Source organism: Serratia sp. 1D1416, assembly GCF_003641105.1.
Classification (GTDB): Bacteria; Pseudomonadota; Gammaproteobacteria; order Enterobacterales; family Enterobacteriaceae; genus Serratia; species Serratia ficaria.
Genome location: NZ_CP032738.1, coordinates 4716174 through 4831516, shown reverse-complemented (window position 1 = coordinate 4831516; position 115343 = coordinate 4716174). Strand labels below are relative to the sequence as shown.

General features: G+C 61.6%; 107 protein-coding genes and 1 pseudogene (2 of these 108 cut by a window edge). 70 read left to right on the top strand and 38 right to left on the bottom strand.

Annotated features, from left to right (window positions below; all coding sequences use genetic code 11):
- The 5 genes from D7I37_RS23455 to D7I37_RS23435 all read right to left on the bottom strand — a co-directional run.
- Positions 1-555 carry the 5' end (the start) of a DotU family type VI secretion system protein gene (locus D7I37_RS23455; protein ID WP_083950325.1) on the bottom strand. 648 nt of this gene lie to the left of the window's left edge, so only the first 555 of its 1203 coding nucleotides appear in the window; it begins with the start codon at positions 553-555; the stop codon falls past the left edge of the window.
- Positions 556-576: 21 nt separating this feature from the next.
- The gene (tssK, locus tag D7I37_RS23450) at positions 577-1923 is read right to left on the bottom strand and encodes a type VI secretion system baseplate subunit TssK (RefSeq protein ID WP_061794774.1); all 1347 of its coding nucleotides are present in this window, start codon (positions 1921-1923) and stop codon (positions 577-579) included.
- A gap of 40 nt (positions 1924-1963) precedes the next feature.
- A complete protein-coding gene (gene tssJ, locus D7I37_RS23445; RefSeq protein ID WP_061794727.1) occupies positions 1964-2491 on the bottom strand; it encodes a type VI secretion system lipoprotein TssJ in 528 nt (175 codons plus the stop codon).
- Between the two features lie 29 nt (positions 2492-2520).
- The gene (gene tagV / locus D7I37_RS23440) at positions 2521-3021 is read right to left on the bottom strand and encodes a type VI secretion system accessory protein TagV (RefSeq protein ID WP_061794726.1); all 501 of its coding nucleotides are present in this window, start codon (positions 3019-3021) and stop codon (positions 2521-2523) included.
- A gap of 1139 nt (positions 3022-4160) precedes the next feature.
- On the bottom strand, positions 4161-5093 hold the full coding sequence (locus D7I37_RS23435; protein WP_061794725.1) for a LysR family transcriptional regulator: 933 nt from the start codon (positions 5091-5093) through the stop codon (positions 4161-4163).
- A gap of 98 nt (positions 5094-5191) precedes the next feature.
- Here D7I37_RS23435 and pcp point away from each other — a divergent pair, with 98 nt between their 5' ends.
- Positions 5192-5839: a pyroglutamyl-peptidase I gene (gene pcp / locus D7I37_RS23430; RefSeq protein ID WP_129544454.1), complete on the top strand. Its 648-nt coding sequence runs from the start codon at positions 5192-5194 to the stop codon at positions 5837-5839.
- Positions 5840-5874: 35 nt separating this feature from the next.
- Here pcp and D7I37_RS23425 read toward each other — a convergent pair whose 3' ends face one another.
- The 3 genes from D7I37_RS23425 to ydgT all read right to left on the bottom strand — a co-directional run bounded on the left by D7I37_RS23425 (position 5875) and on the right by ydgT (position 7770).
- On the bottom strand, positions 5875-6906 hold the full coding sequence (locus D7I37_RS23425; RefSeq protein WP_061794723.1) for an NADP-dependent oxidoreductase: 1032 nt from the start codon (positions 6904-6906) through the stop codon (positions 5875-5877).
- Between the two features lie 78 nt (positions 6907-6984).
- Positions 6985-7404 carry a universal stress protein UspC gene (uspC, locus tag D7I37_RS23420; RefSeq protein WP_061794722.1) on the bottom strand — a complete coding sequence of 140 codons (420 nt, stop codon included), beginning with the start codon at positions 7402-7404 and terminating at the stop codon, positions 6985-6987.
- A 150-nt stretch (positions 7405-7554) separates the two neighbouring features.
- On the bottom strand, positions 7555-7770 hold the full coding sequence (gene ydgT / locus D7I37_RS23415) for a transcription modulator YdgT (RefSeq protein ID WP_061794721.1): 216 nt from the start codon (positions 7768-7770) through the stop codon (positions 7555-7557).
- Between the two features lie 1370 nt (positions 7771-9140).
- Between ydgT and flhD the strand changes: the two genes are divergently transcribed.
- The 17 genes from flhD (at position 9141) to D7I37_RS23330 (ending at position 25682) form a co-directional block, all read left to right on the top strand.
- Positions 9141-9491 carry a flagellar transcriptional regulator FlhD gene (gene flhD / locus D7I37_RS23410; RefSeq protein ID WP_061794720.1) on the top strand — a complete coding sequence of 117 codons (351 nt, stop codon included), beginning with the start codon at positions 9141-9143 and terminating at the stop codon, positions 9489-9491.
- Positions 9491-10075, top strand: a complete 585-nt coding sequence (gene flhC, locus D7I37_RS23405; protein ID WP_170310329.1) for a flagellar transcriptional regulator FlhC — start codon at positions 9491-9493, stop codon at positions 10073-10075. Before flhD ends, flhC begins: the two co-directional genes overlap by 1 nt.
- Before the next feature lie 159 nt (positions 10076-10234).
- Positions 10235-11125: a flagellar motor stator protein MotA gene (gene motA, locus D7I37_RS23400; protein WP_061794719.1), complete on the top strand. Its 891-nt coding sequence runs from the start codon at positions 10235-10237 to the stop codon at positions 11123-11125.
- Positions 11122-12057 carry a flagellar motor protein MotB gene (gene motB, locus D7I37_RS23395; protein ID WP_061794718.1) on the top strand — a complete coding sequence of 312 codons (936 nt, stop codon included), beginning with the start codon at positions 11122-11124 and terminating at the stop codon, positions 12055-12057. The genes motA and motB overlap by 4 nt, the downstream gene beginning before the upstream one ends.
- Complete coding sequence (gene cheA, locus D7I37_RS23390) at positions 12054-14009, top strand: chemotaxis protein CheA (RefSeq protein WP_129544453.1); 1956 nt, start codon at positions 12054-12056, stop codon at positions 14007-14009. Before motB ends, cheA begins: the two co-directional genes overlap by 4 nt.
- A gap of 32 nt (positions 14010-14041) precedes the next feature.
- Positions 14042-14542 (top strand): chemotaxis protein CheW, encoded by a 501-nt coding sequence (gene cheW / locus D7I37_RS23385; protein WP_061794773.1) that lies wholly within the window; start codon positions 14042-14044, stop codon positions 14540-14542.
- A gap of 155 nt (positions 14543-14697) precedes the next feature.
- Positions 14698-16368 (top strand): methyl-accepting chemotaxis protein, encoded by a 1671-nt coding sequence (gene tsr / locus D7I37_RS23380; protein WP_095098043.1) that lies wholly within the window; start codon positions 14698-14700, stop codon positions 16366-16368.
- Positions 16369-16448: 80 nt separating this feature from the next.
- Entirely contained in the window at positions 16449-18074 is a 1626-nt protein-coding gene (locus tag D7I37_RS23375; RefSeq protein ID WP_129544452.1) for a methyl-accepting chemotaxis protein, read from the top strand.
- 28 nt (positions 18075-18102) lie between these two features.
- Positions 18103-18975 (top strand): protein-glutamate O-methyltransferase CheR, encoded by an 873-nt coding sequence (gene cheR / locus D7I37_RS23370; RefSeq protein ID WP_061794714.1) that lies wholly within the window; start codon positions 18103-18105, stop codon positions 18973-18975.
- The gene (locus tag D7I37_RS23365) at positions 18975-20024 is read left to right on the top strand and encodes a chemotaxis response regulator protein-glutamate methylesterase (RefSeq protein ID WP_061794713.1); all 1050 of its coding nucleotides are present in this window, start codon (positions 18975-18977) and stop codon (positions 20022-20024) included. The genes cheR and D7I37_RS23365 overlap by 1 nt, the downstream gene beginning before the upstream one ends.
- Positions 20025-20127: 103 nt before the next feature.
- Positions 20128-20517 (top strand): chemotaxis response regulator CheY, encoded by a 390-nt coding sequence (gene cheY / locus D7I37_RS23360; RefSeq protein WP_006326141.1) that lies wholly within the window; start codon positions 20128-20130, stop codon positions 20515-20517.
- 10 nt (positions 20518-20527) lie between these two features.
- Positions 20528-21172 carry a protein phosphatase CheZ gene (cheZ, locus tag D7I37_RS23355; RefSeq protein ID WP_061794712.1) on the top strand — a complete coding sequence of 215 codons (645 nt, stop codon included), beginning with the start codon at positions 20528-20530 and terminating at the stop codon, positions 21170-21172.
- A gap of 126 nt (positions 21173-21298) precedes the next feature.
- Positions 21299-21532, top strand: a complete 234-nt coding sequence (vapB, locus tag D7I37_RS23350) for a type II toxin-antitoxin system VapB family antitoxin (protein ID WP_061794711.1) — start codon at positions 21299-21301, stop codon at positions 21530-21532.
- Positions 21532-21930 (top strand): type II toxin-antitoxin system VapC family toxin, encoded by a 399-nt coding sequence (locus D7I37_RS23345; protein ID WP_019452963.1) that lies wholly within the window; start codon positions 21532-21534, stop codon positions 21928-21930. The genes vapB and D7I37_RS23345 overlap by 1 nt, the downstream gene beginning before the upstream one ends.
- A 125-nt stretch (positions 21931-22055) precedes the next feature.
- Entirely contained in the window at positions 22056-23207 is a 1152-nt protein-coding gene (gene flhB, locus D7I37_RS23340) for a flagellar biosynthesis protein FlhB (protein WP_129544451.1), read from the top strand.
- Complete coding sequence (gene flhA, locus D7I37_RS23335; protein WP_129544450.1) at positions 23200-25278, top strand: flagellar biosynthesis protein FlhA; 2079 nt, start codon at positions 23200-23202, stop codon at positions 25276-25278. Before flhB ends, flhA begins: the two co-directional genes overlap by 8 nt.
- Positions 25278-25682, top strand: a complete 405-nt coding sequence (locus D7I37_RS23330) for a flagellar protein FlhE (protein WP_061794707.1) — start codon at positions 25278-25280, stop codon at positions 25680-25682. Before flhA ends, D7I37_RS23330 begins: the two co-directional genes overlap by 1 nt.
- Before the next feature lie 9 nt (positions 25683-25691).
- Here the strand turns inward: D7I37_RS23330 and D7I37_RS23325 are convergent, their stop codons facing one another.
- From D7I37_RS23325 to flgA, 5 genes are all read right to left on the bottom strand, one after another.
- On the bottom strand, positions 25692-25994 hold the full coding sequence (locus D7I37_RS23325; protein WP_061794706.1) for a DNA-binding transcriptional regulator: 303 nt from the start codon (positions 25992-25994) through the stop codon (positions 25692-25694).
- Positions 25987-26361, bottom strand: a complete 375-nt coding sequence (locus D7I37_RS23320) for a type II toxin-antitoxin system RelE/ParE family toxin (protein ID WP_095098030.1) — start codon at positions 26359-26361, stop codon at positions 25987-25989. Before D7I37_RS23320 ends, D7I37_RS23325 begins: the two co-directional genes overlap by 8 nt.
- Before the next feature lie 207 nt (positions 26362-26568).
- Positions 26569-27003, bottom strand: coding sequence for a flagella synthesis protein FlgN (locus D7I37_RS23315; RefSeq protein ID WP_061794704.1), 435 nt, complete (start codon positions 27001-27003; stop codon positions 26569-26571).
- Positions 27004-27044: 41 nt separating this feature from the next.
- Positions 27045-27356 carry a flagellar biosynthesis anti-sigma factor FlgM gene (flgM, locus tag D7I37_RS23310; RefSeq protein WP_061794703.1) on the bottom strand — a complete coding sequence of 104 codons (312 nt, stop codon included), beginning with the start codon at positions 27354-27356 and terminating at the stop codon, positions 27045-27047.
- Between the two features lie 128 nt (positions 27357-27484).
- Positions 27485-28138 (bottom strand): flagellar basal body P-ring formation chaperone FlgA, encoded by a 654-nt coding sequence (gene flgA, locus D7I37_RS23305; protein ID WP_061794772.1) that lies wholly within the window; start codon positions 28136-28138, stop codon positions 27485-27487.
- Positions 28139-28298: 160 nt separating this feature from the next.
- Here flgA and flgB point away from each other — a divergent pair, with 160 nt between their 5' ends.
- The 11 genes from flgB (at position 28299) to flgL (ending at position 38485) form a co-directional block, all read left to right on the top strand.
- The gene (gene flgB / locus D7I37_RS23300) at positions 28299-28712 is read left to right on the top strand and encodes a flagellar basal body rod protein FlgB (protein WP_061794702.1); all 414 of its coding nucleotides are present in this window, start codon (positions 28299-28301) and stop codon (positions 28710-28712) included.
- Positions 28713-28717: 5 nt separating this feature from the next.
- Positions 28718-29122, top strand: a complete 405-nt coding sequence (gene flgC, locus D7I37_RS23295; protein WP_061794701.1) for a flagellar basal body rod protein FlgC — start codon at positions 28718-28720, stop codon at positions 29120-29122.
- Positions 29123-29137: 15 nt separating this feature from the next.
- Positions 29138-29815 (top strand): flagellar hook assembly protein FlgD, encoded by a 678-nt coding sequence (gene flgD / locus D7I37_RS23290; protein ID WP_061794700.1) that lies wholly within the window; start codon positions 29138-29140, stop codon positions 29813-29815.
- Between the two features lie 62 nt (positions 29816-29877).
- The gene (gene flgE, locus D7I37_RS23285) at positions 29878-31101 is read left to right on the top strand and encodes a flagellar hook protein FlgE (RefSeq protein WP_129544449.1); all 1224 of its coding nucleotides are present in this window, start codon (positions 29878-29880) and stop codon (positions 31099-31101) included.
- 12 nt (positions 31102-31113) lie between these two features.
- Positions 31114-31869, top strand: coding sequence for a flagellar basal body rod protein FlgF (locus D7I37_RS23280; protein WP_061794698.1), 756 nt, complete (start codon positions 31114-31116; stop codon positions 31867-31869).
- Between the two features lie 18 nt (positions 31870-31887).
- Positions 31888-32670, top strand: coding sequence for a flagellar basal-body rod protein FlgG (gene flgG, locus D7I37_RS23275; protein WP_129544448.1), 783 nt, complete (start codon positions 31888-31890; stop codon positions 32668-32670).
- A gap of 76 nt (positions 32671-32746) precedes the next feature.
- Positions 32747-33448 (top strand): flagellar basal body L-ring protein FlgH, encoded by a 702-nt coding sequence (gene flgH / locus D7I37_RS23270; protein WP_061794696.1) that lies wholly within the window; start codon positions 32747-32749, stop codon positions 33446-33448.
- Positions 33449-33491: 43 nt separating this feature from the next.
- Positions 33492-34592: a flagellar basal body P-ring protein FlgI gene (locus D7I37_RS23265; RefSeq protein ID WP_129544447.1), complete on the top strand. Its 1101-nt coding sequence runs from the start codon at positions 33492-33494 to the stop codon at positions 34590-34592.
- On the top strand, positions 34592-35536 hold the full coding sequence (gene flgJ / locus D7I37_RS23260) for a flagellar assembly peptidoglycan hydrolase FlgJ (RefSeq protein WP_095098021.1): 945 nt from the start codon (positions 34592-34594) through the stop codon (positions 35534-35536). Before D7I37_RS23265 ends, flgJ begins: the two co-directional genes overlap by 1 nt.
- A 283-nt stretch (positions 35537-35819) precedes the next feature.
- A complete protein-coding gene (gene flgK, locus D7I37_RS23255) occupies positions 35820-37466 on the top strand; it encodes a flagellar hook-associated protein FlgK (protein ID WP_129544446.1) in 1647 nt (548 codons plus the stop codon).
- Positions 37467-37525: 59 nt separating this feature from the next.
- Positions 37526-38485, top strand: coding sequence for a flagellar hook-associated protein FlgL (gene flgL / locus D7I37_RS23250; RefSeq protein WP_061794692.1), 960 nt, complete (start codon positions 37526-37528; stop codon positions 38483-38485).
- A gap of 283 nt (positions 38486-38768) precedes the next feature.
- Here flgL and sra read toward each other — a convergent pair whose 3' ends face one another.
- The 14 genes from sra to fliF all read right to left on the bottom strand — a co-directional run bounded on the left by sra (position 38769) and on the right by fliF (position 50087).
- Positions 38769-38903, bottom strand: a complete 135-nt coding sequence (sra, locus tag D7I37_RS27190) for a stationary-phase-induced ribosome-associated protein (RefSeq protein WP_207205541.1) — start codon at positions 38901-38903, stop codon at positions 38769-38771.
- Positions 38904-39246: 343 nt separating this feature from the next.
- Positions 39247-40029 carry a flagellar biosynthetic protein FliR gene (gene fliR / locus D7I37_RS23245; RefSeq protein WP_061794691.1) on the bottom strand — a complete coding sequence of 261 codons (783 nt, stop codon included), beginning with the start codon at positions 40027-40029 and terminating at the stop codon, positions 39247-39249.
- Between the two features lie 2 nt (positions 40030-40031).
- The gene (fliQ, locus tag D7I37_RS23240; protein WP_061794690.1) at positions 40032-40301 is read right to left on the bottom strand and encodes a flagellar biosynthesis protein FliQ; all 270 of its coding nucleotides are present in this window, start codon (positions 40299-40301) and stop codon (positions 40032-40034) included.
- 33 nt (positions 40302-40334) lie between these two features.
- The gene (fliP, locus tag D7I37_RS23235; protein WP_061794689.1) at positions 40335-41105 is read right to left on the bottom strand and encodes a flagellar type III secretion system pore protein FliP; all 771 of its coding nucleotides are present in this window, start codon (positions 41103-41105) and stop codon (positions 40335-40337) included.
- Positions 41102-41506, bottom strand: coding sequence for a flagellar biosynthetic protein FliO (gene fliO, locus D7I37_RS23230; protein WP_061794688.1), 405 nt, complete (start codon positions 41504-41506; stop codon positions 41102-41104). The genes fliP and fliO overlap by 4 nt, the downstream gene beginning before the upstream one ends.
- Positions 41506-41922 carry a flagellar motor switch protein FliN gene (gene fliN, locus D7I37_RS23225; RefSeq protein WP_061794687.1) on the bottom strand — a complete coding sequence of 139 codons (417 nt, stop codon included), beginning with the start codon at positions 41920-41922 and terminating at the stop codon, positions 41506-41508. Before fliN ends, fliO begins: the two co-directional genes overlap by 1 nt.
- Entirely contained in the window at positions 41915-42919 is a 1005-nt protein-coding gene (fliM, locus tag D7I37_RS23220) for a flagellar motor switch protein FliM (RefSeq protein WP_061794686.1), read from the bottom strand. The genes fliN and fliM overlap by 8 nt, the downstream gene beginning before the upstream one ends.
- Positions 42920-42924: 5 nt before the next feature.
- Entirely contained in the window at positions 42925-43410 is a 486-nt protein-coding gene (gene fliL / locus D7I37_RS23215; protein WP_095098006.1) for a flagellar basal body-associated protein FliL, read from the bottom strand.
- Positions 43411-43699: 289 nt separating this feature from the next.
- Positions 43700-44899, bottom strand: coding sequence for a flagellar hook-length control protein FliK (locus tag D7I37_RS23210; RefSeq protein ID WP_129544445.1), 1200 nt, complete (start codon positions 44897-44899; stop codon positions 43700-43702).
- Entirely contained in the window at positions 44896-45342 is a 447-nt protein-coding gene (fliJ, locus tag D7I37_RS23205; protein WP_061794683.1) for a flagellar export protein FliJ, read from the bottom strand. Before fliJ ends, D7I37_RS23210 begins: the two co-directional genes overlap by 4 nt.
- A 21-nt stretch (positions 45343-45363) precedes the next feature.
- Positions 45364-46725, bottom strand: coding sequence for a flagellar protein export ATPase FliI (gene fliI, locus D7I37_RS23200; RefSeq protein ID WP_061794682.1), 1362 nt, complete (start codon positions 46723-46725; stop codon positions 45364-45366).
- Positions 46725-47426, bottom strand: coding sequence for a flagellar assembly protein FliH (gene fliH / locus D7I37_RS23195; protein ID WP_129544444.1), 702 nt, complete (start codon positions 47424-47426; stop codon positions 46725-46727). Before fliH ends, fliI begins: the two co-directional genes overlap by 1 nt.
- A complete protein-coding gene (gene fliG, locus D7I37_RS23190; protein WP_061794680.1) occupies positions 47419-48411 on the bottom strand; it encodes a flagellar motor switch protein FliG in 993 nt (330 codons plus the stop codon). The genes fliH and fliG overlap by 8 nt, the downstream gene beginning before the upstream one ends.
- Entirely contained in the window at positions 48408-50087 is a 1680-nt protein-coding gene (gene fliF, locus D7I37_RS23185; RefSeq protein WP_095097997.1) for a flagellar basal-body MS-ring/collar protein FliF, read from the bottom strand. The genes fliG and fliF overlap by 4 nt, the downstream gene beginning before the upstream one ends.
- 313 nt (positions 50088-50400) lie before the next feature.
- Between fliF and fliE the strand changes: the two genes are divergently transcribed.
- Both fliE and D7I37_RS23175 read left to right on the top strand, forming a co-directional pair.
- Positions 50401-50715 carry a flagellar hook-basal body complex protein FliE gene (fliE, locus tag D7I37_RS23180; protein ID WP_061794678.1) on the top strand — a complete coding sequence of 105 codons (315 nt, stop codon included), beginning with the start codon at positions 50401-50403 and terminating at the stop codon, positions 50713-50715.
- Between the two features lie 292 nt (positions 50716-51007).
- Positions 51008-51283, top strand: a complete 276-nt coding sequence (locus tag D7I37_RS23175) for a hypothetical protein (protein ID WP_095097990.1) — start codon at positions 51008-51010, stop codon at positions 51281-51283.
- Between the two features lie 181 nt (positions 51284-51464).
- Here the strand turns inward: D7I37_RS23175 and yjjJ are convergent, their stop codons facing one another.
- The 5 genes from yjjJ to fliD all read right to left on the bottom strand — a co-directional run bounded on the left by yjjJ (position 51465) and on the right by fliD (position 56565).
- Positions 51465-52769 carry a type II toxin-antitoxin system HipA family toxin YjjJ gene (gene yjjJ, locus D7I37_RS23170; protein WP_129544809.1) on the bottom strand — a complete coding sequence of 435 codons (1305 nt, stop codon included), beginning with the start codon at positions 52767-52769 and terminating at the stop codon, positions 51465-51467.
- 572 nt (positions 52770-53341) lie between these two features.
- Positions 53342-54190, bottom strand: coding sequence for a helix-turn-helix transcriptional regulator (locus D7I37_RS23165; protein ID WP_061794676.1), 849 nt, complete (start codon positions 54188-54190; stop codon positions 53342-53344).
- Positions 54191-54361: 171 nt separating this feature from the next.
- Complete coding sequence (gene fliT / locus D7I37_RS23160) at positions 54362-54730, bottom strand: flagella biosynthesis regulatory protein FliT (protein ID WP_061794675.1); 369 nt, start codon at positions 54728-54730, stop codon at positions 54362-54364.
- A complete protein-coding gene (gene fliS, locus D7I37_RS23155) occupies positions 54730-55140 on the bottom strand; it encodes a flagellar export chaperone FliS (RefSeq protein WP_061794674.1) in 411 nt (136 codons plus the stop codon). Before fliS ends, fliT begins: the two co-directional genes overlap by 1 nt.
- A 27-nt stretch (positions 55141-55167) precedes the next feature.
- On the bottom strand, positions 55168-56565 hold the full coding sequence (fliD, locus tag D7I37_RS23150; protein WP_095097981.1) for a flagellar filament capping protein FliD: 1398 nt from the start codon (positions 56563-56565) through the stop codon (positions 55168-55170).
- A 280-nt stretch (positions 56566-56845) separates the two neighbouring features.
- Here fliD and D7I37_RS23140 point away from each other — a divergent pair, with 280 nt between their 5' ends.
- The 8 genes from D7I37_RS23140 (at position 56846) to D7I37_RS23105 (ending at position 64356) form a co-directional block, all read left to right on the top strand.
- Entirely contained in the window at positions 56846-57901 is a 1056-nt protein-coding gene (locus tag D7I37_RS23140; protein ID WP_061794672.1) for a flagellin FliC, read from the top strand.
- A gap of 182 nt (positions 57902-58083) precedes the next feature.
- A complete protein-coding gene (locus tag D7I37_RS23135) occupies positions 58084-58806 on the top strand; it encodes an RNA polymerase sigma factor FliA (RefSeq protein WP_061794671.1) in 723 nt (240 codons plus the stop codon).
- Positions 58807-58865: 59 nt separating this feature from the next.
- Positions 58866-59375 carry a flagella biosynthesis regulatory protein FliZ gene (fliZ, locus tag D7I37_RS23130; RefSeq protein ID WP_061794670.1) on the top strand — a complete coding sequence of 170 codons (510 nt, stop codon included), beginning with the start codon at positions 58866-58868 and terminating at the stop codon, positions 59373-59375.
- Between the two features lie 127 nt (positions 59376-59502).
- Positions 59503-60495, top strand: coding sequence for a D-cysteine desulfhydrase (locus D7I37_RS23125; RefSeq protein ID WP_061794770.1), 993 nt, complete (start codon positions 59503-59505; stop codon positions 60493-60495).
- Positions 60496-60610: 115 nt separating this feature from the next.
- Positions 60611-61411 (top strand): cystine ABC transporter substrate-binding protein, encoded by an 801-nt coding sequence (tcyJ, locus tag D7I37_RS23120; protein ID WP_061794669.1) that lies wholly within the window; start codon positions 60611-60613, stop codon positions 61409-61411.
- Positions 61411-62073 carry a cystine ABC transporter permease gene (gene tcyL, locus D7I37_RS23115; RefSeq protein WP_061794668.1) on the top strand — a complete coding sequence of 221 codons (663 nt, stop codon included), beginning with the start codon at positions 61411-61413 and terminating at the stop codon, positions 62071-62073. The genes tcyJ and tcyL overlap by 1 nt, the downstream gene beginning before the upstream one ends.
- Positions 62074-62076: 3 nt before the next feature.
- The gene (gene tcyN / locus D7I37_RS23110) at positions 62077-62829 is read left to right on the top strand and encodes an L-cystine ABC transporter ATP-binding protein TcyN (protein WP_095097978.1); all 753 of its coding nucleotides are present in this window, start codon (positions 62077-62079) and stop codon (positions 62827-62829) included.
- A gap of 169 nt (positions 62830-62998) precedes the next feature.
- A protein-coding gene (locus D7I37_RS23105) for an IS3 family transposase (protein ID WP_129543134.1) occupies positions 62999-64356 on the top strand; the annotation gives its coding sequence in 2 pieces (ribosomal slippage) (positions 62999-63476 and positions 63476-64356; 1359 coding nt in all).
- A 68-nt stretch (positions 64357-64424) separates the two neighbouring features.
- Here the strand turns inward: D7I37_RS23105 and putA are convergent.
- Positions 64425-68396, bottom strand: a complete 3972-nt coding sequence (putA, locus tag D7I37_RS23100) for a trifunctional transcriptional regulator/proline dehydrogenase/L-glutamate gamma-semialdehyde dehydrogenase (protein WP_129544443.1) — start codon at positions 68394-68396, stop codon at positions 64425-64427.
- A 582-nt stretch (positions 68397-68978) separates the two neighbouring features.
- Between putA and putP the strand changes: the two genes are divergently transcribed.
- The 8 genes and pseudogenes from putP to lpxO all read left to right on the top strand — a co-directional run bounded on the left by putP (position 68979) and on the right by lpxO (position 78939).
- Positions 68979-70463 carry a sodium/proline symporter PutP gene (putP, locus tag D7I37_RS23095; RefSeq protein WP_061794665.1) on the top strand — a complete coding sequence of 495 codons (1485 nt, stop codon included), beginning with the start codon at positions 68979-68981 and terminating at the stop codon, positions 70461-70463.
- Positions 70464-70710: 247 nt separating this feature from the next.
- Positions 70711-71556 (top strand): iron uptake transporter permease EfeU, encoded by an 846-nt coding sequence (gene efeU, locus D7I37_RS23090; RefSeq protein WP_061794664.1) that lies wholly within the window; start codon positions 70711-70713, stop codon positions 71554-71556.
- Positions 71557-71575: 19 nt separating this feature from the next.
- Positions 71576-72712 (top strand): iron uptake system protein EfeO, encoded by a 1137-nt coding sequence (gene efeO / locus D7I37_RS23085; protein ID WP_061794663.1) that lies wholly within the window; start codon positions 71576-71578, stop codon positions 72710-72712.
- Between the two features lie 10 nt (positions 72713-72722).
- Positions 72723-74014, top strand: a pseudogene (gene efeB / locus D7I37_RS23080) (iron uptake transporter deferrochelatase/peroxidase subunit).
- Between the two features lie 174 nt (positions 74015-74188).
- Entirely contained in the window at positions 74189-76339 is a 2151-nt protein-coding gene (pqqU, locus tag D7I37_RS23075; protein ID WP_061794661.1) for a TonB-dependent receptor PqqU, read from the top strand.
- 346 nt (positions 76340-76685) lie between these two features.
- On the top strand, positions 76686-76940 hold the full coding sequence (locus D7I37_RS23070; RefSeq protein ID WP_129544442.1) for a hypothetical protein: 255 nt from the start codon (positions 76686-76688) through the stop codon (positions 76938-76940).
- 68 nt (positions 76941-77008) lie between these two features.
- Positions 77009-77797 (top strand): phosphate starvation-inducible protein PhoH, encoded by a 789-nt coding sequence (gene phoH / locus D7I37_RS23065; protein ID WP_061794660.1) that lies wholly within the window; start codon positions 77009-77011, stop codon positions 77795-77797.
- Between the two features lie 239 nt (positions 77798-78036).
- Positions 78037-78939, top strand: coding sequence for a lipid A hydroxylase LpxO (lpxO, locus tag D7I37_RS23060; protein WP_129544441.1), 903 nt, complete (start codon positions 78037-78039; stop codon positions 78937-78939).
- A 33-nt stretch (positions 78940-78972) separates the two neighbouring features.
- Here the strand turns inward: lpxO and chaA are convergent, their stop codons facing one another.
- Both chaA and D7I37_RS23050 read right to left on the bottom strand, forming a co-directional pair.
- Entirely contained in the window at positions 78973-80073 is a 1101-nt protein-coding gene (chaA, locus tag D7I37_RS23055; RefSeq protein ID WP_061794658.1) for a sodium-potassium/proton antiporter ChaA, read from the bottom strand.
- A 295-nt stretch (positions 80074-80368) separates the two neighbouring features.
- Positions 80369-81187: a siderophore-interacting protein gene (locus tag D7I37_RS23050; protein ID WP_095097975.1), complete on the bottom strand. Its 819-nt coding sequence runs from the start codon at positions 81185-81187 to the stop codon at positions 80369-80371.
- 129 nt (positions 81188-81316) lie between these two features.
- On the opposite strand from D7I37_RS23050, the gene chaB reads away from it, so the two are divergent.
- From chaB to D7I37_RS22965, 17 genes are all read left to right on the top strand, one after another.
- Positions 81317-81544 carry a putative cation transport regulator ChaB gene (chaB, locus tag D7I37_RS23045; protein ID WP_061794656.1) on the top strand — a complete coding sequence of 76 codons (228 nt, stop codon included), beginning with the start codon at positions 81317-81319 and terminating at the stop codon, positions 81542-81544.
- 255 nt (positions 81545-81799) lie between these two features.
- On the top strand, positions 81800-82495 hold the full coding sequence (locus tag D7I37_RS23040) for a gamma-glutamylcyclotransferase (protein ID WP_061794655.1): 696 nt from the start codon (positions 81800-81802) through the stop codon (positions 82493-82495).
- Positions 82496-82799: 304 nt separating this feature from the next.
- The gene (cbl, locus tag D7I37_RS23035) at positions 82800-83753 is read left to right on the top strand and encodes an HTH-type transcriptional regulator Cbl (protein ID WP_061794654.1); all 954 of its coding nucleotides are present in this window, start codon (positions 82800-82802) and stop codon (positions 83751-83753) included.
- Positions 83754-83929: 176 nt separating this feature from the next.
- Positions 83930-85498, top strand: a complete 1569-nt coding sequence (locus tag D7I37_RS23030; RefSeq protein WP_129544440.1) for an ABC transporter substrate-binding protein — start codon at positions 83930-83932, stop codon at positions 85496-85498.
- Complete coding sequence (locus tag D7I37_RS23025; protein ID WP_129544439.1) at positions 85498-86544, top strand: ABC transporter permease; 1047 nt, start codon at positions 85498-85500, stop codon at positions 86542-86544. The genes D7I37_RS23030 and D7I37_RS23025 overlap by 1 nt, the downstream gene beginning before the upstream one ends.
- Positions 86541-87410 (top strand): ABC transporter permease, encoded by an 870-nt coding sequence (locus D7I37_RS23020; RefSeq protein ID WP_061794651.1) that lies wholly within the window; start codon positions 86541-86543, stop codon positions 87408-87410. The genes D7I37_RS23025 and D7I37_RS23020 overlap by 4 nt, the downstream gene beginning before the upstream one ends.
- Entirely contained in the window at positions 87400-88242 is an 843-nt protein-coding gene (locus D7I37_RS23015) for an ABC transporter ATP-binding protein (protein ID WP_061794650.1), read from the top strand. Before D7I37_RS23020 ends, D7I37_RS23015 begins: the two co-directional genes overlap by 11 nt.
- A complete protein-coding gene (locus tag D7I37_RS23010; RefSeq protein WP_129544438.1) occupies positions 88239-88910 on the top strand; it encodes an ABC transporter ATP-binding protein in 672 nt (223 codons plus the stop codon). The genes D7I37_RS23015 and D7I37_RS23010 overlap by 4 nt, the downstream gene beginning before the upstream one ends.
- A 139-nt stretch (positions 88911-89049) precedes the next feature.
- Positions 89050-90624: an ABC transporter substrate-binding protein gene (locus D7I37_RS23005; protein WP_129544437.1), complete on the top strand. Its 1575-nt coding sequence runs from the start codon at positions 89050-89052 to the stop codon at positions 90622-90624.
- 52 nt (positions 90625-90676) lie between these two features.
- Positions 90677-91957 (top strand): nitrate regulatory protein, encoded by a 1281-nt coding sequence (locus D7I37_RS23000; RefSeq protein ID WP_061794647.1) that lies wholly within the window; start codon positions 90677-90679, stop codon positions 91955-91957.
- A 270-nt stretch (positions 91958-92227) separates the two neighbouring features.
- On the top strand, positions 92228-93499 hold the full coding sequence (locus tag D7I37_RS22995) for a CmpA/NrtA family ABC transporter substrate-binding protein (protein WP_061794769.1): 1272 nt from the start codon (positions 92228-92230) through the stop codon (positions 93497-93499).
- Positions 93496-94374 carry a nitrate ABC transporter permease gene (gene ntrB / locus D7I37_RS22990; protein ID WP_129544436.1) on the top strand — a complete coding sequence of 293 codons (879 nt, stop codon included), beginning with the start codon at positions 93496-93498 and terminating at the stop codon, positions 94372-94374. The genes D7I37_RS22995 and ntrB overlap by 4 nt, the downstream gene beginning before the upstream one ends.
- 9 nt (positions 94375-94383) lie before the next feature.
- Positions 94384-95172, top strand: coding sequence for an ABC transporter ATP-binding protein (locus tag D7I37_RS22985; RefSeq protein ID WP_061794645.1), 789 nt, complete (start codon positions 94384-94386; stop codon positions 95170-95172).
- 2 nt (positions 95173-95174) lie between these two features.
- On the top strand, positions 95175-99305 hold the full coding sequence (nirB, locus tag D7I37_RS22980; RefSeq protein ID WP_095097957.1) for a nitrite reductase large subunit NirB: 4131 nt from the start codon (positions 95175-95177) through the stop codon (positions 99303-99305).
- A complete protein-coding gene (locus tag D7I37_RS22975; protein WP_129544435.1) occupies positions 99302-101953 on the top strand; it encodes a nitrate reductase in 2652 nt (883 codons plus the stop codon). The genes nirB and D7I37_RS22975 overlap by 4 nt, the downstream gene beginning before the upstream one ends.
- Before the next feature lie 12 nt (positions 101954-101965).
- The gene (gene cobA, locus D7I37_RS22970) at positions 101966-102781 is read left to right on the top strand and encodes a uroporphyrinogen-III C-methyltransferase (RefSeq protein WP_129544434.1); all 816 of its coding nucleotides are present in this window, start codon (positions 101966-101968) and stop codon (positions 102779-102781) included.
- Positions 102782-102929: 148 nt separating this feature from the next.
- Positions 102930-104414, top strand: coding sequence for a hypothetical protein (locus D7I37_RS22965; RefSeq protein ID WP_242502732.1), 1485 nt, complete (start codon positions 102930-102932; stop codon positions 104412-104414).
- A 111-nt stretch (positions 104415-104525) separates the two neighbouring features.
- Here D7I37_RS22965 and D7I37_RS22960 read toward each other — a convergent pair whose 3' ends face one another.
- Complete coding sequence (locus D7I37_RS22960) at positions 104526-105176, bottom strand: A24 family peptidase (protein WP_129544433.1); 651 nt, start codon at positions 105174-105176, stop codon at positions 104526-104528.
- On the opposite strand from D7I37_RS22960, the gene D7I37_RS22955 reads away from it, so the two are divergent.
- Positions 105175-105378: a hypothetical protein gene (locus tag D7I37_RS22955; RefSeq protein ID WP_129544432.1), complete on the top strand. Its 204-nt coding sequence runs from the start codon at positions 105175-105177 to the stop codon at positions 105376-105378. The two genes, D7I37_RS22960 and D7I37_RS22955, sit on opposite strands and share 2 nt — an antisense overlap.
- 268 nt (positions 105379-105646) lie before the next feature.
- A complete protein-coding gene (locus D7I37_RS22950; protein WP_061794640.1) occupies positions 105647-107140 on the top strand; it encodes a YchO/YchP family invasin in 1494 nt (497 codons plus the stop codon).
- On the opposite strand, the gene narL is transcribed toward D7I37_RS22950, so the two are convergent.
- Both narL and narX read right to left on the bottom strand, forming a co-directional pair.
- Positions 107137-107787, bottom strand: a complete 651-nt coding sequence (gene narL / locus D7I37_RS22945) for a two-component system response regulator NarL (RefSeq protein ID WP_061794639.1) — start codon at positions 107785-107787, stop codon at positions 107137-107139. The genes D7I37_RS22950 and narL overlap by 4 nt on opposite strands.
- A gap of 10 nt (positions 107788-107797) precedes the next feature.
- Positions 107798-109582 (bottom strand): nitrate/nitrite two-component system sensor histidine kinase NarX, encoded by a 1785-nt coding sequence (gene narX, locus D7I37_RS22940; protein ID WP_095097946.1) that lies wholly within the window; start codon positions 109580-109582, stop codon positions 107798-107800.
- Between the two features lie 341 nt (positions 109583-109923).
- Here narX and D7I37_RS22935 point away from each other — a divergent pair, with 341 nt between their 5' ends.
- The 4 genes from D7I37_RS22935 to wecA form a co-directional block, all read left to right on the top strand.
- Positions 109924-111321: a NarK family nitrate/nitrite MFS transporter gene (locus D7I37_RS22935; RefSeq protein WP_061794637.1), complete on the top strand. Its 1398-nt coding sequence runs from the start codon at positions 109924-109926 to the stop codon at positions 111319-111321.
- A 761-nt stretch (positions 111322-112082) separates the two neighbouring features.
- Positions 112083-112982, top strand: a complete 900-nt coding sequence (locus tag D7I37_RS22930; RefSeq protein ID WP_061794767.1) for a transcriptional regulator — start codon at positions 112083-112085, stop codon at positions 112980-112982.
- Positions 112983-113164: 182 nt separating this feature from the next.
- On the top strand, positions 113165-114127 hold the full coding sequence (locus D7I37_RS22925; protein WP_129544431.1) for an NAD(P)-dependent oxidoreductase: 963 nt from the start codon (positions 113165-113167) through the stop codon (positions 114125-114127).
- A gap of 173 nt (positions 114128-114300) precedes the next feature.
- Positions 114301-115343: the 5' portion of a UDP-N-acetylglucosamine--undecaprenyl-phosphate N-acetylglucosaminephosphotransferase gene (wecA, locus tag D7I37_RS22920; protein ID WP_061794635.1), read on the top strand. 7 nt of this gene lie beyond the right edge of the window; only the first 1043 of its 1050 coding nucleotides appear in the window; its start codon is at positions 114301-114303; its stop codon lies beyond the right edge, outside the window.

Sequence of the window (115343 nt, the reverse complement as noted above, 5' to 3'; positions counted from 1 at the left end):
CGGCCGCCACAGTTTTTGCTGCACCGGCAGATCCAGCGCGTTCGGCGACAGCGGCGGCGCATACCCGCCGCGCACCGAGCGGATCAGCTGCAGCAGGCGCTGTTTCATGGTTTCCAGCTGCGATCGGCCGTTTTCCATCACCCGGTAGCGGCCTTCAAAGCCCAGCAGCAGGCAGAAATTGATCAGTTCCAACAGCTGGATGTGCTCGCGCGGGCTTTGCGACAGCTTGGCCAGCAGCTGGAAGAACTTCTCCCCGCCCCAGGTTTCGTTGTGAAAGGTCACCAGCAGCCCGCTGCCGGACCATACGCTGTTGCTGCCCCAGGGCGTCAGCGCGGCGGCCTCGTCCAGCGCGGTGCACAGACAGTAGCGCGCGCCGATGATCACTTCGTACGGCAGGCTGGCGCGCTGGCCGCGGATTTCAAAGCGGCGCACTTCGTCGATCAGCTGTTGGCGCAGCTGGGCCGGGTTGGCGTGGGTCGCCGACTGGCGGATCTGCGAAATGGCGTTCAGCAGCGGGTTGGCGGCCTCCACCAGCGGGTTCTCCGCCGGCGCCATGCTATTTTCCTGAGTCATGAGTTAGCGATCCGTATGGCTGCGAATGGCCCAAAATTCCATGTCCAGCCCCGGGAACTCGCCGGCCAGATGCAGGGCGAAGGCGCTGGATTTTTCCATCTGCTTCCACAGGTCGCCGCCTTTTTCCAGCTCGAAATAGGTGTAACCCGCGTGATAGGGGATCTGGCGCGGCGCCGCCGGCATGGTGCGCAGGCCGATACCCGGCAGCTGCAGCTGCACCAGGTCGCGTATGCGCGTCACCGGCGCGATCTTCATCTGCGCCGGGAAGTGCGTCAGCAGCACTTCGGCGGCGACGTCGGCGCGCACCGCCAGCACAAAACCGAAGTCGCGCATCATGCTGGTATCCTGCACCGTGGCGACGTTCAGGCCGTGCGAACGCTCGACCAGCGTCAGCTGGATGGCGTTGTCCTCCAGCACTACCGACAGGCCCTGACGCAGCAACAGCATCAGCTTGCCGAAGCACAGCGCCAAATTATCGTGGTCATACACCGGCAGGCGGCCTTCCGGCGTGCGCTGCGCCGAGAAGCTGGCGAGCTCGGTGGCGAACTGCAACCAGTCGGCGAACAGCCGTTCCGGATGAAGATGGTCAAGATGGTAAGCGTGGCTCACCTGGCCGAGATGGCGGTTGATCAGCTGCAGCAGCATGAAATCGACCATCTCCGAACTGCCGCCGCGGCCCGGCTGCAGCAGGCGCTGGCTCATTTGCTGGCTGCGCTGCTGCAGCAGGCCCTGCAGATCGTTGATGAAGGTTTTCAGCACCGGATTGCCCTGGCAGTTCAGCATCGGCGGGATTTGCGCCTGATCGAGCCGCAGGCTGTTGTCGCCGCGTTTTTCCAGCACCCGGGTCAGGCTGAGCGCGGTCCATTCGGCGTTGAGATCGCTCTCCAGCATCAGCCGCAGCCGCAGCTGGCCGAACTGCAGCGCCGCGCTGCCGACCGAGACGGCGTTCAGATCGTCGACTTCGTTTTCATAGGCCAGATAGCGCGCCAGCGCGTCCGGACTTTCCTGGAAGATCACGTCTTCGCGGCCCGCGCGGTAGGTCGGCAGGGCCAACACCACGTTTTCGCCGGTCTTGTTCTCGGCGATGGTCAGCGGAGCGGGCGCCTGTTGGGCGCCGGAGAAACGAAACGGCGTGCCGTCCGGCATAATGCCGCTGGCGGCGTTGAGCGCGATTTTTCCCTGGCGCAGCAGCGTCTGATCCAGATCCAGGCTGAGGAAGCCCCAGAAGCAACCGTTATGGGCCTGGCCCCAGTTGCGCATGTAGCCTTCGAGGTAATTTTCCGCCTGCTGAAAATGGTGAGGGCGCAAAAACATCCCCTCAGTCCAGACTACCTTATGAGCATCTTTCATCATCACACCTATAGTTACTTCGCATCAGCGCAGCGGTTGGTCAGTCCGGATCTTTCACGGTACGCAGGCCGCTAATGCCCGCGACGACGTGCGCCGCCAACTCATCCGGCGAGAATTGCCATACCTTGTAAAAATTGGTCTCGGTGGGTTCCGGCAGCGGCAGCGAGATGCGCCAGGCCTTGCCGTCCAAATTCTGATATTCGGCGATGATGCCGATGTAGCGGGTTTCCAGCGTGCTCTGGCCGCGTAGCTGTTTGCCCACCTGGCCCGGCGTCAGGAAGAACTGATCGCTGTCCAGCAGGCTGTTGCCGAGCACGCTTTTCGCGTCGTTCTGCAGGCTGAAGAAATCGGCCTCCATAAACTCCGCGTCGGAACGCAGCAGCAGCACGCGGATTTTTATCGGCGCCGGCCGTTGCCCCGCCGCGGCGTTGACCCGGGGGTCGGCGTCGAAGTTCAGGCTATAGCGCGAAGGTACGCTTTTGGCGGAAGACATGCAGCCGCTGAGCGCCAGCGCGCCCAGCATCAGGAATAACATCCCGCACCAGCGGGAGGCGATTGGTTTTGTCATCGTGGGGAGTCCCGTCACCCATGGGTGAACTACTGGAGGATCCAGGTGGCTGAGCCGGCGTTCTTGCAGGCCTTGCTGTCACCGCCGACTTTCACGCAGTCTTGTCTGGCGGCGCGGGCGCGGCGCGGCAGGTCCTTGCGCAGCGTCGATTTGTAACGCGCCTCCGGCACCCCGGCGTTTTTCTGGATATAGCCGATCAGGTCGCCGTCGCGGATCGCCGAGATCGCCAGCCAGTTGTTTTCGACTTCGCCCAGCGCATAGAACGCGGCGGCGTTATCCAGGCTGCCGACGGCGCTGCCGTTGTAACCCGGGCTGCTCATGATGCTGGCGGCGTACAGGCTGCGGTATTCCTCACCGATCGGTTTGAACTGCTTGGGGGCGGCGACGGCGGCGCGATGCTGCAGTTTTACGCCGTTGACTTCGCTGCTGACGATGGCGTCGTTGTCGAGCGCCGGCGGCGGCGGCGGCGGGCTGGAGCAGCCGGCAAGCGTCAGGGCGGTCAGTAGCGTCAGGGTAATCCGTGTTTTCACAATATCCTCTTTGATTTTTTATTGGCTGAAACGAAGGGGCTGTGCATTAAGAGCGCCGGTTTCATGGCGCAGGCAGCGATGTCTTTCGCCGGTCCGGCAGCCTGCGTGGCGACGCCAGGCGGCCATTCAGCGGTCCGATATCCGATAACGAATGAGCGTCGCCGCGGAGGAAAAACGGGAGAGGGGGGCGAGCCCGGCGCGGTCGTGGCGGTACCGCCAGTCGGGCTCCGGGTACGGACGCGGGGAAACCCCCATGTCGGCCGGCGCCAAAATGGAGGTTCCCAGAGGATGTTGCCCCTGCCGGCGGCAAGGGCGATGAGGTACGCGTAGGCGCAAGGGTTTTACGGCTTTCATTGTGTGTGCAAGGCTTCCTGTGGATATCAGCGAGCAGGCACGCCGCATCGCTCAAAAACAATCCCGTTTTTCGGTTTAATAGATATCAGGCTACTTCACAATAAATACATCCAGGGGCAGGGAACCCAAGCGGTAACGTTCCCTAAATCAATGACGTGCATGGGTCATAACGGGAAATAGGGCGAAATCCCTTGCCGCACCGGCATTGGCGGCGGGCAGGCTACCGAACGGTGACCCGCGGCGCCGTACCGGAGAATGATAAGTCAGATCGTAGTATTGCCGGCTTCAGGCATAGCTACCGCACGAGAGTAGACGCACGATCCCGATGGCGTAGCTGTCACGATTAGAGACAGGCGCTGACGAAAAACTTAACAAAGTTTACACATCAACAGATTTTCTGCAGTCTACAATAGCCGTCGGCATTTGCAAAATAACCTTCTGGATCAATGCCTAAATCGTTAACTCACGCACACTTTGCATTTACATCATTTAAAACAATATCTTGTGTCTATTTGGTGTTTTAAGTCAAATCATAAGGTTAATTGGTAATACCAGGAAACAAATGTGTCACACTTAAGTCAAGTTGCTTAAATGACAACAAATTTTTTACGGAAAAAAAGTGACAGATCGTTTTTTGCCCTTACCATTTGCAAGTTAAAGATGATCATATATATAAATTACGTGAATATGAATTAGGATAATTCCTATTGGAGTGGGCGAAAAGTGCCCGCGGAGAACGGCTGGCGGGCGATGAGGCGGCGTGAAAATGCGGTAAAATTCGGGGATCAGAGAGAGGGCGGAGCGAGGTTGAGTTGACCTATGGTGTCGCATAACCAGCCGAGGGCGGGATCGCGCTTTATCTGCCGGCCGGCGACCAGCTCGATGGGGAAGGCCGGCAGGCTCAATTCGTCCGGCAGCGGCAAGCATTGGATGCGCGCCGGATCGGCAAATTTTCGGGCGACGCTGGCCGCCAGCGTCGCGATCAAATCGCTGCCCGCCACTACCGCCGGCAGGGCGACAATGTGCGAGAAGGTGGCGGCGACGCGCCGTTGACCGCCGATTTCCGCCAGCCGCCGGTCGATCAATCCGCGTGCGGAGCCGTCATCCGTCGGCGCATACAGGCCGTGCGGCAGGCTGAGGTAGCGCGCCAGATCCCAGCGGCCGTCCGCCAACATCGGGTGATTGCGGCTGGCGATGCACAGTAGATGCTCGTCGAACAAGCGGCGGACGTAATGGCTTTCCGGCCCGGAAATATGCCCACCCAGGGCGATATCCACTTCGCCGCGCGCCAGCTGTTGGTGGATCCGGCGGCGATCCAGGCGTGAAACCCGAATGTCGATACCCGGCGCGTCGCGGCGCAGTTTGCCGATAATGGCCGGCAACAGCGTGATGTCGGCATAATCGCCGGCCGCCAGCGTAAAGCGGCGCTCGCGGGCGCTGGCGGGATCGAAATCCACGGGGGGCGCCAGCGTCAGATCGATCTGTTCCAGCACTTGCCGTATTGGCGGCATCAGTTGATGAGCGCGCGGCGTAGGCTGCATGCCGCCGCCGCTGCGCACAAACAGCGGGTCGCCCAGCAGGATGCGCAAGCGAGACAGCGCATTGCTGACCGACGGTTGCGCGCGGTTCAGGCGCAGCCCGGCGGCGGTGACATTCCGCGTTTGATACAAAGCGTCAAATACCACCAGCAGATTAAGATCGACCTTCGCTAAATTCATTTAATGAATACTCTATATGCAGATAATCCATTTCCAGAATCATACTGCGTTATCTAGGCTGGTAGCACGCCAAATCGGCCGGAATAGAGGGTGTTGCAATGGAAAGGGTACTGGTAACCGGCATCGAGCCGTTTGATGGGGATGCGATCAATCCCTCGTGGCAGGTCGCTCAGGCGCTGGCGGGCGAGCGCATCGCCGGTGCGCAAATCAGCGTGCTTGAGCTGCCGTGCGTACTGGGCGTCGCCAATGAGCGGCTGATTGCCGCGGTGGAGCAACTGCGGCCGCAGGTGGTGATTTGCCTGGGCCTGGCGGGCGGACGAGCGGAAATCTCACTGGAACGCGTGGCGATTAATCTGATTGACGCGCGCATACCCGACAATGCCGGCAAGCAGCCGATCGACGTGCCGGTGGTGGCGGGCGGCCCGGTGGGTTATTTCAGCACGCTGCCGCTCAAGGCGGCGCTGCAGCGCCTGCGCCGGCAGGGGATCCCGGCGGCGGTGTCATACACCGCGGGCACCTACAACTGCAATCACCTGTTTTACGGCCTGCGCCACCATATCGCCAGCCGGCAGTTGGCCATCAAGGGCGGATTTGTGCATATTCCTTATAGTCATGAGCTGGCGGCCAATCACCCGGGCAAGCCGAGCATGGCGTTGGCGACGATGATCGATGCCGTGCGCAGTGTCGTTCACTGCGCATTGACGGTGGAGGAAGACGTATTGCTCAGCGACGGCGCGCTGCATTGAGAGCATCAGGGCGCGGAGTGCGCCCTGAGCGACGGTTATTCGTCGGCGACGCGGATCACCAATTTGCCGAAGTTTTTGCCCTGCAGCAGGCCAATAAATGCCTGAGGCGCATTTTCCAGCCCGTCGACGATATCTTCGCGGAACCTGATTTTCCCCTGTTCGAGCCATTCGCCCATCTGGCGCAGGAAGTCATCGTAGCCGGCGGCATAGTCGTCGAAGATGATAAAGCCCTGCATGCGGATGCGTTTGCGCAGGATCAGCCCCTCCAGCATCGCCAGACGGTCTGGGCCGGCGGGCAAGCCGGTGGCGTTGTAGTGCGCGATAATGCCGCAGACCGGAATGCGCGCCCTGGCGTTCAGCAGCGGCATCACGGCGTCGAATACCGCGCCGCCGACGTTTTCATAGTATACGTCTATGCCCTGCGGACAGGCGGCGGCCAGCTGTTCGGCGAAGTCGGCGGCGCGATGATCGATGCAGGCGTCAAAGCCGAGTTCTTCCACCACGTAGCGGCACTTCTCCGGCCCGCCGGCCACGCCGACCACGCGGCAACCCTTGATGCGGCCGATCTGACCCACCACCGATCCGACCGCGCCGCTGGCGGCGGCAACCACCAGCGTTTCGCCCGGCTGCGGCTGACCAATATCCAACAGCCCCATATAGGCGGTGAAGCCCGGCATGCCCAGCACGCCCAGCAGGCGAGAAGGGTGTTCGAGATCGGCGCCCAGGTTGCGCAGGCCGCTGCCGTCCGACAGCGCGTAGTCTTGCCAGCCGTCGTGACCCAGCACCCAGTCGCCGGTGTTAAATTGCGGATGCTGCGAGGCGACAACCTGCGAAACGGTGCCGCCGACCATCACCTGGCCGATTTCGACCGGCGGCGCATAGGAAGGCGCGTCGCTCATGCGGCCGCGCATATAGGGATCCAGCGACAGATAGCGGGTGCGCAGCAGCAGCTGGCCGGCCGCCGGCTGCGGCACCGCGGCGATGTCGAGGCGAAAATCTGCCGCCTTGGGCTCACCGTGCGGGCGGGAAGCCAGCAGAATACGACGGTTTTGTTGAGGTTGGGACATGGGGCGCTCCAGAATGCAAACAGGTGCCCTAAGCCTAGTCGAGAGCGGCCGGGACGACGTACCCTAATGTGCGCTGGCTCAGAGCGGGACGATCAGCACGTCGACGCGGCTGGCGTTGATAAAGCGCGCGGCGGAGCAGGAAACCTTGTTCATTATGCTGTCGCTGTGGTTGCCGCAGACCACCAGATCGAAGGGCTGCCGGCTGCTGGCGTAGTTCAGGCTGTCGCCCAGCTCGCCGTGCACGATCAGCGTGTCGGCGATCGGATAGCCCGCCCGCAGGCGCAGCTCCTCCAAAAACAGCCGGGTTTCTTCTTCCATCAGCGCCCGCAGGTCGCCGAGCATCGGCCCGGCGAAATTATTGTACATTTCCGGATTGGCGATGGTGCTCAAAAGGGTGATTTTTCCCCGGTAGGGGCGAACGATGGAGACGGCCTTTTCAACCAGGCGATGGCTGTCTGCCGCGACGGCGACGGTGACCAGAACGTTTTGATATCCCATCTTCACCTCCTGTAGCCACTCTTCGGCTAAAAGGATAGGACCTGACGGGAAAAATAAATGTGTTTTGTATCACGCGCGGCAATAAATCCACGGGCGGAGCGGTTATATAGCAATAAAAGATAAAACGCCCGCCGCGCGCAATTAGCTGAATTAAAGCACCTGCGCCCACAGCGTTTTCGGCACCTTGCCCAAATCGAACAATTTACCGGCAACCAACTCGGCGCGACGGTGGTCGGCGGCGCGGTACATGTTGCTAATTTCCGTATCATTATCAATGGAATAGTTCAGCTTGTCGTACACCTTTTCCAGGCTGTCCAAACTGGAACATTTGCGGAATGTCATCAGATATTCGAGGGTATCAGTCATGATTAAAATATAGCCTGTTAATAGTTGTAGCCGGGCGGATTAAACATCAGCGGCTCGCGGAAACCCCGTCGAGGCAGCGATGTACGACCTGACAAAATCATTTCGAATAAATAAATTGCACTGCGGTAATAATGACGCGGCCAGACGGCTGCGGCGCTGGGTGAATAATAATATGCCGACGCGCCGTCAGCAATGTCATCCTGCTGATAAATGAATAAATAGGGAAAGTCTCAGGTTGCGGGGGCGGAGGGCGCGGCGGGCAGGGCGGCGGCGGTTGCCGAACCCTGCGCTTGACGATGGCGCGGATGAGCGGCGCCGTTCGCACGATGCTGAACCTGGCGCCTGCTTCTGCTTGCGCATCGGCCTGGCATTCTTTTATCGCGATATTTATGGTCGCTGTGATTTTTCGCTGCAGTGAGAGCCTGAGGGAATGAATAAAAAACTGCGTTTTATTTATCTTGAAATGAGATATGCCACCAAAAAACACAATAACAAATAACGCATGGTGATAATCAAGCGTTTTTTCACTGGGCCGAAAAAAAAGAATTAAAGTTTTAACGATTGCGGTCGATAATTCGTTTTAAGGCTATTTTTAGCCTGAAATGCCATTCTTGCGCCGCACTTATACGGAAACATATCGTTACGTCTGTTTTCTTGTTCACGACATCGACGAATCATCGTTAAGCCAATCTTCCCCCGCGCCGAAAATTAAAACGGCCCGCCGTCGGAAATTTAAGTCAAATCCGAAACCATAAAGACTTATAGTTGCCGTGTGTTACTTTTTGCGAGCTATAGTTTATCGCCCGTTAAATGGTTATTTATACTGCATTTATCGGCTAGTAACAGATTTTTGTTCTGTTATTTTGGTTTGGTGATGCTTTTGTTCGAATTGATCTAAAAAAGATAATTTTTTGGCTGATATACATTGTTTTTAAGACGTTTTTTTACTTATGGCTATTTAGTGAACGAAAATAAGCTCGAAAAGTGAGCGCAATACGAGATATTTGGCTTAAATATTTTTTATTTTTGTGATCTCTGTCACATTGTATTTAAAATTGCTTCTTACTTACATTGTGTGTGCTAATGGTTCGGGGGTAGAGTTGCGCTGCTTTAGGAATAATCTTATTAATTTTGTAAAAATAGTTTCATGGTGACTAAACACTATCGAAGCAAAAATGCTGTACATCCATACACGTTGGTTTACGCACGTATCAAATACTGAACAGCGGTCGAATTTAGTGATTTGCAAAATTTATAACGGCTGCTCTTCAGGAATTAATTTGCCAACTTCGGGAACAAACCCAGGTCACGGGCGATAAAAATTATCACCCAGCGTATGTTTTTAAACATAGTCTGTCGGGATGGGGAATATGGGTACGTCTGAATTACTTAAGCATATTTATGACATAAATTTGTCATACTTACTTTTAGCACAGCGATTGATTAATGATGAAAAAGCGTCGGCGATGTTCCGTCTGGGTATTGACGAAACCATGGCCGATGCACTCGCGCAACTGACGTTGCCGCAAATGGTCAAACTGGCGGAGACCAACCAGCTGATCTGCCACTTCCGCTTTAACGACAGCCAGAGTATCGAACACCTGACCAAAGAGTCGCGAGTGGACTCCCTGCAGCAAATCCATACCGGGATTTTGCTTTCGAGTCATTTACTGCAAGAGCTATCGGCTAAAGACGGTAGTGCGACGAAGAAAAGAGCCTGATGATGGTAGAGAAAAGTATTGTTCAGGAAGCCAAGGACATTCAGCTCGCCATGGAGCTGATTTCACTGGGGGCCCGTTTGCAGATGCTGGAGAGCGAAACCCAGCTCAGCCGCGGGCGCTTGATTAAACTCTATAAGGAATTGCGCGGCAGCCCGCCGCCTAAAGGGATGCTGCCGTTCTCTACCGACTGGTTTATGACCTGGGAACAGAACATCCACTCTTCGATGTTTTACAACGCCTACCGATTTTTGATGAAAAGCGGGCAGTGCAGCGGCGTAGAGGCGGTGATCAAGGCTTATCGCCTGTACCTGGAGCAGTGCCCCCAGCAGGCGGGGGAGGCGCCGTTGCTGGCGCTGACCCGCGCCTGGACGCTGGTGCGCTTCGTCGACAGCGGCATGCTGCAGCTTTCCGCCTGCAGCTGCTGCGGCGGCGCCTTCATCACCCATGCGCATCAACCGCTTAACGGTTTTATCTGCAGTTTATGCCAACCCCCATCCCGCGCAGTAAAAAGACGTAAACTTTCGCCGCAACTGGCCGATATTATTCCTCAACTGCTGGACGAGCAGGTTAAACGCGCCATTTGAGCCCGCAACATTGCCGGTTCTCGGCAGTGAAAACAGACGTGTGATACGCAAGTGGGCGGCCATGCCGCCCCGTCGACGCAGCCCAATTTGCTGCGCCGCCGGCGTGCCATGGCGCGTTTGCCCCACCTTCCATCCACATTGTTAATTTAAGGAATGCGTGTGTTAGTTATTTTGGGTTATCTGGTGGTATTGGGTGCGGTTTTTGGCGGATACCTGATCGTGGGGGGCCATCTCGGCGCGCTGTATCAGCCGGCAGAATTTCTGATTATCGGCGGTGCGGGCATCGGCGCCTTTATCGTCGGCAACAACGGCAAGGCCATCAAATCCACGCTGCGTGCGCTGCCCAAGCTGATGCGCCGTTCGAAATACAGCAAGGATCTGTATATGGATCTGATGGCGTTGCTGTATCGGCTGTTGGCCAAATCGCGCCAGCAGGGCATGTTGTCCCTCGAGTTCGATATCGATAACCCGCAGGAAAGCGAAATTTTCTCTAATTATCCCCGCATCCTTGCCGATAACACCCTGGTGGAGTTCATTACCGACTATCTGCGGCTGATGGTGAGCGGCAATATGAATGCGTTCGAGATCGAAGCGCTGATGGATGAAGAAATCGAAACTTTCGAACAGGAAAGCGAAGTGCCGGCCGGTAGCCTGGCGATGGTCGGCGACTCGCTGCCGGCGTTCGGCATCGTGGCGGCGGTGATGGGCGTGGTGCATGCGCTGGCCTCGGCCGATCGCCCGGCCGCCGAGCTGGGGGCGCTGATCGCCAACGCGATGGTCGGTACCTTCCTGGGCATCCTGCTGGCCTACGGCTTCATCTCTCCGCTTTCCACCCTGCTGCGGCAAAAGAGCGCCGAGACGGTCAAGATGATGCAGTGCATCAAGGTTACGCTGCTGTCCAGCCTGAACGGTTACGCGCCGCAGATCGCGGTCGAGTTCGGCCGTAAAACGCTGTACACCACCGAGCGTCCTTCGTTCGTTGAGCTGGAAGAGCACGTGCGCCGGGTGAAAGCGCCGGCGCAGCAGGCGACGGAAGAAGAAGAAGCATGAAACAGAATCACCCGGTCGTTCTGGTCAGAAAGCGCAAGGCGCATCAGGCCAGCCATCACGGCGGCTCCTGGAAGATAGCCTACGCCGACTTTATGACCGCAATGATGGCGTTCTTCCTGGTGATGTGGCTGCTGGCGATCGCCAGCCCGCAGGAGCTGACGCAAATCGCCGAGTATTTTCGCACCCCGCTGAAGGTGGCGCTGACCACCGGCGATAAAAGCAGCTCGGAAAGCAGCCCGATCCCGGGCGGCGGCGATGACCCGACCCAGCAGGAAGGCCTGGTGAAGAAGCGGGTTGATTCACCGGAAAAGCGCGCCGAAGAGCTGCGGCTCAACAAGCTGCGCGAGCAGCTGGATGAGCTGATTGAGTCGGACCCGCGCCTGAAGGCGCTGCGGCCGCATCTGCTGATCAACATGATGGACGAAGGGCTGCGCATCCAAATCATCGACGGCCAGAACCGGCCGATGTTCAAGACCGGCAGCGCGCAGGTTGAAAGCTACATGCGCGATATTCTGCGGGCGATTGCGCCGATCCTCAACGACCTGCCGAACAAGATCAGCCTGTCCGGCCATACCGACGATATCCCTTACGCCAGCGGCGAGCGCGGCTACAGCAACTGGGAGCTGTCCGCCGATCGCGCCAACGCTTCGCGCCGCGAGCTGATCGCCGGCGGCCTGTCTGAGGGCAAGGTGCTGCGGGTGGTGGGCATGGCGGCCACCATGAGCCTGAAACAGCACGGCGCCGACGATGCGATCAACCGCCGGATTACCGTATTGGTGCTGAACAGGGAAACTCAGCAGGGCATCGAGCACGAAAATGCCGAAAGCAACGCGATGGATATCGCCCAGCCCGACCGCCTGAAACAGCTGGCGCCTTCGGCGACCGCGCCGGCACCGACTAACCGCGACTCACAGCCCGAGGTGACCCCGTGAGCATGGATATTAGCGCTTTTTATCAGACCTTTTTTGATGAAGCAGACGAGCTGCTGGCAGACATGGAACAGCACCTGCTGGAGCTGGATCCGCTGGCTCCGGATATCGAGCCGCTGAACGCCATCTTTCGCGCGGCGCACTCGATCAAGGGCGGCGCCGCGACCTTTGGTTTTTCGGTGCTGCAGGAAACCACCCACCTGCTGGAGAACCTGCTGGACGGTGCCCGGCGTCAGGAAATGAGCCTGAGCACCGAGATTATCAACCTGTTTCTGGAAACCAAAGACATTATGCAGGAGCAACTGGACGCCTATAAAACCTCGCAACAGCCCGACGCCGACAGCTTCGAATATATCTGCCAGGCGCTGCGCCAGCTGGCGTTGGAAGCGCAGCAGCAGGCTCCCGCTGCACAACCGGCGGTGCCGCAAGCCATAGCCGCGCCGGCGGCGATCGAAGGCGGCATGCGCATCAGCCTGTCCGGCCTGAAGGCCAGCGAGATCCCGCTGATGCTGGAGGAGCTGGGCAATCTGGGCGAAGTGAAAGATCCGCGTCAGACCGAAAACAGCCTGGAGGTGACGCTGCTGACCTCGGCCAGCGAGGATGACATCAGTGCGGTGCTGTGCTTCGTGCTGGAGCCGGAGCAAATCGCCTTCGCTACGCCGCCGCAGAGCGAAGCGCCGCCTGAGCCGGCCGCCGCGCCGATCGCCGAAGCCGCTGCCGCCAAACCGGCCCCGGCCGAGGCGCCGAAAGCGCGCGCCAAGGCCAGCGAGTCGACCAGCATCCGCGTGGCGGTGGAGAAGGTGGACCAGTTGATTAACCTGGTGGGCGAACTGGTGATCACCCAGTCGATGCTGGCGCAGCGCTCCGGCAACCTGGACCCGGTGGTTCACGGCGACCTGCTGAACAGCATGAGCCAGCTGGAGCGCAACGCGCGCGACCTGCAGGAGTCGGTGATGTCGATCCGCATGATGCCGATGGAATACGTCTTTAGCCGCTTCCCGCGGCTGGTGCGCGATCTGGCCGGCAAGCTCAACAAGCAGGTGGAGCTGACGCTGCAGGGCAGTTCCACCGAGCTGGACAAGAGCCTGATCGAGCGCATTATCGATCCGCTGACGCACCTGGTGCGCAACAGCCTGGATCACGGCATCGAAGATCCCGCTACCCGCGTCGCCGCCGGCAAGTCGGAAGTGGGCAACCTGGTGCTGTCGGCCGAACACCAGGGCGGCAATATCTGCATCGAAGTGACCGACGACGGCGCCGGCCTCAACCGCGAAAAAATCCTCGCCAAGGCGGCCTCGCAGGGGCTGGCGGTCAGCGACGGCATGAGCGATGAAGAGGTCGGCATGCTGATCTTCGCGCCGGGCTTCTCCACCGCCGAACAGGTGACCGACGTCTCCGGCCGCGGCGTCGGCATGGACGTGGTGAAAAGAAACATTCAGGAAATGGGCGGTCACGTCGAGATCCACTCCCAGGCGGGCAAGGGCACCGCGATCCGCATCCTGCTGCCGCTGACGCTGGCGATCCTCGACGGCATGTCGGTCAAGGTGAACGACGAGGTCTTTATCCTGCCGCTGAATGCGGTGATGGAATCACTGCAGCCGCAGGCGGAAGATCTGCATCCGCTGGCCGGCGGCGAGCGGGTGCTGCAGGTGCGCGGCGAATACCTGCCGCTGGTGGAACTGTACCGGGTGTTCCAGGTGGAGAATGCCAAGACCGATGCCACCCAGGGGATCGTGGTGATCCTGCAAAGCGCCGGCCGCCGCTATGCGCTGCTGGTGGATCAGCTGATCGGCCAGCATCAGGTGGTGGTGAAAAACCTGGAAAGCAACTATCGCAAGGTGCCGGGCATCTCCGCCGCCACCATTCTGGGGGACGGCAGCGTGGCGCTGATTGTCGACGTCTCGGCGTTGCAAACCCTAAACCGTGAGAAGCGTCTGACGGACGCCGCCGCATAATAATTAATCTATTGATTCAGAAGGTGAACAAGATGGCAGGATTGGCAACCGTCAGCAAGCTGGCTGGCGAAACGGTAGGTCAGGAGTTTCTGATTTTTACCCTGGGCAATGAGGAATACGGCATCGATATCCTCAAGGTGCAGGAGATCCGCGGTTACGATCAGGTCACGCGCATCGCCAATACGCCGGCGTTTATCAAAGGGGTCACCAACCTGCGCGGCGTGATTGTGCCGATTATCGATCTGCGGGTGAAGTTCGCGCAGCAGGGCGTCTCCTACGATGAAAACACCGTGGTGATCGTGCTGAACTTTGGCCAGCGGGTGGTGGGCATCGTGGTCGACGGCGTCTCCGACGTACTGTCGCTGACCGCCGAACAGATCCGCCCGGCGCCGGAATTCGCCGTCACGCTGGCGACCGAATACCTGACCGGCCTCGGTTCGCTCGGCGAACGCATGCTGATCCTGGTGGATATCGAAAAACTGCTGAGCAGCGAAGAGATGTCGCTGGTCGACAGCGTGGCGAAAAGCGCCTGATGGCGTTTCCCGGGGCCAGCCCGCTGGCCCCGGCATTTTAGCTCCCCTGCCAAAAATAGTGACTCCCTCGCATAAAGTTCTGTCCCGCCGCGCCGATAACCCTGTCATTCAACATAGACAGAGCCTGTCCGCTCGGGCTTTCAACAAGGGAAATCATGTTTAATCGTATGAAGGTGGTAACCAGCCTGTTGCTGGTGCTGGTGTTATTTGGCGCCTTGCAGCTGGTTTCTGGCGGGCTATTTTTCTCCTCGCTGAAGAATGACAAAGAAAACTTCGCCGTGCTGCAGACCATTCGGCAGCAGCAGTCTGAGCTGAATGAAAGCTGGGTCAACCTGCTGCAGACCCGCAACACGCTGAACCGCGCCGGTATCCGTTACATGATGGACGCCAATAAAATCGGCAGCGGCGCCAGCGTCAACGATCTGCTGACCTCGGCGAAAAGCATGCTGACGGTGGCGGAGCGGCATTACGCCGCCTACGAAAAAATCCCGCTCGACCCGCGCCAGGATGCGCCATCGGCAGAAAAGCTCAAGCAGCAGTACGGCGTTCTGCACGGCGCGCTGTCGGAGCTGATCCAACTGTTGGGCGAAGGCAAAATCAACGCCTTCTTCGACCAGCCGACGCAAAGCTACCAGGACGGTTTTGAGGATATCTACAACACCTATCTGGCGCAGAACGACAAGCTGTATCAGGGCGCGGTCGTAGACAGCAACCGCTCGTTCACCTCGGCCCTGTGGACGCTGGGAGTGGTGCTGCTGGTGGTGCTGGCGACGATCGTACTGGTGTGGACCGGCATTCACCACATTCTGGTGCGCCCGCTGAACCGCATGATCGAACACATCAAACAGATTGCCGCCGGTGACCTGACCCAGCCGATTGCGGTCACCAGCCGCAACGAAATGGGCGTGCTGGCCGCCAGCCTGAAGCACATGCAGAACGAGCTGATCGAAACCGTCAGCGGCGTGCGCCAGGGCGCCGACGCCATCTACAGCGGCGCATCGGAAATCGCCGCCGGCAATAACGATCTCTCCTCGCGCACCGAGCAGCAGGCCGCCTCGCTGGAGGAAACCGCCGCCAGCATGGAGCAGCTGACCGCCACGGTGAAACAGAACGCCGAAAACGCCCGCCAGGCTTCGCAGCTGGCGCTCAGCGCCTCCGAAACCGCGCAGAAAGGCGGCAAGGTGGTGGCCAACGTGGTGCAGACCATGCACGACATCGCCGGCAGCTCGCAGAAAATCGCCGACATCACCGGGGTGATCGACGGTATCGCCTTCCAGACCAACATTCTGGCGCTGAATGCGGCGGTGGAAGCGGCGCGCGCCGGCGAACAGGGCCGCGGCTTCGCGGTGGTGGCCGGCGAAGTGCGCAATCTGGCGCAGCGCAGCGCCCAGGCGGCGAAAGAGATCAAGGGGCTGATCGAAGACTCGGTCAGCCGCGTCGATATGGGATCGGTGCTGGTGGAAAGCGCCGGTGAAACCATGGGCGATATCGTCAATGCGGTCACCCGCGTTACCGACATCATGGGCGAAATCGCCTCGGCGTCGGATGAACAAAGCCGCGGTATCGATCAGGTCGGCCAGGCGGTGGCGGAGATGGACCGCGTCACCCAGCAGAACGCCTCGCTGGTGGAAGAGTCCGCCTCGGCGGCGGCGGCGCTGGAAGAACAGGCCAGCATGCTGACCCAGTCGGTGGCGGTGTTCCGCCTGAGGGCGGAGGGGCAGGAGGAATTCAAAGCGCCCGCCGGCAGCAAGGCGGCGCTAACCCCGGCAATCAATCATAAAAAAATGAACGCCAGCGATCTGCAGGATAACTGGGAAACGTTCTGACCGGCACTGGGCCTCTCTTTTGCGCAGAGGCCCCTTTCCCTACGTAGGCGGGCCTGTGGCCGGCCGCAAGGAGGTTCACCGTGTTTAACCGAATCCGCGTCTCTACCAGTCTGTTTCTGTTGTTGATGACTTTTTGCGTTATGCAGTTGGCCACCAGCGGCCTGTCCTATACCGCTTTTCGATCCGATAACCACAACCTTAACCTTATCACCCTCGGCAGCCAGCAGCGCGATGCGCTCAGCCTGAGCTGGGTGTCGCTGCTGCAGGCGCGCAACACCCTGAACCGCGCCGGCACCCGCGCCGCGCTGAAGCTGCCGCAGGATCAGGTGAACGCGCTGATGGGCAATGCCCGCAGTTCACTGCAAAAAGCCGACCTCTATTTCAATCAGTTTCTGGCGGTGGAGCGCACCAGCGAGCAGGAACTGCAGCTGACCGCAGCCACCCGGGCCAGCTATCAGCGCCTGCGCGGCGCGCTGCGCGAGCTGATCGGCTTCCTGGAGAACGATAATCTGCAGGCGTTTATGGATCAGCCGACGCAGAAAACCCAGGATCGGTTCGAGGCCGATTTTGTGCAGTATCTGCAGCTGGTGAACGACAAGGTTAACCAGGCCAACGGCGCCAATCAGCTCTCCTTCACGCTGTCCGGCTGGCTGGTGGCCGGCGCGGTGCTGATGCTGATCCTGGTCGCCGGCAGCGCCATGTGGTGGCTGCGAACCATGCTGGTGCAGCCGCTGAACATCATGCGCAGCCATTTTGACCGCATCGCCGCCGGCGATCTGGCCGCGCCGATCCAGGTGTACGGCCGCAACGAAATCAGCCAGCTGTTCGCCGGCCTGCAGCGCATGCAGCAGTCGCTGATCGGCACCGTCGGCGCGGTGCGCGACGGCGCGGAATCGATACTGATCGGCCTGCAGGAGATTTCCGAAGGCAATAACGATCTTTCTTCGCGCACCGAGCAGCAGGCCGCTTCGCTGGAGGAAACCGCCGCCAGCATGGAACAGCTGACCGCCACGGTGAAGCAAAACGCCGACAACGCCCGCCAGGCGTCCCAGCTGGCGCGCGACGCCTCCGCCACCGCCGCCAGGGGCGGCGCGCTGGCCGGCGACGTGGTGACCACCATGCACGAGATAGCCAACAGTTCGCATAAGATCGGCGCCATCACCAGCGTGATCGACGGCATCGCCTTCCAGACCAATATTCTGGCGCTCAATGCGGCGGTGGAAGCGGCGCGCGCCGGCGAACAGGGCCGCGGCTTCGCGGTGGTGGCCGGTGAGGTGCGCAATCTGGCAAGCCGCAGCGCCCAGGCGGCAAAAGAGATTAAAGGCCTGATCGACGAGTCGGTCAGCCGCGTTAAGCAGGGCTCGGTGCTGGTGGAAAACTCCGGCGCCACCATGCAGGACATCGTGCGTTCGGTGACCCGGGTGACCGACATCATGGGGGAAATCGCCTCGGCTTCGGATGAACAAAGCCGCGGCATTGAGCAGGTAACGCAGGCGGTCACCCAGATGGACCAGGTGACCCAGCAGAACGCCGCGTTGGTGGAAGAGGCCGCTTCGGCCGCCGCCGCCCTTGAGGATCAGGCCATCACCCTGGCGGACGCGGTGTCGGTATTCCGTCTGGCGGACGATAACGTCGCCGCGCCAGGTAACAGTCATGACGCAGTTTCACCCGCGGTAAAGGAAGCCCCAGATTGTCAAAGCGCATAAGCAACCCGTTTTACCTGAGCGAGCAGGCATGAAGCAGGCGCCCTCAACCCAGAATCGAGACCCGGCGTCGTTGCTGACGCAAATGGTGCAGCGCCTGCCGCTGTCGGACGTGCATTTTCGTCGCATCAGCCAGCTGATCTATCAGCGCGCCGGCATCGTGTTGGCGGAGCACAAACGCGAGATGGTTTACAACCGCCTGGTGCGCCGCCTGCGGCTGCTGGGCCTGAGTGACTTCGGCGATTATCTGGCGCTGCTGGAAAGCGACCCGCACAGCGCCGAATGGCAGGCGTTCATCAATGCGCTGACCACCAACCTGACGGCGTTTTTCCGCGAGGCGCATCACTTCCCGATCCTGGCGGAGCATGCGCGCTCGCGGCCCAACGGCTACAGCGTCTGGAGCACCGCGGCGTCGACCGGCGAAGAACCTTACTCGATCGCCATCACCCTCAGCGAGGCGCTGGGGCAGCGCGCCACCGGCTGCCAGGTGTGGGCCAGCGACATCGATACCCAGGTGCTGGAGAAGGCCGAGGCGGGCGTCTATCGCCAGGAAGATCTGCGCACCCTGACGCCGGCGCAGATGCAGCGCTATTTCCTGCGCGGCACCGGGCCGCATCAGGGGCTGGTGCGGGTGCGGCCGGATCTGGCGGCGCGGGTGAACTTCCAGCCGCTGAACCTGCTGGCGCCGGAATGGGCGCTGCCGGGGCAGTTCGACGCTATTTTCTGCCGCAACGTCATGATCTATTTCGATAAGGCGACGCAGGAGCGCATCCTGCGCCGCTTCGTTCCCTTGCTTAAGCCGGGGGGGCTGATGTTTGCCGGCCACTCGGAGAATTTCAGCCAGATCAGCCGGGATTTCTACTTGCGTGGGCAGACCGTGTATGGGCTGACCAAGGAGAGGTAATGAATAAAATCAGAGTGTTGTGCGTAGACGATTCGGCCCTGATGCGCCAACTGATGACCGAGATCGTCAACGGCCATGCCGACATGGAGATGGTGGCGACCGCGCCGGACCCGCTGGTGGCGCGCGATCTGATCAAGAAATTTAACCCGCAGGTGCTGACGCTGGACGTCGAGATGCCGCGCATGGACGGCCTCGATTTTCTCGAAAAGCTGATGCGGCTGCGGCCGATGCCGGTGGTGATGGTGTCGTCGCTGACCGGCAAGGGCTCGGAGATCACCCTGCGCGCGCTGGAGCTGGGGGCGGTGGATTTTGTCACCAAGCCGCAGCTCGGCATTCGCGAAGGCATGCTGGCCTACAGCGAGCTGATCGCCGAGAGGATCCGCACCGCCGCCAAGGCGCGGCTGCCGCAGCGTTCCACCAGCCCGGCGCCGGCGATCCTCAGCCATGCGCCTTTGCTGAGCAGCGAGAAGCTGATCGCCATCGGCGCGTCCACCGGCGGCACCGAGGCGATCCGCCAGGTGCTGCAGCCGCTGCCGGCCACCAGCCCGGCCTTGCTGATCACCCAGCATATGCCGCCGGGCTTTACCCGTTCGTTCGCCGAACGCCTGAACAAGCTGTGCCAAATCACGGTGAAAGAGGCGGAAGACGGCGAACGCGTGCTGCCGGGCCACGCCTATATCGCCCCGGGCGATCGCCATCTGGAGCTGACGCGCAGCGGCGCCAACTACCAGGTGAAGCTGCACGACGGCCCGGCGGTTAACCGTCACCGCCCGTCGGTGGACGTGCTGTTCCGCTCGGTGGCGCAGTACGCCGGCCGCAATGCGGTCGGGGTGATCCTCACCGGCATGGGCAACGACGGCGCCGCCGGCATGCTGGAGATGCACCGCGCCGGCGCCTATACCCTGGCGCAAAACGAGGCCAGCTGCGTGGTGTTCGGCATGCCGCGCGAAGCCATCGCCGGCGGCGGCGTCAGCGAGGTGGTGGAGCTGGAACGCATCAGCCAGCGGATGCTGGCGCAGATCGCCGGCGGCCAGGCGCTGCGCATTTGATTTTATTCCGCAGGGCCAACCCTGCGGGCATCGGGTCAGCGGCCGCCGTTGGGCGGGCCGCTATTTTGCACCATTAAAACGGTTAAAAACTTCAGGAGTAGCAATGGCAGACAAGAATCTCAGATTTCTGGTGGTGGACGATTTTTCCACTATGCGCCGCATCGTCAGGAATTTGCTGAAAGAGCTGGGCTTCAATAACGTCGAAGAGGCCGAAGACGGCGCGGATGCGCTGAACAAGCTGCGCGCCGGCGGCTTCGACTTTGTGGTGTCCGACTGGAACATGCCGAACATGGACGGCCTTGAACTGCTGCAGACCATTCGCGCCGACGGCGCGCTGGCCGCCATGCCGGTGCTGATGGTGACGGCGGAAGCCAAAAAAGAAAACATTATCGCGGCGGCGCAGGCCGGCGCCAGCGGTTACGTGGTGAAACCTTTTACGGCGGCGACGCTGGAAGAAAAGCTCAATAAGATTTTCGAAAAACTGGGCATGTAAGGAGAGGGCGATGAGAGAGATTCCAATGCCTGCCAGCGATGCAGCGACCGCGGGAGAGATCATCTCCCGCATCGGCCAACTGACCCGCATGCTGCGCGACAGCATGCGCGAGCTGGGGCTCGATCAGGCGATCGCCCAGGCGGCAGAGGCGATCCCGGATGCGCGCGACCGTCTTGACTATGTAGTGACCATGACGGCGCAGGCGGCGGAACGGGCGTTGAACTGCGTGGAGGCGGCGCAGCCGCGTCAGGCGGAGCTGGAGTCCGGAGCCGATGCGCTGAAAGGACGCTGGGATGAATGGTTCGCCAACCCGATCGACCTGGCCGACGCCCGTTCGCTGGTTACCGATACCCGCGCGTATCTGGATCAGGTACCGGGGCACACGGCGTTCACCAACGCCCAACTGCTGGAAATCATGATGGCGCAGGACTTCCAGGATCTGACCGGCCAGGTGATCAAGCGCATGATGGACGTGGTGCAGGAGATCGAAAAACAGCTGCTGATGGTGCTGATGGAAAATATTCCGGAACAGCCGGTGAAAGAGAAGCGGCCGAACGACAGCCTGCTCAACGGCCCGCAGCTCGACCAGAACGGCGCCGGCGTGATAGCCAACCAGGCGCAGGTCGACGATCTGCTCGACAGCCTCGGTTTTTGACCCTTGTCGGGGCGCGCGACGGCGCGCCCCGACAAGTTGCGCTGTGTCCCGCAAAGATTAATGTATATAGCATTGCTATATACATCATGGCGGTTATAATTTGTACTCCAGTTAAAGGAGGTCGCCATGACGTTAGGTTCTGTCTTTACCAATAATCGGACACAGGCTGTACGCTTGCCTACAGAGGTGCGTTTCCCTGATACCGTTTCTAAAGTGACCGTCCGCGTAGTGGGCAAAGAGCGCATTCTTGCCCCTCTGGAGAATACCTGGGACAGTTTCTTCTGCGCGGAAAATGAGGTGAGCGATGACTTCCTCAATGAACGCGCCGGGCAACACCAGCGCGAGCGGGAAGAGTTTTGATGTTCAGCCATATGCTGGACACCAACATTGTTATCTATGTCATCAAGCGCCGGCCTCTGGAAGTGCTGGAGGCGTTCAATCGCTATGCGGGCAAAATGGTCATTTCGTCGGTCACCTATGGCGAATTGGTTCACGGAGTGGAGAAAAGCTCGCGTCCGGCGGTTAACGCGAGAGTGGTTGAGGATTTTGTCTCCCGATTGGACATTCTCGATTACGGCGCCAAAGCGGCTTCGCACTACGGCAACATTCGGGCTGCGCTGGAGCGTCAGGGAACGCCTATTGGCGTAAACGATCTGCATATCGCTGGGCATGCGCGCAGCGAAGGATTGATTCTGGTGACCAATAACCGACGCGAATTTGAGCGCGTTGATGGCTTACGGCTGGAAAATTGGCTGTAACGTCTCCCCTTGATTGCCTCATCCCCTAAATACCCCGCCTTTTTCCCCGCTGTTCCATCAATGACATCGGCAGTTTTTTGGCATGCTGACCGCCATTCTATTCCCTCCCGGTACAGGAACGGCGCGTGGCTGAAGACAGCGATCTGGAAAAAAGCGAGGCCCCCACGCCCCATCGGCTGGAAAAGGCGCGCGAAGATGGCCAGATCCCGCGTTCGCGCGAGCTGACCTCGGTGCTGATGCTGGTGGCCGGGCTGGCGATCGTTTGGCTGTCCGGCGGCAATATGGCGCAACAGCTGGCGATGATGCTGACCCAGGGGCTGCATTTCGACCACGGCATGGTCAGCAACGACAAACAAATGCTGCGCCAGCTGGGCATGCTGCTGCGCCAGGCGGTCTGGGCGCTGCTGCCGATCATGGCGGGGCTGGTGCTGGTGGCGATCGCCGCGCCGATGCTGCTGGGCGGCATCCTGTTCAGCGGCAAGTCGATCAAGTTTGATTTGAAGCGCATGAACCCGCTGTCCGGGCTGAAGCGCATCTTCTCCAGCCAGGTGCTGGCGGAGCTGCTGAAGGGCGTGCTGAAGGCGACGCTGGTGGGGTGGGTCACCGGTTTGTATCTGTGGCACAACTGGGCGGCGATGCTGCACCTGGTGACGCAACAGCCGCTCGATGCGTTGGCCAATGCGCTGCAGATGATTATTTTTTGCGGCCTGTTGGTGGTGCTGGGGCTGACGCCGATGGTGGCGTTCGACGTGTTTTATCAGCTGTGGAGCCACTTCAAGAAGTTGAAGATGACCAGGCAGGATATCCGCGACGAGTTCAAGGACCAGGAAGGGGACCCGCACGTCAAGGGGCGCATTCGCCAGCAACAGCGGGCGATCGCCCGGCGCCGCATGATGGCCGACGTGCCGAAGGCCGACGTGATCGTCACCAACCCGACGCACTACGCGGTGGCGCTGCAGTACAACGACCAGAAAATGAGCGCGCCGAAAGTGCTGGCCAAGGGGGCCGGCGAGATTGCGCTGCGCATCCGCGAACTGGGCGCTGAACACCGCATCCCGCTGCTCGAGGCGCCGCCGCTGGCGCGCGCGCTGTATCGACACAGCGAGATTGGGCAACCTATCCCGGCCACCCTGTACGCCGCGGTCGCCGAGGTATTGGCCTGGGTTTACCGGCTGCGCCGCTGGCGATGCGAGGGCGGTCTGATCCCGAAAAAACCTGAACGTTTACCGGTGCCGGAAGCACTGGACTTTGCTGGAGAGAGTAACTCTGATGGCTAATTTGGCCTCCCTGCTTCGTTTGCCGGGTAATTTTAAAGATACGCAGTGGCAGGTGCTGGCCGGCCCGATACTGATCCTGATGATCCTGTCGATGATGGTGCTGCCGTTGCCGGCGTTCATTCTCGACCTGTTGTTCACCTTCAATATCGCGCTGTCGATCATGGTGTTGCTGGTGGCGATGTTTACCCAGCGCACCCTGGAGTTCGCCGCCTTCCCGACCATTCTGCTGTTCTCAACGCTGCTGCGGCTGTCGCTTAACGTGGCCTCGACGCGCATCATCCTGATGGAAGGCCATACCGGTTCGGCCGCCGCCGGCCGCGTGGTCGAGGCCTTTGGCCACTTCCTGGTGGGCGGCAACTTCGCCATCGGCATCGTGGTGTTCATCATTCTGGTATTGATCAACTTTATGGTGATCACCAAGGGCGCCGGGCGCATCGCCGAAGTGGGCGCGCGTTTCGTGCTGGACGGCATGCCGGGCAAGCAGATGGCGATCGACGCCGATCTCAACGCCGGTCTGATCGGGGAAGACGAGGCCAAGAAGCGCCGCGCCGAAGTGACCCAGGAAGCGGATTTCTACGGCTCGATGGACGGCGCCAGCAAGTTCGTGCGCGGCGACGCGGTCGCCGGCCTGATGATCATGGTGCTGAACGTGGTCGGCGGCCTGCTGGTCGGCGTGATCCAGCACGGCATGGAGCTGGGGGCGGCGGCGGAAAGCTACACGTTGCTGACCATCGGCGACGGCCTGGTGGCGCAGATCCCGGCGCTGGTGATCTCCACCGCGGCCGGCGTGATAGTCACCCGGGTGGCGACCGATCAGGACGTGGGCGAACAGATGGTCGGCCAGCTGTTCAACAACCCGCGGGTGATGCTGCTCAGCGCCGCGGTGCTGGGGCTGCTGGGCCTGGTGCCGGGCATGCCGAACCTGGTGTTCCTGCTGTTTACCGCCGCCTTGCTGGGATTGGCCTGGTGGCTGCGCGGCCGCGAGCAGCAGGCGCCGAAGGCGGCGGAAGCGCCGGCGGCGCAGGAAAATCCGCAGGCTGCCGAGGCCAGCTGGTCCGACGTGCAGCTGGAGGATCCGTTGGGCATGGAAGTCGGTTATCGGTTGATCCCGATGGTGGATTTCCAGCAGAACGGCGAGCTGCTCGGGCGCATCCGCAGCATTCGCAAGAAGTTCGCTCAGGACATGGGCTATCTGCCGCCGGTGGTGCACATCCGCGATAACCTGGAACTGCCGCCCGCCGGCTACCGCATCCTGATGAAAGGGGTGGAAATCGGCGGCGGCGAGGCGCAGCCGGGCCGCTGGCTGGCGATTAACCCCGGTAACGCGGTGGGCGAACTGGCGGGAGACAAAACCGTCGATCCGGCCTTTGGGCTGGAAGCGGTGTGGATCGACAGCGCGCTGCGCGAGCAGGCGCAGATCCAGGGCTTTACCGTGGTCGAGGCCAGCACGGTGGTGGCCACGCACCTCAATCACCTGATTGGCCAGTTCGCCAGCGAGCTGTTTGGCCGCCAGGAAACGCAACAGCTGCTGGATCGCGTCTCGCAGGAGATGCCGAAGCTGACCGAAGACTTCGTGCCGGGCGTGGTGTCGCTGACCACGCTGCATAAGGTGCTGCAGAATCTGCTGGCGGAACGGGTTTCAATCCGCGATATGCGCACCGTCATCGAAACGCTGGCGGAGCATGCGCCGACGCAGAGCGATCCTTACGAACTGACCACGGTAGTGCGGGTGGCGCTGGGCCGGGCCATCACGCAACAGTGGTTCCCGGGCCACGGCGAGATCCAGGTCATCGGTCTGGACACCCAGCTGGAACGGTTGCTGCTGCAGGCGCTGCAGGGCGGCGGCGGGTTGGAGCCGGGGCTGGCGGATCGCCTGCTGGACCAGGCGAAGCAGGCGTTGCAGCGGCAGGAAATGCTCAGCGCGCCGCCGGTGCTGCTGGTCAACCATGCGCTGCGGGCGTTGCTGGCGCGGTTCCTGCGCCGCAGCCTGCCGCAAATGGTGGTGTTGTCGAATCTGGAAATCAACGACGATCGGCAAATCCGCATGACCTCGACCATTGGAGCCGCATAATGAAAGCCTGGCTGACGATACTGTTTTTACTGGCGCCGTCCCTGGCCCTGGCGGTGTCCGGCTCCTGGGTGGCCGAGGGGGCCGGCGTGACGCTGGAGCAGGGCGGCGTGCGCGACGCGTCGGACGCCTTGCGCCCGCCGAATGCGCTGCCGAACGCCGATGCGCGCATCACCAGCGTCAGCTGGCGCTATCGCCTGCTGTCGGGCGAACCGGCCGGCCTGCAGGCGCAGCTGTGCACCCCGAGCCGCTGCATCCCGCTGGGCGGCGGCAGCGGCACCAGCCGTGGGCTGCAGGGCGAACCGGCCAACGTGGAATTGCGTTTTATTTATCTTGTGCAGTCGCGCGGCGGGCTGAATCCGCCGCTGCGGGTGATCGGCAATCAGGTGATTGTCAACTATCAGTGACCGAACGCCTCAGGCCAGTATCGCCAGGCCGTTGCGGTCGATGAGAGAAAGCAGCTTCATGGCGGCGGAGTTCGGTTGCGCTTCGCCGCGCTCCCATTTTTGCACCGCTTTTTTGCTGACGTTCAGATACAGCGCGAACACCGGCTGGCTGACGTTTTCGCGTTCGCGCAGCGCGCGGATGTCTTCCGGCCCATAGTGCTTGACCGGCCGCAGGCACAGCATGTCGAAGGTGCGCATGGTGACGTCATCGACAAACCCGGCGCGGTGCAGGCCCTGAACTTCCTGGTGGATCTCGGCAAGAATTTTACTCATCGCTTAGCCTCCTTAATTCCTTGTTGTTGACCAACTGGTAGAGTCTGAAAGGCGAATAATCCAGATACAGCGCAGCCAGATGTTTCAATCCCTGTAACTCATCCGTACTGATGTTTTCTCTCTCACTTTTGGCAAAACCGCGCATGAAAAACAGGCGATTTTCATCGCAAAAGGCGATCGGCACGCGATAGCCGTTGCGTTTACCGCCGCCGGGGCGGGCGATGCGTTTTTTATATGCGCAGCCGCCGAGGTTGGCGTCATACAGCTGATTTTGCATTTCGCGCGCGGCTTTTATTATCGCGGCATCGCGGATGCGTTCACCGGCGGCGAAGGCCTGGAAGGTTTTGGTGAGGTAAATGTCGGTCATTCACTCTCCTGTGAAATTTATACCCGATTAGGGTATAGATCAAGGGGTTTAAAAACCGACGCAGGGTTGCGGACCCGGCTGGCGCAGGCAAGGCGTTAACGTAAAGGATGCGTGATGCTGCGCGAATAAACAGCGGTAAACGGCAGAGTGTAGAGTGATGGTGCGATCGGCTGCGCACGCCCGGCGGCCCCGGGCGAAGAAGAGGGTTCAGACGCCGATTTTACGCCCCAGCAGGCTATTGCCGCGCGATTGGCCATCCGGTCCGTACAGCGATTTGCTGTTTTTGCTGAGGATGGCCAACGCCTGGGCGTTGTGATCGATCTGCTGATTGAGCAACATGCCGTTGTGCTGGTTCTTCTCGCGCAGCGTTTGGCTCAGTTGCTGCACCCGTTGCCAACGATCCGCCAGCGGGGGCTGGTCGGCATAAGGCGCGCGTTGCCGGTGGGCGTTTTCGGCACCCAGGCGCTGCTGCTCCAGGTAGGCGACGGTGGCCAGCAGCTGGCTCTTGGCGTCGGTGGCGCGCTGCAGCGCCACGCCGGGCAACTGGCCCGAACACAGCAGATGATGTTCCTCCGCCAGCACCGTATCCAGCGCCTGCAGCGTTTCCAGCAGCTTATCCAGCAGTTTTGCCAGGTTTTCCATGGTGGTTGATTATCCTTCAGATTTTCCCTGCCGCTGCGCGTTCAGTCGCGCCCGGCGTTCCAGTGGCCATCGCGTTGCGCATCCTGCAGCAGCGCGTCGGCGATTTTACCGGCGTCCATGGTTAGCTCGCCGCTGCGGATCGCCTGCTTGATGGCTTCTACCCGGCCCATGTCAATATCCTGGGTGCCCGGCTGCATCAGGCGCGCCTGCGCATCGCTCAGCTTTACCTGGGTGCCGCTGACGGCCGTTTCCGCCGTAGCGGCTTTGCGCGGCTGAAGCGGATTGTCGGCGGGAGTTTCACGCGGTTGCACCGTTGGAACAGGTTGCAGCCGCTGGGTGCGATCGATACTCATGGTCAATCTCCATCTGCGCCATCGCCGTAGCGGCGACGGCGCTGCAATGATAATTTTGCGGCCCTGGTGGCCAATAAAATACTGCCTCTATTTTTCTTATCGGCAAGGTTCGGCAAACCTTTACACTTTTATAACGCAATGCGGATGCCGCCATCCTCGCCGGCGACGCCGCTGACGATTTGGCCCGACGCCATGCGCACGCGTACGCCGTCTTCGGCGGCGGCGTTGTTCATCGCGGTGCCGGCGCCGCTGATGTTGAACCCCTCTCCCCGGGCGCTCACCTGCACCCGCTGACCGGCCTTGATCACCCAGGCGCGGCGCAGCATGGCGAAGGTCAGCGGCTGGCCGGGGCTGATATTGCGCAGGCTGACGGCGCCGAGCGCTTTGCCGGTTGTCGTCAGGGTGCGCGGCGGCAGGGTATCCAGCCGGCCGGTTTTCAGCTGCAGATCCGCCGCAGTCAGGCGGCTGCCGGCGCCGATGCCGCGCGCCGAGACCAGATAACGGCCGATCACCTGCACCTGGGTCTGAATAAAGCGCCGTTCCTGGCCGCAGCGCACCGAGACGCTGATATTGCCCCATGAGCGGGCGTTCGACGGCAGCGACAGCTGCGGCGCCGCACACTGCGGCCACTGCGCCGGCGGGGTGCGCACCCGCACCTTGACCTGCACCGCGGCGTCGGTGAAGCGCCCCTTGATGAAGCTTTCGATTTGCGTCGCCAGACCTTCGGCGCGGGCGCCAGGACTGCACAGCAGCCCGGCAAGCAGCAGCATTTTACCTTTCATCATTCTCTTCTCAAGCTTCATCGGGATGCGCGTAAGTGTACCCGTACGACGCGCTGGCTAAGCAGACAAATAGCGACCCATTTTGCCCTTATTCCCGCGATAGGCTGGCGCTGCGGGCGTTTATGCTGTCGGCTCCAAATTCTAACCTCGCGGAGGGGGCATGCTCGACAAACTGGACGCTGCTCTGCGCTTTGGTCAAGAGGCGCTGAACTTGCGCGCCCGGCGGCAGGAAATTTTGGCCGCTAACATCGCCAACGCAGACACACCGGGCTATCAGGCGCGGGATATCGATTTCGCCAGCCAGCTGAATAAAGTGCTGGAACAGGGGCGCGTCAGCGGCGGCGGCATCGCGCTTAACCTGACGGCGGCGCGCCACATACCGGCGCAGAACATGCAGCCGCCGCAGCTCGATTTACTGTTCCGGGTGCCGGATCAGCCGTCGATGGACGGCAACACGGTGGACATGGATCGCGAGCGTACCCATTTTGCCGATAACAGCCTGAAATATCAGACCGACCTGACGCTGATCAACGGTCAGATCAAAGGGATGATGTCGGTGCTGCAACAAGGATAAGGCTCATGTCTTTACTGAATATTTTCGATATCTCCGGCTCGGCCCTGTCCGCGCAGTCGCAGCGCCTGAACGTCAGCGCCAGCAACATGGCCAATGCCGACAGCGTAACCGGCCCGGACGGCCAGCCCTATCGCGCCAAGCAGGTGGTGTTCGAAGTGGCGGCGGCGCCTGGCCAGCCGACCGGCGGCGTGCGAGTGGCGCAGGTGGTGGACGACCCGGCGCCGGAGCGGCTGGTGTATCAGCCGGGTAACCCGCTGGCGGACGCCAAGGGCTATGTGCGCATGCCGAACGTCGACGTGGTGGGCGAGATGGTCAACACCATTTCCGCCTCCCGCAGCTATCAGGCCAACGTCGAGGTGCTTAACACCACCAAGTCGATGATGATGAAAACCCTGACGCTGGGTCAGTAACCGGGAGATATCGCCATGTCAGTGGCCCCAACTACCAATGCATCGCTGGATGACACGCTCATCGGCGCCAACGGCAAAACCACCAACAGCCAGGACCTGAGCAACAGCTTCCTGACGCTGCTGGTGGCGCAGCTGAAGAATCAGGACCCGACCAACCCGATGCAGAACAACGAGCTGACCTCGCAGCTGGCGCAGATCAACACGGTGCAGGGCATCGAGAAGCTCAACACCACGCTGGGCTCCATCTCAGGCCAAATCAACAGCAACCAGTCGCTGCAGGCCAGCGCGCTGATTGGCCACGGGGTGATGGTGCCCGGCAACAACATCCTGGCGGGCAGCAAAGACGGCAAGATCAGCACCACGCCGTTTGGCGTCGAGCTGGAGCGCGCCGCCGATCGGGTGACCGCCACCATCACCAACGCCAGCGGCCAGGTGGTGCGCACCATCGAGATCGGCGGCCTGACCGCCGGCGTGCACGCGTTTACCTGGGACGGTTCGCTGGACGACGGCAGCACCGCGCCCGACGGCGCCTACAAAGTGGCTGTCAACGCCAAGGGCAACGGCGAGCAGCTGGTGGCGCGCAGCCTGCACTTCGGCATGGTCAACGGCGTGATCCGCGACGCGAACGGCGCCAGGCTGGATCTCGGCCTGGCGGGCAGCGCCACCCTGGAAGAAGTGCGACAGATTTTATAACCCCATTCCTTGTTTCATCAGGCTCAATCGGACGATAGCCTGACCACTATTCGGAGAATAACATGGCCTTTTCTCAGGCAGTCAGCGGCTTGAACGCGGCAGCAACCAACCTGGACGTGATCGGTAACAACATCGCCAACTCCGCCACCTCCGGCTTCAAATCCGGCAGCGTGTCCTTTGCCGACATGTTCGCCGGTTCGCAGGTCGGGCTGGGCGTCAAGGTGTCCGGCATCACCCAGAACTTCAAGGGCGGCACCACCACCGGCACCAGCCGCGCGCTGGACGTCGCCATCACCGGCAACGGTTTCTTCCGCATGCAGGACAAGGACGGCGGCATTTTTTACACCCGCAACGGCCAGTTCAAGCTGGACGAGAACCGCAACCTGACCAACATGCAGGGGCTGCAGCTGACCGGTTACCCGGCGGCCGGCACGCCGCCGACCATTCAACAGGGCGCCAACCCGGTGCCGTTGAGCATTCCCGAAGGCATGATGAACGCCAAGGCGTCCACCTCGGGCGAGATGGTGGCCAACCTGAAATCCACCCACAAGGTGCCGGAAAACAAGACCTTCGATCCGACCAAGCAGGACAGCTACAACTACGTCAATACCATCACCGCCTACGATTCGCTGGGTAATGCGCACAACATCAACGCCTACTTCGTGAAGACCGAAAACAATAAGTGGCAGGTCTATACCCAGGACGGCAGCGCGGCGCCGGTAGACGTGGGCACCATGGAATTCAGCACCAGCGGCAACCTGGTGAGCACCACCAGCGCCCAGGGCGCCGCCGGCGACTTCAACATGCTGATCCCGATGGCCGCCAAAGACGGCGCGCCGGCGCAGAACTTCACCCTGAGCTTCGCCGGCAGCATGCAGCAAAACGTCGGCAGCGACTCGGTCAGCAAGGTGGCGCAGGACGGTTATGCCGCCGGCGAATACACCAACTTCCAGATCAACAACGACGGCACGGTGGTGGGGATTTATTCCAACCAGCAGACCCAGGTGCTGGGCCAGATCGTAATGGCCAACTTCTCCAACCCGGAAGGCCTGTCTTCGCAGGGCGATAACGTTTGGCAGGAAACCGGCGCTTCCGGCCAGCCGCGCGTCGGCCTGGCGGGCAGCGGCGGCCTCGGCAAACTGGCCAGCGGCGCGCTGGAGTCGTCCAACGTCGATCTCAGCCAGGAGCTGGTGAACATGATCGTCGCCCAGCGCAACTATCAGTCGAACGCCCAGACCATCAAGACGCAGGACTCGATCCTGCAGACGCTGGTCAGCCTGCGCTAACAGGATTGATTTATGGATCACGCGATTTATACCGCGATGGGTGCGGCGCGGCAGACGCTGGACCAACAGGCGGTCACCGCCAACAACCTGGCCAACGCCGCGACGCCGGGCTTTCGCGCCCAGCTGTCGGCGCTGCGCGCGGTGCCGGTTGACGGCCCGAGCCTGGCGACCCGTACGCTGGTCACCGCCTCGACGCCGGGCGCCGACATGAGCCAGGGCGCGCTGAATTACACCGCGCGCCCGCTGGACGTGGCGCTGCAGCAGGACGGTTTTTTGGCGGTCAGCCTGCCGGGCGGCGGTGAGGCCTACACCCGCAACGGCAATATCCAGATCTCTTCCACCGGGCAATTGACGGTGCAGGGCATGCCGCTGATGGGCGACGGCGGGCCGATCGAAGTGCCGCCGTCGGCGGAGGTAACCATCGCCGCCGACGGCACCATTTCGGCGCTGAATGCCGGTGACCCGCCGAACACCATCGCGCAGATTGGCCGCCTGAAACTGGTGAAGGCCGACGCGCGCGAGGTGATGCGCGGCGACGACGGTCTGTTCCGGCCAACGCCGGAAACCCAGCGGCAGCGCGGCAACCTGCTGCAGAACGATCCGCTGGTGCGGGTGATGCCGGGGGTGCTGGAAGGCAGCAACGTCAAGCCGATGGAGACCATGGTCGACATGATCGCCAACGCCCGCCGTTTCGAAATGCAAATGAAGGTCATCCACAGCGTGGATGAAAACGAACAGCGCGCCAACTCATTGCTCTCATTGAGTTAAGCAGCAAGGAAATAATCAATGATCCCATCGTTATGGATTGCCAAGACCGGTCTGGACGCGCAGCAGACCAATATGGACGTGATCGCCAACAACCTGGCCAACGTCAGCACCAACGGCTTCAAACGCCAACGCGCGGTGTTTGAAGACCTGTTGTACCAGACCATGCGTCAGCCGGGGGCGCAGTCCTCCGAGCAAACCACGCTGCCTTCCGGCCTGCAGATCGGCACCGGCGTGCGCCCGGTCGCTACCGAACGCCTGCACAGCCAGGGCAACCTGTCGCAGACCAACAACAGCAAGGACGTCGCCATTAAAGGGCAGGGGTTCTTCCAGGTGATGTTGCCGGACGGCAGCCAGGCCTACACCCGCGACGGCTCGTTCCAGATCGATCAGAACGGCCAACTGGTGACCGCCAGCGGTTTTCAGGTGCAGCCGGCCATCACCATTCCGGCCAACGCCCTGAGCATCACCGTCGGGCGCGACGGCATCGTCAGCGTCACCCTGCAGGGGCAAACCGCCGCCCAGCAGGTAGGGCAACTGACGCTGACCACCTTCGTCAACGACAGCGGCCTGGAAAGCGTCGGCGAGAATCTGTATCAGGAAACCGAAAGCTCGGGCGCGCCGAACGAGAGCACGCCGGGGCTGAACGGCGCCGGCTTGCTGTATCAGGGCTACGTGGAAACCTCCAACGTCAACGTGGCGGAAGAGTTGGTCAATATGATCCAGACCCAGCGCGCCTACGAGATCAACAGCAAGGCGGTATCGACCTCCGATCAGATGCTGCAAAAACTGACGCAGCTGTAATTGACGGGCGCAGCCTGCTGCGCCCGTAACCCCATTTAGTGAAACAAAGGCGATACCCGTGGTAACCACATATTCGATGGCAATCCTGCCGCGGCAGGGACAACGCTGGCTGGCGGGAATGGTGATGCTGACGCTGAGCGGCTGCGCTTACATACCGCACAAACCGCTGGTGGACGGTGCGACCACGGCGCAGCCCGCGCCGGCGGGGGCGCCGGTGCCGAACGGCTCAATTTTCCAGACGGTGCAGCCGATGAACTACGGCTATCAGCCGCTGTTTGAAGATCGCCGCCCGCGCAACGTCGGCGATACCCTGACCATCGTGCTGCAGGAAAACGTCAGCGCCAGCAAAAGCTCCTCCGCCAACGCCAGCCGCAACGGCGCCAGCAAATTCGGCGTCGCCACCTCGCCGCGCTATCTGGACGGCCTGTTGGGCAACGCGCGCGCCGACATGGACATTTCCGGCGACAGCACCTTCGGCGGCAAGGGCGGGGCCAACGCCAACAATACCTTCAGCGGCACCATCACCGTGACGGTCAATCAGGTGCTGGTCAACGGCAACCTGCACGTGGTGGGGGAAAAACAGATCGCCATCAATCAGGGCACCGAGTTCATCCGTTTTTCCGGCGTGGTCAACCCGCGCACCATCAGCGGCAATAACTCGGTCACCTCCACCCAGGTGGCGGACGCGCGCATCGAATACGTCGGCAACGGCTATATCAACGAGGCGCAAACCATGGGCTGGCTGCAGCGCTTCTTCTTAAATGTTTCCCCGTTTTGAGTTCAGGCTATAACGCTTTTTGGCTAAGGCGAATGAGGTTCCAATGATAAAAAAATTCCTGATGGCTTTGCTGATCGGAACGATAAGTCTGGCGGCGGCGGCGGAGCGCATCCGCGATCTGGTGACGGTGCAAGGGGTGCGCGACAACGCCCTGATCGGCTATGGGCTGGTGGTGGGGCTGGACGGCTCGGGCGACCAGACCATGCAGACGCCGTTCACCACCCAGAGCCTGAGCAACATGCTGTCGCAGCTGGGCATCACCGTGCCGCCGGGCACCAACATGCAGCTGAAAAACGTCGCGGCGGTGATGGTGACCGCCAGGCTGCCGCCGTTTTCGCGCACCGGGCAGAATATCGACGTGGTGGTGTCCTCGATGGGCAACGCCAAAAGCCTGCGCGGCGGCACCTTGCTGATGACGCCGCTGAAAGGCGTGGATAACCAGGTCTACGCGCTGGCGCAGGGCAACGTGCTGGTGGGCGGCGCCGGCGCGGCGGCCGGCGGCAGCAGCGTGCAGGTCAATCAGCTGGCGGGCGGGCGCATCAGCAACGGCGCCACCATCGAACGCGAACTGCCGACCACCTTCGGCAGCGGCGGGGTTATCAACCTGCAGCTGAATGACGAAGACTTCACCCTGGCGCAGCAGATCAGCGACGCCATCAACCGCCAGCGCGGCGGCGGCACCGCTTCACCGCTCGACGCCCGCACCATTCAGGTGCTGGTGCCGCAGGGCAACAGCTCGCAGGTGCGCTTCCTGGCGGAAATTCAGAATATCCACGTCAGCGTCGGGGCGATCGACGCCAAGGTGATCATCAACTCGCGCACCGGTTCGGTGGTGATGAACCGCGATGTGATCCTGGACTCTTGCGCGGTGGCGCAAGGCAACCTGTCGGTGGTGGTCGATCGGCAAAATACCGTCAGCCAGCCGAATACGCCGTTTGGCGGCGGGCAGACGGTGGTGACGCCGAACACCCAGATATCGGTGCAGCAGCAGGGCGGATCGCTGCAGAAGGTTAACGCCAGCGCCAATCTGAACAACGTCATTCGCGCGCTGAATGCGCTGGGCGCCACGCCGATCGACCTGATGTCGATCCTGCAGGCGATGCAGAGCGCCGGCTGCCTGCGCGCCAAGCTGGAAATTATCTGATGGCCGGCGATCTGATGGCCATGTCGGGCGCGGCCTATGATGCCCAGGCGCTGAACGGCTTGAAACGCGACGCGGCGGCCGACCCGCAGGGCAACCTGAAGCAGGTGGCGCAGCAGGTCGAGGGGATGTTCGTGCAGATGATGCTGAAGAGCATGCGCGCCGCGCTGCCGCAGGACGGGGTGCTGAGCAGCGATCAAACCCGGCTTTATACCTCGATGTATGACCAGCAAATCGCCCAGCAGATGTCGCAGAAAGGGCTGGGGCTGGCCGATATGATGGTCAGGCAGATGAGCAACGCCAACGCCGTGCCGAGCGAAACGGCGGGCATGTCGCCGATGGCGCTGGATCATGAGGTACTGCGGACGCTGCCGAACCCGGCGCTGGAGCAGATCCTCCGCCGGGCGGTGCCGAAAGCGCCGCCGGCGGTCTCGCCGCTGTCGTTGAACAACGGCAACTTCGTCGCTCGCCTGGCGATCCCGGCGCGCGTCGCCAGCCAGCAGAGCGGCATTCCGCATCAGCTGATCGTGGCGCAGGCGGCGCTGGAATCCGGCTGGGGCCAGCGCGAAATTCCGACCGCCGACGGCGCGCCGAGTTACAACCTGTTCGGCATCAAGGCCGGCGCCGGCTGGAGCGGCCCGGTAACGGAAATCACCACCACCGAGTTCGAGCAGGGGGCGGCGAAGAAGATCAAGGCGAAATTCCGCGTTTACGGATCTTACGTCGAAGCGATCGCCGACTACGTCAGGCTGCTGACCAGCAACCCGCGCTATGCCGACGTGGCCGCCGCCCGCAGCCCGGAGCAGGCGGCGCACGCCCTGCAGCGGGCGGGCTACGCCACCGATCCGCAGTACGCCAGCAAGCTGGTCGGCGTGATCCGGCAGATGAAGAGCGCCGGCGAGCAGGCGGTGCGGGCCTATACCCACGATCTGAAAGATCTGTTCTAAAGCCCCGTCATTCTTGACGCCGCAGCGGCGTTGACTGCACAAGCTTGCCCCGGTCACTCGGTTTGACCAGGCTCCCGGGGACGCCCTTGCTTGTCGCCTTGCTGCGACGCCGATTATTTAGGGGATGGGCGGTAATGAAGGCTGGCTGGATGCTGACCGCATGGCCGCTTTTTTTCCTCAAGTTTTTCCCGTTTTTGCCGATAACCGAGACAGGCTGAGCGAACAGGCTCAGCAGATTAATTGAACCCTGTGGGCCGCAGGCGCCGCAGCATAAGGAATCCCGATGTCCAATAGCTTAATCAACACCGCCATGAGCGGGCTGAATGCGGCTCAGGTGGCGCTCAGCACCGTCAGCAACAACATTTCCAACTACAACGTGGCCGGCTATAACCGCCAGACCGCCATCCTGGCGCAGAACGGCGGCCTGAGCACCATGAACGGCTTTATCGGCAACGGCGTCACCGTCACCAGCGTCAACCGCGAATACAACCAGTTCATCAGCAACCAGTTGCGCAGCGCGCAGGGCAATGCCGAGGCGCAGGGCGCCTATTACCAAAAAATTTCCCAGATCGACAACCTGCTGGCGAGCAAAACCAACACCTTGTCGACCAACATGCAGGATTTCTTCACCAACCTGCAGAATCTGGTGAGCAACTCCGGCGACGACGCGGCGCGCCAGACGGTGCTGGGCAAGGCCAACGGCCTGGTTAACCAGTTCAACAACACCGATAAATATCTGCGCGATATGGACAGCGGCGTCAATCAGCAGATCGGCGACAGCGCGCAGCAGATCAACGGCTATAGCCAGCAGATCGCCAGGCTGAACGACGAAATCACCCGCCTGCGCGGCAGCGGCGGCGAACCGAACGCCCTGCTGGATCAGCGCGACCAGCTGGTGACCGAGCTGAACAAGGTGGTTGGCGTGCAGGTGACCCAGCAGGATGGCGACGCTTACACCCTTTCCTTCGCCAACGGTCTGACCCTGGTGCAGGGCAGCGCCACTTATCAGGTGGCGGCGGTGCCTTCCGGCAGCGATCCTTCCCGATTGACCCTCGGCTACGATCGCGGCCACGGCGCCAGCGAAGTGCCGGAAGGGCAGATCAACAGCGGCAGCCTGAGCGGCGTGCTGAAGTTCCGCAGCGAAACGCTGGACGGCGCGCGCAATCAGCTGGGCCAGATTGCGCTGGCGTTGGCGGACAACTTTAACCAACAGCACCGCGCAGGCTTCGATCTGAACGGCGACGCCGGCGCCGATTTCTTCAGCTTCGGCGGCGGCCGGGTGGTGGACAATACCCGCAATGCCGGCGACGCCGCGCTGTCGGTGTCTTATACCGATACCGGCAAGGTGAAGGCCAACGACTATCGCGTCGAGTTCGACGGCGGCAATTGGCAGGTAAGCCGGCTGCCGGACAACGTCAAGGTCAACGCCACCGCGGGCACCGACGCCGACGGCAAGCCGACGCTGAGCTTTGACGGGCTGCAGATCGGCATCGACGGCACCCCCCGGGCCAAGGACAGCTTCACCGTGAAGCCGGTGAGCGACGTGGCCGGCAGCCTGACGGTCGCCCTCAGCGACTCGTCGAAAATCGCCGCCGCCGGCAAGGACGACAGCGGTCGGGGCGACAACGAGAACGCCAAGAAGCTGATCGATCTGCAAACCAAGAAGCTGGTGGACGGCAAAGCGACCTTCAGCGGCGCCTACGCCGGCATGGTCAGCAGCATCGGCAACCAGACCGCCTCCGCCAAGGTGGCCACCACCTCGCAGGCCAACATCGTGACGCAGCTGACCCAGCAACAGCAGTCGATCTCCGGCGTCAACCTGGACGAAGAGTACGGTGAACTGTTGCGTTTCCAGCAGTATTACATGGCTAACGCGCAGGTGATTCAAACCGCCAGCTCGATGTTCGACGCGCTGTTGAACATTCGTTGATTTCATTGCCGGCCGGGCCCCGACGCGGGCGCGGCGGCCCATTTTGAGGAAACCACCGCATGCGCATGAGCACCAGCATGATGTATCAGCAGAACATGGCCGGCATCACCGGCAACCAGTCGCTGTTTATGAAGGCCGCAGAGCAGCTTTCAACCGGCAAGAAGGTGATCAATCCCTCCGACGATCCGCTGGCGGCGTCGCAGGCGGTGATGCTGTCGCAGTCGCAGGCCGAGAACAACCAGTATACGCTGGCGCGTACCTTCGCCCGGCAGAACGTCTCGATGGAAGAAAACGTGCTGGCCGGCGCCACCTCGACCATTCAGGACATCAAGGCGTTGATCGTCAACGCCGGCGGCACCGAAAGCGATAACGACCGCGATTCGCTGGCCACCCAACTGCAGGGGCTGAAAGATCAGCTGCTCAACCAGGCCAACAGCACCGACGGCAACGGGCGCTACATGTTCGGCGGCTATATGAACGACAAGCCGCCGTTCGTCGACCAGGGCGGCGCGGTGAGCTACCAGGGCGGCGACAGGGCGGTCGAGCAGAAGGTGGACGCCAACCGCACCATGACCATCGGCCATACCGGCAATACGGTGTTCATGTCGCTGACCAGCAACCCGAAACCCGAGCCGGACGGCAGCGCGCCGGTGGCCAACGTCTTCGAGAGCATCGACATTGCGCTGAAAGCGCTGAAAACGCCGCTGCAGGATGCCGACGAGGCCACCCAACAACAGGTCGCCGATGCGCTGGCCAAGGCTAACCGCGGCATGGACAACTCCTACAACAAGGTGCTGAGCGTGCGCGCCGAGTTGGGTAGCCAGCTGCAGGAGATGGATCAGCTGGACAGCATCGGCAAGGAACGCGACATGACCAATCAGGTGCAGATGAGCGCGCTGACGGATGCGGATTTGGCCGAGTCGATCTCCGCTTACTTTATGCAGCAGGCGGCGCTGCAGGCGTCGTACAAAACCTTCGGCGATATGCAGGGCATGTCGCTGTTCCAGATGAACCGTTAATCGGGCACTACCCCGGCGTGTCGTCACGGCGGGTTTCCCTTGGGTGCGCTTAGAAAACGCTATCGCTGCGAGGCAGGGGTAGGGAATTCTTGAAACCGGGCGCACTTGTTTGGCACGTCACTTTTTCTCCCACGAAAAGCTTGAGTGACGTGCCTTTTTTTCTTCAGGAACGAAAACAATAATAAGGCGGTCGGCCGGAGTTAATACCTAAGGGTATTATTGAGCTTCTGGCCGGGAAAACCTTGTTGAATATATTATTTTTAACTGACTGAAGAGGGTGGCGTTATTTCTTTTTCTTGATCACTTTCCATTCGCCGCCATTCGGCGTTTCGTCAAAGGCAATTTTGAAGCGGTTGCTCTGCCAGTGGGTCATGCCAAATAAACGTCTGGCCTTACGGTTGGTTTTCGCCTTGATCATGATATCACTCCTGGGGCTATCGGGGGGCATGCCTCGCCTGCGGCGGGTCGCCGGGTTTATGACGTGCCGGGGCCTGCACCTGTTTAATAAGCAGGTGATGAAATAATGCGATATTTATCGGTCGCCGTGTTATTGCCGGGTTATAACATTCCTCTCATAATAAAACCTCACTTGTATTTTATTTCAGGTCTATTCTAGGGCGGGTATTTTATTATTCAAGCCGTGGCGGGCTTTTGGACCTTAATGCGGATAACCGGGGTTTATCACGCTTTTGTTCCGATAAAGCCGGTTTCTTGCCATTTTGTCTTGCGGCGCGCCGCGGAAAGAGCGGGAAGAGGGGGATTCAGAAAGTCATGCCGCCGACCACCGCCGCCAGGCGGTCGAACACCTCGCCGAACAGGTGTTCGCAGAACGGCGCCAGCATCGGCATCATCATGCCGAGGGTCATGATGCCGATGGTCATGGTGACCGGGAAGCCGATCACGAACACCGACAGCTGCGGCGTCATGCGGTTGAGCAGGCCGAGCGCCATGTTGAGCGTCAGCAGCAGGCAGATCAGCGGCAGCGCCAGCATCAGGCCGTTGATGAAGATCAGCGAGCCGACCTGGGTCAGCACCAGGAAGCCGTTGCCGTTCAGCGGCCGGGTCTGGACCGGCAGGGTGTGGAAGCTGTCCGCCAGCAGGGAAATCAGCCACAGGTGGCCGTCAACGCTGAGGAACAGCAGCATCGCCAGCAGGTTGAGCAGCCTGGCCAGCACCGGCATGTTCGGCCCGCCGCTGGGGTCGAAGAAGGTGGCGAACGACAGCCCCATCTGCATGCCGATCACCTCGCCGGCCAGCCGCACCGCCGCGAAGGCGAACTGCATGGTCAGGCCCAGCGCCACGCCGATCAGGATTTGCTGGACAGCCAGCCACAGACCGGCGGCGGAGAAGATCGGGATATTGCTGGTGGGCAGGGTCGGGGCGATCAGGATCACGATCAGGCCGCCGAGGCCGATTTTCACCTTTTTGCTGATTTGCTTCTCGCTGAATACCGGCGCGGTGCCGATGAGCGCCAGAATGCGCAGCAGCGGCCAAAAATATTGGCTGAGCCATACGCCGAACTGGGCGCTGTCGACGGTGAGCACGGTCAGCCGATCAAATTGGGCAGGTTGCTGAACAGCATGCGCATGTAGTCCAGCAGCAGGTTCAGCATCCAGGGGCCGGCGATCACGATGGTGGCGAACACCGCCAGAATTTTGGGAATGAACGACAGCGTCATTTCGTTGATCTGGGTGGCGGCCTGCAGCAGGCTGACCACCAGGCCGCTGATCAGCGCCGCCAGCAGCAGCGGCGCGGCCAGCGCCAGCGCCACTTTCATCGCTTCGGTGCCCAGTGCCATGACCGATTCGGGTGTCATTATGCTTCCTTGAAAGGCGGCGTCAGCGCCGGGTTACGAATAAAAACTCTGCGCCAGCGAGCCGAGCAGCAGCTGCCAGCCATCCACCAGCACGAACAGCATCAGCTTGAACGGCAGCGAGATGGTCGCCGGCGGCACCATCATCATCCCCAGCGCCATCAGCACGCTGGCGACCACCAGGTCGATGATCAGAAACGGGATAAACACCGTGAAGCCAATCTGGAAGGCGGTTTTCAGCTCGCTGGTGACGTACGCGGGGAGCAGAATGCGCATCGGCACCGCCTCCGGCCCGGCCAGCGGCGGCTGGTTGGCCAGCTTGGCGTACAGCGCCAGATCGGTTTCACGCGTTTGGCGCAGCATAAACTCGCGCAACGGCTGCGAACCTTTGTCCAGCGCCGCGTCCAGGCCGATTTTGTCCTGGCTGAACGGCAGATAGGCATCCTGGTACACCTTGTCGAACACCGGCGACATGATGAAAAACGTCAGGAACAGCGCCAGGCCGAGCATCACCTGATTCGGCGGCGCGGAGGGCGTACCGAGGGCGTTGCGCAGCAGGCCGAGCACGATGATGATGCGGGTGAAGCTGGTCATCATCAACAGCATGGCCGGCAGGAAGCTGAGCGAGGTCAGCAGCACCAGCGTCTGTACCGGCAACGACCAGCTTTGGCCGCCGTTGGCCAGCGGCTGGCTGATCAAACCCGGCAGCTGCGCCGACGCCGCCGGACTGGCCAGCAGCAGCAGGGCGCCCAGCCAGGGGAAAATGCGCGCGGCGCGGCGGCGCGCGGCGGGTGAAATAGCGGTCATGCCGATTTTTCCGGGCGTTTCAGAACTTTTTGCAGCAGCTGGCGGAAGTCCGCCGGCGCCGCCGTTTCGGTCGCATTCCCCTCCTGCGGCGGCGCGGGCAGGGTATGCAGCGGGGTTACCCGTTGGGCGGTAACCCCCAACACCAGCCAGGTGTTAGCCACTTCGACCACCACCACGCGTTCGCGCTGGCCAACCTGGCAGCTGGCGCGCAGGTTCAGCAGCTTGCCGTTGCGCGCCTGCGGGGCGAAGCCCAGCCGGCGGAACAGCCAGCCGGCCAGCAGGATCAGCAGCAGAATGCCGCCGAGCGCGCTGCTGACCTGCGTCAACACCGAACCGGCCGGCAGGGCCGGCGCGGCGGGCTGTTGGGTGCCGTGGGCTGTGACGGGTGCGCCGGTGGTCATCAGCGGCTCAGGCGACGCATGCGTTCAGAAGGGGTGATGATGTCGGTGATGCGCACGCCGAACTTGTCGGCCACCACCACCACTTCGCCCTGGGCGATCAGATAGCCGTTGATCAGGATATCCAGCGGTTCGCCGGCCAGCCCGTCCAACGCCACCACCGACCCCTGCGACAGCCGCAGCAGTTCCTTGATGGTCATTTTGGTGCGCCCCAGCTCGACGGTCAGCTTGACCGGGATGTCCAGGATCAGATCGATATCCTGCAGGCTGCCGAGCGCATCCTGAGCTTCAAGCGACGTGAACACCCCTTCGGTGGTCGCGCCGGCTTTCTCGGTCGACTGCTGCTCGTTAAACGCATCAGCCCACAGATCGTCTACGGATCCCTTTCCTTCGCCAGACGGTTGCTTAGGGTCACTCATTGGGCTGTTCCTCACTCAGAGCATGTAAAATAGGGTTAATCAAATGTTCGACGCGCAGGGCGTACTGCCCGTTTAGCGTGCCGTATTGGCTGGTCAGAACCGGGACGCCGTCCACGTGGGCGATCAGGCGCTCCGGTTTGTCTATCGGTAATACGTCGCCCGGCTGCAGCTTCAGGATTTTCGACAGCCGCATCGGGATATCGACGAAGTTGGCGGTCAGCGTAAGCTCGGAATGCTGCACCTGTTTCACCAGCGTTTCGCGCCAGTGGCTGTCCTCCTGCCGCGAATTTTCCAGCGGCGGGTTGGTCAGCAGCTCGCGCAGCGGTTCGATCATCGCGAACGGGATGCAGATATTGAACTCGCCGGTCAGCGCGCCAATCTCCACCTGGAACGGCGTGGTGACCACGATGTCGTTCGGCGAGGTGGTGATATTGGTGAACTTCACCTGCATCTCGGCGCGCACGTATTCCACGCTGATCTTGTAAATGGCGCTCCAGGCGTCGCCGTAGGCGTCCAGCGCCAGGCGCAGCATGCGCTTGATCACCCGCTGTTCGGTCGGGGTGAACTCGCGCCCCTCGACCTTGGTCGGGAAGCGGCCGTCGCCGCCGAACAGGTTATCGACGGCGATAAACACCAGGCTGGGCGCGAACACGAACAGCGCGGTGCCGCGCAGCGGATTCAGATGCACCAGGTTGAGGTTGGTCGGCACCGGCAGGTTGCGGGCAAACTCGTGGTACGGCTGGATCTTGATCGGGCCGACGGTGATGTCCGGGCTGCGGCGCAGCAGGTTGAACAACCCCATGCGGAACTGCCGGGCAAAACGTTCGTTGATGATTTCCAGCGCGTGCAGCCGTTCGCGCACCACGCGGCGCTGGGTCGTCGGATCGTAAGGCTTGACCTCGCTCTCGTGGCCGACCACCGCTTCGGGTTCGTCGCCCGCGCTGTCGCCGTTGAGCAAGGCGTCGATCTCTGCCTGTGAAAGTATGCTGTCGCCCATAGTGATTACCGCAGTATGAAGGCGGTGAACAGCACATCGCTGACCACCTGCTTCGGTTGCCCCTTAACCAGCGGCGGGCTGAGCACGTCCTTAATCTGCGCCACCAGCTGCTGTTTCCCTTGTTCACTGGCCAGCTGACCCGCGTCCTGGCGGGAGAGCAGCATCAGCAGACGGCTGCGCACTTCCGGCAGAAAATCGTTCAGCTGGCGGCGGGTATGTTCGTCCGGCAGACGCAGCGTCAGACCGATGTACAGCACGCGGTCGGGGTTGTTGTCCGGCGTCACCAGATTGACGGTGAAGGTGTCCAGCGGCATAAACACCGGCGCGGCCGGCGGCTGTACCTTGGCGGCCGCCGGCTGGGCGCCGTCGGCTCGCTGCTTCAGCAGCCAGCCGCTGTAACCCGCCGCGCCGCAGGCGACCACGGCGATCAACGCCAGCAAGATGACCAGAAGGGAGCGTTTCGGTGCTGCCGGAAGGGTATTCTGAGACATAGCCAAATCAAATTCCTGTTGTTCCACCCGCGGCCGGCGAGGCGGCGGGCATGGCGCGCGGCAAAGCCGCACGCATGACATGATTTACCCCAAATAATTGGGGCTGCATCGCGGCGGCAAATTTGTAAGTCCCCAGGAGCATAGGTAACTATGTGACTGGGGCGCGCAAATGCAGCCAACAAAGATGCAGCTTCAAGTATGACGGGTAACGGTATTATCGCGCCTATCGCGGCGCGCAATAGCCTGAATAGACGCGCAAATGGGTGCCAGCTTGGGCGTTTGCGGCGGCTCAGGCGAAAATATCGACGCCGTTGACGGCGCCGGCCATACGCTGCAGCGCCGCCGGCGCGCTGACGATCTCGACCGCGCTATTGGCGTCGCCATGCCGTTCGGCGTAGCTCGCCCCCCCCTGGCCGTCGGCGGCCTGTTGCTGCCCGTGCTGCCCGTGCGGCGCAGGCTCGCCGCCGACGCTGCTTTGCCCCAGGCTGATGCCGCTCTCGGCCAGCGCGTGACGCAGCTGCGGCATCGCCGCTTCCACCGCCGCGCGCACCTGGCCATGAGCGGAAGCGATGTGCAGCTGCGCCTGCTGGTCATCCAGCTTCAGGGTTATCTGCAGCGCGCCCAGTTCCTGCGGATGCAGCCGCAGCTCGGCGCTTTGCTGGCCGTTGCGATGGAACATCAACACCTGCTGACTCAGCGCCTGCTGCCACTCCGGGCTGCCCAACTGCGCGCTCAGCTGCGGCGTCGGCGGGGCGCTCACCGGCGCGCCGACGGGCGCCGGGGCCGGCTGCAGCGGGCTGCCCGTCGGCGGCGCCATGGCGTGGCCGAAGGTTGCGGCTTGCTGGCTTTCGTTTCCCGGCTTCGGCTGCGCGAGATCGGGGCGTTCGGCCGGCGGTTGAGCCGGGCCGGCGACGCCGTTATCCGCGTTCGGCCCGGGTTTGCCTGGCGGCTGGGCGCCCGGTTGCGCCTCGGTCGGGCGGGCCGTTGGCGCGGCGGCGCTCAGCAGGCTGCCCGTCGGCGGCTCGGCGCCGTCATCGGTGACTGCGCTCGGGTGGTGCTGGCCGGAAGCGACCGGCGGTTGCGCGGCGAGCGCCGCCGGCAACATGGCGAACAGCGCCTGCGAGGTCGCGGCATCCAGCTCGCCGTCGGCTGCGGTTGCAGGCGGCGCCGATTGTTGCGCATCCGGTTGCCGCCGGTCGGCAGGCGCGTTGACGGCCCGATCGCCGCACGGCAGTGCGGTGGCCAGCAGGCCATCGCGCTCGCCGAATGTCGCCAACAACGCGTTGAGCTGGCTGCGGCTGAGCGCCGGCGCCTGCGGGTCGTCGGCGCTCGGCGCCGCAGCGGGCAGCTTGCCGCCGCCGGCGGGCAGAAAACGCGCCCCGAGCAGTTGGGCGAAGGCGGATGACAGCGAGGATCCATCCAGCGGCAGGTCGGACAGGCCGCCGGCTTCGCCGGTTGTCGCCAGGCCTGGCAGGGCGTTCAGATTCATGGGTTAGTGTTCCTTTGTGCACTGCGTTGAGCGAACTCATCCATCAGCTTTTGATCCCGTTTGTTCTCCCGCTGCTGCTCCGCGCTCAGGGCGCGAGTGTGCAGGGTTTCGAAGGCGTTCAACCGCTGCTGTTTGTCCTGCCAGTGCCTGACCGCATGGTCGACCTTCCGGCTCCACTGCAGCAGCTGTTGCCGGTGCTGATCGATAGCCTGCTCCAGGGTGCCGATAAACTGCTGGTAGTTTTGCCAATGGGAAGAGTCCATGCCGCCGCTCAGCTGGCGGTTCAGCTTCTGGCGGTACTCGTCCTGGTAGTTGAGCAGCATCGACAGCTGCCGTTCCGCCGCCTGCTGCGCCAGGCGCACCTGGCCCAGCTGCTGTGCGGCCTGTTCCACCGCGTCCTGCGCCAGATCGCGCAGGGTGTTCAGGGGTGACTGTGATTTCATCGGTCTCAGCCTCTGGTGTGGTTAAACAATCAGCTGCTGCAGCTGTTGACAGGCTTCGTCGTAGCCGCTGCGCTCAAAGATGCCCTGTTGCAGGTAGGCTTCCATTTGCGGATACAGCGTCATCGCCTTGTCCAGCAGCGGATCGCTGCCCGCGGCGTAGGCGCCGACGCTGATCAGATCGCGGTTGCGTTGGTAGCTGGCCAGCATCTGCTTGAAGTTGCGTACCCGGCGGTAGTGCTCTTCGTCGATCAGAGAGGTCATGGCGCGGCTGATCGAGGCCTCGATGTCGATCGCCGGGTAGTGGCCGGCCTCCGCCAGACGGCGCGACAGCACCACGTGCCCGTCGAGGATGGCGCGCGCCGAGTCGGCGATCGGGTCCTGCTGGTCATCCCCCTCGGTCAGCACGGTATAGAAGGCGGTGATCGAGCCGCCGCCGCTGATGCCGTTGCCCGCACGCTCCACCAGCGCCGGCAGCTTGGCGAATACCGAAGGCGGGTAGCCTTTGGTGGCCGGCGGCTCGCCGATCGCCAGGGCGATTTCGCGCTGCGCCATGGCGTAGCGGGTGAGGGAATCCATGATCAGCAGCACGTGCTGGCCGCGATCGCGAAAATCTTCGGCGATGCGCGTGGCGTAGGCGGCGCCCTGCATGCGCAGCAGCGGCGAAACGTCGGCCGGGGCGGCGATCACCACCGAACGCGCCCGGCCTTCGGCGCCGAGAATGTTCTCGATGAAGTCTTTGACCTCGCGGCCGCGCTCGCCAATCAGGCCGACCACGATCACGTCGGCCCGGGTGTAGCGCGCCATCATGCCGAGCAGTACGCTTTTACCCACGCCGGAGCCGGCGAACAGGCCCATGCGTTGGCCGCGGCCGACGGTCAGCAGGCCGTTGATGGTGCGTACCCCAACGTCCAGCACCTTTTCGATCGGCGTACGCTGCAGCGGGTTGAACGGCGCGGTGATCAGCGGCGCGCGGTAGCCGGTATCCGGCGCAGGCAGGCCGTCGAGCGGTTTGGCGCCGCCGTCCAATACCCGCCCCAGCAACGCCGGGCCGAGCGGCAGCTGTTTGCCGGCGCTCTGGCCCTCCGGGGCGATGCGCGCATAAACCCGCGCGCCCGGCACTATGCCTTCCACTTCTTCCAGCGGCATCAGGAACAGCCGCTGGCCGTTGAAGCCGACCACTTCGCTTTCCACCTCCTGCACCTCCCCGGCGTCGTGACGCTCGATCAGGCAGGTGGCGCCGAGCGGCAGCTGCAGGCCGGTGGCCTCCAGCACCAGACCGGTGGCGCGGGTCAGCCGACCGTAACGGCGCACCGTCGGCGCGCGGGCGATGCGTTTTTCCAGCGTATCGAGAGAGCTCAGCCAGCGGCCGAGACGCGCGGTCATTACACTTCCCCCGGGGCGGCCAGGCGGCACAGCTCATGCCAGCGCGTCGCCAGGCTGGCGTCGAGATCGCCTTCCTCGGCGCTGACCTTGCAGCCGCCGGGATGCAGTTGGCCGTCCGCCAGCAGCCGCCAACCGTGCAGGCCGAGGGTGACCCCCAGCTGCTGCTCGACCCGCGGATAGTCGTCCGGGTGCACGCGCAGCTGCGGCTTGCCGTTGAACATCGGTTCCTGTTGAATCAGCTGCTGGATCTGGCCGAGCAGGGCGGTGCCGTCGCACACCGGCGGCTGGCCCAGCACCTGCCTGGCGGCGGTCAGCGCCAGCTGCATCAAGCGGGAGGCGATCACGCTGTCCAGCGCGTCCAGCGTATGCTGGAATTCGGTCACCAGCTGCTGCCAGTGGGCGGTCAGCGGCTGTTGCTGCTGCTGCGCCTCCAGCAAGCCTTGCTGACGGCCTTCCTCCAGCCCGGATTGGAAACCGGCCTCGTAGCCTTGGTGCTGGCCGTCGGCGTAACCCTGCTGCCGGCCCTGTTGCTCGGCCTGCAGGCGCAGCTGCGCCAACCGTTGCTGCAGGTCGGCTTGCTCATCCTGCGGCGCCGCGTCGCTTGCCGCGACGGGCGGCGGCGGTTCGAAGGCCGGCGGTTTTTCGGCCAGATCGTTCAGCGACCAGGGCTGCCAGGGCAGGGCGTTAATGCGCTCAGACATAGGTGTCCTCGCCACCGCCGATGATCATTTCGCCGCTCTCCGCCAGGCGGCGAACCACCAGCAGAATGGCTTTCTGTTCGTTCTCCACCTGCGACATGCGCACCGGCCCGCGGTTGGCCAGATCGTCGCGCAGGATGTCGGCGGCGCGCTGCGACATGTTCTTGAGGAACTTCTCGCGCAGCGGCTGCTCGGCGCCCTTCAGGGCAATCAGCAACGACTCGCCTTCCACTTCCTGCAGCAGGCGCTGGATGCTGCGATCGTCGACTTCCACCAGGTTCTCGAACAGGAACATTTCGTCGATGATTTTCTGCGCCAGCTCGCCGTCGTATTCGCGCATCGCATCGATAACCGCTTCTTCCTGCTGCGTTTTCATCAGGTTGATGATCTCGGCTGCGGTACGCACCCCGCCCATTTTGCTGCGCTTGAGGTTCTGGCCGTCGAGCAGGTTGTTCAGCACTTCGGTCAATTCCGCCAGCGCCGCCGGCTGCACGCCGCCGAAGGTGGCGATGCGCAGCATTACGTCGTTGCGCAGGCGCTCGTCGAACAGCGCCAGAATATCCGCCGCCTGGCCGCGCTTCAGGTGCACCAGAATGGTGGCGATGATTTGCGGGTGTTCGTCGCGGATCAGATCCGCCGCGCTCTGCGGCTCCATAAAGTTGAGCGTTTCCATGCCGGTGGTGGTTTCGCGCGATTCGAGAATGTCTTCCAGCAGGCTGGCGGCGCGCTCTTCGCCCAGCGCTTTGACCAGCACCGAACGCAGGTAGTCGCTGGCGTTGACGCTCAGCGCCGCATACTGTTCGGCGTCGTCTTCAAACTCGCCCAGTATTTCGCTCAGCTGTTTGTGCGACACCTGGCTCATGCTGGCCATGGTGCCGCTCAGCTGCTGCACTTCGCGCGAGGAGAGGTGCTTGAACACCTCCGCCGCGCGATCTTCCCCCAGCGTCATCAGCAGAATGGCGCTTTTTTCGGTTCCGGTCAGGCTCATATCTCGTTACTCATCCATTGGCGGATTACCAGAGCGACCACGCGCGGGTCTTTATCAGCCAGATCGCGGATCCGCTGGCTCTGGACTTCTGCGCTGACGCGCTGCTGCGACTTGCGGCGCTGCGCCAGCTCCTCATTGCTCGGTTTGCCGCCGTCGGCCGGCTTGGCGGCGGGCGCATTGGCGGCGGCGATGGCGGCCTGCTGCGCCGCCTGGCGGTGCAGCAGCTGCGGCCGCACCAGTTTGCGCCACAGTAGCCAGGCCACCAGCAGCACCAGCAGGTAACGGCCGGCGTCGAGCAGGCGATCGATAAACGACTGGCTCTGCCAGAACGGCAGTTCGCCGCCGGTGGCCTCGTTATCGGTAAACGGCGTGTTAATCACGTTCAGGGTGTCGCCGCGGCTGCTGGAGTAGCCCATGGCCTCACGCACCAGCGATTCAATCTGCGTCAGCTGTTCCTTGCTCATCGGCAGCGGTTTGCCGTCTTTGCCCGCGCCGCGGTAGTTGACCACCACCGCCACCGACAGCCGCTGCACGGCGCCGGCTTTCTGCTGGGTATGGCGGATGGTGCGATCGACCTCATAGTTGGTGGTCTCGTCGCGCCGGGTGTTTTGCGGCCCGCGGCTGCCGGCATCGGCGGCGGTCGGCCGGGCGGCGTTATTGCCGGCGGCCGCGGGCTTGGCGGTTTCTATCGGCGCGCTGGCCGGCGCGCTCGGCTGATTGGACAGCGCCCCCGGCACGCCGCCGACCTGCGGCCCGCCAATCTGCTCGCTCAGGCTGGTTTGCTGAGAGCGTACGGCGGCCTTATTCGGCTGCTGATTGGGCTGATATTCTTCGTCGGTTTGTTCGCGGGTGGCGAAATCGATCTGCGCGGTGACCTGGGCGCGCACGTTGGCGCTGCCGACCATCGGCGCCAGGATCGCTTCAATGCGACGCTGGAAACGGCTTTCCACTTCGCCGGCGTATTTCAGCTGGGCGGCGTTGAGATCGCGCCCGGTGCCGTCGGACTGGGTCAGCAGACGGCCGGCCTGATCGACCACCGTCACGTTGCCCGGCGGCAGGCCGGCGACGCTGCTCGAGACCATATAGACGATGGCGTTGATTTGGCCGTCATCCAGCGCGCGGCCCGGCTGCAGCGTTAGCGTTACCGAGGCGGAAGGGGACTTTTGTTCGCGCACGAACAGCGAAGGTTTGGGCAGCGCCAGATGCACGCGGGCGTTCTGCACCGGCCCCAGCGATTCGATGGTGCGCGACAGTTCGCCCTCCAGCGCGCGCTGATAGTTAATCTGCTCGCTGAACTGGCTGATGCCGAATTTTTCCTGATCCAGCAGTTCGAAGCCGACGGCGCCGCCTTTCGGCAACCCCTGCTGCGCCAGACGCAGACGGGTTTCATGCACCTTTTCCGCCGGGATCAGCAGCGCCGCGCCGTTTTCAGCGAAGCGGTAAGGGATGTTCATCTGCGTGAGCTGGGTGACGATGGCGCCACCGTCGCGATCGTTCAGGTTGCTGTACAGCACGCGGTAGTCTGGACTTTTTGCCCATAACAGCAGCGCGACCACGATGGCGATCGCGGCGGAAGCGGCGACCAGCAACGGGATCTTCGGGTTGGCGCGCAGACGGTTCCAGATGGCCAGCAGGCCATGGTCGCGGCTTTCGCCGGCGATGATTGAGGCACTCATTTTAGGTCCGGTCCTTCAATGGCGCTCAGGATCCGGTGCGGGCCGCTGCGCAGCTCCCTGCCAGGCTGATGAACGGTATGGTTAGCATTGTGTGACAAAACAGACTCCCTGATACACATATCTTCTAAATAGCGGCGCTCCCATTTCTGGGCATGCCATTATTTGCCCGCGACGGCGATTTCGATGGCCCGATAAGCCGGGTTTTTTGCAGTTAATTAACCGATTTAGCAAAAAACCGCTGTGGTAGGCTGTGCAGCATCGGAGAAATGTCGGACGCCATAGCGCCCGTCAACGGAGTAAGGCAGAGATCAAAATGGCAATTCAGGGGATTGAAGGGGTGCTGCAGCAGCTGCAGGCGACGGCGATTCAGGCCGGGCAGATGGGGCCGGGCCCGACGACGCAGGGCGTCAGTTTCGCCAGCGAACTGAAGGCGGCCATCGGCAAAATCAGCGACACCCAACAGGCGGCGCGCAAACAGGCGCAGGACTTCGAGCTGGGCGCGCCGGGCATCAGCCTCAACGATGTGATGGTCGATCTGCAAAAGTCGTCGGTATCGCTGCAGCTGGGGGTGCAGGTGCGCAACAGGCTGGTGGCGGCGTACCAGGACATCATGAATATGCCGGTGTGATGGGATTTCCATCATCATCTGCACCCGTCTCTCGCAGCAAAAAGCCCATCGGAGGCTTTTTGCTATCTGGCGCTCTGAAATTCAATCTGCTTGAGATAGAAAACTTGAATATCTGTTTTGAACACATATAACAACGCGGCGACAATCAGCGCCACGACCAGCAATTTTTTCATTTTTAACCTTGCAGATTAGGTTGCCGCCGTCGCCAGCGTTGAGGCATCCTGAGGAAGTTTACTCTTCAATGGCCGAGTAACAACGTGATAAATCCTATTGTCGCCTTGGAGGTTAAGCCATGATCGACAGGCTATGCGCTTGTCTTCAGGGAGTGCTGAAGACGGAAATAAATCGGGGCAATAGCGTGCTTGAGGTCAGCGAAGGCTGGCCTTCGGCCGACAGCCTGTTCATTTCACTGAGCAAGGACCTTAACGAGCGAAAATATCGCGGCCGGGTTCCGTCCTCGGTGACATTCTCGATCTGCGCAGACCCGCATTATGGCTGGCACAACGAATGTTTTTGCCAAACGCATAAACACCTTTTGGTCGCCGGGAAGACCCACGGCCGCAAATAAGCGCATCTCGCCAAAAAACGTTGGCTAGCTACTTTCAAGGACTGACCCGTACTGGGATTGGCTCAGATGCCGTTGTGCTGATCTGTCGCCCGATTCTGGTATTTTTCGGGCATATATACCCGCACGCTTTGGACCCTATTGAGTTGAAAAATGAGTGGATCGGCAAATTTGAACTCGCTTTTTACCCTAGACGGGCGATACGCGTTCTGGCCTCGTCAAGGTGACGGCGTAATGCCTCAAGGCATGGACCGAAATGGGCGGAGAAACGCCCGCAATCACTGGCCATAACAAAGAAGTTCTCGGCCAGGCCCAACGTTTCCTGCCAGACATCCCCGCTAATGACTTCCGATAGTGACGCCGGCCGAAGCTCGTTCACTATTGCACCGCCCGCTCTGGGGGCGAATCCCATAGGCAGAATGTCGTAGGCCGGTGCAAGGTGATACGGGCGACCATGGCTGCTGATGAACGACAAGTTCCCGTGGTGCATGTCGGTATTGCCGATTAGCGTCCCAAATGCCCAAAGCCGGGCGGTGCCAGCTGCGGCATCAGGATGGACATGTCCTCCCGCAACGAGGCTATCAACCAAAACGGGCCAGGGGGCTCTGGCATTGCCGACAAACTCTGCATCAAGTGCCCGCAGAGAGAAGACGCCGATACGACCCAGTTGGCCAACGCGGTCGAATCGGGGGATCTCGAGGAAGCGCTGACTGCCAAAATCTAGTACCTGTGTTTCCACACCAAGCACTCTCAACGCTAAGTGTTCGGCCAGCAGAAGGTCACGCCAGCGTTCGCTAACCGGGTTATCGTCTGGGGCCGAGAATTTCACCAGGACATGACCGCGTTCTGTATAGGTGCAAAATTTCGGCTGTTCACCGCCTGCAGATGACCCGGGTACATCACCGGCAGCAGCCGCTAATGCCAGCGCGGGATACGCTGTGGCTCGCTCAACTGGACGGGGCTCCGGCATCTCGAGGAAACGGTCCCGTGCTTGTTCTCCTACCAGTAGGTTGCCGATAGCATCATGACCATGAGCAAGCAACGCCTTAACCACATCCGAGTCTGTCCATTGCTCTGGGTCCGCCGACAGGCCAAGATCAGCCGCATACGTTGATGCGTAGGCTCGCCCGAGATACCCTTGTGGTCGCATGTCAAACAGCCACCACGGCAGCCCGTCGCTATGGAGACTTACGTTGTCGGCTGGCACCATGACGAATCCCTCGGGACGAACCGGAATAAGCTCGCCAAGAGGCCTAATGCGCCCTTCATCGGTAATACGGTAAATGGGCGCAGATCTGAATCCGCGGTAGGTATCGCGTAGAGCGTATTGAATAGATGGGCCAGCTCCGATTCGAACAATGTCATCGCCAATATTTCTCAATGCACGGGACATTGTCGGTTGGCTAACTCCCATCATATCAATTAGTTGACGAGATTTCATCGGCCCTTGACTGAGCATTTGGCGTATCGTGTCAGAGCGAGCTGGCATAGTGGTGAATCGCTTTGTGAATAGATAATTGAATGCATATTCTATCAATTGATTTGCCGCTAGTCACCCCCTGAGGGAGCAGCCCCAACAGGAGTGACCAGGCTCTGGTAAACAGTTTCCGTCCTCACGGCGAGGTGACGCCGCCAGGATGCGGACTTTAAAACGAACAACGCTGGATGCTGCTCTTACCCACCTGGCTAAAGCTTATCGAAATAGGGTGTTAATTTATTAGCCCTGATTTAGTGGGGGTCCCTCAGCCGTTTGGGGCCAAGTGAATTTTCAATCAATGGAGCAGAGCGATAAAAAGCGCGCTGTCATTCATATTGGCCCAGGCTAGGGCGAATTATTATAAGCCTGCGAATAAGGTCATAATTTTGGGACGGGGTAATGAGCGGTAAAAGCGAAACCAGATGGCGACTGTTCAGCATTTTAATGCTGATGGTTTTAGTCGTACTAATAAGCGTTTTAATACAACCAGATTGAAACACCCCAGGCCACCCTCCGGTGGCCTCGATGTTTTATGGTGCCGCCGGCAAGCGTCCGTCCGCGTCTCCTGCGTCCATGCTCGCCGATTAAATGATCCCCTGAGGTTGCATCGCGCCGGGCTCCATGATCCGCTGGTGGCCGCGGATGGCGGTGGGGGCAAAGCCAAAGCGTTTGCGAAAACGCTCGGCAAAACGCGAGGCGCTTTCATAGCCGACGTGCTGAGCGATGGCGGAAATCGGCCAGTCGGTGGACTGCAATAACGCCAGCGCGCTGCTCATGCGCACGTCGATCATCAGATTGCGCAACGCGGTGTTCTCCATCGACAGTTTGCGGCGCAGCACCACTTCGCTCATCGACAGGCTTTCGGCCACCTTGGCCGCGGTCCAAATGCTGTGCGGGTCGGTCGCCAGGCAGCGACGCACCCGCTGGGTGAGATCCCGGGCTTCGTTATGAATGAAGCGCACGCCGAACTGCGTCAACCACAGCAGAATTTCCAACATTTTGTGGCGCACTATAATGGCCGGAAAGCGCTGTCTCAGCGCCAGCGCCAGGCTGGCGGTCTCGAAGCTGTGCATCAGGGCGCAGGGCAGGTTACGCAGCGCCAGCACCGCATCGAACGGCGTTGTCGGCGGCGTTTCTCCGCAGGGCGGTTGGGCGCTGAGCAGCAGCGGATCGCAGGTCAGCAGCTGGCAACTGAATACGCCTTCCTCCGAGGGGCCATTAATCACATCCACGGTTTGGCCGCCGTCGATGATCAACAGCTCGCCGGCCTGAGCCACCACTTCGCGCTGCCGCCAGCGCACGCGTTTTTGCCCTTGCCGTATCAGATACAGATGCGGTTGCTCAAAATAAACTGAGGGGAATAATAATTCAGTATGCTGAATGATGTGCGCCGATGCGCCAATTCCAGGACAGAGATTAATTGTACGTTCCATCGATATTCATTTCGCAGCCATTATCTGAAGAATATCTTTACGCTTTGCTGAGCGCTGGAGCAACATTTTTCCATACGTTGTGAAACACAACGACGTGTTTTATCTATCAAAAATCAATTTCCTGCTGAACAGAAAACGTCCGTGTCGGGGTGATATTTATCCGTTGCGATCTCATCGTACCTGCGGCTCTCCCAACAGCAGGGCGCGGTCGTGAAATTGCCCGTAGGTATTGTTGACCACGTTCTGGCGCGTCGACTGGCCAATCAGCTCTTTCAACTCGTCCATGCGCAGCTGCAGCAGGCGCTTCAGCTCGGTTTCGTTATCCAGGATCTGCTGCAGTTTGTTGCGCAGCATCTCCTGCAGCGCGATGGACGGGCCGACCAGGCCGGTAAAGGCGGCGGTTTTTTCCACCGCCGTCACGTAGGTGAGCTCCTGTTCGACCAGCTCTTCCCAGCGGCCGGTTTGCGCCAGCGCGATCATCTGGCTGCTGAGGGTGTGAATTTGTTGATATGCGGCTAACAGTTGCTGTTGACGTTCCATTACACGGCGTCCTGAGAGGGTTGATAGTGGGGGCCAATCTGGCGCCAGGCGTCAGCAATATTTTCCAGCAGCTTGACCACTTCGGCGATCGCCGCATCGTCGTTATGCAGGTTGGCCTGCATCAGCCGGCGTTTCATGTAGTCGTACAGCGCCGCCAGGTTGTCGGCCATTTCGCCGCCCTGCTGGTGATCCAGGCCGCTTTTCAGACCGTTGTCGATGATGTTGATGGCCTTGGACAGGGCCAGCCCCTTGCCGGCGATGTCGCCCTGGTTCATCAGGATGCGTGCGCGAAGCAGGGCGCTGAGCGCCCCGTCGAACAGCATCACGATTAACTGGTGCGGGCTGGCGCTCATCACGCCGCTTTCCAGACTGACCTGCGCATAGGCCTGAGTGCCGCTACGGTTATACATGCTGTTTTTTTACCTGGTTAAAAAGAATTATTTGAACTGTTGGTTTAAGTAATTACTGGTGCCGTTCAATTTGGACATCATGGTATCCAGCTGAACGAACTGCAGCTTATAGCGATCTATGGTGTTTTGAATGCTGGCGGTGACCGTGGTTATCTGGTTGTTCAGGCGATCGAGGTTGGTGTTGATGCTCTTGGTCGAGTTCTCGATGATGCCGCCGGACTTGATATAGCTTTGGATTTCGTTGTGGATCTCGGTGGCCATGCCGGTGTCTTTGCCGTTGCCGACGAAGAAATTGGTGACCTGATCCGGCTTTTCATCCAGCGCTTTTTTCAGCTTGGTGCTGTCGATTTCCAGCTTGCCGGTCTTGGTGTCGGTCGAGATGCCGAGGTTGCCCAGGCCTTTCAGCTCCGGGTTGTCCTGGGCGGCGCTGAGGGCGCTTTTAATCGACGACTGAACGCCGCGCAGCGTGTTGTCGCCCAGCAGGGGGCCGTTGCTGGCATTCTGCGCCTCACCGGTTTTGACCGGGGTGAACTTGGTCAGTGAGTTGAAGGTGTCCAGCAGCGAGTTATAGCTGTCGACCCACTCCTTAATCTTGTCGGTGGTGCCGGCGGTATTGGTGCTGATCACCAGGTTCTGCGGCTCGCCGTCTTTGGTTTTGGTTTTCAGATCCAGGGTCACGCCCTGCAGCGCATCGCTGATCGAGTTGGTGCTGCGCTTGATGGCGGTGCCGTTCACCACCAGCTGCGCATCCTGCGCCTTCACCGTTTCCTTCATCGGGCTGGTGCTGCGCGTGGCGTCGTAATTGAGAATGCCGCCCAACTGGGCGTCGTTATTGACCTGGATGGCGACCTGGTTGCTTTCGCCGGTGGTGGAGGAGCCGATCGCCAGCTGATATTGGTTATCGCCCACCCGCATGATGCTGGCGGTGACGCCGGCCTTGGCGCCGTTGATGGCGTCGCGCATTTCCACCAGCGAGGTCTGATCGTCGCTGAGCGGGATCTTGGTCTCTTTCGGCGGGTTGCCGGCGGTGATGCTGATCGAACGGTCGGCCGCGCCCTCGGCGCCGAGCCTGGTGGTCTGATCGCTGATTTTCTCCTGGGTGGTCAGGGTTTGCGCCTGCGCCAGCTGGGTGACTTCCACCACATAGTTGCCCGGCACCGCCTTGGCGTCGGTGCTGATTTTAAAGGCGTCGTGTTCGCTGGCGGTGGTGCCCTTGAAGAAATCTTCCTTCGCCAGCTCTTTGCTCAGGTTATCGAACTTTTCCAGCGAGCCTTTCAGCGTGCCGTAGGCGGTCAGTTGGGCGTTGTAGCTCGATTGCTTGGTGGTGTAAGGGGTCAGGCGCTGTTGTTCCGCCTTGGTCAGCTTGTCCAGCAAGCCGTTGAGGTCAAGTCCTGAGCCGATGCCTAATGAACTGATCGATGCCATTCGTAATTCTCCTTGGTAATGACTTTATTCGCTTTACGCGTTATCGGCCCAGCGGAGAAAAAGTTTACCGAAAAAATAAAAAGCCGATGGCGCAATAGAGGAGGGAAAAACCGCGCTATTTACGCCATTGCCGAAAGCGCAAAAAAAAATGAAAAATCTCTAAAGGTTGCAGGGGGAGGGCCGATACCTGAGGGGACGGTGGTTGACGCCGTGGGCAAATAAGCCCGAACCTTTTAACCGTGATGCGAATATCGCAACTGATTCGTAAGGAAAGCATACAATGGCACAAGTAATTAACACCAACAGCCTGTCGCTGATGGCGCAGAACAACCTGAACAAATCTCAGTCTTCTCTGGGCACTGCGATTGAGCGTCTGTCTTCCGGCCTGCGTATCAACAGCGCCAAGGACGACGCGGCTGGTCAGGCGATCTCCAACCGTTTCACCGCTAACATCAAGGGCCTGACTCAGGCTTCCCGTAACGCCAACGACGGTATCTCCCTGGCGCAGACCACCGAAGGCGCGCTGAACGAAGTCAACGACAACCTGCAGAACATCCGTCGTCTGACCGTGCAGGCGCAGAACGGCTCCAACTCTTCCAGCGACCTGAAGTCCATCCAGGACGAAATCACCCAGCGCATGTCCGAAATCAACCGCATCTCCGAGCAGACCGATTTCAACGGCGTGAAAGTGCTGAGCAGCGATCAGAAACTGACCATTCAGGTTGGCGCCAACGACGGTGAAACCATCGACATCGATCTGAAAAAGATCGACGCCAAACAGCTGGGTCTGGATACCTTCGACGTCACTGAAAAAGGCACCAAAATCGGCGCCGAAGTCGCCAACGGCGGTACGCTGAAAGTCACTGCCGGCGGCGCCGATGTCGCTTACGACAAAGCGGGCTCCGCTCTGGCAGCCGGTAAGACTGTCGTGGCCGGTAAAGATAAAGACGGTAAAGATGGTTTCTACGTGCAAACCGTTGCCGCCGACGGCACCAAATCTTACGCAGTCGCTACCGTTGCGGCCGATGGTAAAGTGACCGAAGGCGCGGCAGTGACCGACGTGAAAAACCCGCTGGACACCCTGGACAAAGCGCTGTCTCAGGTTGACGGTCTGCGTTCTTCTCTGGGTGCGGTACAGAACCGTTTCGATTCTGTCATCAACAACCTGAACAGCACCGTTAACAACCTGTCCGCGTCCCAGTCGCGTATTCAGGATGCCGACTACGCGACCGAAGTGTCCAACATGAGCCGCGCCAACATCCTGCAACAGGCTGGCACCTCCGTTCTGGCACAGGCTAACCAGTCTACGCAGAACGTACTGTCCCTGCTGCGTTAATCGCCTCTCCCGATTAACTGTCGCGAAAGAACCCCGCTCCGGCGGGGTTTTTTTATGCTCGCGCAGCCAGCGGCCAGTACATGGCGCAAATAAGGCCCGTTTTGTGCGACTGTTCAGCCGATTGGCATTTTGCCCCCTACGGATAATAGCGCTGACTCTCTTATCCGCAGGTTTTAGACATAGTGAGCTTTCTGTATACCGCCGAAGGCGTGATGGACAAAAATTCTCTTTGGCTGCGCTACGTGCCGTTGGTGCGCCACGAGGCGTTGCGCCTGCAGGTCAGGCTGCCCGCCAGCGTGGAGCTCGACGATCTGCTGCAGGCCGGAGGAATCGGGCTGTTGAACGCCGTCGAGCGTTACGACGCCCTGCAGGGAACCGCCTTTACCACCTACGCGGTGCAGCGCATCCGCGGCGCGATGCTCGACGAGCTGCGCAGCCGCGACTGGGTGCCGCGCAGCGTGCGGCGCCACGCGCGTGAAGTGGCGCAGGCGATGCGGCAGCTGGAACAGCGCCATGGCCGCCCGGCCAGCGAAGTGGAAGTGGCGCAGGCGCTGGATATCTCACTGGACGAATACCGTCAAATTCTGTTGGACACCAATAACAGCCAGCTTTTCTCCTATGACGAGTGGCGCGAAGAGCACGGCGAAAGCGCGGAGCCCCTGCTGGAAGGGCATGAGGAAGCCAACCCGCTGCACCATCTGCTGGAGGGCAGCCTGCGCCAACGGGTGATCGACGCCATCGAGGCATTGCCGGAACGCGAGAAAATGGTGCTGACGCTGTATTACCAGGAAGAGTTGAACCTGAAGGAGATCGGCGCCGTGCTGGACGTGGGCGAGTCCCGCGTCAGCCAGCTGCACAGCCAGGCGATCAAACGCCTGCGGGCGCGGTTGGCGAATGCGTCCTGACGGCGGATCAACCGCTTTCCCTTCAACCTGAACACCATTGCGACTATCGGATAGCCCTTATGCCAGGAATACTGTTGAAAAAACGGCCGCTGAGCCGTTATTTGAAAGACTACAAACACAGCCAGACGCATTGCTCCCAGTGCGGCAAGCTGCTGGACCGCATGGCGTTGGTTTTTCGCGGCAAGATCATCAACAAAGACGCCATCGCGCGCATGGATCAGCCGATCGACGACCACGTCTGGCTGAACGTGCAGCAGGAGCTGACTGCGCTGTGCCGCTTCTGCAGCGAAATTTCCTGCAACAGTCACCCGAGCTATTTCGACATCATGGCTTTCAAACAGTATCTGTTTGAGCAAACCGAAATGAGCCACAGCACCATCCGCGAATACGTGGTGCGCCTGCGCCGGCTGGACGAAATGCTGGTGGCGCGCAACTATCCGGCCGACAAGTTCGCCAGCAGCGCCAGCCATCAGCGCATCATCGACGATCTGCCGTCCGCGGCGCATAACAACTACCGCATCGCGCTGCGTAAATACGATCAGTATCTGGCCTGGCAGCGCAGCTATTGATCCCCGCTCCCCGGCGCGTCGGCCGGGGAGGCGCCGGCTTCCCGCCCAGCGATAAAGGATGATTATTCGGTTCACATCTGCTAAATCTATCCGCCAGATGTCGATATTTGATTCCCTGGGGGAAGTAGTGAACCTGCAACAGCGATTGGCGCAATTCCCGCGCCTGGATTTTGTTGGCTCTGCCACGCCGCTCGAAAAACTGTCTCGCCTTTCCGATTACCTCGGCCGTGAAATTTACATCAAACGTGACGACGTCACGCCGATGGCGATGGGCGGCAACAAGCTGAGAAAGCTCGAATTTCTTGCCGCCGATGCGCTGCGTCAGGGGGCCGACACGCTGGTGACCGCCGGCGCTATCCAGTCCAACCACGTGCGCCAGACGGCGGCGGTGGCGGCCAAGCTCGGTCTGCACTGCGTTGCGCTGCTCGAAAACCCGATCGACACCCGGGCGGAAAACTACCTGACCAACGGCAACCGCCTGCTGCTGGGTCTGTTCAATGCCGAAGTGGTGATGTGCGAAGCGCTGCACGATCCCCAACAGCAGCTGGCCGAACTGGCGACCCGGCTGGAGGCGCAGGGCTTCCGGCCTTACGTGGTGCCGGTGGGCGGCTCCAATGCGCTCGGTGCGTTGGGCTATGTGCAATGCGCGCTGGAAATTGCCGAACAGAGTCGCCGCAGCAATGTCGATTTCAGTTCGGTGCTGGTGGCGTCCGGCAGCGCCGGCACCCATGCCGGCCTGGCGGTTGGCCTGCAGCAGCTGTTGCCGGAGAGCGAACTGATCGGCGTGACCGTTTCGCGCAAGGCCATCGACCAGTTGCCGAAGGTCGAACAGATCCAGCAGGCGCTGGCCTGCTCGCTGAACATCGAACCGCTGGCGCCGATCGCGCTGTGGGACGATTATTTTGCGCCGCAGTACGGCATGCCGAACGAAGAGGGCACGGCGGCGGTGCAGCTGCTGGCGCAACAGGAAGGAGTGTTGCTGGATCCGGTCTATACCGGTAAAGCGATGGCCGGCCTGATCGACGGCATCGCCCAGCGGCGCTTCCGCGATGAGGGCCCGATCCTGTTTATTCATACCGGCGGCGCGCCGGCGCTGTTCGCCTATCATCCGCAGGTATGATCGCGCTTTGTTATTCCATTCTGGACTATATTTATAAGGTTATATTCCTTTATGCGGGCAACTGCACTGTTAAAGTGCTGATATCAAAAAAGATAAACAACATACAGGGGTGTTTATGATCTTTTCCAAAGTTCGTCGCCAGATGCTGATGGGCGTGATGGCCGTGGCGCTGACCGCCGGTTTAAGCGCGCAAACCTGCGCCGCCGACAACCTGCTGCAGCAGGTGAAACAGCGCGGCAGCCTGATTGTCGGTCTGGAAGGCACCTATCCGCCGTTCAGCTTCCAGGGGGAAGACGGCAAGCTGACCGGCTTCGAAGTGGATTTCGCCAACGCGCTGGCGCAGCACCTTGGCGTGAAGGCCAAGCTGAACCCGACCAAATGGGACGGCATGCTGGCTTCGCTGGAGTCAAAACGCATCGACGTGGTGATCAATCAGGTGACCATCTCCCCTGAGCGCCAGAAAAAATATGATTTCTCCACCCCTTATACCGTTTCCGGCATCCAGGCGCTGGTGAAGAAGGGCAACGAGGGCTCCATCACCAAGCCGGAGGATCTGAAGGGCAAGAAGGTCGGCGTCGGTCTGGGCACCAACTACGAGCAGTGGCTGCGTGAAAACGTGCAGGGCGTGGACGTGCGCACCTATGACGATGACCCGACCAAGTACCAGGATCTGCGCGTAGGCCGCATCAACGCCATTCTGGTCGACCGTCTGGCGGCGCTGGATCTGGTGAAGAAGACCGGCGATACGCTGGCGGTAGCCGGCCCGGCGTTCTCGCGCCAGGAATCCGGCGTGGCGCTGCGCAAAAACAATCCTGAGCTGCTGGCCGCCATCGATCAGGCGATCGCCGAAATGCAAAAAGACGGCACGCTGGCGAAGATTTCCGAGAAATGGTTTGGCGCGGACGTAACTAAATAATGCACGAAAGTATTCAACTGGCGCTGGATTCAGCGCCATTTTTATTGAAGGGCGCGATACTCACGCTGCAGCTCAGCCTGGGCGGCATGGCGCTGGGTCTGCTGCTCGGTTTTCTGCTGGCGCTGATGCGCCTTTCGCCGTTATGGCCGCTGTCGTGGCTGTCGCGCCTCTACGTCTCGCTGTTCCGCGGCACGCCGCTGATAGCGCAGCTGTTTATGATTTACTACGGCCTGCCGCAGTTCGGCATCGAATTTGATCCTTTCCCGGCGGCGCTGATTGGCCTGTCGCTCAACACCGCCGCCTACACCTCCGAAACGCTGCGCGCGGCGATCTCCTCGATCGAAAAAGGGCAGTGGGAAGCCGCCGCCAGCATCGGCATGACCCGCTGGCAAACGCTGCGCCGGGTGATCCTGCCGCAGGCTGCGCGCACCGCCTTGCCGCCGTTGGGCAACAGCTTTATCGGCCTGGTGAAAGACACCTCGCTGGCGGCCACCATTCAGGTGCCGGAACTGTTCCGCCAGGCGCAGCTGATCACCTCGCGCACGCTGGAGGTGTTCACCATGTATCTGGCGGCATCGCTGATTTACTGGGTGATGGCGACCCTGCTTTCCGCGTTGCAAAACCGCCTGGAAAACCACGTCAACCGCCAGGATCAGGAGTAACGCATGAGTGCCATCGAAGTTAAACAGTTGACCAAGCAGTTCAAGGGTCAGACGGTGCTGCATGGGATCGATCTGGAGGTGGCCGCCGGCGAGGTGGTGGCGATTATCGGGCCGAGCGGCTCGGGCAAGACCACCTTGCTGCGTTGCATCAATCTGCTGGAGGAGCCGGATTCCGGCACCATTCGCGTCGGTGATATCCTGATCGACGGCTCCAAACCCCTCAGCAAGCAGAAGAAACTGGTGCGCGCGCTGCGTCAGCAGGTGGGTTTCGTGTTCCAGAATTTCAACCTGTTCCCGCACCGTTCGGTGCTGGAGAACATCATCGAGGGGCCGGTGTTCGTCAAGGGCGAGGCCAAGGCCAGCGCCGAGCAGCGCGCTCGCGCCCTGCTGGCCAAGGTTGGGCTGAACGGCAAGGAGCAGGCTTACCCGCGGCGTCTTTCCGGCGGCCAGCAGCAGCGGGTGGCGATCGCCCGCGCGCTGGCGATGCAGCCTGAAGTGATCCTGTTCGATGAGCCGACCTCGGCGCTCGATCCCGAGCTGGTGGGGGAAGTGCTCAACACTATCCGTTCGCTGGCGGAAGAGAAGCGCACCATGGTGATCGTCACGCACGAGATGAGCTTCGCCCGCGACGTGGCCGACCGCGCCATCTTTATGGATCACGGCCGCATCGTGGAGCAGGGGCCGGCCAAAGCGCTGTTCGCCAATCCGCAACATCAGCGCACCAAGCAGTTCCTCGACAAGTTCTTGAATCAGTAAGTCCGTACGGGCCGAAGACGAATATGTTCGGCCCGTAGCCAACCTTCCCCGCCCCCATTGTATCTCCACAGCCACGCGGCTGTGGAGATACAAACAAAAAGGGCGCAGTTCAATTTGAACTGCACCCCAAATGTTGGATATCCATCTGACATTCGGAGGTGCAGTTTTTATGAAATATTCGCTCCCATTCAAGCTCGAGGCGGTCCGGTACTATCTCGCCGGGTTCGGCAGCCAAAGGCAGACCGCGAAAAAATTTTCCGTTGCTCATGTTCAGCTTCGCCGCTGGATTGCCGCCTATCAGCACCATGGTGAGGCAGGGCTACAATCCGGGCGTCAGCGGCAGTACACGCCCGAATTTAAGCTCGCCGTTGTCGAGTTTGCCCGCGCCAATCCCCTTTCTTTAGCCAGCGTCGCCGCCAAATTCGACATCCCCTCATACACGACGCTGGAACACTGGGTTAAGCTTTATCAGGAGAATGGGGCCGAAGCCCTCAACCTGAATCAGCGTGGTCGCCGAATGTATCAGCATCCCAAAACCCCCCATGCCGGCAAGTCGCCGGATGAACTGACCCCCGAAGAGATGCGGGAGGAAATCGAGTTTTTACGCGCGCAGAATGACTACATAAAAAAGTTGAGAGCCTTGATGCAGGAAAACGATGCCCGGGCACGGCGGAAAGGGCAAAAATAGTCACGGCATTAAGGCAAAAACACCGTTTAGACATGCTGTTGCATGCCGGTGGGCTGGCGCGCAGTACGTATTATTATTGCTGTAAAGTCAGTCGAGTGCCGGATAAATACCGTGAGGCTAAACAACGGATAACCGAGGTCTTTAACATACATAAAGGCCGTTACGGCTATCGTCGCGTAACCTGCGCAATGCGAAAGGAAGGATACGTTTTAAATCATAAAACCGTGCAAAAGCTGATGACAGAGTTGCAGCTGAAGTCACCGGTTCGCCGTAAAAAGTACCGTTCATACAAAGGAAATGCAGGCAAGGTGGCTCCCAATCTCCTGCAGCGTAATTTTACCGCTCAGTGCCCCAATCAAAAGTGGGTGACGGATGTAACGGAGTTCCGGGTTGGTGAGGATAAGCTGTATTTATCACCGGTGCTTGACTTGTACAACGGTGAAATCATCGCTTATGAAGTGGCACGCCGGGCAGAGTTTAGGCTGGTTAAAAAGATGCTGGACAAGGCGGTGTGCAGGATAAAACCGGGTGAGCAGTTACTGTTGCACAGTGACCAGGGTTGGCACTATCAGATGGCGGCTTACCAGCATGCGTTGCGGGTTAACGGGGTAAAGCAGAGCATGTCTCGCAAGGGAAATTGCCTGGACAATGCGGTAATGGAGAACTTCTTCGGTCATCTGAAAGCGGAGCTGTATTACTTGCAGCGCTTTGATAGTGTGGAACACTTGGCGCAGGAGATAGACGCCTACATTGATTACTACAACTACCATCGCATCAGGCAGAAACTGAAAGGCCTGAGTCCGGTGGAATACCGAACTCAGGCCTCGAAGGCTGCGTGAATTTACACCGTCCAACTTCTGGGGGTCAGTTCAATTGAACTGCGCCCTCAGGTGATTAGCTACAACGATCAGCCGATGGTCATCAGGCTGGCGTTACCGCCGGCGGCGGCGGTGTTGACGCTGAGCGAGCGTTCGATCAGCAGGCGTTCCAGCAGGATGTTGGTTTCGCCGTGGGCGAAGCCCTGCACCGAGACGATGGCGCCGCTGCGTTGGGCAATCTGCTCGCACAGGGTGCGCAGCTGGTCGGCGTCGCCGTGGTAGATGGCGGCGTCGAACTCGACCTTGTCCTGCTGCCAGTCTTTGCAGAAGGCGATGCGCGCCTGAACCTCGGCCGGCAGGCGGCGATACAGGTTGCGCTGCAGTTCGGCTTCCGGCCACAGCACGCCGCTGCCGACCGCCAGCACCGCCGCCAGTTGGATCAGGGCGTCGGCCTCGTTGTCCGCCAGGCACAGCACGCGCTCGCGCGGCAGCAGGGCGTAGGTGTTGCGCTCGCCGGTCGGGCCCGGCAGCGGGCGCACGGTGCCGCCCTGGCCGAGTTCCGCATAGCGTTGCGCCAGCTGGGCCAGATCGCTCCGTTTCTGGGCTGTCGCCCACTGCTCCAACGCCTGATGGGCGTTGAGCAACAGCGGCCGCGCGGTGGCTTCCAGCGGGCGCTCTTCATCCTGACGGTTCAGGGTGCGTTGCACCGCGTCGTCCGGGCGGTTGGCCAGCAGACGGTACAGATACAGCGGGCCGCCGGCTTTCGGGCCGGTGCCCGACAGGCCTTCGCCGCCGAACGGCTGCACGCCGACGACCGCGCCGACCATGTTGCGGTTGACGTACAGGTTGCCTACCTTGGCGCGGTCGGTCACCCGGGCGATGGTTTCATCGATGCGGGTGTGAATGCCCAGCGTCAGGCCATAGCCGGCGGCGTTGATCTGATCGACCAGCGCTTCCAGGTTGGCGCGCTGGAAGCGAACCACGTGCAGTACCGGACCGAAGATCTCTTTTTGCAGCTCGTCGAAGCTGTCCAGTTCGATCAGCGTCGGCTTGATGAAGGTGCCGCGCGCCCATTCTTTCTCGTCCTGCGCGCTGCCCTTGGCGGCCTGATACACCTTGCGGCCCTTGGCGCGCATCGCCTGGATATGGCGCTCGATGCCGGTTTTGGCGTCGGCGTCGATCACCGGCCCGATGTCGGTAGACAGGCGTTCCGGGTTGCCCATGCGGCATTCGGCCATCGCGCCGCGCAGCATCTGCAACGTGTGCTCGGCCACGTCTTCCTGAATGCACAGAATGCGCAGCGCGGAGCAGCGCTGGCCGGCGCTGTCGAAGGCCGAAGCGACGACGTCGGTCACCACCTGTTCGGTCAGGGCGGACGAGTCGACGATCATCGCGTTCAGGCCGCCGGTTTCGGCGATCAGCGGCGTCGGGCGGCCCTGCGGATCGAGGCGGCCGGCGATGCTGCGCTGCAGGATGCCGGCGACGTCGGTAGAGCCGGTGAACATCACGCCGCGCACGCGGGCGTCGTTGACCAGCACCGAGCCGACGGTTTCACCCTGGCCCGGCAGCAGCTGCAGCACGCCCTGAGGAATGCCGGCCTCCAGCAGGATGCGCACCGCCTGCGCCGCCACCAGCGGGGTTTGTTCGGCCGGCTTGGCCAGCACGCTGTTGCCCGCCGCCAGCGCGGCGGCGATTTGGCCGGTGAAGATCGCCAGCGGGAAGTTCCACGGGCTGATGCACACCACCGGGCCCAGCGGGCGGTGGCTGTCGTTGGCGAAGTCATCGCGCACCTGGCCGGCATAGTAATGCAGGAAGTCGACCGCTTCGCGCACCTCGGCGATGGCGTTGTTGAAGGTTTTGCCCGCTTCGCGCACCAGGATGCCCAGCAGGCTCTGCAGCTGGCTCTCCATAAGTTCGGCGGCGCGTTCGAGGATGGCGGCGCGCTCCGACGGCGGGGTGGCGAACCAGATAGGGCCGGCGGCGGCCGCGGCGTCGAGCGCGCGGCTCACTTCGCCTTCGGTGGCTTCGCGCACGTAGCCGACGACGTCGCCCGGTTCGGCGGGGTTGATCACCGGCTGCTCAGCGCCCTGATCCAGCTCGGCGTCGATGATAGGCTCGGCGCGCCATGGCTGGGTGGCGCTGGTCAGCAGAGCGCTGGACAGCGAGGCCAGACGCTGTTCGTTGGACAGGTCCAGGCCGCTGGAATTGGCGCGTTTTTCGCCGTACAGCTCGCGCGGCAGCGGGATGCGCGGATGCGGCAGGCCGATTTGGCCCTCGCTGGCCGCCATCGCTTCCACGGCGCTGACCGGATCGGCGACCAGTTCGTCGAGCGGCAGGGTGGCGTCGGCGATGCGGTTGACGAACGAGGTGTTGGCGCCGTTTTCCAGCAGGCGGCGCACCAGGTAGGCCAGCAGCGTTTCATGGGTGCCGACCGGCGCATAGATGCGGCACGGACGGTTCAGTTTGCCGTCGGCCACTTTGCCCACCACCTGTTCGTACAGCGGCTCGCCCATACCGTGCAGGCACTGGAATTCATATTGGCCAGGATAGTAGTTGTTGCCCGCCAGATGATAGATAGCGCTCAGGGTATGGGCGTTATGGGTGGCGAACTGCGGGTAGATCAGGTTCGGCACCGACAGCAGCTTGCGGGCGCAGGCCAGATAGGAGACGTCGGTGTACACCTTGCGGGTGTAAACCGGGTAGCCTTCCAGGCCGTCCATCTGGGCGCGTTTGATTTCGCTGTCCCAGTAAGCGCCTTTCACCAGGCGGATCATCAGGCGGCGGCGGCTGCGCTGCGCCATGTCGATCACCGCGTCGATGGCGAACGGACAGCGTTTCTGATAGGCCTGGATCACGAAGCCGATGCCGTTCCAGCCGGCCAGCTGCGGCTCAAAGCACAGCTTCTCCAGCAGATCGAGCGAGATCTCCAGGCGGTCGGCCTCTTCGGCGTCGATGTTGATGCCGATGTCGTACTGGCGGGCCTGCAGGGTCAGCGACAGCAGGCGCGGGTACAGTTCTTCCATTACGCGTTCGTACTGCGCGCGGCTGTAGCGCGGGTGCAGCGCCGACAGCTTGATGGAAATGCCCGGGCCTTCATAGATGCCGCGGCCGTTGGAGGCTTTGCCGATGGCGTGGATCGCCTGCTGGTAGGACACCAGATAAGCCTGGGCGTCGGCTTCGGTCAGCGCGGCTTCGCCCAGCATGTCGTAGGAATAGCGGAAGCCTTTGTCTTCCAGCTTGCGGGCGTTGGCCAGCGCTTCGGCGATGGTTTCGCCGGTCACGAACTGCTCGCCCATCAGGCGCATCGCCATATCCACGCCTTTGCGGATCAGCGGTTCGCCGCTCTTGCCGATAATGCGGTTCAGCGAGCGCGACAGGTTGGCTTCGTTATGCGTGGATACCAGCTTGCCGGTGAACAGCAGGCCCCAGGTGGCGGCGTTGACGAACAGCGAGGGGCTACGGCCAAGGTGCGAATGCCAGTTGCCGTTGCTGATTTTGTCGCGGATCAGCGCGTCGCGGGTCGGCTTGTCGGGAATGCGCAGCAGCGCTTCCGCCAGGCACATCAGCGCCACGCCTTCCTGCGAGGAAAGGGAGAACTCCTGCAGCAGGCCCTGCACCATGCCGGCGCGGCCGTTTGCACTTTTTTGGTTCCGCAGCTTCTCGGCGATGCCATAGGCCATTTTGTGGGTGGCTTTGGCAAGATCGGCCGGTAATCGCGCCTGTTCGAGCAACATCGGCACCGCTTCGGTCTCCGGGCGACGATAGGCGGCGGTGATGGCGGCGCGAGTGACCGACTGCGGCAGAATTTGTTCTGCAAAATCAAGGAAAGGCTGGTGTGACTCTTCCTGCGCTTGCGGCATAATGTCGTCCGCTTCGGCCTGGCCGGCAGCACCCAACGCGGGGATTTCAGGAATATCGGAACCGCTCTCGAGACGCTCGAGGTAATTAAAGATGGCCTGCTTGATGAGCCAGTGCGGCGTGCGATCGATGCGCTGCGCCGCGCTTTTGATCCGGTCGCGTGTTGCTTCGTCGAGTTTCACGCCCATTGTGGTAGTGCCCATGCCAATCCAACTCCTGTGTGTAGAACCTATCCCATCAGGCTAGACAAACGGCAGGCCACATAAGCCTGTTGGGATAGGTTCGTAAGATGTGTGGTGTGAAGAATGCAGACAATATCCTGCATGTTGCAACTTTGTGCAACCTTGTTAAAACAGGCTGATGAGCGAAGTGTGAGTTCCATCGATTTTTTAACATCGGCCGCTGGCATGGATGTTGCTTTAACGTACGGGCGAAGCGGGTTTTATCACGCGCAATCGGTTTTCCCTGCGCCAAATGAGGGTAATCAGGAGGTGCAACTCGTTTTGCGCGCCAAAAGTGCAACCCTAAGGGCGCCTAAATGTGACGCAGGGTAAACTTTGTGTAACTTTGTTGTTAAATATCTTGTTGGTTAATGAATGGCTCATCTAGGATAGCCAACGGTCAACAATTACGGGCAGAAACTATTTTACCTGCACTATCTATAGGGTAACGCCACGTTCCGGCGTGCCGGCAAGTGAAATGCATCGCGCGCCTGCTCCTTGTGCCCACGCCCGGGTGAGGGCAACGGGGGCCTAGCGCGAATAATAATGAAAGTGGAGAATTAAATGATAATGAGCACACCTATGCTGGTGACCTTCCTGGTGTACATTTTCGGGATGGTGCTGATCGGCCTGCTTGCCTACCGGGCAACCAATAACTTCGACGACTACATCCTCGGCGGCCGCAGCCTGGGCAGCGTGGTTACCGCGCTGTCCGCCGGCGCCTCCGACATGAGCGGCTGGTTGCTGATGGGCCTGCCGGGCGCCATCTTCCTGTCCGGCATCTCGGAAAGCTGGATCGCCATCGGCCTGGCCATCGGCGCTTACCTGAACTGGAAGCTGGTGGCGGGGCGGCTGCGCGTGCATACCGAAGCCAACAACAACGCCCTGACGCTGCCGGACTACTTCACCAGCCGTTTTGAAGACAACAGCAAGCTGCTGCGGGTGATCTCGGCCATTGTCATTCTGGTGTTCTTCACCATCTATTGCGCCTCCGGCATCGTCGCCGGCGCCCGTCTGTTCGAAAGCACCTTCGGCATGAGCTATGAAACCGCGCTGTGGGCCGGCGCGGCGGCGACCATCCTGTACACCTTCATCGGCGGTTTCCTGGCGGTCAGCTGGACCGACACCGTGCAGGCCAGCCTGATGATTTTCGCGCTGATCCTGACGCCGGTATTCGTGATATTGGCCGTCGGCGGCATCGACACCTCGATGCTGGTGATCGAGGCGAAAAACCCGGCCAACCTCGATATGCTGAAAGGGCTGAACTTCGTCGCCATCCTGTCGCTGTTGGGCTGGGGCCTGGGCTACTTCGGCCAGCCGCACATCCTGGCGCGTTTCATGGCGGCGGATTCTCACCGCACCATCCGCAGCGCGCGCCGCATCAGCATGACCTGGATGATCCTGTGCCTGGCGGGCACCATCGCCGTCGGCTTCTTCGGCATCGCCTACTTCGCCAATAACCCGGATCAGGCCGGCAACGTGTCGCAGAACGGCGAGCGGGTGTTTATCGAACTGGCGATGCTCCTGTTCAACCCATGGGTAGCGGGCATTCTGCTGTCGGCGATCCTGGCGGCGGTGATGAGCACCCTGAGCTGCCAGCTGCTGGTGTGTTCCAGCGCGATCACCGAAGACCTGTACAAGGCGTTCCTGCGCAAAGGCGCCAGCCAGCGCGAGCTGGTGTGGGTCGGCCGCATCATGGTGCTGGTGGTGGCGCTGATCGCCATCGCGCTGGCGGCCAACCCGGAAAACCGCGTGCTGGGCCTGGTGAGCTACGCCTGGGCCGGTTTCGGCGCGGCCTTCGGTCCGGTGGTGCTGATCTCGGTGATGTGGTCGCGCATGACCCGCAACGGCGCGCTGGCCGGCATGCTGGTCGGCGCGGTGACGGTGATCGTCTGGAAGCAGTACGCCTGGCTGGATCTGTATGAAATCATCCCGGGCTTCCTGTTCGGCTGCATCGCCATCGTGGCGGTGAGCCTGATGGGGCGCCGGCCTTCCGCCACCATGACCGAGCGTTTCGATCGGGCGGAAGCCGAGTTCAAAACCATTTAATCTTGTCCTGCCACCGATCGCAAAGGGCGCTTAAGGCGCCCTTTATCGTTGTTAGCCCGCAGTTTTCCCGCAAGCTCCCGAAACACCTGGCGACATTTGATTAGAAAAAATCACCCTTGCTCCCCTTGTATTTCTACGCGGCAGAATGATAATCACTATCGTTGTGTTTTACTTTTCTTTACATTGGCGCTGCGGCCCATTCCGGGCGCGCAGGCTCGCGGCGGATGCCTTTTCAGGGTTAATATCTATGTTCGTTCCCTTCCTTATCATGTTCCGTGAGGGCCTGGAGGCCGCGCTGATCGTCAGCCTGATCGCCAGCTACCTGAAACGCACGCAGCGCGGCCAATGGCTCGGCGTTGTGTGGATTGGGGTGATCGTCGCCGCCGCTCTGTGCCTGGCGTTGGGTATCTTCATCAACGAAACCACCGGCGAGTTTCCGCAGAAGCAGCAGGAGCTGTTCGAAGGCATCGTCGCGGTCATCGCGGTATTCATCCTCACCTATATGGTGTTCTGGATGCGCAAGGTCTCCAGGTCGGTCAAGGTGCATCTGGAAGGCGCCATCGACCACGCGCTCAACTCCGGCAAAGGCCAGGGCTGGGCGCTGGTGGCGATGGTGTTTTTCGCCGTGGCGCGCGAAGGGCTGGAGTCGGTGTTCTTCCTGCTGGCGGCCTTTCAGCAGGACGTCGGGATTGAAGCGCCGATCGGCGCCATTCTCGGCCTGGCGGCCGCCATCGTGCTCGGCATGGCTATCTACTGGGGCGGCGTGAAGCTGCACCTGGCCAAATTCTTCAAATGGACCAGCCTGTTTATCCTGTTCGTCGCCGCCGGCCTGGCCGCCGGGGCGATCCGCGCCTTCCATGAGGCCGGGCTGTGGAACCATTTCCAGGATATCGCCTTCGATTTCAGCAACGCCCTGTCCACCCATTCGCTGTTCGGCACGCTGCTGGAGGGCATTTTCGGCTATCAGGAAGCGCCGACGGTGAGTGAAGTGGCGGTCTATTTCCTGTATCTGATCCCAGCGCTGATTTTCTTTTTCCTGCCGCAGCGCGCGGAGCCGACCGCGGCCCCGGCGCAACGTAAAATCAATCATTAATTTTAATAGGGAATCTCGTATGTCTACTCCGTTATTCCGCCGCAAGGCGTTGCACGCAGCATTGCTGGCCCTCCCGGCGTTCGCGCTGAGCCTCGACGCCCTGGCGGCGGACGTGCCGCAGGTGAAGATTACCGTTAACGACAAACGGTGCGAGCCGATGCAGCTGACGGTGCCGGCCGGTAAAACCCAATTTGTGGTGCACAACGCCAGCCAGAAAAACCTCGAATGGGAAATCCTGAAAGGGGTGATGGTGGTGGAAGAGCGTGAGAACATCGCGCCGGGCTTCACCCAGAAAATGACCGCCAACCTGGAGGCGGGCGAGTATGACATGACCTGCGGGCTGCTGAGCAACCCGAAAGGCAAGCTGACCGTCGCCGCCGCGGCCGGCGCCGCCGGCGACGGCAAGCCCGACGCGCTGGATCTGGTCGGCCCGATCGCCGAATACAAGGTCTATGTCACCAAAGAGGTGGATGGGCTGGTGAAGCAGACCAAGCTGTTCACCGATGCGGTCAAGGCCGGCGACGTGGCGCAAGCGCGCAAGCTGTATGCGCCGACGCGCCAACACTATGAGCGCATCGAACCGATCGCCGAACTGTTCTCCGATCTCGACGGCAGCATCGACGCCCGTGAAGACGATTACGAGAAGAAGGCGGAAGATCCCAACTTCACCGGTTTCCACCGCCTGGAGAAAGCGCTGTTCGCCGACAATAGCACCCAAGACATGGGCAAATACGCCGATCGTCTGTACAACGACACCCTCGAGCTGCAAAAACGCGTGACCGATCTGACCTTCCCGCCAAGCAAGGTGGTTGGCGGGGCGGCCGGCCTGATTGAAGAAGTGGCGGCCAGCAAAATCAGCGGTGAGGAAGATCGCTACAGCCGCACCGACCTGTGGGACTTCCAGGCCAACGTCGACGGCGCGCAGAAGATTGTCAACCTGCTGCGCCCGCTGCTGGTCAAGGCCAACAAACCGCTGTTGGACAAGATTGACGCCAACTTCAAGACCGTAGACGGCATTCTGGCGAAGTACAAAACCAAAGACGGTTATGCGTCTTACGAGAAGCTGACCGACGCCGATCGCAACGCGCTGAAAGGGCCGATCACCACGCTGGCGGAAGACTTGTCGCAGCTGCGCGGCGTATTGGGTCTGGACTGAGGCACGCGCTATGAGCAACAAGATCGGCCCGGCTAACGGGCCGCATCCACAGGGCGCGGCCTCGCCGTCGCGCCGCCGCTTGCTGCAGGGGCTGGGCCTCGGCGCGCTGGCGCTGGGCGGCACGCGCCTGGCGCAGGCGGTGGACAAACCGGCAGAGCCGCTGGCGACCCCGCAGGACGAACGCTGGCAGACGCAGCCGTTTTACGGCCGCCATCAGGCTGGCGTGCTGACTCCGCAGCAGGCGGCGATGATGCTGGTGGCTTTCGACGTGCTGGCCACCAACAGGCAGGATCTGGAGCGCCTGTTCCGGCTGCTGACCGATCGCATCGCCTTCCTCACCCGCGGCGGCAGAGCGCCGGAGGTGGATCCCAAGCTGCCGCCGCTCGATTCGGGCATCATGGGGCCGGAGATTTATCCGGACAATCTGACCATCACCGTGTCGGTCGGCACCTCACTGTTCGACGAGCGTTTCGGCCTGCAGGCGCAAAAGCCGCTGCGGCTGCAGAAAATGACCCGCTTCCCCAATGACTCGCTGGACGCCAACCTGTGTCATGGCGATCTGCTGCTGCAGATTTGCGCCAACACCAACGAGACGGTGATCCACGCGCTGCGCGACATCATCAAGCACTCGCCGGATCTGCTCAGCGTGCGCTGGAAAAGGGAAGGCTTCATTTCCGCCCATGCGGCGCGCAGCAAAGGCAAAGAAACGCCGATCAACCTGCTGGGCTTCAAAGACGGCACCGCCAACCCGAAAACCGACGACCGGGCGCTGATGGATCGCGTGGTGTGGGTCGGCGCCGGCGCCGGTGAACCGGCCTGGGCGGTGGGGGCAGCTATCAGGCGGCGCGCATCATCCGCTTCCACGTCGAGTTCTGGGACCGCACGCCGCTGCAGGAGCAGCAGACCATTTTCGGCCGGGAAAAACACAGCGGCGCGCCGTTGGGGATGAAGCGCGAACATGACGAGCCGGATTATGAGCGGGATCCTGAAGGCAAGCTGATCCCGATGGACGCGCATATTCGCCTCGCCAACCCGCGCACCGCAGAGAGCCAAAGCAATTTGCTGCTGCGCCGCGGCTACAGTTATTCCATCGGGGTGTCGAACGCCGGCCAGCTGGAGATGGGGCTGCTGTTCGTCTGCTATCAGGCCGATCTGGAGCAAGGTTTCCTGACGGTGCAGAAGCGGCTGAACGGCGAGGCGCTCGAGGAGTATATCAAGCCGATTGGCGGCGGTTATTTCTTCGTGTTGCCGGGCGTCGAGGACCCGCAGGACTATCTGGCCCGCGGCCTGTTGCAGGCATAGCGGCAAGGCGAAAGGGCGGAGATTTCCGCCCTGTTTTATTGGCGCCGGCTCGCTCAGACAAAAAAAGTTACCCTTTCACGCATAATATTTTCAATTGGCCATTAAAAGTATTAACATTCCGGGAGTTTTGTCCCAAACGGTTCATGTTTCAGCACTTTTAACGGCATATTCCAGATGAAAAGCACCCCTAAAACTGCGCTGGCGGCGACCGTCATCGTTATTCCCGCCCTGTTGCCCGCGTCCTACTGTTTTGCGCAGGACGGCGAAGGCGAACAGAGCATGGTGGTTACGGCTACCCGCAGCGGCCTGTCCGAGCTGGCCACCCCGGCGGCGGTCAGCGTGGTCGACGGCGATCGCATTCGCGAGGCGAGGCCGCAAATCAACCTGTCGGAAAGCCTGGGCGGCGTGCCTGGCCTGCAGGTGCAAAACCGCCAGAACTACGCGCAGGATCTGCAGCTTTCGGTACGCGGCTTCGGCGCTCGCTCGATGTACGGCGTGCGCGGGGTGCGGATTTATGTCGACGGCATCCCCGCCACCATGCCCGACGGGCAGGGGCAAACCTCCAACATCGACCTGAACTCGGTCGAGAAGGTCGAGGTGCTGCGCGGGCCGTTCTCCGCGCTGTACGGCAATGCCTCCGGCGGTATGCTGAACGTCGAAACCGAAACCGGCCGGCAGCCCAACCGTCTTGAGGCGGGCAGTTACTTCGGCAGCTACGGCAGCTGGCGCTACGGCGTCAAGGCCACCGGCGCCACCGGCGACGGCAGCCATGCCGGGGACGTCAACTACAGCATCTCCGGCACCCGCTTCACCACCCGGGGGTTCCGCGACCACAGCGGCGCGCAGAAAAACCTCGGCAACGCCAAGTTGGGCGTGCGAATCGATGACGTCAGCACGCTGACGTTGCTGTTCAACAGCGTAGACATCAATGCCAACGATCCCGGCGGCCTGACCGACGCCGAATGGCGTGACAACCCGCGCCAGGCGCCGCGCGCCGATCGGTTCAATACCCGCAAAAGCACCTCGCAAACCCAGGCCGGGCTGCATTATCAGCGCCAGATGGGCGCCAACGACGACCTGAGCGTGATGATGTACGCCGGCGAGCGTGAAACCACCCAGTACCAATCGATTCCGGTAGCGGTGCAGCAGCGCAGCGCGCAGCACCCGGGCGGGGTGATTGACCTGACGCGCCACTATCAGGGCATCGACACCCGCTGGACGCACCGCGGCGATTTGGCGGCGGTGCCCTATACCCTGACCGGCGGGCTGGATTATGAAACCATGACCGAGCAGCGCAAGGGCTATGAAAACTTTACCCAGTCCGGCGGCGAGACCGAACTGGGCACCCAGGGGGCGCTGCGTCGCAACGAGCGCAACCTGATGTGGAGCCTGGACCCTTATCTGCAAACGTCATGGCAGCTGACGCCGCGCCTGACGCTGGATGCCGGCGTGCGGTTCAGCAGCGTCAACTTCGACTCCAACGACCATTACATCACCGCCGACAACGGTGACGACAGCGGCGGCGCCCGCTACCATCGCTGGCTGCCGGCGGGCTCGCTCAACTATGCGCTGGATAAAGGCTGGAATGTTTATCTCTCCGCCGGCCGCGGTTTCGAAACCCCGACCATCAACGAGCTGTCCTATCGCCCGGGCGATCAGAGCGGGCTTAATTTCGGCCTGCAGCCCGCCACCAGCGATACCGTGGAACTGGGCAGCAAAACCCGCATCGGCAACGGCCTGCTGACCGCGGCGGTGTTCCAGACCGACACGCAGAATGAAATCGTGGTCGACGAAAGCAGCAACGGCCGCACCAGCTACAAAAACGCCGGCCAGACCCGCCGCCGCGGGCTGGAACTGGCGCTGGATCAAGAGTACGCCTACGACTGGAAGCTGCAGCTGGCCTGGACGCTGCTGGACGCCCGCTATCGCGATGACCAGTGCGGCGACAGCCAATGCAGCGCGGCCAACGGCGTATCGGCCGGCAACCGCATGCCGGGCATCGCCCGCAATATGGGCTACGCCTCACTGGCCTGGTCGCCGCCGGCAGGCTGGTACGCCGGCGCGGAACTGCGCTATATGAGCGATATTCAGGTGAACGACCGCAATACCGAGCAGGCGCCGTCTTATACCACCGTGGGTCTGAATACCGGCTATCGCTATCCGTTAGGCAACTGGCTGTTCAACGTCTTTGGCCGCGTCGATAACCTGTTCGACCGCGACTATGTCGGTTCGGTGATCGTCAACGAAGGCAACGGCCGCTATTACGAACCGGCGCCGGGCCGCAACTGGGGCGGTGGGGTGAGCCTGTCTTACAGCTTCGAGTAAGGGTGAGGGGACCTGCAGGCGCAGGTTTCCCTCGTTTTTCCGATGCTGAATGCAAAAAGTTTGGGCTGAAAAGCAGAATTTAAACTGGCTGAAATTTAATCGGAAACCGGAATGTCATCCGGTAATTTTAATCATAACTATTTGATCTGACAGCGGGATAAAATTTCTGTGGAATGGCGTAACCGGCGTGATATAGTGTTCTTGCGCTGACTGAAAACAGAAAATATTAAATTTTTTACATTTTAGCAACGCTGCGGGATTGAATGTCATTATACTGTAATCATCTGGCGGTAGTTTTCACAAGGTGCACAGCTTGATGCTGTAAATAACACTGCGGGGATCGCTAATGGTAAAGTCCTTGGTTGGGCTGGAAAGAAAAAATAACATACCTACCCTGATTTCTCGTTGTAACGAGGGTTCTCTCTCCGACTCTCTTTTCCTGGCAACTCCGCTCTCTTATCGCTACCACCGCCTGTCACGTTTTACTCCACTTTTAATTACGCAACCTGCGTTATCCCGTGAAAAAATGGCGCATCAAACTGCTGCCGGCTATTCACCTGGTCCATTGGCTTTTATTGGCTCGAAGGAGGCCAAAACCTAATACGTGTGTGAAACATAATCGCGCGGCCCGGCCGCTGCGGTAGGTGAAACAAACTGTAAGGTGCCACTATGGGAAGACAGAAAGCAGTGATCAAAGCACGTCGTGAAGCGAAGCGCGTTATTCGTCGTGACGCTCGTAGTCATCGCCAGCTTGAAGAAGAGTCTGTGACCTCGCTGGTACAAATGGGGGGTGTCGAGTCTATCGGCATGGCGCGAGACAAGCGCGATAGCTCACCCATCGAGGCGCGAACCGAAGCTCAGGGTCATTACTTATCAGCCATAGATAATAAGCAGTTGATATTTGCCACCGGCGAAGCCGGCTGCGGCAAAACATTCATCAGCGCCGCCAAAGCGGCGGAAGCGCTAATACATAAAGAGGTGGATCGGATAATAGTCACTCGTCCGGTTCTGCAGGCGGATGAAGACCTCGGTTTCCTGCCCGGGGATATTTCTGAGAAATTCGCCCCTTATTTCCGCCCGGTGTATGACATTCTGGTGCGCCGTTTAGGATCGTCCTTTATGCAATACTGCCTGCGGCCGGAAATCGGCAAGGTAGAGATCGCGCCCTTCGCCTATATGCGCGGGCGCACCTTCGAAAATGCGGTGGTCATTCTGGATGAAGCCCAGAACGTTACCGCCAGCCAGATGAAGATGTTCCTGACCCGCCTGGGTGAGAACGTGACGGTAATCGTCAATGGTGACGTAACCCAGTGCGATTTGCCGCGCGGCGTGAAGTCCGGCCTCAGCGATGCGTTGGAACGCTTCGAAGAGGACGAGATGATCGGCGTCATCCGCTTCGATAAACAGGACTGCGTGCGCTCCGCCCTGTGTCAGCGCACGCTCAACGCTTACAGTTAACCTATCCGCTTAATAAAAAGGTCGCCGCGGCGGCCTTTTTATCCCCGCCGTCAAATTGCCGATCCGTTTAATCTTTGTGTAAATTAAAGTGGTTTTTTGTATAGATTTTCGTTGAGTCAGCGTTAATGATTAGTGGGTTCCAGATTGGCAGGCAGACGTCGTTTACCGCCAAAAGGACATTTCTGGGGTGTGCGCCGCGCCGGCGCACAGAGCGTTGGGTTCTTTGATGCGATGCAATCATGAAATATATTATCCTGATCTTATTTATTTTATGCGTTGTCTATGTTCATTACCGCGGCCGGATTCGCTATAACTTTTGGCGGCAGCTGTCCGATCATTCCACCTTTACCGCGCCGCTCAACGTCTTTATGTATCTGTTCTCGCGTGCGCCGACCACGCCGTATCTGCAGCCGGAACAATTTCCCGAGCTAAAGGTGCTGCGCGATAACTGGCAAAGCATCCGCGACGAAGGGCAACGGCTGATGGAGATCCGGCAGATCAAAGCGTCGGATCAGTTCAACGACGCGGGCTTCAACTCGTTTTTCAAGACCGGCTGGAAGCGTTTCTATCTGAAATGGTACGAAGACAGCCACCCGTCGGCGATGACCCTGTGCCCGCAAACCACCGCGCTGCTGCGCAGCCTGCCTTCGGTCAAGGCGGCGATGTTCGCCGAACTGCCGGACGGCAGCCGCTTGCCGCGTCACCGCGATCCCTATGCCGGTTCGCTGCGTTATCACCTGGGCCTGATTACGCCGAACGACGATCGCTGCTTTATCGAGGTCGACGGCGAACGTTACAGCTGGCGCGACGGCGAGGGCGTGATGTTTGATGAAACCTACCTGCACTATGCGGAAAACCAGAGCGGGAAAAATCGCTTGATCCTGTTCTGCGATATCGAACGGCCGATGCGTTACCGCTGGGCGCAGGCGGTCAACCATTGGCTGGGGCGCCATCTGATGAGCGCCGCCGCCGCGCCGAACGAAGAGGGCGATCGCACCGGCGGCGTCAATAAGCTGTTCAAGTACATCTATGCGATACGCAAGCTGGGCAAGCGGTTGAAGGCGTGGAACCGCACCGGTTATTACATCATTAAATGGATTTTGTTCGGCGGGATCGCCGCGGCGATTTTCTTCTCGGTCTAAAGCAAAAGGGGCGCGGTAAGCGCCCCTTGTTGATCAGGCGAATATCGTCATCATGTAGGCGGCGAACAGCGCCAGGTGGGCGGTGCCGTTCAGCACGTTGGTGCGGCCGGTGGAGAACGACAGCTGGCACAGCAGCAGCACCGTCAGCATCACCACGATATGCGGCGTCTGCAGGCCGAAGATCAGCGTCTGGCCGGTCAGGGTGGCGATGATGGTGACTGCCGGCACCGTCAGGGAAATGGTCGCCAGCACCGAGCCGAAGAACAGGTTCATGGCGCGCTGCACCTGATTGTTCAATACCGCCCGCAGGGCGCCCAGGCCTTCCGGCGACAGGATCAGCAGCGCCACCAGGAAACCGGTGAATTGCGCTGGGGCGTTCACCCTGGTCAGCAACCCTTCCAGCGGGTTGGCGTTGAATTTGGTCACCGCGATAACCGCGATCAGGTGAACCACCAGCCAGACGGCGTGCCAGGCGCTGCTGTGCGACGAGGGTTTGCCGTGATGCGGGTCACCGTCGTCATCTTCGTGTTCATAGACGAACAGGCTCTGGTGGGTCTTGGTTTGGATCACCAGAAACACGCCGTACATGGCGGCGGAGATCAGCGCCACCAACAGCGCCTGGCCGGTGCTGAAGTTGCCGCCCGGCAGCGCGCTGGGAAACACCAGCACAATCACCGCCAGCGGGAAGATGGCCATCAGGTATTGTTTGATGCCGCCGAGATTGACGTACTGGGTGGCGAATTTGCGGCCGCCGAGCAACAGCGCAACGCCCACCAGGCCGGCGCTGACGATCATGATAATCGAGTAGAGCGTGTCGCGCATCAGCGCCGGAGCGGCGTCGCCGGTCGCCATCAGCGCCGAGATCAGGCTGACTTCGAGGATCACCACCGACAGGCTGAGGATCAGCGAGCCGTAGGGTTCACCCAGGCGATGCGCCAGCACGTCGGCGTGGCGCACCACGCTGAATGCGCTGCTGAGGATACCGATCAGGGCGATGATGTTGATGCCGACGATCAGCGGGAAGTTGCCGGTGGTGCCCCACAGATTCAACACGATCAGCGCGGCGATGGGAAAAATCAGGGAATACTCGGTGTGGCGGGATTTGGATCGGCCAGGATCGTGTTGCGACTTCATGGGTGTGGTACTCCTTCTCAAACAGCGTGGTCCCGTCATCGCCGGCTGCCGCGAAACGGCAACTCTGCGTATCCAGTAAGTATTTTATAATAGGATACACCCGCAGCGTTGATGTGATGTTGTTTTTAAACTGAGAAAGCAATTGCTTGCTTTATGTGATCAGGGTAACAAAAAAACCGCAAGGGATGCGGTTTTATTTACTTACTTTTACGCAATAACATGATTTTTTCTGGCTAATGGCGAGAAATGTCGTGTTTACTTGCTTATCCCATGGTTAATCAAAGAAAAATTGGCCTCAGTCATCAATGTTGTCCATGATTTCATGCCGCTTATTGTGATAACCCTCTTCATTTAACCCCTCACGCCAATAAGGCACGGCATAAAGGCGATTACGATCGCATTGGCGCTCGCGGCGCAGGTAACGGCGCAGCTCCACCACCAGGCGATCTTCGCCGGCCAGCCAAAAATGGGTTTCCGCCTGCGGCGGCGTCAGGGCGCGGAATTGGCCGATCAGGTCGCCGGTTTTCTCGGTGCCGCCGATGATCCAGCTCAGCTCGACGCCGGCGGGCTTGTGCAGGTCGATGACGTCGGCGGCGCTGTCAACGCGGATGAACGCGTGGCCTGCCGCATGCGCCGGCAAAGCTTCCAGCAGCGCGGCCAGCGCGGGCAGCGAAGAGGGATCGGCGGCCAGGCAGTAGAAATCGGCTTCCGGTAACATCGGTTTGGGGCCGCCGGGGTTGCTGATGCCGATTTTGTCGCCGGCCCTGGCGTTGCGGGCAAACTCAACCGCCGGGCCGTTGTGGTCGTGCAGGGCGAATTCGATGTCGACCTCTTCCTGCTCCGGGCGCACGGCGCGAATAGAATAGGTGCGCACGATCGGGCGCAGCGCATCGGCGGCCCAGCGCGGGCCGTTTTCGGTCAGGGTCGGCAGGTCGGGGCGCTCCTGGCCTGGCTGCGGCAAAAACACCTTGATATGCGCGGCGGCGGCGTTGGCCGGGTAATAGCGTAAGTCGGGCGCGCTGAAGGTGATGCGGCGCAGGTGCGGCGTAATATCTTGAATGGCGCTGACGGCAATCAGGTAGGGGGCGCGTGAGCGAGGGGCTTCGGTAGTCACGGGGATCTCCTTATGTTCGTTTGCCGCGAGTATAACATGTCGTTTGATAATGAGAATTGTTTGCCAATTGAGGCCCGCGGCGGCATCGCCTAAACTTAAGGTTCATTCACCAGCAACGGGAGGAATGTGATGCCGTACCACAGCAGGAGCGCCTTGCCGGACAATGTGAAGCACGTGCTGCCGGAGCATGCGCAGGAAATCTATAAGGAAGCGTTTAACAGCGCCTGGCAGCAGTACCGCGATGCCGATGATCGGCGCGGCGATGACAGCCGCGAGGAAACGGCGCATAAGGTGGCCTGGGCGGCGGTAAAACAAAGCTATCGCAAAGGCGACGATGACCGCTGGCACAAAAAGTAACCCCTTCGACCGGCGCGTTCGCGCGCCGGTGAAATGGCCCGTTCGCCGCGGCAATTAATATTATTGCTGCTCAGTACAAATACTTTTTCACTTTAAAACCCGTTTGAAACTTGATCGCCCATCGAGAAAAGAATAATGTCATTCTTATTAGCAATGGCTAGTGAATTAATAAATTTCCGAACCAATAAATAAAATTGCAAAGGCGCCGTGGTGGCGAGGGCATGCGAGAAATCGTATTCCCGGGAGGATGTAAAGGTGTTAACGCGAGATTTTCTGCAAAAAGCAGACTGCAAAACGGCATTCGGCGCTATCGAGGAGTCATTGTTACTGACGCCGGAACAGCGTGCGGCCTCGTTGGATTGCACGTTATCGCGCCGTCCGGGCAATCGCCCGGTGTGGATATTCGGTTACGGCTCGCTGATGTGGAACCCGGTATTCGAATCCGAAGAGGTGCGGCCCGCCACGCTGCAGGGCTGGCACCGGGCGTTCTGCATGCGGCTGACCGCCGGCCGCGGCACGCTGCATCAGCCGGGGCGCATGCTGGCGCTGAAAGAGGGCGGCCAGACCACCGGCCTGGCGTTTCGCCTGCCGGAGGCCAAGCTGCGTGAAGAGCTGGAGCTGTTGTGGAAGCGCGAAATGGTGACCGGCTGCTATCTGCCGACCTGGTGCGATCTGCGGCTGGCCGACGGCGAAGTGGTCAGCGCGCTGGCGTTCGTCATGAACCCTCAACATCCGCTGTTCGAAGAAGATACCAGTCATCAGGTGATCGCGCCTTTGATCGCCAGCGCCAGCGGGCCGCTGGGCACCAACGCCCAATACCTGTTCGCGCTGGATAACGAACTGAAGAACCACGGCATGCAGGACGACTGCATCGGTGACCTGGTCAGCTATGTGCGGCAATGGCTGCAGCAGAATACCGCCGGCCCGATCGGCGGCGAAGCCACCGCCTGATGTGTTGCGGCGGCCGGGTTTATCCAGGGGCTCAGCGTGCTGAGCCCCTGTCGTTTATATATCTAATGCCTATATTTAATAACTTTATTTTGCAGCACTTATTAATCCCTTTCTTTAGAGTGGGTACTTATCTCGTTAATTCTAAAGCCATTAGATAATTATCAGCCGGAGAAACAGTTAATTCACCGCGGTGAAAAATTCACTTAGCATTAAAATGCATAAGTAAAGGTTATTTCTTATTTGTTCCTGTCCGCCTGACTCCGTATCAATGCAGTTAACGCTATTGCAAGAAAGGAAGACGGGGATGAACTTTCAACAATTAAAAATTATTCGAGAATCGGCGCGCTGCAACTACAACCTGACCGAGGTCGCCAATACCTTATTTACCTCACAGTCTGGCGTCAGCCGCCATATTCGCGAGCTGGAAGAAGAGTTGGGCATTGAGATATTCATCCGGCGCGGAAAACGCCTGTTGGGCATGACCGAGCCGGGCAAGGAGCTGCTGGTGGTGGCGGAGCGCATTCTGAACGACGCCAATAATATTCGCCGGCTGGCGGACGTATTCAGCAGCAACGACTCGGGGCAGCTGCATATCGCCACTACCCACACCCAGGCGCGTTACAGCCTGCCGGGGGTGATCAAGGAATTCCGCGCGCTGTATCCGCGGGTGAGGGTGGTGCTGAATCAGGGCAGCCCGGAGGAGATCGTGTCAATGCTGGCCTCCGGCGAAGCCGACATCGGCATCGCCAGCGAGCGCCTGATGAGCGACGAATCGCTGGCGGCATTTCCTTACTACCGCTGGCATCACACCATTTTGGTGCCGGAAGGGCACGAGCTGACGCGCCAGCCGCAGGTCACGCTGGAGATGCTCAGCACGCTGCCGCTGATCACCTATCGGCAGGGCATCACCGGCCGTTCGAAGCTGGACGCCGCTTTCAAGGCGGCGGGGTTGACGCCCGACATCGCATTGAGCGCGCAGGATTCCGACGTGATTAAAACCTACGTTGAGCTGGGGCTGGGCGTCGGCGTGCTGGCGGACATGTCATACGAAAAAGAGCGCGATCGCGGGCTGGTCAGCCTCAATGCCGAGCACCTGTTCGAACCCAACACCGTATGGCTGGGGCTGAAACGCAGCCAGTTACAGCGTAACTATGCCTGGCAATTTATCCAGCTGTGCAACCCGACTCTGTCGCTGAGCGAAATCAAGGATAAGGTATTCTCTTCCCAGCTGGATGCGGTGATCGACTACCAAATCTAGCTTCAGCACGGCAGGGTCGCCTGCCGTTCGCTCCTCCTCATGCGCAGCTAATAATCAAAACCCCATCTATATACGCAAAAAGAATATCTATAGTTATTTAAGTACCTTCGCCTGCCGATCGCGCTCACATACACTCGCGAAATTACTATAAATTCCATCCGCTTGGAGAGTTTCCGATGAAAGCGTTCGCCCCTTCTTTGCTGTTTTTGGCCGTGGCGGCCAGTGTCAACGCGCAGGCGGCCACCCCGGCCAATACGCTGGTGGTTGCCCAGTCTATCGATGACGTGGTCAGTTTCGACCCGGCCCAGGGATTCGAGTTAACCACGGTGCAGTCGTTCAACAGCCTCTATCAACGCCTGATTCAGTCGGATCCGCAAAACCCGATCGATCTCAAACCGACGTTGGCCGCCAGCTGGCAGGCCGGCAGCGACAACCGCAGCCTGACCTTCAGCCTGCGTCCGGACGCCAAATTCGCCAGCGGCAACCCGCTGCGGCCGGAGGATGTGATTTTCTCGCTATCCCGGGTGGTGAAGCTGAATCTGGAGCCGTCGTTTATCCTGACCCAGTTGGGCTGGAACGCCAAAAACGTCGACCAGCATCTGACCAAGCTGGACGATCACCGCGTCAAAGTGAGCTGGAGCGAGAACGTCAGCCCGGCCTTCGTGCTGAGCCTGCTGTCGGCGCCGGTGTCGTCGATTGTCGACGCCAAAGAAGCGTTGGCGCACCGGCAGGGGGATGACCTGGGCCACCAGTGGCTGAACAGCCACTCCGCCGGCAGCGGCCCCTACAAGATCCGCACCTATGTGCCGCACGAAGTGGTGGTGCTGGACGCCAACCCGGGTTCGCCGGAAGGCGCGCCGACGCTGAAAACCATTCTGATCAAGAACGTGCCGGATCCGGCCGCGCGCCGCCTGCTGGTCGAGCAGGGCGACGCCGACATCGCGCGCAACCTGGGCGCGGACCAGATGGCGGCGCTGAAGGGCAAGCCGGGGGTGAAACCGCTGGCTATCCCGTACGCCTCGCTGTATTACCTGCAGTTCAACGCCAAAGCCTCGCCGGCGCTCGGCAACCCGGCGTTCTGGGAGGCGGCGCGCTGGCTGTTCGATTACAAGGGCATCGCCGACGACCTGCTGAAAGGCCAGTTCCAGAGCCACCAGGCGTTTCTGCCCGAAGGCTATCTCGGCGCGCTGAAAGACCAGCCGTACAGTTTCAACCCGCAAAAGGCCAAAGAGATCCTGGCCAAGGCCGGGTTGACTAACGTCAGCTTCCGCCTGGACGTCAACAACCAGCCGCCGTACCTGGACATCGCCCAGGCGCTGCAGGCCAGCTTCGCCCAGGGCGGGGTGAAGGTGGAGCTGGTGCCGGGCATCAGTTCGCAGGTGTCGACCAAGGTCAAGACCCTCAACTACGACGCCACCCTGACCTCCTGGGGGCCGGACTACTTCGATCCCAACACCAACGCCGCCGCCTTTGCCTATAACCCGGAAGACGGCAGCAAAACGCTGGCCTGGCGCGCCAACTGGCAGATCCCGGCGCTGAGCAAACTGACGCTGGCCGCCACGGCGGAAAATGACGCCGCCAGGCGGGTCGCCGACTATCAGCAACTGCAAAAAGAGGTGCAGCGCAGCTCGCCGTTCGTCATCGGTCTGCAGGCGCGCAGCCTGATTGCGGTGCGCGACAATCTCAAAGGTTACCAACAGGGCATCAACCCGGACATGGTGTTCTACAGCAAGGTCAGCAAGTAATGGCCCTCGCGTCTTCATCCGCCGCCGGGGCGGCCCGGCGTTGGGGCGGCCGGCTGTTCGGCGGTGCGCTGTCGCTGGCGCTGACGTTGCTCGGTCTGCTGCTGTTCACCTTCATGCTCTCGCACCTGGCGCCGATCGATCCGGCGCTGCAGGTGGCGGGCGACCACGCCAGCGAGGCCACCTACGCGCAGGTGCGCCACGATCTGGGGCTGGATCAGCCGCTGCCGGTGCAGTTCTGGCGCTATCTGGCGCATCTGGCGCAGGGCGACATGGGCATTTCGCGCATTACCGCCCAGCCGGTGCTGAGCGACCTGTTGCGCACCTTCCCGGCGACGGTGGAGCTGGCGACCTGTGCGATTATTCTCGGCGCCTTCGGCGGCATTACGCTGGCGTTTCTGGCGGTGCTCAAACCGGGCAGCTGGCTGGACAACGCCGCGCGGCTGTTGTCGTTGATCGGCTATTCGGTGCCGATCTTCTGGCTCAGCCTGCTGGGTTTGCTGCTGTTTTACGCCACGCTGCACTGGTCGGCGGGGCCGGGGCGGCTGGACGACATGTACCTGTACAGCATCGAGCCGCGCAGCGGCTTTGTGCTGATCGACAGCTGGCTGTCCGGCGATCGCGACATGTTCTATAACGCCATCGGCCACCTGTGGCTGCCGGTGGTGGCGCTGGCGCTGCTGTCGATGGCCGGCATAACCCGGCTGCTGCGTGCGGCGATGTTGGAGGAGTGCAACAAGGAGTACGTCACGCTGGCGCGTTCCAAGGGGGCCGGCCGCCTGCGCATTCTGCTGCGGCATGTGTTTCCCAACGTGCTCGGCACGCTGATCACCGTGCTGTCGCTGTCTTACGCCAGCCTGCTGGAGGGCGCGGTGCTGACCGAAACGGTATTCGCCTGGCCGGGCGTGGGGCGTTACCTGACCTCGGCGCTGTTTGCCGCCGACACGCCGGCCATCCTTGGCGCCACCCTGCTGATCGGCGCCTGCTTCGTGCTGCTTAACGCGCTGGCCGATGCCCTGACCTATTTAGTGGACCCGCGAACCCGATGAGCCAATATCTTTCCGAACATGAACCCCAGAGCGAGCCGAGCGCCGGCTATCGCGCCGGCGGCCGACTGACCACGCTGACGCTGGGCGCGGCGCTGGTGGCTGTCCTGATCCTCACCGCGCTGCTGGCCCCGTGGCTGGCGCCTTTCGATCCCAACCTGCAGCACATCGAGCTGCGGCTGTTGCCGCCCTCCGCCGAGCACTGGCTGGGAACCGACGGCTTCGGCCGCGACCTGCTGTCACGGGTCATCTACGGGGCGCGGCCAACGCTGATACTGGTGTCGCTGATCCTGCTGCTGACCATTCCGATCGGCCTGCTGGTGGGCATCAGCGCCGGTTATCTCGGCGGCTGGGTGGAGCGCATCCTGATGCGCGTGACCGACATTTTCCTGTCGCTGCCCAGCCTGGTGATCGCGCTGGCGTTTGTCGCGGTGCTGGGCCCCGGCCTGATGAACGGCGCGCTGGCGCTGGCCCTGACCAGTTGGCCGGCCTTCGCCCGCCAGTCGCGCGCCGAAACGCTGGCGCTGCGCCGCAGCGACTACCTGGCGGCGGCGCGCATGCAGGGCATCGGCGGCCTGCGGCTGATGGGCGGCCACATTCTGCCTCTGTGCCTGCCGAGCGCGGTGGTGCGCGCGGCGTTGAGCCTGGGCGGCATTATACTGTCCGCCGCCGGCCTGGGCTTTCTCGGCATGGGCGTGGCGCCGCCGACCGCCGAATGGGGCTCGATGGTGGCCGAGGGCAGCAAAGTGATTTTCGACCAGTGGTGGGTCGCCGCCGCACCGGGCGGGGCGATCTTGTTCGCCAGCCTGGCCTTTAACCTGCTGGGCGATGGCCTGCGCGATAAAATGGATCCTCGTCATGGGCATTGAAAACCGGCTGTTGACCGTTGAACAACTCTCAATACGGCTACCGGCGCCGCAGCCGGTGGCGCTGGTGAAAAACATCTCTTTCAGCATGGGGCAAGAGCGGCTGGCGCTGGTGGGCGAGTCCGGCTCCGGCAAGTCGCTGACCGCCCGCGCGCTGATGGGGTTGCTGCCCGCGCCGCTGCAGCTGCAGGCGCGGCGTTTGACGCTCGGCGGCGCCGATCTGGCGCGGCTGAACGAACGCCAGTGGAGCCGGCTGCGCGGCGATAAAGTGGCGATGGTGATGCAGGATCCCAAGCATGCGCTGAATCCCAATCAGCCGATTGGTCGCCAGGTCGCGGAGCCTTTGGTGCTGCATGCGCGCCTGAGCCGCGCCGAGCGGCGCGAGAAGGTATTGGACATGCTGGCGGCGGTGGGGTTGCCGGATCCGGCGGCGTTGAGCAAGCGCTACCCGCACCAGCTGTCCGGCGGCATGGGCCAGCGGGTGATGCTGGCCATCGCGCTGATCAACGATCCGCAACTGCTGATTGCCGACGAACCGACGTCGGCGCTCGATCACCAGATGCGCGATCAGGTATTGCAGCTGATTCAAAATTTGGTTGAGCAGCGCAATATGGGGCTGATCCTGATCAGTCACGATCTGCAGCAGGTGGCGCACCACTGCGAACGGGTGCTGGTGATGTACCGGGGGGAATTGCTGGATCAGCTGCCGGCGGACCGGCTGGCGCAGGCGACCCACCCTTATACCCGCACCCTGTGGTCGTGCCGGCCGAGTCGGGAGACCCGCGGCAAACCGCTGCCGGTATTGGATCGCGCCCTGCTGGAGACCCTGAAATGAGCGTCATTGCGCTGGAAAACCTGAGCGTCAGCCACCGCCAGGGCTATGAATTGCGCACCGTGGTGCACGACGTCGACCTGCGGATCGAGCAGGGCGAATGTTTCGGGCTGGTGGGGCCTTCCGGCTGCGGCAAATCATCGCTGCTGTGGGTGCTGGCCGGGCTGAACGACAGCTGGCGGGGCGGGTTTGAGCTGCTGGGGCGGCAACTGCAGCCGGGGCGGCCGTTTACCGGCGCGCTGCGGCGCGAGGTGCAAATGGTGTTCCAGGACCCTTACGCTTCGCTGCACCCCAAGCATCGGCTGTTGCGTACGCTGGCGGAGCCGCTGAAGCTGCTGAAGGAACGCGATATCGAACGCAAAATCGGCGAGGGTTTTCGCCAGGTCGGGCTGGATCCGCGCCTGCTGGAGCGCTACCCGCATCAGCTGTCCGGCGGCCAGCGCCAGCGGGTGGCTATTGTGCGCGCCCTGTTGCTGAAGCCGAAGCTGTTGCTGCTGGACGAACCGACTTCGGCGCTGGACATGTCGGTGCAGGCGGAGATCCTCAACCTGCTTAACGAGCTGAAGCAGGCGGGGGATCTGACCCTGATCTTGGTCAGCCACGATGCCGATGTGATCGATCACATGTGCGATCGTTCGGTGGCGATGGCGCATGGCCGCATACTGCGCTGAGGCGCTTTCACCCGCCGCGTCCTGCGGCGGGTATATTCATCTGCGTAATAAATAAAGCAATTTATAGTGGTTCTTCTGCTAACGCTCGCCTCATACACTCGAAAAATAGCGCAACCGCGTGATTCTGGAGAGTGCATCGATGAAAAGGCTAATCCCAACCCTGCTGTGCAGCCTGCTGGCGGCCAGCCTCGGCGCGCAGGCCGCTACGCCAAAGGATACGCTGGTGGTGGCCGGCTCGCTGGAAGGCATTATCAGCCTCGATCCGGCCGAAAGCTTCGAAACCGTCAGCTCGGCCAACCTGGTCAACCTGTATCAGCGCCTGTTGGCGCCGGATCGCGCTGCGCCGCAAACGCTGGCGCCGGATGCGGCCGGCAGCTGGCAGGCGGGGGCGGACGGCCACAGCCTGATTTTCACCCTGAAAGCTGACCAGCGCTTTGCCTCCGGCAATCCGCTGCGCCCCGAAGACGTCATTTTCTCGCTGGCGCGCGCGGTGAAGCTGAACAAGGCGCCGTCGTTCATCCTCGGCGAGTTTGGCTGGACGCCGGCCAACGTGGAAAGCCAGCTGAAAAAACTGGGGGACAACCAGCTGCAGCTAAGCTGGCCGGCGAATATCGGCAGCGAACTGGCGCTGCGGCTGCTGACCGCGCCGGTGGCCTCGATCGTCGATGAAAAGTTGCTGAGCGAGCATGCGCAGCAAGGCGACTACGGCAACGGCTGGCTGCGCAACCATTCCGCCGGCAGCGGCCCCTACCGCGTCAGCAACTATGTGCCGCACGAGGCGCTGTTGCTCAGCCGCAACGATCGCGCACAGCCGCGGGCGAAGCTGAAGACGGTGCTGCTGAAGAACGTCAGCGACGCCGGCACCCGCAGGTTGCTGCTGCTGAAAGGCGATGCCGACGTGGCCTACGATCTGGGCGCCGATCAGTTCGAATCGCTGCGCAAGGCGCGGGGCGTGCGCATCGAGCAACAGGACTCGCCCAAGGTGTATTATCTCGGCTTCAATACCGGCAGCAAGCAGAACCCGGCGCTGGGCAAGCCGGCGCTATGGCAGGCGGCGCGTTGGCTGGTGGACTATCAGGCGATCGCCGATCGGCTGCTGAAGGGGCAATACCGGGTGCATCAGGCCTTCTTGCCGCAGGGGCTGGACGGCGCCATCGCCGATCAACCCTTTAAGCTTGATGTGGCAAAGGCCAAACGGATCCTGCATGACGCCGGCATTGCCGAAGGCACCCGCCTCGATCTGATCGTCATCAACCAGCCGCCGTACACCGATATCGCGCAGGCGCTGCAGGCCAGCTTCGCCAAAGCCGGGCTGCAGCTGGATATTCATCCGGTGGTGGAAAGCGACCTGTGGGGCAGGATGCGCAGCCGGGATTTCCAGGCGATCTTCACCTACTGGGGCGCCGACTACCTGGACCCCAACACCAACGCCAGCGCCTTCGCCTACAACGTGCCGAACGGGCCGAAAACCCTGGCCTGGCGCACCCAATGGACGATACCGGCGATCAGCGCCGAAACCCGCGCGGCGGCGGCGGAGGGCGACGCCGCCAAACGCAGCGCGCGCTATGGCGTGCTGCAGCGTGAACTGCAGGCCAGCTCGCCTTATGTGGTGGCGCTGCAGGGGCAAACGCTGGTGGCGCTGCGCGACAACGTCAGGGACGCCAGGGTGGATATCGCCAACAGCATGCTGTATCTGGACAAGGTGAGTAAATAAGGCACGGCACGGCTTTTGCAGGATCCGTTCATTTACCGCAACGGGGATCCTCATGAGCCGCACTAGCGCCTTTCCGCCGAGCGCCGGCGATTTTTTGCTGGCGTCCAAACGCTGTGAAATTACCGTACTGCAACAGCTGCTGCAGATGGGGCAACTGGTCGGCCGGGTGAGCCAACTGATCCATGTGCTGCAGCGCGAACGCGGCAGCGTCAATATCTACCTGTGTTCGCAGGGCGCGATGTTCGGCGAGCGGCTGGCCGGCCGGGCGCAGGAGGTGGAACAGGCGGAGCTGGCGGTGCAGCGTCTGTTGGCGCAGCTCGACGCCGCCAGTACGCCGCTGGCCGGCGCCAGTCGGTTGTTCAATCGCATCGCCTGCGCGCTGCACCATCTCACCGCGCTGCCGGCGCTGCGCCCGCAGGTGCGGCAGCGGCAGGTTTCACAGCCGGCGGCGATGAGCACCTTCAACAACATCATTCACAGCCTGCTGGCGCTGGTGTTCGAGGCGGCGGATGCCTGCGTTGAGCCGGCGATGGCGCGGGCGCTGATCGCCATGTTCAGCTTTATGCAAGGCAAGGAGCTGGCCGGGCAAGAGCGGGCGATCGGCGCGGCGGGGTTTGCGTCGATGCGCTTCAGCGAACAGGACCAGCAGCGGCTGCTGGCGTTGATCGAGGGGCAAGAGCGTTGTTTCGACACCTTTCGCGACTTTGCCGACGCCGCGACGCTGGCGCAGTGGGCGCGGATGCAGCGGCAGGACCCGCGCGAGTTCGAACGGCTGCGGCGTATCGCCTGCACCCAGCGGCAGCTGAGCGATCCGCTCGACACCAGCCTGCGTTGGTTCGACATCACCAGCGCGCGCATTGACCTGATGAAACAGATTGAAGATCGGCTGGAGGAGGCGCTGATGGCCGGCTGTCGCCGCAGCCTGGATGAAGCGCAGCGCGCGCTGGCGCAGGATCACGCCGCCTGGGCGCCGCCGCCGGCGCAGGACAGCTACGCGGTATTCGTCGCCGCCCCTGCGGGCGATGCCGCCCCGCTGCTGGGGGAAGGCATCAATCCGTACCTCGGGCGTTCGATGATGGAGATGATCCGCCAGCAGTCGCAGCGGCTGCAAGCGCTGTCGGCGGAGCTGGCCAGCGCGCACGCCACCCTGCACGAGCGTAAACAGGTTGAACGGGCCAAAGGGCTGCTGATGCAGCACCGCGGCCTGACGGAACAACAGGCGCATGGCCTGCTGCGCAAGATGGCGATGAACCAGAACCGGCGCTTGATCGACATCGCCGAGGCGATGCTGGCGGTGGCCGATATTTTGCCGCAGGCGGAAGATACTCCCTAAGGAGTATATGCACACACCCAGTGCAGTTTCTGCCTTGCGGTTGTGCAAGCGGGGCCGGCAGATGGCGGGCCGCCGCGCGCAACCGCGGGAAAATACGCCGCCGACAGAGTTGGCATGCAAGCTGCATTAATACAGGCGTGACCCGGCCAATGGCGGTCGGTCGCTAGCATGATTCGGATAAAGGCGTCCTTTCAGCATGTTCACCCCAACGGTGGAATGTGCTGATGGGACGCCTTTTTTTATTTTTACGCCTGACTGAAGGACTTGCTGATGACGCACACCAAACACCCTGAGCTGAGGCTGTCGCGCCGCCGTTTTTTAGCCGGCGGCGCGGCGTTGGGCGGCAGCCTGCTGTTGCCGGGCCTGATGAATGCCGCCTGGGCCGCGGGTTCCGATGCGCCGGAGAAGAAAGAGATCCGCGTGGGGTTTATCCCCCTGACCGACTGCGCGTCGGTGGTGATGGCGGCGGTGAAAAAGTTTGATGAGAAATACGGCATCAAAATCATTCCCAGCAAGGAGGCCAGCTGGGCCGCGGTGCGCGACAAGCTGCTGTCCGGCGAATTGGACGCGGCGCACGTGCTGTACGGCATGGTCTACGGTCTGCAACTGGGCGTCGCCGGGCCGCGGCACGACATGGCGGTGTTGATGACGCTCAACAACAACGGCCAGGCGATCACGCTTTCCAACCAGTTCAAACAGGCCGGCGTCACCGACGGCGCCAGCCTGAAAAAGCACATCGACGCCAGCGCCAAGGGCACCTACACCTTCGCCCAGACCTTTCCGACCGGCACCCACGCCATGTGGCTGTATTACTGGCTGGCCAACGCCGGCATCCATCCGTTCGACGACGTGCGCAACGTCGTGGTGCCGCCGCCGCAGATGGTGATGAACATGAAGATCGGCAACATGAGCGGTTTCTGCGTCGGCGAACCGTGGAACCAGCGCGCCATTGCCGAAAATATCGGCTTTACCGCCGCCACCACGCAGGATATTTGGCCCGATCATCCGGAGAAGGTGTTGGGCACCACCGGCGATTGGGTGAAAGCCAACCCCAACGGCGCGCGCGCGTTGACCGCCGCGGTGCTGGAGGCGGCGCGCTGGATCGACGCGTCGGACGCCAACCGGCGGGAGACCGCGCAGGTGGTGGCGGGGCGCGCCTATATCAACACCAAACCGGAGACCATTACCGGCCGCATGCTCGGCCAGTACCAGAACGGCCTGGGCAAATCCTGGCAGGACGCGCACGCGATGCGTTTCTTCCACGACGGCGAAGTGAGCTACCCCTACCTGTCCGACGGCATGTGGTTCCTGACCCAGCATCGCCGCTGGGGCCTGCTGGAGGCCGAGCCGGACTATCTGGCGGTGGCGCGCAGCATCAACCGCACCGATATCTACCAGCAGGCGGCCAGCGCGGTGGGCGGGGTAAACCTGCCCGGCGGCGATATGCGCGCCAGCACCCTGCTGGACGGCAAGCGCTGGGACGGCAGCAACCCGGCGGAGTACGCCAGGAGTTTCACTCTAATGCGCGGAGCCAAATCATGAAAAATCTCGCTGAACGTCTCGACCTGTCTGCGCCGGCCACCGCCGAAGTGGTGCCGCTGAAGGCGCCGCCCAAGCCGGGGCGCAAGCCGCGCTGGCGCCCGCTGTTGCAGCGCGGCTTTCGCCGCACGGTGCCCGCCGTTCTCGGCCTGGTGCTGGTTCTGGCCGTCTGGCAAATCGCCGCGCTCAACAGCCAGGGGGTTCCGACGCCGCTGGCGACCTGGCGGGCGGCGCTGACGCTGTTCGCCGACCCGTTCTATTCCGCCGGGCCGAACGACCAGGGCATCGGCTGGAACGTGCTGGCCTCGCTGCAGCGCGTCGCCACCGGCTTCGGCCTGGCCGCGCTGGTCGGCATCCCGGCCGGCTTTCTGCTGGGGCGTTTCGCCTTTCTGGCGCAGATGCTGAACCCGATCATCTCGCTGCTGCGGCCGGTCAGCCCGCTGGCCTGGCTGCCGATTGGCCTGCTGCTGTTCCAGCGTGCCGAGCCGGCCTCCACCTGGACCATTTTCATCTGCTCTATCTGGCCGATGATCCTCAACACCGCGGAAGGCGTCGCGCGCATCCCGCAGGATTACCTCAACGTGGCGCGGGTGCTGAAGCTGTCCGAGTGGACGGTGATGCGCAAAATCCTGTTCCCGGCGGTGCTGCCTTACGTGCTGACCGGCGTGCGGCTGTCGATCGGCATCGCCTGGCTGGTGATCGTGGCGGCGGAAATGCTCACCGGCGGCGTCGGCATCGGCTTCTGGATCTGGAATGAGTGGAACAACCTCAACGTGGAAAACATCATCATCGCCATCCTGGTGATCGGCGTGGTCGGGCTGCTGCTCGAACAGGGGCTGATGCTGTTGGCAAAACGCTTTAGCTATCAGAGTCATTAAGGAGTCGCCATGAAACCGATCATTCAGGTCCAAAACGTCAGCCAGCGCTTCGCCACCCCGCAGGGCGAGTTCGTCGCGCTGGACCGCGTGAGCTTCGATATTCAGGCCGGAGAAACCGTCAGCCTGATCGGCCACTCCGGCTGCGGTAAATCCACGCTGTTGAATCTGATCGCCGGCCTGACCCCGCCGAGCGACGGCGTGCTGCTGTGCGATAACCAGCAGATCGCCGGGCCGGGGCCGGAGCGCGGCGTGGTGTTCCAGAACCATTCGCTGCTGCCGTGGCTGACCACCTACGAGAACGTGGCGCTGGCGGTGCATCAGGTGTTCCGCCGGCAGATGAACCGCGCGGAAATGCGCGACTGGATTGAGCACAACCTGGCGCTGGTGCACATGAGCCACGCGCTGCACAAACGGCCGCACGAGATCTCCGGCGGCATGAAGCAGCGCGTCGGCATCGCCCGGGCGCTGGCGATGAAACCCAAGGTGCTGCTGATGGATGAACCGTTCGGCGCGCTGGACGCGCTGACCCGCGCCCACCTGCAGGATGCGGTGATGGCGATCCAGCAACGGCTGCACACCACCATCGTGCTGATTACCCACGATGTGGATGAAGCGGTGCTGCTGTCCGATCGGGTGATGATGATGACCAACGGCCCGGCGGCCACGGTGGGGGAAATTCTGCGGGTCGAGCTGCCGCGGCCGCGTTCCAGAGTGGCGTTGGCGGACGACGCCGACTACCACCACTACCGCCGGCAGGTGCTGAAGTTCCTGTACGAAAAACATGCGAAGGCGGCCTGAGCATGACGCGCCAGCGACTGGTGGTGATCGGCAACGGCATGGCCGGCATGCGGCTGGTGGAGACGCTCTGCCGGCTGGCGCCGCAGCGCTACGCCATTACGGTGATCGGCGAAGAGCCGCGCGGCAACTACAACCGCATTCTGCTGTCGCCGGTGCTGGCGGGGGAGAAGGCATTCAGCGAGACGGTGCTGCACGATGCCGGCTGGTATCTGCGGCATGGCGTGCGGCTGCTGGCGGGGGAGCCGGCGTTGGCGCTGGACCGGCGCAAAAAGCGGGTGACTACCGCCCGACGGCGACTGGGCTATGACCTGCTGGTGCTGGCGACCGGCTCGCGGCCGCTGATGCCGCCGCTGCCGGGCTGCGAATTGGCGGGCGTGCACGGGTTTCGCACCCTCGACGACGTCGAGGCGATGCTCAGCCGCTGCGCCGCGGGGCGACCGGCGCTGGTGCTGGGCGGCGGCGTGCTGGGCATTGAGGCGGCGGCAGCGCTGGCGCGGCGCGGCATGCGCGTCAGCCTGGTTCACCGCGGCGCGCACCTGATGGAGCGCCAGCTGGACGCCGTCGCCGGCCGGATGCTGCAGCGCAACCTGCAGCAGCGCGGCATTGTTTGCCGGCTGGGCTGCGAAGTCAGCCGGTTTCTCGGGCAGGGGGCGCTGAGCGGCGTCAGCCTGAGCGACGGCGATGAACTGCCGTGCGATCTGGCGGTGATTGCCATCGGGGTGCGGCCGGAGATCGGCCTGGCGCAGGCCGCCGGCCTGGAATGCGCGCGCGGCGTGCGCATCGACGACAGGATGCGCACCGCCGATCCGGCCATCTTCGCCTTGGGGGAGTGCGCGCAGTTTGGCGACGCCGTCCCGGGGCTGGTGGCGCCCTGCTGGCAGCAGGCGGCGTTGCTGGCGCGGCAGCTGGCCGGCGAGCCGGCGGAGGCTTACGCCCCGGCGCCGCAGCCGCTGCGGCTGAAGGTCAGCGGCATTGAGATGTTCAGCGCCGGCGAGGTCATGGCGGATGCGCGCAGTGAAATTCACAGCGCGGAGGATCCGCTGGCGCAGCACTATCGCCGGTTATTGATGCGCGACGGCGTGCTGTGCGGGGCGTTGCTCTACGGCGACGCCCAGGACGGCCCCCTTTATCTGCAGCAGCTCGGTCAGCCGGTGAATCACCCCGCCGAGCTGCTGTTTGGCAGCAGCGAACCCGCGGCGCCGCAGGCGTCCGGCGAGAGGATAACTGAGATGAACAAACCCGTTTTGGTGGTTGCCGGTCACGGCATGGTAGGGCAGCACTTCCTGGAGCAACTGGTGGCGCGCGAGCTGCACCTGCAGTTTCACATCCTGGTGTTCTGCGAGGAATCGGTAGCGGCCTACGATCGCGTGCATCTGTCGGAGTTTTTCTCCGGCCGAAGCGCGGATTCGCTGGCGATGGCGGAAGAGGGCTTCTTCGAACGTTACGGCATAGAACTGCGTTTGGGGCAGTCGGTATGCGCCATCGATCGCCGGCGGCGCTGCGTAATCGACGCCGCAGGGCGCGAGACGGCCTATGATCGCCTGGTGCTGGCCACCGGCTCCTATCCGTTTGTGCCGCCGATCCCGGGCAACGATCGCCCCGGCTGCCTGGTTTACCGCACGCTGGACGATCTGGCGGCGATCGCCGAATGCGCGCAGAGCGCCGGCGTCGGGGTGGTGGTCGGCGGCGGCCTGCTGGGGCTGGAAGCCGCCAATGCGTTGCGCCAGCTGGGGTTGAAAACCCACGTGGTGGAGTTCGCTCCACGGCTGATGGGCGTGCAGCTGGATGACGGTGGCGCGGCGATGCTGCGCAGAAAAATCGAGGCGCTGGGCGTCAGCGTGCATACCGGCAAGCAGACGCAGGCCATCGGCGACGGTTTGTTACGGCGTCACAGCATGAATTTCGCCGATGGAGAAAGCCTGGAGGCGGATCTTATCCTGTTTTCCGCCGGCATTCGCCCGCGTGACCAGCTGGCGCGAGAGGCCGGCCTCGAGGTCGGGCCGCGCGGCGGCATCGTGATAGACAGCCAGTGCCGCACCGAGGACGAGGCCATCTACGCCATCGGCGAGTGCGCATTATGGAACGGCCAGATTTTCGGGCTGGTGGCGCCGGGCTACCAGATGGCGCGCACCCTGGCGGATCGGTTGGCCGGGCGGGAAAGCGTATTCTGCGGCGCGGACATGAGCACCAAGCTGAAGTTGCTGGGCGTTGAGGTGGCGTCGATCGGCGACGCGCACGGGCATACCGCCGGCAGCCAGAGCTACAGCTGGGTCGACGGCCCGGCGGAGGTGTACAAGAAGCTGGTGGTCGACGCCGCCGGCCAGCGGTTGCTGGGCGCGGTGCTGGTGGGCGACAGCGGCGAGTACGGCGACCTGCTGCAGATGATGCTGAACGATTTGCCGCTGCCCGCCAGCCCGGAAAGCCTGATCCTGCCGGCTTCGGCCGGCGCGGCGCCCAAAGCGCTGGGCGTGTCGGCGCTGCCGGCGAGCGCGCAGATCTGCTCTTGCCATAACGTCAGCAAGGGCGACATCAGCTGCGCGGTGGAACAGGGCTGCGGCGATTTGGCGGCGGTGAAAAGCTGCACCAAAGCCGGCACCGGCTGCGGCGGCTGCGCGGCGTTGGTAAAACAGGTCATGGAACACGCGCTGCAGCAGCGCGGCGTGACGGTGAAAAAGGACGTTTGCGAACACTTTGCCTACTCGCGCCAGGCGCTGTATCACCTGGTGCGCGTCGGCGATATTCGCACCTTCGACGACCTGCTGGCGCGCCACGGTCAGGGGCGGGGCTGCGAGGTTTGCAAACCGCTGATCGGTTCCATTCTGGCGTCCTGCTGGAACGAATATCTGCTGAAACCGCAGCATTTGCCGCTGCAGGACACCAACGACCGTTTCTTCGCCAATATTCAAAAGGACGGCACCTATTCGGTGGTGCCGCGGGTGCCCGCCGGCGAGATCACGCCGGAAGGCCTGATCGCCATCGGGCAAATCGCCCAGCGTTATCGGCTGTACACCAAAATCACCGGCGGCCAGCGGGTCGACATGTTCGGCGCCAGGCTGGAGCAGCTGCCGGACATCTGGCGGCAGCTGGTGGCGGCCGGGTTCGAGACCGGCCACGCCTACGGCAAGTCGCTGCGTACGGTGAAGTCCTGCGTCGGCTCCAGCTGGTGCCGCTACGGCGTGCAGGACTCGACCGCGCTGGCGATCGCGCTGGAGAACCGCTACAAGGGGCTGCGCTCGCCGCACAAGCTCAAAATGGCGGTGTCCGGTTGCACCCGCGAGTGCGCCGAGGCGCAGAGCAAGGACGTCGGGGTGATCGCCACCGACAAGGGCTGGAACCTGTATCTGTGCGGCAACGGCGGCATGAAGCCGCGCCATGCCGACCTGTTCGCCAGCGATCTCGATACCGCCACGCTGATCCGCACCATCGACCGCTTTCTGATGTTCTACATTCGCACCGCCGACCGTCTGCAGCGCACCAGCAGCTGGATGGATAATCTGGAAGGCGGGCTGGACTACCTGCGCCAGGTGGTGCTGGAAGACAGCCTGGGCATCGCCGCCGAACTGGAAAAGGAGATGCAGTCGGTGGTCGCCAGCTACCAGTGCGAGTGGCAAACCACGCTCGCCAGCCCGGATCGGCTGAAGCTGTTCCGCGGCTTCGTCAACAGCGAGCAGCCGGATGAAGCGATCGCCTGGCTGCCGGAGCGCGGCCAGCATCGGCCCGCCGGCCTGCGGGCGGAGGCCATCCCGGTTATCAGCCAGGAAGCGCAGTGGCAAGAGGTGTGCTTACTGGCCGATATTCCCGCCAACGCCGGCGTCGCCGCGCGCCTGGGGCAGCAGCAGATTGCGCTGTTTCATCTGCCTGAGCACGGGGTTTACGCGCTGGCCAACCGCGAGCCAGACAGCGACGCCAACGTGCTGGCGCGCGGGCTGGTGGGCGACGTGGCGGGCGAACCCGTGGTGATATCCCCCCTGTACAAACAGCGTTTTCGCCTGCGCGACGGCGTCTGCGTGGACAGCGGCGAACCGGGCGTCACCGCCTGGCCGGTGCGGGTGGAATCCGGCCGGGTGTGGGTGTGCAGCCAACCGCTGGCGGTTCAGCCCGGGCTGCGGCAAACCAGCGGAGCCTCATCATGAGCGCCGGCCATTGCACTACCTGTCCCTACTGCGGCGTCGGCTGTGGGGTGACCCTCGAGCGGCGGGCCGACGGCGCGCTGGCGGTCAGCGGCGACGCGCAGCATCCGGCCAATCAGGGGCGACTGTGCGTCAAGGGCAGCGCGCTGGGGGAAACGCTGGATCTGGCGGGGCGCTTGCTGCATCCGCAGATCGACGGCCGACGCGCCGGCTGGGACGAGGCGCTGGAGCAGGTGGCGCAGCGCTTTGGCCAGGTTATCGAACAACACGGGCCGCAGGCGGTGGCGTTTTACGCCTCCGGCCAACTGCTGACCGAGGATTACTACGTGGCCAACAAGCTGATGAAGGGCTTCATCGGCGCGGCCAATATCGACACCAACTCCCGGCTGTGCATGGCGTCGGCGGTGGTGGGCTACAAGCGGGCGTTCGGCGGCGATGCGGTGCCGTGCAGCTATCAGGACATCGAACTGGCGGACCTGGTGATCCTGACCGGTTCGAACACCGCCTGGGCGCATCCGGTGGTGTATCAGCGGCTGGTGAAAGCGCGCCAGCAGCGGCCGCAGATGCGGGTGGTAGTGATCGACCCGCGCGAAACGGCGACCTGCGACATCGCCGACCTGCATCTGGCGCTGCGTCCCGGCAGCGACGCGGCGCTGTTCAATGGCGCGCTGCATTGGCTGGCGCGGCATGACGGCCTGGATCGGCGGTTTTTGCGCCGGCACGCCGAGGGCGTGGAGGCGACGCTGGCGAGCGCGGCGCAATGGCCGCCGGAGCGGGTGGCGGAGTTTTGTCGGCTGCCGATGGCGGCAGTGACGGCCTTTTTCGACCTGTTGAGCGAGGCGGACAACTGGCTGACGCTGTACTCGATGGGCATCAACCAGTCTTCCAGCGGCGCGGATAAATGCAATGCGATCATCAATCTGCATCTGGCGGGCGGCCGTATCGGCAAGGCCGGCTGCGGCCCGTTTTCGATCACCGGCCAACCCAACGCCATGGGCGGCCGCGAGGTCGGCGGGCTGGCCAACCAGCTGGCGGCGCACATGGGATTCAGCGCATCGGATACCGATCGGGTGCGGCGCTTCTGGCAGGCGCCGCATATCGCCCGTCAGCCGGGGCTGAACGCGGTCGAGCTGTTTCAGGCGATAGCTTCCGGCCAGGTCAAGGCGGTGTGGATCATGGGCACCAACCCGGCGGTGTCGCTGCCGGACGCCGATGCGGTAAGGCAGGCGCTGAAGCGCTGCCCGCTGGTGGTGGTGTCGGAGGTGATGGCCGCTACCGACACCGCGGAGCTGGCGCATATTCGCCTGCCGGCGCTGGCCTGGGGAGAGAAAGAGGGCAGCGTGACCAATTCCGAGCGTTGCATTTCGCGCCAGAGGGCGTTTTTGCCGGCGCCGGGCGAGGCGCGGGCCGACTGGTGGATCCTCAGCCAGGTGGCGCAGCGCATGGGGCACGGCGCCGCCTTCGCCTATCGCCATCCGGCGGAGATTTTCGCCGAGCATGCGGCGCTGTCGGGGTTTGAAAATCAGGGAACGCGCGCCTTCGACATCAGCGGGCTGGCGACGCTGACGCCGGCGCAGTGGTACCGCATGGCGCCGGTGCAGTGGCCGGTCAATGCGCAACATCCGGCGGGCTGTCGCCGCCTGTTTGCCGACGGCCGTTTCTTTCATGCCGACGGCAAGGCGCGGCTGTTGCCGATCGCGCCGCAGCTGCCGAAAAATGCGCCGTCGGCCGCCTATCCGCTGGTGCTCAACACCGGGCGCATTCGCGACCAATGGCATACCATGACCCGCACCGGCAAGGCGGCGCGGCTGATGCGCCATCTGAGCGAGCCCTTCTGCGAAATACATCCGCAGGATGCCGCACCGTTGGGCATCGACCATCGGTGCCTGGTACGGCTCGACACCCCCCATGGCTGGATGCTGGCGTGCGCGCAGATCAATCCGGGGCAACAGCGCGGCAGCCTGTTCGCGCCGATGCACTGGAATGGCCAGTTCACCGCCCAGGGGCGGGTCGACAGTCTGATCCCGCCGGTGGTGGATCCCGATTCCGGGCAGCCGGAAAGCAAGCACGCGCCGGTTCGGGTCAGCCGCTGGCGCACGGCCTGGCAGGCGGAAATATTTCTGCGCGCCGAAGCCCCTGCGCCGGCGGGCATTTACTGGAGCCGGGTCACGCAGGAGGGGGCAACGCATTACATCATGGCGGGCGCGTCGCCGGTCGACGACTGGCGCCGCTGGCTGCTGCGGCATTTCCCGGCGGACGAACTGACGCTGCAGACCGCGCAGCTGGCGCAGCACGGCTTCCACGCGATCGGCTGGCTGCAGGGGCGGGTGGCGCTGGCATTTTATGTCGGGCGAGGCGCGCCGGAGCTGGAAAGATCGTCGATTTTGCAGGCGTTTGAACAACCGCCCGCGCCCGGGGCGCAGCGGCTGGCGCTGCTGGCGGGGCGCGGAGCCGCGGATCGGCCGGCGGCCGGGGCGACGATTTGCAGCTGCTTCGGCGTGGGGGAAAAGCGCATCATCGCGGCGATCGCCGAAGGCTGCCACAGCGCCGCGGCCCTGGGCGAACGTCTGCAGTGCGGCACCAACTGCGGCTCCTGCTTGCCGGAGCTGAAAAAACTGATTCAACAGCACGCATCTCGCCGGGTGGCGTAACGGAGAACAACGATGAACGCGATAGATCAACTGAGCGCGGCGGGCGAACGGCGTCAGCCGGTGAAAAACGGGGAAGTCTGGCTGGTCGGCGCCGGGCCGGGGGACGCCGAACTGCTGACGCTGAAGGCGCTGCGGGTGATGCGGCAGGCGGACGTGGTGGTGTTCGACCGGCTGGTGTCGGCGGAGGTGATGGCGTTGCTGCCGGCTGAGGCGCTGCGCATCGACGTGGGCAAATCAATGCATCGTCACACCTTGTCGCAGCCGGAGATCGAACGTTTGCTGGTGGAGTTGGCCTCCGCCGGCAACCGGGTGGTGCGGCTGAAGGGGGGCGACCCTTTTATCTTCGGTCGCGGCGGCGAGGAGATGGTTGCGCTGCGGCGGCAGGGCGTCGCCTGCCATATCGTGCCCGGCATTACCGCCGCCAGCGGTTGCGCGGCGGCGAGCGGCATCCCGCTGACCCACCGGGATTTTGCGCAGTCGGTGCGGTTCGTTACCGGCCACTGTCGCGACGGCGGCGCGCCGCCGGATTGGCGCACGCTGGTCAGCGAAGGGCAGACATTGGTGTTTTATATGGGGCTGGCGCAGAGCGACGCCATCGCCGCCCAGCTGATGCGGCATGGTATGGCGGGCAGTACGCCGCTGGCGATCATCGAGCGCGGCACCCGGGCGCGGCAGCGGGTTCTGATCGGCACGCTGGCCGATCTGTCAGGGCTTATCGCCCGGCAGCGGCCGGTATCGCCCAGCTTACTGGTGATTGGCGCGGTGGTCGGGTTGTATCAGCCCGCGCCGGCAGCCGCCGAGCGCCCGGCCGCCGCGCTGGCGGTGTGAAGGCCCCGGCGCGCCGCCATCACCACGGCCCGGCGATTGTTAACGCTGTGTCAGAGTGAAATAAGATGAAATTTCATAACTTCCTGGCTAAACGGCGGTATTTTCAGCGTCACAAACGGCATCGACCGCAGTGAAACGGGAGGAAGATATGGCGAACAATGGAACCAGTTCAACCACGCGCTCTTTGGCGGCGGACCTGACGAGCACCGGGGAAGTGGTCACGCCGGAACAATACTATCGGGACGGCGACGGCGACGACTGGGCGCCGGCGATCAATAAGGCGGCCGCGGCGGCGCTGCGGGCCGGCGGTACCCTGTCGCTCGGCAAGCGGGTATACCGGGTGGCCGGACAGGTGATTATCCAAACCACCACGGATATTTACGGCGGCATGGGGCTGCGGGTGGTCGGGCTGGGCCGGGCGACGCAAATCGTCAAAACGGCGGATAACGACTACACCAATGAACAGGGCGAAACGAAGAAAGCGGTGATCGTGGTGAAGGGCTTCGCCAACCTGACGCTGCACGGCCTGACGCTGAGGGACGACAGCGCCGGCGCCGACGGCCATGGCGTGTGGTTCAGCGATCGCAACATGACCAAGTGCGATATCCGCGATATTTACACCCAGGTTGGCGGATACTCGCTGTTCGTTTCGGGCGACATGTTCATCAACTGGCTGGTGAACGTGCAGATGGCGGTCGATGCCCATCGCCCGGGGGACGGGGTGCTGTGGATGGACAAATCCGGCACCACCAATTTTATCGATGGCCTGCATGCCGCCCGCGCCAAAGGGAAGGCCTATATGATTTCCGGGTTTTATTCCACCCTGGGATCGTTGGCGGCGGAGGATTGCAGCGGCGACATCTACTGTTTCAAGGATTTTAACGGCACCGTCAATTCGCTGAGCTGCGAGAACCGGCAGGTGAAACGCGGCGCCGACGTCAGCCTGTTGTCCACCCATTTTGCCCAGGGCTCGATCGGCAGCATCAATATTCAGGATGCGCATAACGTTGAAGGCAGCGCTGTGCTCTGTCGCTTTATTAACGAATCGCGTTGGGATATCGGCCAATTGAACCTCTACGCCGGCGGCGCAGCGGCGATCGCCGTCTGCAGCAACAATACCGAAGTGAGGTTCAGCAATCTGCATCACGGCGGCGCGCCGCTGACCGGCAAGAGCAGGGTGGACGCCACCTCTTTCCTGAGCGGCGTCGACGTGACGGGCAGCCAGGGCGCGCGGGGCATTGCGCCCGGCGCCACCAGCCATCATTTGCCGCGCAATAGCGCGCGGCGGGCGTTCTGGGCCTTTCTCGGCACCCTGACCGCCCCTGACCGGCAACCGACCACGCGCATCACGCTGCAGCAAAGCGTTGGCCCGCAGGTGCTGGCCTGCGATCTGTACATCACCTTCGATCTTTCCTCGCAGGCGACCGCCTTCGTCGCCAATAAGGGCAGCCATAGCGCGCAGGGGGCCTTCAGCCTGCGCCGCACCGGGCCGCTGAGCTGCGAAATTTATTACCGCGTTGAGCAGGATTTCGGCGTCGGCAGCTATCAGGTGCAGACCTCGCGCGGCAGCTGTTGGCGGCCGGACGGCGCGGGGCACCCCTCCCGCCGACGCGCTGGAAATCCGCAACGATGAAATGCTGTCGGCGACCAAGCTGACGGCGGTGCAACCGCTGGTCAACCCGGCATCCGCCACCGCCGCCGAGGTCGCGGGGTTGCTTAATCGCCTGATTGGCGCGTTGAAAAGCTAGGCGTAATGGGCCCCGGCGTTCAGCAGCAGCGTCAGCCAGCCGGCGGCGGCGAGATAAACGCCAAAGGGCAGCGGCGCGCGCCAGGCCATCTTGCCCGGAGGGCTGCGCGCCAGCGTGACGCACAGCCCCGCCGCCGCCGCGACGCTCACCAGCAGCGGCAAGGCGCCCCAGCCGACCCAGGCGCCCAGCGCCGCCAGCAGCTTGAAATCGCCCTGGCCGATGCCGGCCCGGCGCCGCGCTCGGCGATAGAGCGCATCGAGCAGCCACAGCGACAAATAGCCGGCCACGGCGCCGAGTAACGCATCAGACAGCGGTACCCATTCCTGATTCAGGTTGCACAGCAGCCCTGCCCACAGCAGCGGCTGGGTCAGCCGGTCCGGCAGCCGCTGGTGCCGCCAGTCGATCAGCGCCAGCGCGATAAGCAGCGTCGCCGCCGGCAGCAGCCATAATCGCTGCTGCAGGGTCAGGTCGCAAGGCAGGGTAGCCAACCCGGCGGCGGTCGCCGTCAGCATCACCTGTCGCACTGTCCTCGGCGGCGATGCGGGGGCGTTTCCCGCCGGGGCGAATTCGGCGATCAGCCAGGCGGCAATCGCCGCGGCCGGCCACAGAGCGAGGATCGACAACGCCGCTGGCAGGTAGGTGGACATGACATTTCCGCAATCAAATAAAACATGCGTTCAAAATAGCGGCAAAAATTTCATTTCATCAGGGGCGTCGCCAATCGGTGGTTCAGGCTGCGCCGGGGCGCGCATCGCCATGTCGCGCACGGCCGGACGTCTCAGGCGCTTGCGCATGGCGCCGCGTTTGCGCGGCTGTTTTTCCGGCAAAATCGGCGATGAAATCCGGTGAATTCACTTCGCCATGCGGCGGCGGGTCATAACAAGGCTTATTTGTGACGGCGTCACTGTGAAAGATTGGGGTTTATCCGATTGTTTCTCATCATAAAGCCGCTACCCTGTGGGGATAATGACGCATGCTTGGCCAGTGGCCGCGCCGGCAGGGCCAGCCGCCCGCTGTGCTATAGTGTGCGAAGGTTTGGCTGTCTGTGGCCGGGAGTGGCCGCAGCAAAACAGGTTGATTCGCCGGGCTCTGAGGACGGGAGCGCGGCGACGGTGTGATGACTGACGTTATTCAAGCAGTGCGCAACAACGCAAGCAGCAAGACTTTTTGGCTCCATCGCCTGCCGGCGGCGTTGCTGGCCTGGCCGTTCCTCTGGCTGGGCGGCGCGCTGCCCGCCCGCGCCGAGTCTCCGCCGGCGCCGGACTCCGTCACCCGCCACGGCGGCGCCGACCTGCCTGAACTGGGCGGCGCCCCGGACGACGCCGAACGCGAGAAAGAATGGGCCACCATGGCCAAACAGCTGGGCGAACGCGATCTGAACAATGTGTCCGGCCAGCAGGTGCGCACCCGCGCCGAAAACTACGTGCTCGGGCAGGCGACCGGCGCGCTGCAGCAGCAGGCGCAGGAGCTGCTGTCGCCATTGGGGACGGCGACGCTGGCGCTGAAGGTGAACAACGAGGGCGATTTTACCGGCAGCACCGGGCAGCTGTTCAGCCCGCTGTATGACGTCAACGGCCTGCTGACCTACAGCCAGGTCGGTTTGCTGCAGCAGAGCGAAGGCTCGTTGGGCAACTTCGGCCTGGGGCAACGCTGGATCACCGGCGACTGGCTGCTGGGCTACAACACGGTGCTCGACAGCGACTTCGCCCGGCAGCGCAACCGCGCCAGCGTCGGCGCAGAGGCCTGGGGAGACTACCTGCGCCTTTCCGCCAACTACTACTATCCGCTGTCGGCACTGGCGCAGCAGCCGAACGACGCGGTGTTCTTCAGCCGCCCGGCGCGCGGTTACGACATCACCACGCAGGGCTACCTGCCGTTTTACCGCCATATCGGCGGTTCACTCAGCTACGAACAGTACCTCGGGGATAACGTCGACCTGTTCGGCAGCGGCAAAAAACAAAACGATCCGCGCGCCATGCAGCTGGGGCTGAACTATACCCCGGTGCCGCTGGTGACGGTGAAGGCGCTGCACAAGATTGGCGAGGGCGGCCAGAGCCAGGATCAGGTGGAGCTGGCGCTGAGCTACCGGCTTGGCGTACCGCTGGTCAAACAGATTTCTCCGGAGTACGTGGCGCAGGCCAAATCGCTGCGCGGCAGCCGCTACGACAATATCGAGCGGAAAAACGTGCCGGTGCTGGAGTTCCGCCAGCGTAAAACGCTGCAGGTGTTTCTGGCTACGCCGCCGTGGAGTCTGCAGCAGGGGGAAACGCTGCCGTTGGTGCTGGAGATCAAGGCGGTGAACAACATCACCCGCGTCAGCTGGCAGGGCGATACCCAGGCGCTGAGCCTGACGCCGTCGCGCAACGCCAACGATCCGCACGGCTGGACCCTGATCGTGCCCAAATGGGACGACAGTCCGGGGGCGGCCAACAGTTACCGCCTGTCGGTCACGCTGGAGGATGACAAGCAGCAGCGCGTAACGTCCAACTGGATCGATCTCAAGGTGACGCCGCCGCTGACGTTGTCTTCCGGCGATGAAGCCGCGCCGCCGGTGAAAACCCTCACGCCGCCGGTGATCCCGGCCCAGACCGGGCCGCTGGGGGGCGGCTAACCGTTTTTGCCCTGCAGCACCCAGACGGCGGCCTCAACGCGCGACTTAAGCTTCATTTTTTTCAGCAGGTGTTTGACGTGTACCTTGACGGTGCTCTCGGTGATGGTCAGGCGACGGGCGATCAGCTTGTTCGGCAGGCCCTGCGCGATCAGCTTGAGGATATCGCGTTCGCGCGGCGTCAGCTGCTGAATGTCGCGGTCGGCGCTGGGGCGATTTTCCCGCAGGCTGGCGGCCAGGATCGGCGTCAGCGCCTCGCTGAGCACCATTTGCCCGGCCGCCGCCTGATGCAGCGCCTTCAGCAGTTCTTCCGGCTCCATGTCTTTCAGCAGATAACCGTCGGCGCCGCGCTTCAGCGCGCTGACCACGTCATCCTCGTGATTGGAGACGCTGAACACCACGATACGCCCCGAAAGGTCCGTCTGGCGCAGGCGGTCGAGGGTTTCCAGGCCGTTGATGCCCGGCATGTTCAGATCGAGCAGGATCAGGTCCGGATCCTGCTGCTCCGCCAGCGTTACGCCCTGTTCGCCATTGCTGGCTTCGGCGATGACCTGCAGGCGCGCGTCCATGCCGATCAGCTGCTTGACGCCGTTGCGCAGCATCGGATGGTCGTCGATCAACAAAATGGTGGCGGCGGTTTCAGTGGTCATGGGATCTCCGTTAATCGATGGCAGGGTTGTCGGGCTTGAAGGTCACCCGCACCTCGGTGCCGCCGCCGCTGCGCGGTAAAATCTCGCAGCGGCCGTGCAGGCTTTTGGCGCGGTCGCGCATGATGATCAGCCCGTAATGATCGGGCCGCGTCGTGTCGGCCGGCAGGCCGCGGCCGTTATCGCAGACGCTCAGGCTCACTTCGCCCCGCTTGTTGAGCACCTGGATGCTCACCTGGCTGGCCGCGGCGTGCTTATGGATATTGCTCAGCGCCTCGCGGGCGATCTGCAGCAGATGGATCGCCTGGTAAGCGGGCACCGTGCGCGGCCCCAGCTGATAGTCGAGCGTAATCGTCAGGCCCAGTCTGGGGGTGAACTCGGTCACCGTAGACTGCAGCGCCGCCAGCAGGCCGGGCTCGGTCAGGCGCAGGCGGAAGGTGGTCAGCAGTTCGCGCAGCTGGCGATAAGCGCCGTTCAGCTCTTCGCGCATCTGCCGCACCAGCGCCTGGCTGTCGGCGGAAAGCTCCTTGCCCTGCATTTGCAGGCAGGCCGTCTGCATTTTCAGGCAGGACAGCGACTGGGCGATAGAGTCGTGCAGCTCGCGCGCGATCGCCGCCCGTTCTTCCATCAGCATCAGCTGCTGCTGGTGATCCACCTGGCGCTCTATCGCCAGTACGCTGGTCAACTGTTCGACCAGCGTATTGATCAGCTGGCGATGGTCGTCGTTCAGCGGCTGCCGCGGCGCATGCTGCGCGACGATCACCCCGTAGTCGCCCAGCTTGTCGCTCAGGCTCCAGCTCAGCGAGGGATTGTCGGCGTGCTGGCGGTCGCTGTCGTTCAGGCAGGCGCTGCATACCGGATTGTGGCAGTGTTCCGGCCGCAGCGGCTGGTTGCCGCTCAGCTGCAGCAGCGGTTCCCGGCTGTCGTTTTCGTACAGCCGCACCTGAATGGCGCGCAGCGGCGTCAGCGTCTGCAGCTGATTGAGTATCGGCGTCAGCCGGCTGCACAAGGGCTCACTGGCGTGCAGTTGGCGGCTGGCGCGATACAGGAAGCTCAACACCTGGTTTTTTTGCTGCAGATCGGCGGTTTTTTCCGCCACCCGCTGCTCCAGCCCGCTGTAGGTGGCGGACAGTTCGTCGGACATGGTGTTCAGCGCGCCGCCGAGCGAAGCCATTTCATCCTGATGGCCGCGCTGGGCAAAGCGGCGGCTGAAGTCGCCGCGGCCGACCGCCAGCGCCATGTCGACCAGCTGGCGCCAGGGGTGCAGCAGCCGGCGGCGCAGGTAGCAGGTGGTGCCGATCAACAGCAGCAGCGTCAGGGCGATAAATCCCGCCTGCACCAGGGTAACCATCAGCAGCCGTCGTTCGGTCTGCCGGTCGATATCCGACACCAGCTTGTCCACCAGCCGGACAAAATGCGCGGCCTGCCCCGCGGCGTCGGCAGGGCGCTGGGCGGCGCGCAGCGCGGGCTGCAGACCCTGTCTCCAGTAGTCGCGCAGGGCGCCGAAGGGTATCGCCAGACCTTCCTGCTCCACCGAACGCCGCAGGTCCGGGCTGTTTTCATCGCGCTCCAGCTCCTGAATCAACGCCTCGTGGCGCGCATCCAGCGGCACCTGCGCCAGCAGGCGATAGCTCTGCATGCGCAGCGAGCCGGCCTTGTTGATGGCGTGCGCGTTGCCCTGGATGCTTTGCGACATCCACGCGGAGATCCCCATGCCGGCCACCCCCAGAATGCCCAGCAGCAGCATCAACAGGGCGACCTGGTTCACCAGCGAAAGGGGAGCCAACAGGCGTTTCATAGGGCGAGGGTCTCCATGGCGCGCACGGCCGCGGTAGACGGCGGAGGCGCTAAAGTAGTAACGATTCAGCCATATTCTTCATTATCCCTGAGCATAACCACATACCTCGAACGAAGTACCCACTAGTTTCCGTTTGGCGCGAGTCTGTCGGGCGCCGGCGTGGGATGCGTGTTCAATTGATTGATATTTAATTGTTTATTTCTTTGCTGTGCGGTACTCACAAAGGGATGAGGGGCGTTTTCCCGCCGCCGACTACTTGCACCTGCGTTGATATACATCAACTTTGCCACCGGGGGCGCCCCCTAGGGTGTGCGGAGTGATTCCCCGTGTCTGAGGTTTTTATGTCGCAATTTGCAACGCCATCATCGAAAAAAACCGGCGCGCTGATCCAGGACTGGCGTCCTGAAGACGGCGCTTTTTGGCAGGAGCGCGGTCAGCGCATCGCCACCCGCAACCTGTGGATCTCCATTCCCTGCCTGCTATTGGCCTTCTGCGTCTGGATGTTGTTCAGCGCGGTGGCGGTCAATCTGAACAAGGTCGGTTTCAACTTCAGCACCGATCAGCTGTTCTTGCTGACTGCGCTGCCTTCGGTCTCGGGCGCGATCCTGCGCGTGCCTTACTCATTCGTCATCCCGCTGTTCGGCGGCCGCCGCTGGACCGCCATCAGCACCTGCTTCCTGCTGGTCCCCTGCCTGTGGCTGGGGTTTGCGGTGCAGGACAGCGGCACGCCGTTCAGCGTGTTTGTGATTATCTCGTTGCTGTGCGGCTTCGCCGGCGCCAATTTCGCCTCCAGCATGGCCAATATCAGCTTCTTCTTTCCCAAGGCTCGCCAGGGCGGCGCGCTGGGGTTAAACGGCGGGCTGGGTAATCTGGGCGTCAGCGTCATGCAGCTGGTGGCTCCGCTGGCGATCTCTTTCGCCATGTTCGGCCTGTTTGGCGGCACGGCGCAGAGCCAGCAAGACGGCAGCGCGCTGTGGCTGGAAAACGCCGCCTGGATCTGGGTGCCTTTTTTGCTGATGGCCACGCTGGCGGCCTGGTTCGGCATGAACGATTTGGCGGCGTCCAAGGCCTCGCTGCGCCAGCAGCTGCCGGTGTTGAAACGCGGGCACCTGTGGGTGCTGAGCCTGCTGTATCTCGCCACCTTCGGTTCCTTCATCGGTTTTTCCGCCGGTTTTGCCATGCTGTCGAAAACGCAGTTTCCGGACGTGGTCATTTTGCACTACGCCTTCTTCGGTCCTTTCCTCGGGGCGTTGGCGCGGCCGGTGGGCGGCGCGTTGTCCGACCGCTTTGGCGGCATTAGGGTCACGCTGATCAACTTCGTGCTGATGGCGGTATTCGCCGCGCTGCTGTTCTTTACCTTGCCGGGCGGCGGCCATCCGGGCTCCTTTATCGCTTTCTACGGCATATTCATGCTGCTGTTCCTGACCGCCGGATTGGGTAGCGGCTCCACCTTCCAGATGATCGCCGTTATCTTCCGCAAAATCACCGTGGACCGCGTCAAGGCGGCCGGCGGCAGCGACGAGAGCGCACAGCGCGAAGCCGTGACCGATTCCGCGGCGGCGCTGGGCTTCATCTCGGCGATCGGCGCCGCCGGCGGTTTCTTCATTCCCCAGGCCTTCGGCACGTCGCTGGCGCTGACCGGTTCGCCGGCGGGGGCGATGAAGATATTCCTGGTGTTCTACCTGTTGTGCGTGGCTATCACCTGGGTGGTGTACGGCCGGAAGAAAATGGCCCGATAGCCGACCCTGGCCTCATCCCTCCCCGGCCGGGGAGGGGATCCCGTCTTTCCCCCGCAGCGTCCTTTCTTTTGTCCCCGCTCAGTGAAATTTTCTGCATTTAGGTAAAATTCTTATTTCCGCATGCTATTTTTTCCTTTTTTTATAGGCGTATCTCTCAATGTACCAATGGAAATGCGCGGAAGGATTATATTATTAAATCCGTCCTTGCGTTTTATTGACGATAACCTGACAAAAATAAGGCAGAGCGACAAAGCGATGCAGAACAATAAAGTGGATGCATGATGATTTCACCTCATCAAATTTTCGATAAATTATCGCCCGAAGAGGGATATTTTCTTCGCCGGTGAATAATCGATGAAATCAGATAACTCTCATTCTGTTTTCGCTGGCTTTTTGTAGGCTATCTGGCAATCAGATTAGGTGGAAAAACGTGATGATTTTGCGGTGCAAGATGAAATTTCACAATTTCACTCGATTAACAACTAAATAACATTTTTAGGCGTACCAGGCTAACTTGTTGAAATCGTTTATTTAAATTAATGGCAATCGCGAAGAGAGCCCATGTTGCCAGCAGGGAAAAGACGTCGTTAGGATAAACTGAGCCTCCTGATCGGGAGGGAATGTAAAAAATGAAATCAGAAAAGTTTTATAAAAGCCAATATCCAATGAATGCAACCTGTTGAGTTTACATTTAATTTCTTGAACATTTTTTGATATTTCTATACAAAGTGTGCAGGACAGGCACGCTAAGGAAATTAAAAGTGAATCTTGATAAAAGAATAAAGATTAGGAATCTCGATGTTCTGACACCTTCTGGGGAAAAATTTCGTCTGCGCTGGAAGGAGTATCAGATACTTTCGTTGCTTGTCGCCAGGTCCCCCGAACTGGTCACCCGTACAGAAATTATAGAAAATATCTGGAAAGGGACCTATTGTTCAGATTCAACTATAAATCAAACAATTAAATCAATTCGTCAAAAAATTGGCGATGCCGAGCACGTGCTTATCAGAACCATTCCACGCCTGGGCTATAAGGTTGAGAACAAGGCGATTTTTCACTTTATATCCGAGGAGGATGAGTATATCGACGATGATATATTGAGTGAACAAGTCGGCGTCGATGATAATATTCAAGCGGAACTTTCCGAAAGTGCAAAAAAACAATCTGAAGAAATAAAGGAAGAAATAGATACGCCGGGAGAGAAAATCATTATTTCTCCTCATGCAGCGCAGGAAAAAACGGCGAAGCGCGGGGCCTCCGCGAAAAAAACGGCTGCGCTACGCCGTTTTTTCTCAATGCCGGCCATCAGAGTTGTGAAATATCTGACGGTGTTTGCGTCATTGCTGGTTATTTCACATTTTTCATACGTGCTGGGCAATCAGACCCGTCCTCCTATCATCAATGACATCCAGAACAACACGCGCGTGGTATTGACGCTCACCCTGAACAATCCCCATACCAACAGCCCGCAGACCCTGCTTTGCCTGTATCAGGGCGAGAGCCTGGACCAGGCGACCATCGAATGCGTCGATCCCAAACAGGGGCAGTTGAAATCCCCGGTGAAATACGAAACTTCCGCCGCCCGGGGTAAAGGTCAGATTAATCTCATATTGCCGAATAAAACCATGCAATATCAAGTGGCTTATGATGTTAAAAATTAGCGGACGTTGATATTTCATTTTTAGCCATAATTTTACAAATGCCGAATAAATTTATTTCATTATTTGTTATTTGAAAGCCCGGCGTGATTTGTCCAGTCTGGAACCCATTATCTAACGCGTATTAGCGTCCTGCCTCAATGGTGCGGCAGGAAATAATGGGAAACCTGGCTGAGTGACAAATTATGGACAAACGTAAGGTAGCAATTATCGGGGGTTCCGGCTTTATCGGCACACGCCTGGTGAAACGTCTGAGTGCGCGCGATGACCTGACACTGGTGATCGTCGACAAGCGCCCCAGCGCGCACTTTCCCGCGCTTTATCAGTTTGGCGATGTGACCCAACCCCAGACGCTGCAGCAGCCGCTGGCGGGCTGCGACGCGGTGATTAACCTCGCCGCAGAACATCAGGATAATGTCGATCCCATCTCGCTCTATTATCAGGTGAACGTTGACGGCGCGCGGCATGTTTGCATGACCGCCGCCGCCCTGAATATCCGCCAGATCATTTTCACCTCCTCGGTGGCCGTCTACGGCTTCGTCAAGCAGGAAACCGGTGAAGAGGGGCGTTTCGACCCCTTCAATCATTACGGCAAGTCCAAGCTGGAGGCGGAGTACGTCTACGAAGCCTGGCGCAAGGCCGACGCGGAAAACAAGCTGACGATCATTCGCCCGACGGTGGTATTCGGCGAAGGCAATCGCGGCAACGTGTATAACCTGTTCCGCCAGATCGCCAGCGGCCGTTTCGTGATGATCGGCAGCGGCAATAATATGAAGTCGATGGCCTACGTCGAAAATATTGCGGCGCGGCTGGAATATGCGTTGGATCAGCAATCGAGCTACCAGGTCAGCAACTATGTCGATAAACCCGATTTCACCATGAACCAGCTGGTGGACGTTATTTCCTCGTCGCTTGGCAGAGATAACAAGACGATTCGCATTCCTTATGTGGTCGGAATATGCGGCGCCACCGCATTGGATGTGGTGAGTAAAATAAGTCGCAAAAAATTCCCCATCAGCCGCGTCAGGGTGCAGAAATTCTGCGCGAGAACGCAATTTAAAAGCAATGTGAAGAATAATTTCGTGGCGCCGGTCGAGCTTGATTCGGCTATCGAAAAAACCATTAAACATGAATTTTCTGATAGATAACCTGAATACACGCTGACGTTCTTAATTAATTTTCATTGAAAACCGGATGGATCTGCATCTGCGGGATTAAATCATGCTGACTTATATCCTGGCACTGTCAATTTTGTTTTTGTTAATAGCGCATTGGGAGCTGTAACTCAAGGGCGGTAGCGTGCTTAATCGCTGGAGGAACGATGTTATATCAACTGAGCGTGATATTTATTTTGGCGCTGATGCTGGTGGTAATCGCCCGCCGGGCGGCGCTGAGGGTAGGGCTGGTGGATAAACCCAATGCCCGCAAGCGGCACCAGGGGCATATTCCGCTGGTCGGCGGCATCGCGGTCTACCTGACCTTGACGCTGATGACGCTGTGGCAGCCGGAGTGGCTGCCGTACAGCACGGTTTACCTGCCGTGCGTGGCGGCGCTGGTGGTGCTGGGCGTGCTGGACGACCGTTTTGATCTGCCCGTGGCGCCGCGCGTCATGGTGCAGGGAGGGATTGCGCTGGCGATGATGCTGGCGGCAGGGATGCAGCTTTCTTCGTTCGGCTATCTGTGGGGGCGCGAGGAGCTGATGCTGGGCTACAGCGCGCTGCTGGTTACCCCGCTGGCGGTTTGGGGCGCGATCAACGCCTACAACATGGTCGATGGCATCGACGGCCAGCTGGGGACGCTGTCCTGCGTGACCTTTGCCGCGCTGGCGATCCTGTTCGGGTTGGGCGGGCGCGATGAGCTGGCGCTGTGGTGCCTGGGGCTGATTGCCGCGTTGGCCGCCTACCTGCTGTTCAACATGAGCGTCTTCGGCCTGCGCCACAAAATCTTCATGGGCGACGCCGGCAGCATGGTGATCGGCTTCACCGTACTGTGGCTGTTGCTGCTGGCGACGCAGGGGCAGCAGGCGGTCATTCGCCCGGTGACCGCGCTGTGGCTGATCGCCATTCCGCTGATGGATATGGTGACGGTGATGGTGCGCCGCCTGCTGCGCCGCCAGAGCCCGTTCAGGGCCGGCCGCGACCATTTGCACCACATTCTGATGCGCCGCGGGCTCAATGCGCGCCAGGCGCTGGGCATGAGCACCATGCTGGCGGTGACGCTGGCCTGCGTCGGCATCTGCAGCGAAGTGCTGCAGCTGAAGGAAAGCCTGCTGCTGGTCGCGTTCCTGCTGTGTTTTGGCGGCTACTTCGCCATGTTGCACGAACCGCGCCAGGCGTCGGTCTTCGGCGATAACCCGACAGCCGA

Excerpts from the sequence above, each read along its gene's own strand:
- tssK (WP_061794774.1), bottom strand. The coding sequence starts at position 1,923 with ATGAAAGATGCTCATAAGGTAGTCTGGACTGAGGGGATGTTTTTGCGC.
- tssJ (WP_061794727.1), bottom strand. The coding sequence starts at position 2,491 with ATGACAAAACCAATCGCCTCCCGCTGGTGCGGGATGTTATTCCTGATG.
- D7I37_RS23435 (WP_061794725.1), bottom strand. The coding sequence starts at position 5,093 with ATGAATTTAGCGAAGGTCGATCTTAATCTGCTGGTGGTATTTGACGCT.
- pcp (WP_129544454.1), top strand. The coding sequence starts at position 5,192 with ATGGAAAGGGTACTGGTAACCGGCATCGAGCCGTTTGATGGGGATGCG.
- D7I37_RS23425 (WP_061794723.1), bottom strand. The coding sequence starts at position 6,906 with ATGTCCCAACCTCAACAAAACCGTCGTATTCTGCTGGCTTCCCGCCCG.
- uspC (WP_061794722.1), bottom strand. The coding sequence starts at position 7,404 with ATGGGATATCAAAACGTTCTGGTCACCGTCGCCGTCGCGGCAGACAGC.
- ydgT (WP_061794721.1), bottom strand. The coding sequence starts at position 7,770 with ATGACTGATACCCTCGAATATCTGATGACATTCCGCAAATGTTCCAGT.
- flhD (WP_061794720.1), top strand. The coding sequence starts at position 9,141 with ATGGGTACGTCTGAATTACTTAAGCATATTTATGACATAAATTTGTCA.
- flhC (WP_170310329.1), top strand. The coding sequence starts at position 9,491 with ATGATGGTAGAGAAAAGTATTGTTCAGGAAGCCAAGGACATTCAGCTC.
- motB (WP_061794718.1), top strand. The coding sequence starts at position 11,122 with ATGAAACAGAATCACCCGGTCGTTCTGGTCAGAAAGCGCAAGGCGCAT.
- cheW (WP_061794773.1), top strand. The coding sequence starts at position 14,042 with ATGGCAGGATTGGCAACCGTCAGCAAGCTGGCTGGCGAAACGGTAGGT.
- tsr (WP_095098043.1), top strand. The coding sequence starts at position 14,698 with ATGTTTAATCGTATGAAGGTGGTAACCAGCCTGTTGCTGGTGCTGGTG.
- cheR (WP_061794714.1), top strand. The coding sequence starts at position 18,103 with ATGAAGCAGGCGCCCTCAACCCAGAATCGAGACCCGGCGTCGTTGCTG.
- D7I37_RS23365 (WP_061794713.1), top strand. The coding sequence starts at position 18,975 with ATGAATAAAATCAGAGTGTTGTGCGTAGACGATTCGGCCCTGATGCGC.
- cheY (WP_006326141.1), top strand. The coding sequence starts at position 20,128 with ATGGCAGACAAGAATCTCAGATTTCTGGTGGTGGACGATTTTTCCACT.
- cheZ (WP_061794712.1), top strand. The coding sequence starts at position 20,528 with ATGAGAGAGATTCCAATGCCTGCCAGCGATGCAGCGACCGCGGGAGAG.
- vapB (WP_061794711.1), top strand. The coding sequence starts at position 21,299 with ATGACGTTAGGTTCTGTCTTTACCAATAATCGGACACAGGCTGTACGC.
- D7I37_RS23345 (WP_019452963.1), top strand. The coding sequence starts at position 21,532 with ATGTTCAGCCATATGCTGGACACCAACATTGTTATCTATGTCATCAAG.
- flhA (WP_129544450.1), top strand. The coding sequence starts at position 23,200 with ATGGCTAATTTGGCCTCCCTGCTTCGTTTGCCGGGTAATTTTAAAGAT.
- D7I37_RS23330 (WP_061794707.1), top strand. The coding sequence starts at position 25,278 with ATGAAAGCCTGGCTGACGATACTGTTTTTACTGGCGCCGTCCCTGGCC.
- D7I37_RS23325 (WP_061794706.1), bottom strand. The coding sequence starts at position 25,994 with ATGAGTAAAATTCTTGCCGAGATCCACCAGGAAGTTCAGGGCCTGCAC.
- D7I37_RS23320 (WP_095098030.1), bottom strand. The coding sequence starts at position 26,361 with ATGACCGACATTTACCTCACCAAAACCTTCCAGGCCTTCGCCGCCGGT.
- D7I37_RS23315 (WP_061794704.1), bottom strand. The coding sequence starts at position 27,003 with ATGGAAAACCTGGCAAAACTGCTGGATAAGCTGCTGGAAACGCTGCAG.
- flgM (WP_061794703.1), bottom strand. The coding sequence starts at position 27,356 with ATGAGTATCGATCGCACCCAGCGGCTGCAACCTGTTCCAACGGTGCAA.
- flgA (WP_061794772.1), bottom strand. The coding sequence starts at position 28,138 with ATGAAAGGTAAAATGCTGCTGCTTGCCGGGCTGCTGTGCAGTCCTGGC.
- flgB (WP_061794702.1), top strand. The coding sequence starts at position 28,299 with ATGCTCGACAAACTGGACGCTGCTCTGCGCTTTGGTCAAGAGGCGCTG.
- flgC (WP_061794701.1), top strand. The coding sequence starts at position 28,718 with ATGTCTTTACTGAATATTTTCGATATCTCCGGCTCGGCCCTGTCCGCG.
- flgD (WP_061794700.1), top strand. The coding sequence starts at position 29,138 with ATGTCAGTGGCCCCAACTACCAATGCATCGCTGGATGACACGCTCATC.
- flgE (WP_129544449.1), top strand. The coding sequence starts at position 29,878 with ATGGCCTTTTCTCAGGCAGTCAGCGGCTTGAACGCGGCAGCAACCAAC.
- D7I37_RS23280 (WP_061794698.1), top strand. The coding sequence starts at position 31,114 with ATGGATCACGCGATTTATACCGCGATGGGTGCGGCGCGGCAGACGCTG.
- flgG (WP_129544448.1), top strand. The coding sequence starts at position 31,888 with ATGATCCCATCGTTATGGATTGCCAAGACCGGTCTGGACGCGCAGCAG.
- flgH (WP_061794696.1), top strand. The coding sequence starts at position 32,747 with ATGGCAATCCTGCCGCGGCAGGGACAACGCTGGCTGGCGGGAATGGTG.
- D7I37_RS23265 (WP_129544447.1), top strand. The coding sequence starts at position 33,492 with ATGATAAAAAAATTCCTGATGGCTTTGCTGATCGGAACGATAAGTCTG.
- flgJ (WP_095098021.1), top strand. The coding sequence starts at position 34,592 with ATGGCCGGCGATCTGATGGCCATGTCGGGCGCGGCCTATGATGCCCAG.
- flgK (WP_129544446.1), top strand. The coding sequence starts at position 35,820 with ATGTCCAATAGCTTAATCAACACCGCCATGAGCGGGCTGAATGCGGCT.
- flgL (WP_061794692.1), top strand. The coding sequence starts at position 37,526 with ATGCGCATGAGCACCAGCATGATGTATCAGCAGAACATGGCCGGCATC.
- sra (WP_207205541.1), bottom strand. The coding sequence starts at position 38,903 with ATGATCAAGGCGAAAACCAACCGTAAGGCCAGACGTTTATTTGGCATG.
- fliQ (WP_061794690.1), bottom strand. The coding sequence starts at position 40,301 with ATGACACCCGAATCGGTCATGGCACTGGGCACCGAAGCGATGAAAGTG.
- fliP (WP_061794689.1), bottom strand. The coding sequence starts at position 41,105 with ATGACCGCTATTTCACCCGCCGCGCGCCGCCGCGCCGCGCGCATTTTC.
- fliO (WP_061794688.1), bottom strand. The coding sequence starts at position 41,506 with ATGACCACCGGCGCACCCGTCACAGCCCACGGCACCCAACAGCCCGCC.
- fliN (WP_061794687.1), bottom strand. The coding sequence starts at position 41,922 with ATGAGTGACCCTAAGCAACCGTCTGGCGAAGGAAAGGGATCCGTAGAC.
- fliM (WP_061794686.1), bottom strand. The coding sequence starts at position 42,919 with ATGGGCGACAGCATACTTTCACAGGCAGAGATCGACGCCTTGCTCAAC.
- fliL (WP_095098006.1), bottom strand. The coding sequence starts at position 43,410 with ATGTCTCAGAATACCCTTCCGGCAGCACCGAAACGCTCCCTTCTGGTC.
- D7I37_RS23210 (WP_129544445.1), bottom strand. The coding sequence starts at position 44,899 with ATGAATCTGAACGCCCTGCCAGGCCTGGCGACAACCGGCGAAGCCGGC.
- fliJ (WP_061794683.1), bottom strand. The coding sequence starts at position 45,342 with ATGAAATCACAGTCACCCCTGAACACCCTGCGCGATCTGGCGCAGGAC.
- fliI (WP_061794682.1), bottom strand. The coding sequence starts at position 46,725 with ATGACCGCGCGTCTCGGCCGCTGGCTGAGCTCTCTCGATACGCTGGAA.
- fliH (WP_129544444.1), bottom strand. The coding sequence starts at position 47,426 with ATGTCTGAGCGCATTAACGCCCTGCCCTGGCAGCCCTGGTCGCTGAAC.
- fliG (WP_061794680.1), bottom strand. The coding sequence starts at position 48,411 with ATGAGCCTGACCGGAACCGAAAAAAGCGCCATTCTGCTGATGACGCTG.
- fliF (WP_095097997.1), bottom strand. The coding sequence starts at position 50,087 with ATGAGTGCCTCAATCATCGCCGGCGAAAGCCGCGACCATGGCCTGCTG.
- fliE (WP_061794678.1), top strand. The coding sequence starts at position 50,401 with ATGGCAATTCAGGGGATTGAAGGGGTGCTGCAGCAGCTGCAGGCGACG.
- D7I37_RS23175 (WP_095097990.1), top strand. The coding sequence starts at position 51,008 with ATGATCGACAGGCTATGCGCTTGTCTTCAGGGAGTGCTGAAGACGGAA.
- yjjJ (WP_129544809.1), bottom strand. The coding sequence starts at position 52,769 with ATGCCAGCTCGCTCTGACACGATACGCCAAATGCTCAGTCAAGGGCCG.
- D7I37_RS23165 (WP_061794676.1), bottom strand. The coding sequence starts at position 54,190 with ATGGAACGTACAATTAATCTCTGTCCTGGAATTGGCGCATCGGCGCAC.
- fliT (WP_061794675.1), bottom strand. The coding sequence starts at position 54,730 with ATGGAACGTCAACAGCAACTGTTAGCCGCATATCAACAAATTCACACC.
- fliS (WP_061794674.1), bottom strand. The coding sequence starts at position 55,140 with ATGTATAACCGTAGCGGCACTCAGGCCTATGCGCAGGTCAGTCTGGAA.
- fliD (WP_095097981.1), bottom strand. The coding sequence starts at position 56,565 with ATGGCATCGATCAGTTCATTAGGCATCGGCTCAGGACTTGACCTCAAC.
- D7I37_RS23140 (WP_061794672.1), top strand. The coding sequence starts at position 56,846 with ATGGCACAAGTAATTAACACCAACAGCCTGTCGCTGATGGCGCAGAAC.
- fliZ (WP_061794670.1), top strand. The coding sequence starts at position 58,866 with ATGCCAGGAATACTGTTGAAAAAACGGCCGCTGAGCCGTTATTTGAAA.
- tcyJ (WP_061794669.1), top strand. The coding sequence starts at position 60,611 with ATGATCTTTTCCAAAGTTCGTCGCCAGATGCTGATGGGCGTGATGGCC.
- tcyL (WP_061794668.1), top strand. The coding sequence starts at position 61,411 with ATGCACGAAAGTATTCAACTGGCGCTGGATTCAGCGCCATTTTTATTG.
- tcyN (WP_095097978.1), top strand. The coding sequence starts at position 62,077 with ATGAGTGCCATCGAAGTTAAACAGTTGACCAAGCAGTTCAAGGGTCAG.
- putA (WP_129544443.1), bottom strand. The coding sequence starts at position 68,396 with ATGGGCACTACCACAATGGGCGTGAAACTCGACGAAGCAACACGCGAC.
- putP (WP_061794665.1), top strand. The coding sequence starts at position 68,979 with ATGATAATGAGCACACCTATGCTGGTGACCTTCCTGGTGTACATTTTC.
- efeU (WP_061794664.1), top strand. The coding sequence starts at position 70,711 with ATGTTCGTTCCCTTCCTTATCATGTTCCGTGAGGGCCTGGAGGCCGCG.
- efeO (WP_061794663.1), top strand. The coding sequence starts at position 71,576 with ATGTCTACTCCGTTATTCCGCCGCAAGGCGTTGCACGCAGCATTGCTG.
- pqqU (WP_061794661.1), top strand. The coding sequence starts at position 74,189 with ATGAAAAGCACCCCTAAAACTGCGCTGGCGGCGACCGTCATCGTTATT.
- D7I37_RS23070 (WP_129544442.1), top strand. The coding sequence starts at position 76,686 with ATGGTAAAGTCCTTGGTTGGGCTGGAAAGAAAAAATAACATACCTACC.
- phoH (WP_061794660.1), top strand. The coding sequence starts at position 77,009 with ATGGGAAGACAGAAAGCAGTGATCAAAGCACGTCGTGAAGCGAAGCGC.
- lpxO (WP_129544441.1), top strand. The coding sequence starts at position 78,037 with ATGAAATATATTATCCTGATCTTATTTATTTTATGCGTTGTCTATGTT.
- chaA (WP_061794658.1), bottom strand. The coding sequence starts at position 80,073 with ATGAAGTCGCAACACGATCCTGGCCGATCCAAATCCCGCCACACCGAG.
- chaB (WP_061794656.1), top strand. The coding sequence starts at position 81,317 with ATGCCGTACCACAGCAGGAGCGCCTTGCCGGACAATGTGAAGCACGTG.
- cbl (WP_061794654.1), top strand. The coding sequence starts at position 82,800 with ATGAACTTTCAACAATTAAAAATTATTCGAGAATCGGCGCGCTGCAAC.
- D7I37_RS23030 (WP_129544440.1), top strand. The coding sequence starts at position 83,930 with ATGAAAGCGTTCGCCCCTTCTTTGCTGTTTTTGGCCGTGGCGGCCAGT.
- D7I37_RS23025 (WP_129544439.1), top strand. The coding sequence starts at position 85,498 with ATGGCCCTCGCGTCTTCATCCGCCGCCGGGGCGGCCCGGCGTTGGGGC.
- D7I37_RS23020 (WP_061794651.1), top strand. The coding sequence starts at position 86,541 with ATGAGCCAATATCTTTCCGAACATGAACCCCAGAGCGAGCCGAGCGCC.
- D7I37_RS23015 (WP_061794650.1), top strand. The coding sequence starts at position 87,400 with ATGGGCATTGAAAACCGGCTGTTGACCGTTGAACAACTCTCAATACGG.
- D7I37_RS23010 (WP_129544438.1), top strand. The coding sequence starts at position 88,239 with ATGAGCGTCATTGCGCTGGAAAACCTGAGCGTCAGCCACCGCCAGGGC.
- D7I37_RS23005 (WP_129544437.1), top strand. The coding sequence starts at position 89,050 with ATGAAAAGGCTAATCCCAACCCTGCTGTGCAGCCTGCTGGCGGCCAGC.
- D7I37_RS23000 (WP_061794647.1), top strand. The coding sequence starts at position 90,677 with ATGAGCCGCACTAGCGCCTTTCCGCCGAGCGCCGGCGATTTTTTGCTG.
- D7I37_RS22995 (WP_061794769.1), top strand. The coding sequence starts at position 92,228 with ATGACGCACACCAAACACCCTGAGCTGAGGCTGTCGCGCCGCCGTTTT.
- ntrB (WP_129544436.1), top strand. The coding sequence starts at position 93,496 with ATGAAAAATCTCGCTGAACGTCTCGACCTGTCTGCGCCGGCCACCGCC.
- D7I37_RS22985 (WP_061794645.1), top strand. The coding sequence starts at position 94,384 with ATGAAACCGATCATTCAGGTCCAAAACGTCAGCCAGCGCTTCGCCACC.
- nirB (WP_095097957.1), top strand. The coding sequence starts at position 95,175 with ATGACGCGCCAGCGACTGGTGGTGATCGGCAACGGCATGGCCGGCATG.
- D7I37_RS22975 (WP_129544435.1), top strand. The coding sequence starts at position 99,302 with ATGAGCGCCGGCCATTGCACTACCTGTCCCTACTGCGGCGTCGGCTGT.
- cobA (WP_129544434.1), top strand. The coding sequence starts at position 101,966 with ATGAACGCGATAGATCAACTGAGCGCGGCGGGCGAACGGCGTCAGCCG.
- D7I37_RS22965 (WP_242502732.1), top strand. The coding sequence starts at position 102,930 with ATGGCGAACAATGGAACCAGTTCAACCACGCGCTCTTTGGCGGCGGAC.
- D7I37_RS22955 (WP_129544432.1), top strand. The coding sequence starts at position 105,175 with ATGACATTTCCGCAATCAAATAAAACATGCGTTCAAAATAGCGGCAAA.
- D7I37_RS22960 (WP_129544433.1), bottom strand. The coding sequence starts at position 105,176 with ATGTCCACCTACCTGCCAGCGGCGTTGTCGATCCTCGCTCTGTGGCCG.
- D7I37_RS22950 (WP_061794640.1), top strand. The coding sequence starts at position 105,647 with ATGACTGACGTTATTCAAGCAGTGCGCAACAACGCAAGCAGCAAGACT.
- narL (WP_061794639.1), bottom strand. The coding sequence starts at position 107,787 with ATGACCACTGAAACCGCCGCCACCATTTTGTTGATCGACGACCATCCG.
- narX (WP_095097946.1), bottom strand. The coding sequence starts at position 109,582 with ATGAAACGCCTGTTGGCTCCCCTTTCGCTGGTGAACCAGGTCGCCCTG.
- D7I37_RS22935 (WP_061794637.1), top strand. The coding sequence starts at position 109,924 with ATGTCGCAATTTGCAACGCCATCATCGAAAAAAACCGGCGCGCTGATC.
- D7I37_RS22925 (WP_129544431.1), top strand. The coding sequence starts at position 113,165 with ATGGACAAACGTAAGGTAGCAATTATCGGGGGTTCCGGCTTTATCGGC.